Source organism: Pseudoalteromonas sp. L23 (assembly GCF_021728455.1).
Lineage (GTDB): Bacteria > Pseudomonadota > Gammaproteobacteria > Enterobacterales > Alteromonadaceae > Pseudoalteromonas.
Map to the genome: position 1 here is coordinate 57,672 of NZ_JAKKCW010000007.1, position 115,343 is coordinate 173,014.

General features: G+C 44.3%; 89 protein-coding genes and 1 tRNA gene (1 of these 90 only partly in view). 38 read left to right on the top strand and 52 right to left on the bottom strand.

Annotated elements, in window-relative coordinates; translation table 11 throughout:
• Positions 1–24, bottom strand: the start of a protein-coding gene (locus tag L3V43_RS13015; RefSeq protein ID WP_010376516.1) for a hypothetical protein. It extends 186 nt beyond the left edge of the window; the window shows 24 of its 210 coding nt (coding positions 1–24); it begins with the start codon at positions 22–24; its stop codon lies beyond the left edge, outside the window.
• A 403-nt stretch (positions 25–427) separates the two neighbouring features.
• Between L3V43_RS13015 and L3V43_RS13020 the strand changes: the two genes are divergently transcribed.
• Positions 428–901, top strand: coding sequence for a Dps family protein (locus L3V43_RS13020; RefSeq protein ID WP_010376518.1), 474 nt, complete (start codon positions 428–430; stop codon positions 899–901).
• A 252-nt stretch (positions 902–1,153) separates the two neighbouring features.
• Here the strand turns inward: L3V43_RS13020 and L3V43_RS13025 are convergent, their stop codons facing one another.
• The 11 genes from L3V43_RS13025 to L3V43_RS13075 all read right to left on the bottom strand — a co-directional run bounded on the left by L3V43_RS13025 (position 1,154) and on the right by L3V43_RS13075 (position 17,195).
• On the bottom strand, positions 1,154–3,211 hold the full coding sequence (locus L3V43_RS13025; RefSeq protein WP_237116747.1) for a S9 family peptidase: 2,058 nt from the start codon (positions 3,209–3,211) through the stop codon (positions 1,154–1,156).
• A 60-nt stretch (positions 3,212–3,271) separates the two neighbouring features.
• On the bottom strand, positions 3,272–3,793 hold the full coding sequence (locus L3V43_RS13030) for a hypothetical protein (RefSeq protein ID WP_102057748.1): 522 nt from the start codon (positions 3,791–3,793) through the stop codon (positions 3,272–3,274).
• Positions 3,794–3,854: 61 nt separating this feature from the next.
• Positions 3,855–4,373: a hypothetical protein gene (locus L3V43_RS13035; protein ID WP_237116746.1), complete on the bottom strand. Its 519-nt coding sequence runs from the start codon at positions 4,371–4,373 to the stop codon at positions 3,855–3,857.
• Between the two features lie 102 nt (positions 4,374–4,475).
• Positions 4,476–5,354 (bottom strand): hypothetical protein, encoded by an 879-nt coding sequence (locus tag L3V43_RS13040; protein WP_102057749.1) that lies wholly within the window; start codon positions 5,352–5,354, stop codon positions 4,476–4,478.
• Between the two features lie 54 nt (positions 5,355–5,408).
• Complete coding sequence (locus tag L3V43_RS13045; protein ID WP_102057750.1) at positions 5,409–5,717, bottom strand: hypothetical protein; 309 nt, start codon at positions 5,715–5,717, stop codon at positions 5,409–5,411.
• Between the two features lie 170 nt (positions 5,718–5,887).
• Positions 5,888–9,040 (bottom strand): efflux RND transporter permease subunit, encoded by a 3,153-nt coding sequence (locus L3V43_RS13050; RefSeq protein WP_237116745.1) that lies wholly within the window; start codon positions 9,038–9,040, stop codon positions 5,888–5,890.
• A 15-nt stretch (positions 9,041–9,055) separates the two neighbouring features.
• Positions 9,056–10,222 (bottom strand): efflux RND transporter periplasmic adaptor subunit, encoded by a 1,167-nt coding sequence (locus L3V43_RS13055; protein ID WP_010606916.1) that lies wholly within the window; start codon positions 10,220–10,222, stop codon positions 9,056–9,058.
• Positions 10,223–10,465: 243 nt separating this feature from the next.
• Complete coding sequence (locus tag L3V43_RS13060) at positions 10,466–12,841, bottom strand: ABC transporter permease (protein ID WP_237116744.1); 2,376 nt, start codon at positions 12,839–12,841, stop codon at positions 10,466–10,468.
• A gap of 2 nt (positions 12,842–12,843) precedes the next feature.
• A complete protein-coding gene (locus L3V43_RS13065; protein ID WP_237116743.1) occupies positions 12,844–15,228 on the bottom strand; it encodes an ABC transporter permease in 2,385 nt (794 codons plus the stop codon).
• Positions 15,229–15,238: 10 nt separating this feature from the next.
• Positions 15,239–15,943, bottom strand: coding sequence for an ABC transporter ATP-binding protein (locus L3V43_RS13070; RefSeq protein WP_102057755.1), 705 nt, complete (start codon positions 15,941–15,943; stop codon positions 15,239–15,241).
• Between the two features lie 10 nt (positions 15,944–15,953).
• Positions 15,954–17,195 carry an HlyD family efflux transporter periplasmic adaptor subunit gene (locus L3V43_RS13075; RefSeq protein ID WP_237116742.1) on the bottom strand — a complete coding sequence of 414 codons (1,242 nt, stop codon included), beginning with the start codon at positions 17,193–17,195 and terminating at the stop codon, positions 15,954–15,956.
• Between the two features lie 263 nt (positions 17,196–17,458).
• Between L3V43_RS13075 and L3V43_RS13080 the strand changes: the two genes are divergently transcribed.
• A complete protein-coding gene (locus L3V43_RS13080) occupies positions 17,459–19,963 on the top strand; it encodes a zinc-dependent metalloprotease (protein WP_237116741.1) in 2,505 nt (834 codons plus the stop codon).
• Positions 19,964–20,051: 88 nt separating this feature from the next.
• Here the strand turns inward: L3V43_RS13080 and L3V43_RS13085 are convergent, their stop codons facing one another.
• Positions 20,052–20,666, bottom strand: coding sequence for a PQ-loop repeat-containing protein (locus L3V43_RS13085; RefSeq protein WP_237116740.1), 615 nt, complete (start codon positions 20,664–20,666; stop codon positions 20,052–20,054).
• Between the two features lie 463 nt (positions 20,667–21,129).
• Here L3V43_RS13085 and L3V43_RS13090 point away from each other — a divergent pair, with 463 nt between their 5' ends.
• Positions 21,130–22,932, top strand: coding sequence for a PKD domain-containing protein (locus tag L3V43_RS13090; RefSeq protein WP_237116739.1), 1,803 nt, complete (start codon positions 21,130–21,132; stop codon positions 22,930–22,932).
• Between the two features lie 78 nt (positions 22,933–23,010).
• Here L3V43_RS13090 and L3V43_RS13095 read toward each other — a convergent pair whose 3' ends face one another.
• The 6 genes from L3V43_RS13095 to L3V43_RS13120 form a co-directional block, all read right to left on the bottom strand.
• The gene (locus L3V43_RS13095; protein ID WP_237116738.1) at positions 23,011–25,824 is read right to left on the bottom strand and encodes a hypothetical protein; all 2,814 of its coding nucleotides are present in this window, start codon (positions 25,822–25,824) and stop codon (positions 23,011–23,013) included.
• A 152-nt stretch (positions 25,825–25,976) separates the two neighbouring features.
• The gene (locus L3V43_RS13100; RefSeq protein WP_010606925.1) at positions 25,977–26,213 is read right to left on the bottom strand and encodes a hypothetical protein; all 237 of its coding nucleotides are present in this window, start codon (positions 26,211–26,213) and stop codon (positions 25,977–25,979) included.
• 58 nt (positions 26,214–26,271) lie between these two features.
• Positions 26,272–27,543, bottom strand: a complete 1,272-nt coding sequence (locus L3V43_RS13105) for an ATP-binding protein (RefSeq protein ID WP_237116737.1) — start codon at positions 27,541–27,543, stop codon at positions 26,272–26,274.
• Positions 27,521–28,870, bottom strand: a complete 1,350-nt coding sequence (locus tag L3V43_RS13110; protein ID WP_010606927.1) for a sigma-54 dependent transcriptional regulator — start codon at positions 28,868–28,870, stop codon at positions 27,521–27,523. The genes L3V43_RS13105 and L3V43_RS13110 overlap by 23 nt, the downstream gene beginning before the upstream one ends.
• A gap of 61 nt (positions 28,871–28,931) precedes the next feature.
• Positions 28,932–29,783: a D-hexose-6-phosphate mutarotase gene (locus tag L3V43_RS13115; RefSeq protein ID WP_010606928.1), complete on the bottom strand. Its 852-nt coding sequence runs from the start codon at positions 29,781–29,783 to the stop codon at positions 28,932–28,934.
• A gap of 161 nt (positions 29,784–29,944) precedes the next feature.
• The gene (locus L3V43_RS13120; RefSeq protein ID WP_174170207.1) at positions 29,945–31,903 is read right to left on the bottom strand and encodes a methyl-accepting chemotaxis protein; all 1,959 of its coding nucleotides are present in this window, start codon (positions 31,901–31,903) and stop codon (positions 29,945–29,947) included.
• Positions 31,904–32,170: 267 nt separating this feature from the next.
• On the opposite strand from L3V43_RS13120, the gene L3V43_RS13125 reads away from it, so the two are divergent.
• Positions 32,171–33,466 carry a porin gene (locus tag L3V43_RS13125; protein ID WP_102057764.1) on the top strand — a complete coding sequence of 432 codons (1,296 nt, stop codon included), beginning with the start codon at positions 32,171–32,173 and terminating at the stop codon, positions 33,464–33,466.
• Between the two features lie 101 nt (positions 33,467–33,567).
• On the opposite strand, the gene asnB is transcribed toward L3V43_RS13125, so the two are convergent.
• The 5 genes from asnB to L3V43_RS13150 all read right to left on the bottom strand — a co-directional run bounded on the left by asnB (position 33,568) and on the right by L3V43_RS13150 (position 40,012).
• Positions 33,568–35,583 (bottom strand): asparagine synthase (glutamine-hydrolyzing), encoded by a 2,016-nt coding sequence (gene asnB / locus L3V43_RS13130; RefSeq protein ID WP_237116736.1) that lies wholly within the window; start codon positions 35,581–35,583, stop codon positions 33,568–33,570.
• A 9-nt stretch (positions 35,584–35,592) separates the two neighbouring features.
• Positions 35,593–36,663 carry an aspartate carbamoyltransferase gene (locus tag L3V43_RS13135; RefSeq protein ID WP_010606932.1) on the bottom strand — a complete coding sequence of 357 codons (1,071 nt, stop codon included), beginning with the start codon at positions 36,661–36,663 and terminating at the stop codon, positions 35,593–35,595.
• Positions 36,664–36,772: 109 nt separating this feature from the next.
• Positions 36,773–38,194: a sodium:solute symporter family protein gene (locus L3V43_RS13140; protein ID WP_237116735.1), complete on the bottom strand. Its 1,422-nt coding sequence runs from the start codon at positions 38,192–38,194 to the stop codon at positions 36,773–36,775.
• Entirely contained in the window at positions 38,191–38,622 is a 432-nt protein-coding gene (locus L3V43_RS13145; RefSeq protein WP_174170203.1) for a hypothetical protein, read from the bottom strand. Before L3V43_RS13145 ends, L3V43_RS13140 begins: the two co-directional genes overlap by 4 nt.
• Before the next feature lie 142 nt (positions 38,623–38,764).
• Positions 38,765–40,012 (bottom strand): Zn-dependent hydrolase, encoded by a 1,248-nt coding sequence (locus L3V43_RS13150; RefSeq protein ID WP_235368335.1) that lies wholly within the window; start codon positions 40,010–40,012, stop codon positions 38,765–38,767.
• Between the two features lie 233 nt (positions 40,013–40,245).
• Between L3V43_RS13150 and L3V43_RS13155 the strand changes: the two genes are divergently transcribed.
• The 9 genes from L3V43_RS13155 (at position 40,246) to L3V43_RS13195 (ending at position 50,370) form a co-directional block, all read left to right on the top strand.
• Positions 40,246–40,644, top strand: coding sequence for a YbaN family protein (locus L3V43_RS13155; protein ID WP_010606936.1), 399 nt, complete (start codon positions 40,246–40,248; stop codon positions 40,642–40,644).
• A gap of 123 nt (positions 40,645–40,767) precedes the next feature.
• Entirely contained in the window at positions 40,768–42,564 is a 1,797-nt protein-coding gene (locus L3V43_RS13160) for a S8 family serine peptidase (protein ID WP_237116734.1), read from the top strand.
• An 11-nt stretch (positions 42,565–42,575) separates the two neighbouring features.
• Positions 42,576–42,998, top strand: a complete 423-nt coding sequence (locus tag L3V43_RS13165; protein ID WP_010606938.1) for a hypothetical protein — start codon at positions 42,576–42,578, stop codon at positions 42,996–42,998.
• Positions 42,999–43,451: 453 nt separating this feature from the next.
• Positions 43,452–44,888, top strand: coding sequence for a lipopolysaccharide biosynthesis protein (locus L3V43_RS13170; protein ID WP_010606939.1), 1,437 nt, complete (start codon positions 43,452–43,454; stop codon positions 44,886–44,888).
• 13 nt (positions 44,889–44,901) lie between these two features.
• Entirely contained in the window at positions 44,902–45,969 is a 1,068-nt protein-coding gene (locus L3V43_RS13175; protein ID WP_237116733.1) for a polysaccharide pyruvyl transferase family protein, read from the top strand.
• Positions 45,962–47,017 (top strand): glycosyltransferase family 4 protein, encoded by a 1,056-nt coding sequence (locus L3V43_RS23820; protein ID WP_235368333.1) that lies wholly within the window; start codon positions 45,962–45,964, stop codon positions 47,015–47,017. The genes L3V43_RS13175 and L3V43_RS23820 overlap by 8 nt, the downstream gene beginning before the upstream one ends.
• On the top strand, positions 47,018–48,130 hold the full coding sequence (locus tag L3V43_RS13185; RefSeq protein ID WP_237116732.1) for a glycosyltransferase: 1,113 nt from the start codon (positions 47,018–47,020) through the stop codon (positions 48,128–48,130).
• Positions 48,131–48,187: 57 nt separating this feature from the next.
• Complete coding sequence (locus tag L3V43_RS13190; RefSeq protein WP_235368331.1) at positions 48,188–49,354, top strand: nucleotide sugar dehydrogenase; 1,167 nt, start codon at positions 48,188–48,190, stop codon at positions 49,352–49,354.
• Positions 49,355–49,365: 11 nt separating this feature from the next.
• Positions 49,366–50,370 carry an NAD-dependent epimerase gene (locus tag L3V43_RS13195; RefSeq protein WP_102057772.1) on the top strand — a complete coding sequence of 335 codons (1,005 nt, stop codon included), beginning with the start codon at positions 49,366–49,368 and terminating at the stop codon, positions 50,368–50,370.
• 181 nt (positions 50,371–50,551) lie between these two features.
• Here L3V43_RS13195 and L3V43_RS13200 read toward each other — a convergent pair whose 3' ends face one another.
• From L3V43_RS13200 to L3V43_RS13215, 4 genes are all read right to left on the bottom strand, one after another.
• Positions 50,552–51,091: a carboxymuconolactone decarboxylase family protein gene (locus L3V43_RS13200; RefSeq protein ID WP_102057773.1), complete on the bottom strand. Its 540-nt coding sequence runs from the start codon at positions 51,089–51,091 to the stop codon at positions 50,552–50,554.
• Between the two features lie 452 nt (positions 51,092–51,543).
• Positions 51,544–52,419 (bottom strand): retropepsin-like aspartic protease, encoded by an 876-nt coding sequence (locus tag L3V43_RS13205; RefSeq protein ID WP_237116731.1) that lies wholly within the window; start codon positions 52,417–52,419, stop codon positions 51,544–51,546.
• 66 nt (positions 52,420–52,485) lie between these two features.
• A complete protein-coding gene (locus L3V43_RS13210; RefSeq protein ID WP_237116730.1) occupies positions 52,486–53,865 on the bottom strand; it encodes a HAMP domain-containing sensor histidine kinase in 1,380 nt (459 codons plus the stop codon).
• Complete coding sequence (locus L3V43_RS13215) at positions 53,862–54,557, bottom strand: response regulator transcription factor (protein ID WP_102057776.1); 696 nt, start codon at positions 54,555–54,557, stop codon at positions 53,862–53,864. Before L3V43_RS13215 ends, L3V43_RS13210 begins: the two co-directional genes overlap by 4 nt.
• A 532-nt stretch (positions 54,558–55,089) precedes the next feature.
• Between L3V43_RS13215 and L3V43_RS13220 the strand changes: the two genes are divergently transcribed.
• The gene (locus L3V43_RS13220) at positions 55,090–55,734 is read left to right on the top strand and encodes an NUDIX domain-containing protein (protein WP_235368326.1); all 645 of its coding nucleotides are present in this window, start codon (positions 55,090–55,092) and stop codon (positions 55,732–55,734) included.
• Between the two features lie 21 nt (positions 55,735–55,755).
• On the opposite strand, the gene L3V43_RS13225 is transcribed toward L3V43_RS13220, so the two are convergent.
• Positions 55,756–56,613 carry a LysR family transcriptional regulator gene (locus L3V43_RS13225; protein ID WP_237116729.1) on the bottom strand — a complete coding sequence of 286 codons (858 nt, stop codon included), beginning with the start codon at positions 56,611–56,613 and terminating at the stop codon, positions 55,756–55,758.
• A gap of 89 nt (positions 56,614–56,702) precedes the next feature.
• Between L3V43_RS13225 and L3V43_RS13230 the strand changes: the two genes are divergently transcribed.
• Together L3V43_RS13230 and L3V43_RS13235 are read left to right on the top strand one after the other, a co-directional pair.
• Positions 56,703–56,933 carry a DUF2798 domain-containing protein gene (locus tag L3V43_RS13230; RefSeq protein ID WP_010606951.1) on the top strand — a complete coding sequence of 77 codons (231 nt, stop codon included), beginning with the start codon at positions 56,703–56,705 and terminating at the stop codon, positions 56,931–56,933.
• Positions 56,914–57,213, top strand: a complete 300-nt coding sequence (locus L3V43_RS13235; RefSeq protein WP_010606952.1) for an antibiotic biosynthesis monooxygenase — start codon at positions 56,914–56,916, stop codon at positions 57,211–57,213. Before L3V43_RS13230 ends, L3V43_RS13235 begins: the two co-directional genes overlap by 20 nt.
• A 57-nt stretch (positions 57,214–57,270) precedes the next feature.
• On the opposite strand, the gene rtcR is transcribed toward L3V43_RS13235, so the two are convergent.
• Entirely contained in the window at positions 57,271–58,866 is a 1,596-nt protein-coding gene (gene rtcR, locus L3V43_RS13240) for an RNA repair transcriptional activator RtcR (protein ID WP_237116728.1), read from the bottom strand.
• 256 nt (positions 58,867–59,122) lie between these two features.
• Here rtcR and L3V43_RS13245 point away from each other — a divergent pair.
• The 5 genes from L3V43_RS13245 to L3V43_RS13265 all read left to right on the top strand — a co-directional run bounded on the left by L3V43_RS13245 (position 59,123) and on the right by L3V43_RS13265 (position 63,708).
• A tRNA-Arg gene (locus L3V43_RS13245) sits at positions 59,123–59,193 on the top strand.
• A gap of 242 nt (positions 59,194–59,435) precedes the next feature.
• Entirely contained in the window at positions 59,436–60,590 is a 1,155-nt protein-coding gene (locus L3V43_RS13250; protein WP_237116727.1) for a slipin family protein, read from the top strand.
• A gap of 38 nt (positions 60,591–60,628) precedes the next feature.
• Positions 60,629–61,855 carry an RtcB family protein gene (locus L3V43_RS13255; RefSeq protein ID WP_099643092.1) on the top strand — a complete coding sequence of 409 codons (1,227 nt, stop codon included), beginning with the start codon at positions 60,629–60,631 and terminating at the stop codon, positions 61,853–61,855.
• A gap of 9 nt (positions 61,856–61,864) precedes the next feature.
• Positions 61,865–62,902 (top strand): RNA 3'-terminal phosphate cyclase, encoded by a 1,038-nt coding sequence (rtcA, locus tag L3V43_RS13260; RefSeq protein ID WP_237116726.1) that lies wholly within the window; start codon positions 61,865–61,867, stop codon positions 62,900–62,902.
• Positions 62,902–63,708, top strand: coding sequence for a nucleotidyltransferase domain-containing protein (locus tag L3V43_RS13265; RefSeq protein WP_237116725.1), 807 nt, complete (start codon positions 62,902–62,904; stop codon positions 63,706–63,708). The genes rtcA and L3V43_RS13265 overlap by 1 nt, the downstream gene beginning before the upstream one ends.
• A 160-nt stretch (positions 63,709–63,868) precedes the next feature.
• Here L3V43_RS13265 and L3V43_RS13270 read toward each other — a convergent pair whose 3' ends face one another.
• The 3 genes from L3V43_RS13270 to L3V43_RS13280 are packed head-to-tail and all read right to left on the bottom strand — an operon-like array spanning position 63,869 to position 66,001.
• Positions 63,869–64,198 (bottom strand): phosphotyrosine protein phosphatase, encoded by a 330-nt coding sequence (locus tag L3V43_RS13270; RefSeq protein WP_237116724.1) that lies wholly within the window; start codon positions 64,196–64,198, stop codon positions 63,869–63,871.
• Entirely contained in the window at positions 64,188–64,832 is a 645-nt protein-coding gene (gene prfH / locus L3V43_RS13275; protein WP_237116723.1) for a peptide chain release factor H, read from the bottom strand. The genes L3V43_RS13270 and prfH overlap by 11 nt, the downstream gene beginning before the upstream one ends.
• Positions 64,829–66,001 carry an RNA ligase RtcB family protein gene (locus tag L3V43_RS13280; RefSeq protein ID WP_237116722.1) on the bottom strand — a complete coding sequence of 391 codons (1,173 nt, stop codon included), beginning with the start codon at positions 65,999–66,001 and terminating at the stop codon, positions 64,829–64,831. The genes prfH and L3V43_RS13280 overlap by 4 nt, the downstream gene beginning before the upstream one ends.
• A gap of 410 nt (positions 66,002–66,411) precedes the next feature.
• On the opposite strand from L3V43_RS13280, the gene L3V43_RS13285 reads away from it, so the two are divergent.
• Positions 66,412–67,302 (top strand): hypothetical protein, encoded by an 891-nt coding sequence (locus tag L3V43_RS13285; protein ID WP_237116721.1) that lies wholly within the window; start codon positions 66,412–66,414, stop codon positions 67,300–67,302.
• A 71-nt stretch (positions 67,303–67,373) separates the two neighbouring features.
• Here L3V43_RS13285 and L3V43_RS13290 read toward each other — a convergent pair whose 3' ends face one another.
• The 4 genes from L3V43_RS13290 to L3V43_RS13305 all read right to left on the bottom strand — a co-directional run bounded on the left by L3V43_RS13290 (position 67,374) and on the right by L3V43_RS13305 (position 72,407).
• Complete coding sequence (locus L3V43_RS13290; protein WP_138580860.1) at positions 67,374–67,760, bottom strand: hypothetical protein; 387 nt, start codon at positions 67,758–67,760, stop codon at positions 67,374–67,376.
• Between the two features lie 687 nt (positions 67,761–68,447).
• Positions 68,448–69,347 carry a hypothetical protein gene (locus L3V43_RS13295; protein WP_237116720.1) on the bottom strand — a complete coding sequence of 300 codons (900 nt, stop codon included), beginning with the start codon at positions 69,345–69,347 and terminating at the stop codon, positions 68,448–68,450.
• A 446-nt stretch (positions 69,348–69,793) separates the two neighbouring features.
• The gene (gene glmS / locus L3V43_RS13300) at positions 69,794–71,614 is read right to left on the bottom strand and encodes a glutamine--fructose-6-phosphate transaminase (isomerizing) (protein WP_102057780.1); all 1,821 of its coding nucleotides are present in this window, start codon (positions 71,612–71,614) and stop codon (positions 69,794–69,796) included.
• A 10-nt stretch (positions 71,615–71,624) separates the two neighbouring features.
• On the bottom strand, positions 71,625–72,407 hold the full coding sequence (locus L3V43_RS13305; RefSeq protein ID WP_237116719.1) for a DeoR family transcriptional regulator: 783 nt from the start codon (positions 72,405–72,407) through the stop codon (positions 71,625–71,627).
• A 149-nt stretch (positions 72,408–72,556) separates the two neighbouring features.
• Between L3V43_RS13305 and L3V43_RS13310 the strand changes: the two genes are divergently transcribed.
• Positions 72,557–74,458: a PKD domain-containing protein gene (locus L3V43_RS13310; RefSeq protein ID WP_237116718.1), complete on the top strand. Its 1,902-nt coding sequence runs from the start codon at positions 72,557–72,559 to the stop codon at positions 74,456–74,458.
• Positions 74,459–74,522: 64 nt separating this feature from the next.
• Here the strand turns inward: L3V43_RS13310 and L3V43_RS13315 are convergent, their stop codons facing one another.
• Positions 74,523–74,843 carry a DUF6482 family protein gene (locus L3V43_RS13315; protein ID WP_010606962.1) on the bottom strand — a complete coding sequence of 107 codons (321 nt, stop codon included), beginning with the start codon at positions 74,841–74,843 and terminating at the stop codon, positions 74,523–74,525.
• Positions 74,844–75,226: 383 nt separating this feature from the next.
• Here L3V43_RS13315 and L3V43_RS13320 point away from each other — a divergent pair, with 383 nt between their 5' ends.
• Entirely contained in the window at positions 75,227–75,406 is a 180-nt protein-coding gene (locus L3V43_RS13320; protein ID WP_237116717.1) for a transposase, read from the top strand.
• A gap of 53 nt (positions 75,407–75,459) precedes the next feature.
• Here L3V43_RS13320 and L3V43_RS13325 read toward each other — a convergent pair whose 3' ends face one another.
• The 6 genes from L3V43_RS13325 to L3V43_RS13350 all read right to left on the bottom strand — a co-directional run bounded on the left by L3V43_RS13325 (position 75,460) and on the right by L3V43_RS13350 (position 83,629).
• Entirely contained in the window at positions 75,460–76,584 is a 1,125-nt protein-coding gene (locus L3V43_RS13325; protein WP_237116716.1) for a glycosyltransferase, read from the bottom strand.
• Positions 76,581–77,609 carry a glycosyltransferase family 9 protein gene (locus L3V43_RS13330; RefSeq protein ID WP_237116715.1) on the bottom strand — a complete coding sequence of 343 codons (1,029 nt, stop codon included), beginning with the start codon at positions 77,607–77,609 and terminating at the stop codon, positions 76,581–76,583. Before L3V43_RS13330 ends, L3V43_RS13325 begins: the two co-directional genes overlap by 4 nt.
• Positions 77,610–77,611: 2 nt before the next feature.
• Complete coding sequence (locus L3V43_RS13335) at positions 77,612–78,958, bottom strand: 3-deoxy-D-manno-octulosonic acid transferase (RefSeq protein WP_237116714.1); 1,347 nt, start codon at positions 78,956–78,958, stop codon at positions 77,612–77,614.
• 300 nt (positions 78,959–79,258) lie between these two features.
• Complete coding sequence (locus L3V43_RS13340; protein ID WP_237116713.1) at positions 79,259–81,655, bottom strand: ABC transporter permease; 2,397 nt, start codon at positions 81,653–81,655, stop codon at positions 79,259–79,261.
• Between the two features lie 2 nt (positions 81,656–81,657).
• On the bottom strand, positions 81,658–82,365 hold the full coding sequence (locus L3V43_RS13345) for an ABC transporter ATP-binding protein (protein WP_102057788.1): 708 nt from the start codon (positions 82,363–82,365) through the stop codon (positions 81,658–81,660).
• A 10-nt stretch (positions 82,366–82,375) separates the two neighbouring features.
• Positions 82,376–83,629: an efflux RND transporter periplasmic adaptor subunit gene (locus tag L3V43_RS13350; RefSeq protein WP_237116712.1), complete on the bottom strand. Its 1,254-nt coding sequence runs from the start codon at positions 83,627–83,629 to the stop codon at positions 82,376–82,378.
• A gap of 249 nt (positions 83,630–83,878) precedes the next feature.
• On the opposite strand from L3V43_RS13350, the gene L3V43_RS13355 reads away from it, so the two are divergent.
• Positions 83,879–85,291 (top strand): sigma-54 dependent transcriptional regulator, encoded by a 1,413-nt coding sequence (locus tag L3V43_RS13355; RefSeq protein ID WP_237116711.1) that lies wholly within the window; start codon positions 83,879–83,881, stop codon positions 85,289–85,291.
• Positions 85,292–85,302: 11 nt separating this feature from the next.
• Complete coding sequence (locus L3V43_RS13360; RefSeq protein ID WP_237116710.1) at positions 85,303–86,628, top strand: ATP-binding protein; 1,326 nt, start codon at positions 85,303–85,305, stop codon at positions 86,626–86,628.
• Between the two features lie 173 nt (positions 86,629–86,801).
• Here L3V43_RS13360 and L3V43_RS13365 read toward each other — a convergent pair whose 3' ends face one another.
• Both L3V43_RS13365 and L3V43_RS13370 read right to left on the bottom strand, forming a co-directional pair.
• Positions 86,802–90,227 carry a GMC oxidoreductase gene (locus tag L3V43_RS13365; RefSeq protein WP_237116709.1) on the bottom strand — a complete coding sequence of 1,142 codons (3,426 nt, stop codon included), beginning with the start codon at positions 90,225–90,227 and terminating at the stop codon, positions 86,802–86,804.
• 137 nt (positions 90,228–90,364) lie between these two features.
• On the bottom strand, positions 90,365–91,567 hold the full coding sequence (locus L3V43_RS13370) for an acyltransferase (RefSeq protein WP_237116708.1): 1,203 nt from the start codon (positions 91,565–91,567) through the stop codon (positions 90,365–90,367).
• Between the two features lie 167 nt (positions 91,568–91,734).
• Between L3V43_RS13370 and L3V43_RS13375 the strand changes: the two genes are divergently transcribed.
• From L3V43_RS13375 to L3V43_RS13395, 5 genes are all read left to right on the top strand, one after another.
• Positions 91,735–92,598, top strand: coding sequence for a LytTR family DNA-binding domain-containing protein (locus L3V43_RS13375; RefSeq protein WP_235368532.1), 864 nt, complete (start codon positions 91,735–91,737; stop codon positions 92,596–92,598).
• Between the two features lie 230 nt (positions 92,599–92,828).
• Positions 92,829–94,115 carry a LysM peptidoglycan-binding domain-containing protein gene (locus L3V43_RS13380; protein WP_237116707.1) on the top strand — a complete coding sequence of 429 codons (1,287 nt, stop codon included), beginning with the start codon at positions 92,829–92,831 and terminating at the stop codon, positions 94,113–94,115.
• 23 nt (positions 94,116–94,138) lie between these two features.
• A complete protein-coding gene (locus L3V43_RS13385; RefSeq protein ID WP_237116706.1) occupies positions 94,139–94,885 on the top strand; it encodes a hypothetical protein in 747 nt (248 codons plus the stop codon).
• A gap of 38 nt (positions 94,886–94,923) precedes the next feature.
• Positions 94,924–95,505 carry a hypothetical protein gene (locus L3V43_RS13390; protein WP_237123932.1) on the top strand — a complete coding sequence of 194 codons (582 nt, stop codon included), beginning with the start codon at positions 94,924–94,926 and terminating at the stop codon, positions 95,503–95,505.
• Positions 95,506–95,929: 424 nt separating this feature from the next.
• Positions 95,930–96,217: a hypothetical protein gene (locus L3V43_RS13395; protein ID WP_174170167.1), complete on the top strand. Its 288-nt coding sequence runs from the start codon at positions 95,930–95,932 to the stop codon at positions 96,215–96,217.
• A 235-nt stretch (positions 96,218–96,452) separates the two neighbouring features.
• Here the strand turns inward: L3V43_RS13395 and thpR are convergent, their stop codons facing one another.
• The 3 genes from thpR to L3V43_RS13410 form a co-directional block, all read right to left on the bottom strand.
• Complete coding sequence (gene thpR / locus L3V43_RS13400) at positions 96,453–96,971, bottom strand: RNA 2',3'-cyclic phosphodiesterase (RefSeq protein WP_237116704.1); 519 nt, start codon at positions 96,969–96,971, stop codon at positions 96,453–96,455.
• A 20-nt stretch (positions 96,972–96,991) separates the two neighbouring features.
• Complete coding sequence (locus L3V43_RS13405) at positions 96,992–97,714, bottom strand: helix-turn-helix domain-containing protein (RefSeq protein ID WP_237116703.1); 723 nt, start codon at positions 97,712–97,714, stop codon at positions 96,992–96,994.
• 171 nt (positions 97,715–97,885) lie between these two features.
• The gene (locus L3V43_RS13410; protein WP_010606984.1) at positions 97,886–98,752 is read right to left on the bottom strand and encodes an AraC family transcriptional regulator; all 867 of its coding nucleotides are present in this window, start codon (positions 98,750–98,752) and stop codon (positions 97,886–97,888) included.
• A 284-nt stretch (positions 98,753–99,036) separates the two neighbouring features.
• On the opposite strand from L3V43_RS13410, the gene L3V43_RS13415 reads away from it, so the two are divergent.
• The 6 genes from L3V43_RS13415 (at position 99,037) to L3V43_RS13440 (ending at position 108,411) form a co-directional block, all read left to right on the top strand.
• Positions 99,037–101,691: a TonB-dependent receptor gene (locus L3V43_RS13415; protein WP_237116702.1), complete on the top strand. Its 2,655-nt coding sequence runs from the start codon at positions 99,037–99,039 to the stop codon at positions 101,689–101,691.
• Positions 101,692–101,731: 40 nt separating this feature from the next.
• Positions 101,732–103,219, top strand: coding sequence for a tryptophan halogenase family protein (locus L3V43_RS13420; RefSeq protein ID WP_237116701.1), 1,488 nt, complete (start codon positions 101,732–101,734; stop codon positions 103,217–103,219).
• Between the two features lie 106 nt (positions 103,220–103,325).
• A complete protein-coding gene (locus L3V43_RS13425) occupies positions 103,326–104,591 on the top strand; it encodes an MFS transporter (RefSeq protein ID WP_237116700.1) in 1,266 nt (421 codons plus the stop codon).
• 6 nt (positions 104,592–104,597) lie between these two features.
• A complete protein-coding gene (locus L3V43_RS13430) occupies positions 104,598–105,473 on the top strand; it encodes an ROK family protein (protein ID WP_237116699.1) in 876 nt (291 codons plus the stop codon).
• A complete protein-coding gene (locus L3V43_RS13435; protein WP_237116698.1) occupies positions 105,463–108,009 on the top strand; it encodes a family 20 glycosylhydrolase in 2,547 nt (848 codons plus the stop codon). The genes L3V43_RS13430 and L3V43_RS13435 overlap by 11 nt, the downstream gene beginning before the upstream one ends.
• Positions 108,010–108,237: 228 nt before the next feature.
• Positions 108,238–108,411: a hypothetical protein gene (locus tag L3V43_RS13440; protein WP_017218574.1), complete on the top strand. Its 174-nt coding sequence runs from the start codon at positions 108,238–108,240 to the stop codon at positions 108,409–108,411.
• Between the two features lie 49 nt (positions 108,412–108,460).
• Here the strand turns inward: L3V43_RS13440 and L3V43_RS13445 are convergent, their stop codons facing one another.
• Entirely contained in the window at positions 108,461–108,979 is a 519-nt protein-coding gene (locus tag L3V43_RS13445; protein ID WP_102057803.1) for a hypothetical protein, read from the bottom strand.
• A gap of 236 nt (positions 108,980–109,215) precedes the next feature.
• Here L3V43_RS13445 and L3V43_RS13450 point away from each other — a divergent pair, with 236 nt between their 5' ends.
• Positions 109,216–110,781 carry an NAD(P)-binding domain-containing protein gene (locus tag L3V43_RS13450; RefSeq protein ID WP_102057804.1) on the top strand — a complete coding sequence of 522 codons (1,566 nt, stop codon included), beginning with the start codon at positions 109,216–109,218 and terminating at the stop codon, positions 110,779–110,781.
• Between the two features lie 45 nt (positions 110,782–110,826).
• Here the strand turns inward: L3V43_RS13450 and L3V43_RS13455 are convergent, their stop codons facing one another.
• Together L3V43_RS13455 and L3V43_RS13460 are read right to left on the bottom strand one after the other, a co-directional pair.
• Positions 110,827–113,955, bottom strand: coding sequence for a lantibiotic dehydratase (locus tag L3V43_RS13455; protein ID WP_237116697.1), 3,129 nt, complete (start codon positions 113,953–113,955; stop codon positions 110,827–110,829).
• A 9-nt stretch (positions 113,956–113,964) separates the two neighbouring features.
• Complete coding sequence (locus tag L3V43_RS13460) at positions 113,965–115,170, bottom strand: lanthionine synthetase C family protein (protein WP_237116696.1); 1,206 nt, start codon at positions 115,168–115,170, stop codon at positions 113,965–113,967.
• Positions 115,171–115,343 lie beyond the last annotated feature (173 nt).

Consider the following 115,343-nt stretch of genomic DNA (forward strand, 5'->3'; position numbering starts at 1 on the left):
TTCTGATTTTGTTTTGCCTTTCATACTCATTTCCTCCAGTAGTAGACACCGCGTTTTTTGTGTCTTGATGAAATGATTATGCGCTTATGATGCGGTGATATTTTGACCTAAATCAAGTTTAAAACCGCCAAAAGACGAACGAGATTAAACGCTTGTCTTAGATCAAAAACTACGCGCTCTGGTTATATTTTGGGAAAAGTTGGCAAGCTTTATTCCCAACGAGTACTCATGTCACCTTGTTATTGTTGAGCGCTTTTTAGGGTTTCATCTTGTTTTTTAATGCACTCATCCCAACGTCATATTGTATTAATATTTAATATGTTTTTATTTTATTAATTGATTTTTCCGATTAAACACTTTGATTTTAATCATTGGGCAATCACCTAAGGTTGCGCCATACTGACTGTGAATCAACAAGGAGCATCGCATGACAAACATTAATTCTATCGGTTTAGACAAAGCAAAGAGCCAAGCGCTAGTAACGTCACTTAATACGCTACTAAGCAGCTACCAAATTCAATATATGAATGCCCGTGGTTTTCACTGGAACATCAAAGGTCGTGAGTTTTTTGAACTACACCTAAAATTTGAAGAAATTTATACGCTATTACTTGAGAAAGTCGATGAAATCGCAGAGCGTATTTTGACAATTGAAGGCAACCCATTGCATGCGTTTTCTGATTATTTGGAAACCAGCAAAATTCAAGAAGCAAAAGGGATCAGCAATGGTACGCAAGCACTAGAAACCCTGCTTGATGGCTACACAACGCTTATTTCTATGCAGCGTGAGATTCTAGCGCAGGCGGGCGAAGCCGAAGATGAAGGGACAGCTGCGCTAATGAGCGACTATATCAAAGAGCAAGAGAAGCTGGTGTGGATGCTTAAAGCATATTTAAACTAAGATTAAGGCTAGGGTGTACAAGTCGAGCTAAAAGCTACGACCTACAAGCGAGCCAGCTCCTACCTTGATTCTCCTCTGGTAGGAGCGAGTTCACCTCGCGATCTTTTATCTCGCTGTTGTCGAGTTAGAGCTAGGGTGTACAAGTCGAGCTAAAGCTACGACTTACAAGCAGAGCCAGCTCCTACCTAGGTATTCCTCTGGTAGGAGCGAGTTTACCTCGCGATCTTTTATCTCGCTGTTGTCGAGTTAGAGCTACGACCTACCATTCAATAAGCTGATAAAGAATGCCATTTCTAGTGCTCTTTCATGTAAGCTTTTAAATCGGCCTGAGGCACCACCGTGACCTGCTTCCAAGTCGGTTTTAAAGATCAGCACGTTATCATCCGTTTTATATTCTCTAAGCTTAGCAACCCACTTCATTGGCTCCCAATACTGCACTTGCGAGTCGTGCAGACCTGTGGTGACTAGAATATTTGGATAGGCTTTGGCTTCAATATTGTCATACGGCGAATACGCTAAAATATTCTGGTAGTCCGCTTCATTATTCGGATTACCCCATTCATCATACTCATTGGTTGTCAATGGGATTGACTCATCCAACATGGTAGTTAACACATCCAAGAAAGGCACATGGCAGCCTAACCCTAAATACAGCTCTGGAGCTTGGTTTGCAATTGCACCCATTAACAGGCCGCCTGCACTCCCGCCTGATGCAAACACTTTGTCTTTATGGCCGTAGCCCTGCTCAACCAAGGCCTTGGTAACATCAATAAAGTCGTTAAAGGTATTTTGCTTATGCGCTTTTTTGCCTTGCTCATACCATTCACGACCAAGCATCTCAGAACCTCGAATATGCGCAATCGCGTATACAAACCCTCTATCTAACAGGCTTAGAATTTGACTAGAGAAGTTAGGGTCGATAGTAATACCATAAGAACCATAGCCATACTGCAATAGTGGATTGCTACCGTCTTGATTAAACTTATCTTTTCGATACACCAAAGATACAGGGACTTTAACGCCATCTCTTACGGTTATATGCAAACGTTCAGAGTGATAATATTCAGGTTTAAAATCACCTAACACTTGCTGTTGCTTTTTCAGCGTCTTCTTACCAGTGGTTAAATCACAATCGTACACTGAGCTGGGAGTTGTCATACTCGAGTAGTGGATACGAATATTACTTGAACTTGGCTCAGGGTTATTTCCTACCGTAGCAAAATAACAAGCATCATCAAATCCAAGGTGATAGCTCTGCCCTTGATAATCATGGACAACAAAACGGATCTGCCCTTGTTCACGCTCAGTCAGCACAAAGTGACTATGGAACAGCTCCAAGCCTTCTAATAGTACATGGTCGCGATGGGCAACCAACTCTTCCCATTGCTCGACATTACCAACGGTTGCCCCTGTTGCACGCATTAAACGGAAGTTTTTAGCGTTCTTATTACTAAGGATGTAAAAGAACTCTCCCATTTTTTCAAGACCATATTCATGGCCAATTTCTCTTGGAATAAGAGTGCTAAACTCACCGCAAGGATCGTTTGCATCCAGTATTAACTGATCGCTCGTTTCCGTCGCTGCGAGATAGATATAAATAGCGCTTTCGTCACGACTTTTACCCAATCCCATATAAAATTGGCGATCTTGCTCTTCAAACACCAAAATATCATCACTTTGTGGCGTTCCCAACACATGGCGATACACTTGGAAGCCGAGCAACGTTTGCTCGTCTTTTTTGACATAAAATACAGTTTTATTGTCGTTCGCCCAAATTACCTGACCTTCCGTGTTATACAGCACATCTTGCAGTAAGGTATTGGTGTTTAAATCAAGAAACTTGATGGTGTAAATTCGACGCCCGTCGGTATCTTCACTATAGGCAAGCAGTTGCTCATCTGGGCTTACAGTAATATCACCGATGTCATAAAACTCGTTGCCAGCGGCTAACTGATTAATGTCTAAAAGAAGTTTTTTATCCGACAAATCTTCTTGTGATGCGCGATAATATCTAGCATATTCCTCATCACCACTCACTTCACTCACATACCAATAGTTGCCATCTTTTGCGGGCACTGAGCTATCGTCTTTTACGATACGACCTTTCATTTCTTCAAACAGCTGGGTTTGCAGCGCTTGGTGAGGCGCCATTTGCGCTTCACAGTAATCATTCTCTGCTTTGAGGTGTGCCAACACATCAGCATTTTTACGCTCGTCATCACGCATCCAGTAGTAGTTGTCGATACGTTCATGATTATGGTGCAGCAAGGATTTCGGCTGCTTTTTGGCTAGCGGTTTAGTTTTTTCCATCACCAAGTTGTCATCCTAAATTCGTTATTTTTCGCCAGTGTATCACAGCAAATTTAGGAATTAACAACCATCTAAAAAGCTTTCTGGTGTTTCCTCTACAGCAACACCCTGAGACTTTGCAACCTGCCACAATTGCTCTCCTTGTGATTTAGGCACAAGCCAATTACAGGCAAAACTCGAATATAGATAAACTTCTTCATCTTCTACAGAAAGTAGCTCAACCCCAAATTGATCCTGCTTATTTGGATGGCGATAAACACAAAGCTTATTGTTGCTCGTCATTCTATACACTTTCGGCAGTGGTGAGCGCCAGTTATAAATGTGAATTTCACGATTCTCAAAGTTGAGGATTAATGTGTGTTCCAGATTAATGATTGCATAAACAATGACACCTGCAGTGAGCAATAGCATCACTATTATTGCTGGTCTTGCCAAACTAGCATCCACAGTCAATGAATTGCCAGAAACGACATCCTCAACCGTTATCGCATAATAAGTACCCAATGCAAAAAATATAGTGCATGCCAAAATTCGCAAAGGTAGAAGTCTAAAGCTTTTTTTTAATGTAACGCACTGAATCATACTATCCTTTATTTTCTAATCACTGATAATCAACTCTATTGGGATAGCGCATATTAAGACGTTAAATTAGCAACCAGAATGGCTTAGGTGCAGGCTCAACCGCCCTCTTTTTTTCTTTTGCCATTTGCCAAAACAACGCAGCTTCAGCGTCACTGGCTTTCCACTCACACGCACAGCTTAATTTTGGTTCTGTGTCGTTTGGGCAATCATACAACTCCAAACCAAATTGATTTTTATGTCTAGGATGACGATAAATCGCTAACACACAGGCTGGTTTTAGCAAAATAGTTTGCACACGGCTGGAAAATTTTGGATAAAAATAAATGCGCCCTTGCTCTAAGTCAATTTCTAGTTTGCGAGGTGCCTTTAAGATATCGTACACAATAAAACAAAGCGCAATGCCAATCAAAAAAAGAGTAACATCTCCTTTAAAACGAACACTAGCGGTTGATGAACCATCTGGATGAAACCCTTCTATCGTAAGTGCGTAATATGCCATCACAGCGAAGAAAGAGGTGACAATACCGACTCGCAGCGGCAGCAAGACGGAGCGTTTTGTAAACGTAATTTTTGTCTGCATAGGATAAACCTCAGAAAATTTATTACTTAACAAATGATAAGAAATATTATCAGCTCACAATACTTACTTTTAGTAAGTATTGTGAGCGAACAGATCTACTAACTACTCATGCTTAAAACCAATACGTATCACTGAAATAGCATATTCAGTCCCCTCAACATCCATGCGTCCTTGCTGATTTCTATTCCCTGCACTCATTTCATCAAGGTAAATCGTTAAAGACTTGTCTGCTGCTGCAATGACTTCACCAACATCAATCACCCCGTTGTGATTAGCATCTTGCCAAACCTTAAGGTAATGATAATTATTATCAAGTTTGTCGAGTATTGCATCTTGGTTTGAATCTAATAGAGAAATAGTGTCTTGAGTCTCTGTAAATGGCCTGAATAATATCTCACTTGCACTATCTAACTGATTGTTTTGATTTGCATCAACGATCAATAATGCATCAGCACTTCCCACTGTAATGGAGTTGGTGTTTGGATTAAGTGACCACTCTACTCCATCCTGTGCCAGATCAAGTACTATAAAATGCCCTGACGCAGCTAAAGTATCTAGGCTTCTATAGCCTCGGCAAGGTGGCTCATCAGGTCTATGTACTACACTCATCATGCTACAAACTATATCTGTAACGGTTTCTGGGCCTTCGTAATGTTGAGGAGGGTTGCTCCAATTGTTTGGAATATTGAGTTCTTGTTGCAGAAGATTATCCATATGCTCTTCAAAAGCAGCTCCCACATGGTAACTACCTATGATCTCAGCAATCCTTATAGCAAACTTTTTTGAGTGCGAAGCTCTTTTTACTAAAATTGCGGCTTTTCCAATAGATGTTCCAGCCGCCGCTCCGACAACAAGTGTTAGTGCTTCAGATATAGCCTCGCCATTTTCCCCCTTTATAGCATGAGCAATGCCTTGTAAGCCTTGCCCACCTGCTGCAATTAATAAGTTAATTGCATCAATCTTCTTTTCTATTTTTCTCACCAGGATACTATTTTTACGAGCTCTTGCCCTTAGCTCTTCTAACGCATTAAGCAGCTACTTTGCAGCGACTGTTAAGTCTACCGCAGCTTCATCAAGTTCTGACTCTGTTTTTGATGCATCGCTCGACTCACCGCCGCTAGCTGCTACTCCCATTCCACCAGAAACCCCACCTGATGTGCCACCCCAGCCCCCCGAGAAACATCGTGCCTGCCTCATACTACGTACATTAATTACGCATTCTCTCTCGTGCTTCCAGCCATTAACTTCAATACGTTCAACGTCATCACTTGCTTGTACTTTAGCTGATGCACTGATGACCCCCAGAGCAAATGTAATAGCGCCTGAAATAAGTGATACTTTCAAAACAACCCCTCAATTAAACAATTTTTTGCAATTATATTAAAATTACCCAAAACAGGTATAGCAAGAAATTATTAATTTCCCTTTTTCGGAAACGGATTAGGTTTTTAATACACAAAAAAGGCCGAGCATCACTGCGCGGCCTTTATATTATTGAGTGTAAACGAGAGTTTCTAAGCTTCTGCTTTCTCTAGTTGGTTATCGCCAGATTTAGGCTTGCGTCTGATCTTCGCTTTTAAGCGTGAACCCGCACCCTGCATATCCGTTAAGATGATGTATAGGGCCGGCACTAACACCAGCGTGATAAGCGTTGCGAATAGCACTGCAAACCCAAGTGATACCGCCATCGGAATAACAAATCTTGCTTGTAGACTCGTTTCAAAGATGATTGGCATTACACCAGCAAACGTCGTGATTGAGGTTAGCGTGATTGCCCTAAAGCGTGCACACCCCGCTTCAATAACCGCCTCTTTAAGCTTAACGCCCTCAGCACGTGCTTGGTTGATATAGTCCGTCATTACCAAGGAGTCGTTGATCACAACCCCTGCAGCGGCTACTAGTCCAAACATAGACATAGTACTCATATCTAAGCCAAACACTAAGTGACCCCATAGCGCGCCCACTAAGCTAAACGGAATTACCGACATCACGATAAGCGGTTGTGCGTAACTCTTCAGCGGTACAGCCAATAGGATATAAACCATCAACATACCAGCGGCAAAGAATAAGATCTGCTCACTGGTTTGCGCTTGACGCTCTTCCACACTACCACCTAGCTTAGTTTTGACGCCTGGGAACTGTTTTAGTAGCTCTGGTAAGATATTTTCTTCGATATTCTTAACCACGGCATCTGGCTCAATCAGCTCTTCATCGATGCTACCGTATACATATACCGTTCTAAAGCCATCTTCACGACGAATATAATTGATACCCGGCTTCTCGGTAAACTCTACGACATCGCCTAGCATCACTTCTTTACCTTTTGGCGTTGTGATGATAGTACGCTTAAGTGAAGCCAAAGCTTTACGATCTAGTTCAGGATAACGCACCATCACTTTGATTTCTTCGCCATCACGAATAACACGCTGTGCTTCGCCACCGTAGAAACTATTGCCAACCTGAATCGCAACATCAGCAAGTTGCAAGCCAAGCTCATAAGCCACTGGCTTAAGCGCGATCTGCATTTCTTTACTCGCAGGGTCAATACTTGAGCTGATATCAAATAGTCCAGGTTGCTGCTGCAACATTGAAATAAGCTGCCTACCCGCCGCGTTGAGGGTCTCGATGTCAGAACCTAGCAAGCGATAGCCAAATTCGCCCTCACCACCACTTTGATCGCCAACACTGTCATACACGATGATTGATTTCACTGCGGTGATCTCTGGCATTGCCTCGCGCCAACGACGTGCAAGTTCAAAAGCCGTAAATGGTCTTAGCTCTTCGTCAACTAACGTCGATAACACTGAGCCCTTAGCGCGGCTTTGGTTCCAAGAATATACATCCTTAACCATACCTTGACCGAACTCTTGGGCAATCTCTTTATCGACATTACGCACCATTAACTCAATAGACTGCATTGCCGCAATGGTTTGCTCGTCCGAGACATTGTCGTTCATGGTAATTTCGATCTTTGGATAATCCTCTGGCACTTTCGGGAATGGAATAAAGCGCACTAAATTCGAAGTCACTAAGCTAAAGCTAAATACCAGCATCGCCACAAAAGTTAATAATACGGTCCAGCGCCAGTCAACACAGCGCTGAATAAAGCGTCTGTATGGTCCGTTTACAAATGCGAAGAACTTCTTGTTAAATGCAGCACGACGACTGTTTGGACGTAGTGGTTTAATCTTAGTGTGAGCAATGTGCGCTGGCAAAATCCATTTGGATTCAATCAAGCTGAACACCAAGCACAGAATAATAACGCCCGAGATTGACTTAAAGAATGCACTTTCAGGACCAGATGAGAACAACATAGGTGCAAACACAGCAATAGTTGTCAATACACCGAAGGTTGCTGGCGTTGCAACACGCTTAGCACCAATCACCACATTCTTAACGCTGTGACCTTTGCGTTCAATTTCGGAGTAGGCGGACTCCCCTATGACGATGGCGTCATCCACCACGATCCCAAGTACCATGATAAAGGCGAACAGCGATACAATATTAATACTGATCCCAAGTGCTGGCATAAATAGGAACGCACCGAGGAAGCACACCGGCAAGCCAATCATTACCCAGAGCGCTAATTTGAAGCGTAGGAAAATAGTCAGCATGATTGCGACGAGTAACGCACCCTGTAACATATTGCTCTTCATCATCTCGAGTCGAGCGTTCAGGTAGTACGTCATATCAACGATTGGTTCTAATCTTAAGCCTGCGGGTAACTTAGCATTTTTCTCTTCGATATATTTATGTACCGCTTTCGCGATTGGGATCATATTTTGGTCTTTGGTCGCTTTAACCGACAGGAATACCGCATTTTCACCATTCAAATGGAAGTAATATTCACCTTCAGTCAGGCCATCTTTAATTTCTGCGATATCTTGAAGATAAATTTTGGCGCCGTTATCACCGACCTTAACAGGTATGTTTCTAAACTCATTACCGCGGTACATTTGGTTTTCAACACGCACTGCAATGATGCCTGATTCAGTTCTGATTTGACCAGCTGAAATGTTGGTTGAATAACGTCTAATTGCGCTACTTACATCACTGATGGTTAGGTTATAACGGCGCAGAGCATCTGGATCAACTTCAATACCAATCTCATAGTTTGGGGTTGAACGGTCAACCAATGAAATCGTTGGAATTTCGAGTAATTCATCTTCGATCTCTTTGGCGATTGGCTTGAGTGCATTCAACGGTAGATTACCAGCCAGTGCGACGTTCACCACGTCTTGACGAAATTCTATAAGCTGAACCTGCACGGGCTCCATGGATGCTGGGAAGGTCGCGATACTATTCACACGCGAGCGAATTTTATCTTCTACTTCCGTTAAGTCTTCATCTTTATAGATTTCAAGTTGCGCACTACCGCTGCCTCTAGCGGCACGGTAAACCCCTTTTTTGATTTCTGTAACGTCTTTTAATGCTTCTTCAATTTTGATCAAAATCCCCTCTTCAATTTCTTGAGGAGACGCGCCAGGATACACAGCTGACACCGTCACATAATTGATTTCAAAGTTTGGAAACATTTGTCTTTGGATAGTCATATAACTGATAAAACCCATTATCAGTATGAAGACCATCAACAAGTTCGCCGCTACCGTATTATTCGCAAAATAAGCGATAATACCGCGCTGCGATGTTTTTTCTATATCACTCATGGTCGCTCCTTGCTGTTACAGCTTTTCCGGCTGACTACTAGGCTTTGATGAGGAGTCCGTGCCAGCAACTTTAACTTCCATGCCTTTTTGTGGATATTCAGGTGGTGTCATGACCACTTTATCGCGACTTGTGATGCCATCGCCGATTAAGAAGAACTCACCCTCTTCGCGGATAACTTGCACTTTTCGTGGCTCAAGCTGGTTATCTTGATTAAGTAACCAAACCGACTGATTATTCACGATATCTTGTGGTAGACGATAGATTTGTTTTAACGTTTTACCCGCAAAGCTAACTTGTACATACGTGCCATATTTTATCGCTGGCTGGCGCGTTGTGAGACCATACGGGTCATTGATACGTACCACCAGGTTGTTCATACGCGTTTGTTGGTCAACAGTACCTAAATCTCTATCAATCTCAGCTTCACGAGTGAAGGCATTCACACCACGCTGATAAACCGTAGCGGCAAGCCCTGACACTCGCTCAGGTAAAAACACAGAATCAAAACCCGCGATAGGAATAATCACTTCCGCCGTTTCGATGTTATTGACAGTACCAACTGAACTCCCCATAGAAACGAACTGGCCAAGACCAACGTCTTTTTTCACCACTAGTGCGTTATAAGGCGCGATAACTTCGCAGTTTTCTAGGTCTCGCTTTGCACGCTGCAGTGCAGCTTTTGCCGATTTTACTGAGGCTTTGGCACTCATGACCTGCGGTTTACGTAAAAATAGGTCGGTATGCTTTTTATTTGGAAATCTTCTTGCTTCATCAGCAGCTACATCAGCTTGTGCTTGCTCTTCGATAAGCTGCGCCTGAGCTCTGGCAAGTTCTGCTTCTGCTTGTAGTAACGCGGCTTCGTAGTTATCTTGCTCAATACGCAGTAACACTTCGCCTTTTTGTACCACACCGCCTTCAACAAAGTTAGGGTGCCAGTATTCAACTTCGCCCGATACTTGAATAGAAAGTTGTGTACTTTCTAGCGGTTTTACTTCGCCATAGCTTTGGATCACAACTTGGTGATCTTGCGCAGCGAGAGTTTCAACTTCAACAACAGGACGAGAATCGACTTCTTGCTTCTCAGGTTCACTCTTAGCAACGGCATTGACGAACATAAATCCGACAACACCCACTATAAGCACGGTAAAGGGTAGAATCCATTTTAAAGTTTTAGCTTGCATGACAGTACCTATTGATAATTTCCTGACCGTATAGTACCAAGTTTAGCGCGTTCTCGGATGTGACATTTGTAAGAATCTGTTACACCTTTAGAACAACTTTTTATAACTATCGAAAAACAGCAAAAATTATAAAGTTATTTCAAACAATCAAGTACCAAAGCCATTGATTTAAAAAGGCCTTTTCAAGTGCGATTTTTGTGATTTATATAACAGTTTTTTCGGCTTTTTGTCACATTTTTCACCCTAGATCTGCTTAGTGACATGATGAAGCTCAAGCACTAGAACTATACTGCCTACCAATACGATAGCGAACAACAGATAGATCCCAAGCAGTGGACTCAAAATACCAAACGTACTCGCCACGACTAAAGACAAGAAAACTGCAATAACAACTGCGACTAACACGAGAGAAGCCCGACTCCAACACTGCTCAATAAGAACATCACGTACCTTAGCACCGACTAAACGCTTGATATAGAAGACTGGCGTACTCAATATGGCGAGGTAGCCGAGCAAACCATACATACCTGCCACTACCTGTATTAACATCATCAGTGCGATCACCAGCCCAGCTAAAAAGCTCAGCATGGCTGTTTTATTGAGTTGCTGCATCCGCGATTTGATATCGACGAGCTTTAAAATAGATTGGCTTGGGTTTTGTTGTTTGTACAAGGCGGTAACCGTATGCAAGTCTAATTTCTCTCCTGCTTTGGCTCGCACCAGAATATTTCCACTAATAAAATTAAAAGGTAGATAAGCTAAGGCTTGTGCTTGAGACGTATGGCTAAAGGTATTTTCGACAATACCCACAAGGGTAACGGGGCGCTGATTTCTGTCGTAGATGGTCATGCCGATATCTGCTGCTGTTACGCCAAGGCGCTGTGCTAAAAGCTGATTGAGCACCACTTTTTTCCCTGAACTATTGATAGCTAGGTCATCCTCAGAGAATCCGCCACCAGCAATAAACCTTAGGCCTGAGGTGATAAAGTAATTTGGCCCGCTGAGCTGTAAATAAGCGACGACTGAGTCGCTGCCATCATCAACTAAGCTTAGCGGCTCCAGAAATACAAACTCGTGGGGTAATACGCCAGCCAGAGCAGCACTCTCGACGCTTGGGTGCTGTCTAAGCGCCGACAAGTTTATCATAGCTTGATTATATCTTGCTTGAATAGCATCTGAGCTGCGATCGTAGTTACTTTGCTGTAACTCAACAAAATAAAGATTATTTGAGTTAAAACCACTTGAGGTATTCAACTGCCCGCCAAAATAGCTCAATAGCCAAAATGCAAAACTCATTGTGACTATGCCCACACCGATTTGCAATCCGAGTAAGGCTTGACTCATTGACTTAGGCAATTGTTTGACCTGCCCCTTCCCTGAGCCACTTAGTTGACTACGAATATCCTTAAATGACACCTGAGACATTGCCAGTTTTACAAACACCAGTGCACAGAGTTGAGCAAAAGCACCTACCAATAAAAAGCTCCACCAAGGTAGTTTGAGCCAAACTGCATGGGCTAGGGTCTCCTTCGACCAAAACTGCATTAGCCAAACGCCAGCATTCGCTATCCCTATAGCAAGCAATGACGCAAACAAAAAAATCAAGGCAATATAACGCCACTGTTCGAGTTGTAGATTGCCGCGCTTAGCACCGAGTACAATCGCCAGTGCCAGCTGGTTTTGTTTGGCTTTAAAGTCTAGCAAGTAGAGCGAAAATGCATTCACTAAGGTGATGACAAGCAGCCCAACGCCTGCAAATGCTAACCATTGCGTCGTTGTTCTTAGCTGCCCTTTTAATTTATCAGCAAGTGGTGACAACGAAAATCTGAGCGTCGCACGACCAGATATCCCTTGTTCTAATTGAGCTTGCTCAAATGCAGTTTGAAACTGCGCCTGCAAAAGCGTTAATTGCAGCTGCGCATTTTCTTGTTTTATGCGACCCACAAGAAATAAGTCGCTTCTTACCGCCAAGTGGTCCATACCCGTAATACGGTCACCCATCATAAGTGTGAATGGCAAAAATACCTCACTCATCCGGTTAGATTGATATAACTGCGGTTCGGACTCATCGCACGCGGCCACTCCCACCACGATATAACGACGGTCATCAAGTTGAATGCTCTGTTCTATAATATTTTCATCAGGAAAATATTGCTGTACAAAGCACTCTGTCACAACGACTTCGTTAGGTGCTGTACCAAGCTCATTACTTTGGGAAAGCCACCTCCCTTCTTTTAAAGCAATATTAAAGAGCGAAAAAAAATCATCACTGACGTAAGTTGTCTCAATCCTTGGCTCAACCACTGAACCACGTAATAAGCTGTGGCTATACAATACTGCGGAGGCTTTATCAAACAATTGCTTATCTTGAGCAAGCTGCCACGCAACAGGCGTAGAGATAGCATTTTCCATGATCGTCTTGTCATGTTCATCTAACATATTCCCTTGCAGCCAAACGAGTTTATCGCTTTGCGGATAAGGTAGCGACTGATAAGCTTGCCATGATAAGCCAATACTCATCATCATAGCGGCGAAAGCGCCGCTCAATAACACGACTAACATCAGACTTAGCCTAAGCCTATCCCTCAATCGCCTCAATAGCTTACGCCATAATGTCATGCTTATCCCTTCACTAATTCAGATGGGTTGATTAATGAATTGAGTGGCCTGCGCAGTAGTTGTTGTAGTGAAAAGTACAAACACGAGCTCGACACTAACACTATCCCCACAGCCGCAATCGAAAACTCTGCCACATTAAATGTTTGCTGAAAGTATGGCGACAATAATAAACACCCGGTCAGGGAAATCATTAACGCAATACCTATGTGCTTAAAGTGGGTGATAAGATCCTCTTGAGTTAGATCGCTATGCTTAGCACCCAGCACCATTTTCGTACCGTAATAAGAAGCTTTAAGTGATTGGCTATAACGAAAGACACCAAACAGGCCAATAATCACGAGCAGCAACGCCAACGCGAAGATAAACAGTGCTCCATAGGTAACCAAGGTATCAGTCAACAGGTATTGCTCACGCTGCGCAGTAAGTGATTTAAAACTAAAGATTTTCAATGCTGGATGAACTTGCATCAGCAGCGCTGCAAAATGGGATTTAGTGACAGGCTGCTGAGTCTTAATTAACACCGTATTACTTCCTTGTACTGCTCGATACACATGGGGCAGTACGGGTTCGCCAGGCACGGCTAAATCAGCAACGACACCAATAATTTCAAACGCCGCATCTTCGTCTGTAATGTTAAAACTCAAGCGCTTGCCTAGCGCCTTTTCCTCTCCACCTAGTTGCTCTGCAAAGGTTTTATTGATAATTAACTGCTGCTCACCGCGGCGCACCGCTTCACTATCGAAAAACTGACCTTGTAGTAACGGCAAAGAAAAAAACTCAAGATAACCACTATCCACAACTCGGCCAACCGGATGCACGCGTTCGAGCGTCTCGACTTCTTGCAATGACCAAGTGCCAACGCCTTGTCCGATCGGTGAACGGCTTCGACTCACCGCGATTACTTCTGCGGTATTCGCAAGGACTTCACTGGCTTGACGCATTACCTCTGTGTATTCATCTCTTGGCATAGTATCAGGGGCATAAAACGTCACTTCGTATTTATTCTTGAGATCTACCGCATAAGCATTTTTGAGATGAGATAAGGCAGCAACGCCGACATTGAAGCAGAAGAAGAGCAAGATAATAGAAATACTTAACTGACTCACCGCCATGAACCGTTGCACTCGCGCACTCACAACAACGGCATTCCCCTTACCGCTTTGTTTTAGCATGTGCGTTAAGTGACGAAAGCGTATTGCAGACATTCCTGCGAACAACAATAACCAGCTCGTCAATAAAGCGACCAATCCCAGTGCAAGTATACTTTGCCAGGTTAACGCTATCAGCTGTGCTTGCGGCAACAGCCCCACTAGTTCTTTTTGTAGCCACTGGCAGATAACATAAGACGCTCCAATTGCAACCACGAGTGATACTAAGCAAAGTGCTAGCAGCGGTAACCACTGCATCAGCGCAATATCTCTTATTTTTGCTCCCACCACCGCTTGAATTGCCAGCGTGCGCTGGATCTGACTGAGTCTTGCAAGGTATAAGTTACTGATATTTAATAGCGCGATACCAAGTAAACCAAGCGATACCACAAACATTCCAAATAACAATAAGGGAGACTTACCGAGCATAATTGATTTCAACGACACCGCGCGAATGCCAATATACCACTTCGCAAAATACTCACTGTCGCTCACTTTGCTGCGCCAAAGTGTGTTCATTTCGTTCGATAGCAAGAGGCTGACTTGTTCATGCTCCACCCCTGTAGCCAGCTTACCCACCATCAAGTTAAGCGCATATCGGTTCCACCAGTAAGGTTTAGCTTCCTCTGAAGTTAGGTTGTATTGCCAAGGTAGCCATACCGCAGTGTTGTGTGTCAGCTTTTTTAAGTTAGGTTCATAAAACTGCTCTGCAGCAACTCCGACAATCGTAAACTCTCGCCCATCCAGTCGCAGCGTTTTATTTAAAATATCAGGATCACCATTGAAGTGACTTTGCCAAGCTTGAAAGCTCAACACTGCGACAGGGCTGCTCTCATCTACAGGTTCAGTAATAACCCGCCCCATCACAAGCGGCATATCAAAAATACTAAACCACTGTGGCGAGACATAAGCTGATTCAACTTGTGGCGCATCGGCATCCGAAGTAAGCAATTGCTCAGCATAATGCACCATCGCCAGCTGCTCCATTGCGGCAGGTTTATGCTCGTATAAATGCATCAATGATGGGTAATTAAAGGCTTCGCTGCTCTCGTTACCATTTTCATCAAACATCGGGTATTCAAGCTTCACAATACGTTCTGAATCTGGATATGTTAAAGGTGAAAAATACAGGCTATGTAACATCCCCATTGCGACCAGCATCACAACGAATACACAGCTCAGCGTAGTCACCACACTAACATGATAAATATTTGCACGGCCTAAGTTGAACACTTGCATGGTGCCCTCTCTATGCTCGTTGACTAACAGGTTGAGCAGAAGCGACGGTGCCTAACAGCTCACCATCGAACAATTTCACCTGCCTTGGAGCCATATCGGCATAACGTGGATCGTGCGTCACCATACAAACTGTGGTGCCTTGCTGATGCAATTCAGCGATTAATTGCATCACCTGATCGCCACTTTTCGAATCTAAGTTACCCGTCGGTTCGTCCACCAGTAGAATGCTTGGTTCGGTCACCAAAGCACGAGCAATCGCGACACGCTGCTGCTGCCCGCCTGATAACTGATTTGGCTTATGTTGAACGCGATGCGACAGCCCAACCTTTTGTAAACAAGACTCGACTCGGAGCTTTACTTCAGCCTTACTCAACTTCTCAGGACGATACTTTAGGGGTAAAGCGACGTTATCGAATACCGAAATTTCATCAATGAGATTAAAAGCCTGAAAGACAAACCCAATATGCTCATTGCGAAGCTCAGCGGCCTGATCAAGCGTCAGGGTTGTCACATCATGAGCACCAATCGTATAGCTACCACTTGTTGCTTGGTCAATTAAACCGATGATGGATAGCAAAGTAGATTTACCGCATCCTGATGGGCCAGAGATCGAAATAAAATCGCCTTGTGCTATTTCCAGTGAAATATTTCTCAGTGCATGTGTTTGTAGTTCTTCGGTTTCGAACACTTTATTGATATTTTTAAGCACTATCATTTTGATATTCCTACTTTAATAAGATTGTCTCATCTAGACTGGCAAGATAGGCTAGATCAGAAATGATTAATCGTTTCCCGGCTTCAACGCCAGAATCTATAACAATATATTTCCCCGTTGAAGCACCAAAGGTGATTTCTAGCGGCTTTGCGGTGTCATCACTAGTCAGTGCAAATAAGGTCTGCGTTTGATTGTCTTTGGCATTGGCAGGGCGCTGAACATAGGTGGCATTGGCAAGATGCTTAATGGCGATGCTGGCAGAGATACTCAGCTGCGCTCGCGCCTGCTTCGGTAAGGTATTTGGTAAACTCACCTCTACTTCCACGCTATTGTTTGTCACCACGGGGTCAACTCGGAGCACTTTGCCTTTTACTTTGTTGGCCTGCATGTTCACCATCACGTCTTGCCCAGTTTCAACCCAGCGCACTTGGGATTGTGGCACAGACAATACCGCCATCAACGACTGGTTAGAGCTAATCAATGCTAATTCGTCACCAACATTGACTCGTTGCCCAAGTGCCAGAGGCATGCGCTCAATGATCCCTGAAGTGCTGGCTTTAATCTCCAGTTGTTGTTGTTTTTCTAGTAAGTTATTGAGTTCTTGTTCACGAATATTGATTTCCTCGTTAGCAAGAATAAGCGCCGAGCCATGTAGTGCTTGCAACTGTTTAGCTTGCTGTTCTAGCATGCTAATTTCATGCTGCAAGGTACTCAAACTGGTTTCAGTTTGGGCAAAGTTCAGCGCGGAAATAATGCCTTGTAGTGCAAGGTTTTGCTCCGCGCGGTGGCGCAATACTAAGGTTTTAAGCGCGCCTTGTTTTTGCATCAGCTGTGTTTGTTCGTTTAACAGCTCCCTTTGTTGAGTGAGTAGCAGCTGTTCTTTTATTGTCCGCGACTGGCGCAGAGCTTGTTTGGCTTGTTGAACCTGTAACGCCAGATCTGGGCTCACAAGCTCGGCGATCGCTTCACCTTTGTGCACAATTGCGCCCGCTTTATGGTGGATAGTTTTAACGATAGCCGAACTTTGCGCGTTTAATAAAAACTGCTCAGCACTACGTAACTCCCCAAAGCTATCTACTGATAAAGTAAGCGGACCTTGTTTCACTTCCGCCACCAGTATCTCTGCGCGTATCACACTAGAATGAGACGCCCATTGTTGCCACAGTAAATAAACAATTATCACCACCATTAAACAGACAGCAACGATGTAATGTTTGGTTTTTCTTGGCTTTGCCGGTTTGACTAGATCCATTTCCCCTCCTCACTGACTGTCGACTGATAGCGAGAACCATGCCAAATAAAAATAAATAACCATTTCAATAAATTAACTTAATTCCAGATATCAAAACCGGCTGATATTTCGAAATCGAACACAGCTTTTCGGAATTGGAAAGAGATCTTAACTTTGTTTGCCAATATGTCATTTATCTTTTGTTACATTCATTTTACCTTGAGTTTCTGACAGGCTCTGATGTTTTGGGTACACTCAGATTTTTACAATTTCGAGTCAACATTATGAAGAAAACGGCATTAAGCATTGCCCTTGCGCTCACCTTCGCAAGCGCCCCAAGCTTTGCAAAAAAAGACAAAAAAGAAGAAGAAAAAACAATCGCTTCACTAGTCGAAAATAAAACCAGTATTGATGGCCTGTTTCCGCTTTATCAGGATAAAGAAAGCGGAGAATATCTAATGCAACTCAATGAGATGCAACTTGATACTCCGTTCTTATACTTCGCGCATACTGTTGATGGCGTTACCGATGTCGGCCATTTTCGAGGTAACTACCGAGAAACGAAACTGATTGAGTTTAGAAAACACTTTAACCGCATTGATATTATCAGCAAAACACCGCGTTTTATCTTTGATGAAAACTCAGCTATTGCGAACGCGAGCGATGCCAACATCAGTGAAGCCGTACTCGCCAGTATCGAAATTGAAAAAGCTGAAGACGGTAAAATTTTATTCAAAGCAAATAAGCTATTTTTAAGTGAGTCACTGCATAAAGTATCTCCTTGGAAACGTGCAGATGACAAGAACGCAAGCAAGCGCTTTGCCCTTGGCAAATTAGACGACAAGAAATCTCGAATCGTTAAGCACCGTCCATATAGCAACAACTTAGATATCGTTGTTGATTATGTCTTTAGTAACCCAAACCCAAAAGTTGCAGGTTCAAATGCAGTGACAGACTCACGTTTTGTCTCGCTAAAAGTACAACATAGTTTTGTCGCACTGCCAGACAATGACTACCAACCTCGCTACGATGATGCACGTATCGGTTACTTCACCAATCAGTTTGACGTGCAAACTTCACCAGATTGGGCGCCGTATAAAGACGTTATTAAGCGTTGGAACTTAGTGAAGAAAGATCCAAGCGCGGCGCTTTCTGAACCTGTTGAACCTATCGTGTGGTGGATTGAAAACACCACACCAGTCGAATGGCGTGACACGGTTCGTGATGGTGTACTAGGATGGAATAGTGCGTTTGAGAAAATCGGCTTTAAGAATGCCATTGTTGTAAAAGTACAACCTGACGATGCCACTTGGGATGCGGGTGATATCAACTACAATGTACTGCGCTGGACTTCTTCACCTCGCCCACCGTTTGGCGGCTATGGTCCAGCAACTGCCAACCCGCTTACTGGCCAAATTCTTGGTTCCGACATCATGCTAGAGTATGTATTTATGCGTAACCGCTGGATGTATGACTCACTCTACTCACAAGGTCAAATGAGCCATGGTGCAGAGGCATCAAGCGATACACTACACTGTTCGCTTGGACATGAAATGCAAGGTCAATTGATGACGGCAAGCCTTGCAACAGGTGCTGACATCGAACGCAAAGAAATGCTACGACAGGGCTTAGTACAGTTGGTTCTTCATGAAGTAGGACACACCTTAGGCCTAAACCACAACATGAAGTCTTCTATTTTGTGGGGTCCTAAAGAAGTACACGACAAGTCAAAAACACAAGGTATCGTAACCGGCTCTGTGATGGACTACGCGCCAGCTAACATTGCCCCTCTAGGCGTTGACCAAGGTGATATCTTCCAAACCAAACCAGGTCCGTATGATGATTGGGCGATAGAATTTGGTTACAGCACAGCACTTAACGATGACACCCAAGAGCAACAGCGCCTTGAAAAGATCTTATCTCGTTCTGGCGAACATGGCTTAGCTTTTGGCAACGATGCCGACGATATGCGTGCGCCGGGGCGTCATATTGATCCTCGCGTGATGATTGGCGACTTATCATCCGATCCGGTGACATACGGGGTTGACCGCATGACTCTGGTCAACCATTTATTCACCGAACTAAAAGACAAAGCGCGTGTTGAAGGTCAGTCTAACCAACAGTTATTAACCTCTGCGAATATGCTGTTTGGTCAATACCGTGCTCAAGCAACTGTGATTTCACGCCAAATTGGCGGTGTATACGTTGAGCGCAGCGTAGTAGGCACAGAAGGTGAAACAAAACCATTTACACCAGTACCACTTGCGCGCCAAAAAGCGGCTATGACCGCGCTTAAGGAAATGGTTTTCGCACCGACCGTGCTTGAAAATATGCAGCCTCTTTACAACTACATGCAAGCGCAGCGCCGTGGCTTTAACCATTATGGTAAGAACGAAGATCCTAAAGTCCATAAGATGGTACTTGGCATGCAAAAGTCGGTACTAGACCAAGTACTACACGCGAATGTATTACAACGTATCAGCGACTCTACGTACTATGGTAACGAATACAGCCTAAACGAGGTGATGAACGACCTGACTGCCGCTATTTTCGTTGCTGATAAGAATGCAACTACCTTAAGCCAGAACCTACAAATTGAGTACGTTTCTCGCTTAATTAATGTTGCAGGATTGAGCAAAGCGAGCAAATACGACAATTTGGCAAAAGCCGCTGCACTATTCCAACTGCAGAGTATTTTGGATAAGAGCACAGCTTGGGGTGCCGATCAGGCAACTAAGGCACATAAAGCGTATATTGATCGTATGATCACAAAAGCGTTAGAAGCGTAACTCGAAAATTTTTGTATTACGCGAGTGAAATGAGCGAAAACGTTAAGGGCTAGCAATTTGCTAGCCCTTGTTTTGTCTGTTTATATCACTAAGCTAAAGCGGGTTTAGAGCGATAGTACTGAATACAGCCTAATTGTGCGGCATTAGTCAGTAAAATCATCACAAACATCAACACGTGAGCGACACTCACATGACCTAAGCTCAGTTCAGCAGCCAAGCCAATTCCTCCGGCTAAAAACTGCAGTGAGAAATACCTAGCGCTTAAGTTAGAGACATCACCGCTTTTAATTGTTTTATAGGTCTGCGGCATAACTCGAATTGAACTCATCACTAGCCCTAAGTAAGTTAACGCATTTAGCAACGCAGCAGCTTCAATGTTCTTTGCCAATAAAAGCCCAAATGGCAACGTCGACAAAGCAAGCAAGAGTGCTAATTGATTACACTGTTTCGAGCTTGCGTTGTAGCGAATAAAATAATATAAAATAAGTGCACTTAAAGAACCTGTAACAACAAAAGGCAGCACCATAAAAAAACGTTCAAAGAAAACGTTGTAGGCAATAAAGTAAGAGCTTTGTGCAACACCAAAACTCATCATTAACAGTGAGACACCTGATACACTGCGATTTTTACGGATCTTCCTAATCAAAGGAACAAAGCTTAAAACCAAAACGAAAGAAGAAACGATCGGTAAATATTCGCTCAATGCCAACTCCAAATGTCTAAATTGTTGCTAAGTTAAAGTGCTGTAAAACCCTTAAAAACACTTTGTAAAATTATGATTTTTAAGGTTTTTATTTTTGAAGGCGCGCATTTTAAGAACTAAACATAAAAATACAACATAACCTATAGAATCTATTTCCCACCCCTTGGCAAGGCTCAAATACAACCGTATAAAAATAAGTACACTTTAGAAGGCTTAGAAGTGCGGCGGCATGAAAACATCTAACTATCAGCCGGCATGGAATTAATAAAGTAAAACTTATGTTAAAATAATATATATAAAACTTTACAAAACGAATTATTGTTTCTATTTTGGTGTGTGGATGTTCAAAAAACATACCACCAACTGGTCGTGCTCTACAGTGCACCCAAGGCTTGGTTCGGTATTGAACGACGCCCAACTTTTTATCTCAAGTTGGATAACCACACACTCAAAAGGAATAACAATGAAACGACACATTCTTGTCACAGCATTAGGTTTAGCATCAGGTATCGCGATGGCACAAGCGCCACTAACGGAAGCTCAGATGATGGAATATACCAGCAAAGCTAGCAAAGCAATGATTGGTAAAAAGTACGATCTAAACCTTCCACTTATTACTCAAAACAGTGCTACAAGCACTTCAACGTCTACACAAACTATTGTGCAAACAGTTTCACACCCAGATGCAAGCTACATCAAACTACACTTTAAAAACCTCACCCTTGCAAACGGCGGTAAACTCGTTGTTCGCTCGGAGGATAGTGGCGAGCGCTATGAATACACCCAAGCAAACCTCCGCGCAGCAACGGTTGATCCAAGCCTCGGCGATGACGGCGTTAAACAGTTTTCTGCTATGTCAGTCTCTGCTGATAAAGTCATCATTGAATATACTCCAGGCCAAGGTAATGCAGGCAAAACACCCGAAGTCGATTTTTACTATCATGGTACTGAAGGGCAAGCAACTGTTGAGGGCTTGACCGATGTGACGCCCATGTCAACTTGTGGCGCAATGGAACGCAAAGACGTGCAGTGCTGGGCGCAATCGCACCCGGTGGAATTCGAGCGCTCGCGTCCAGTCGCCAGACTGCTCATGAACGGCAGTGGTTTATGTACGGGTTGGCGTGTTGGTGCAGATAACCGTATGTTTACCAATAATCACTGTGTGGGATCAGCATCAGAGCTGGCGAATACTGAGGTATGGTTTAACTATCAAAGTACGAGCTGTAACGGCAGCCAGCGCGAAACTGTGGTTAAGGTCACAGGTAAAGACTTCCTTAAAACAGATTACACACTAGATTATACGCTGTTTACCATCAATGATTTCGCTAAGGCCCAGCCGTTTGGTTATTTTGGCTTAGACGTGCGTAATCCATCGCAAGGCGAGCGTATTTACATTCCTCAACATGGTTCAGGTAATCCTAAAGAGCTGTCGATTGAGTCTGATCAAGACACCAATGGACTGTGCTCTGTTAACCAAGCAACGGCGAATGGTCGAGGTACCGGTACAGATATAGGCTATTACTGCGACACTATTGGCGGCTCGTCAGGTTCGCCTGTACTTGCAGCCTCAACCAATAATGTTGTTGCGCTACACCACTTAGGTGGCTGTACCAATAAAGGCGCTAAAATCAGCTTAATTTGGCCTCAGGTTTCTAGTCACTTTGGTGGCCAAATTCCTGTTGGCGATAACGGCACTACCGATCCATTGCCCGTTGCATTATTTACTTACAGCTGTAATGACCTAAGCTGCAGCTTCGATGGTTCAGGCTCTAGTTCACCAAATGGTTCTATTACACAGCACAGCTGGCAGTTTGGTGATGGCGCATCCGCTTCAGGCGCGCAAACGTCATATAGCTTCACAAACTCTGGCAGCTATACCGTAGAACTCACCGTGACAGATAGTAATGGTGACACTGCGTCAACAACACAACAAGTCACCGTGACGCTGCCAGGTGAAGAGCAAAAGCTTATCAAGGGAGTAGCCAAAACAGGGCTTGCTGGTGCTAGCGGCAGTGAAACCTTCTTCTATTACGATGCCCCTACAGGCACGAATACAGTGACATTCAATACAAGTGGTGGCACTGGTGATGCTGATATGTACGTACTTAAAGGTGCAGAACCAACAACCAGCAATTGGACTTGTCGCCCTTACCGTTATGGTAACAGCGAATCTTGTACCCTAAATGAAGGTGCAGGTCGTTATTGGGTGATGATCCGCGGGTATAATGCTTACTCCGGCTTGCAGATTATAGCGAACCATAATTAATCTCAGCACTTTATAACACATCAAACAATGTGCGGGGCTAGCCTCGCACATTGTTTGATAGCAGTCCGCAACGATTACCTACAACTCATACCAAACACTAAACCAAACACGGTTTTCATTGGTCATGTTACGCCCCTCTATACGACCAACTCCAGCACTAAACTGTAGATCGGTTAATCCGGCAGGAGCAAAATCAGCGGCCTTATCTAATATCACTCGAGACAAAGGTAAGCGCATCTTAATACCGTAATTTTGCCCAATCACTTCTCCATCTAACTGATGCTGCTTATAAAATAACTTAGGTTTGCCCTGCTGCCATGAAGTTGCAAATTCATAGCCTAAATAGCGGCTTCCCGTTGCAAATAGATGCGGCAACATAGGTTCGCTGACAGCGTGTAAACTGTTACTAATACTAGTACTGGTAAGCGCTCCACCGCCCACAGATAGAGGCAATTCGCTGCTATAGCGGCTATCGACCGATGCATAGAATGGAATTTGCCATGCTTTAGCAAACAAGCTCAGCTGATAATCAAAACCATCTAATTCACCTAGCCACTGAGCTGCAGAGACTTGCAGTGCTACACCATGCTGCTGCGTATCCCACATTGCACGACCGTTAAAGCCGTAACGCCCGCCGCTCCATGCTTTTTCACCATGTTGCACACGAATAACGCCCAATTCGGGAGCGAGGAAATTCAATGCTTCACCAAAACGATAGCTAGATGACAAGGCAAATTGCTTAAAGCTGCTTTTATTCTGGATCTTTACTTGTGGCGAGCGAGACTGCTTATCCGCTTCTAGCTCTTGATATCCAGCATCAAACGTCGTTTTCCAGTTTTCATGACGATATTCAAGTTGGGCAAATGCGCCCATCAACGCACCATTATTGATGCTTTTCTCGGCTCCAAGCTGCCAAGCAAGTTGGCGCAGCACATCCTGCCCTTTTAATGCCACGCCCAAACTATCAAAAGAGGCGCTATTTAATGCGCCTGATAAGGCGACAGAATAAGACTGTTCGAACACAGAATAATCAGAACTGGGCAGCGCGGTTTGATCTATCTTAGCCGCAGGTAATTGATGGTGATGCAGCTCTTTTTGTTCCGCCTCATTCACTTGCTCCAACACGCTTACGGTGCGCCAAGCCGGAGACACTATTTTGTTAACCTTGACCCCCTCAGGGGTCGCATAGCTCACCAGTAACTGCTGTGAATGGGTAATAATTTGCTCAAGCGGTTTAGCACTCACAGGTAAGGTTTCAAGTATTTTACTCGCCACATCATAACGCATCACCGCTAAGTGGCCTGCGACTCCGGAAATAAAGTACAACTTGTCATCATCATGAGACCAAGTTAACCCCGAGAGGTATTGATGTGACTTGGGTAAGTAGACGATTTCGGTTGTATCGTGGCTAAGATCTTTAACAACAAGTTGCCAGCGTTTGTTAGGAGTAACATGCACATAGGCTAATGTCGTCTTTTTATTAGAGAGCACAGGAAAGTCATGGACATCCCCAAGCTTGCTTGTGGTGATTGGCGTTTGCTTGCCTGAGTCCAGCTCTATGGTCACCAGCTGTGAGTAACCTAAACGGGACACCTCCGCAATAACGGTATTGGCATCAACAATACTAAAGCGACGAATACCCGCGCCTTCGGTCAGTTGCTTTGGCTTTCCAGTACCAACTTTCCAGACAAACAAATCATTGATAAAGGTATTGTCTGTAGCCGGCGTTTTTGCAACGAAGTAAATATGGCTGTCATTCAGCCATTGGGGGTAATAGATACCAGCAAAATTGTGAGCATCAAGCTGCGCAAGCCGCTTTTTTGGAAAGACTTCAGGTGCGATATCCACAATATCTTTAGGATCGGCATTTAGTATTGCTTCATTGCGCTTATTAAATTGCTCAATGGCTTCTACATTTTCTTTGTTTTCGTAGATATTGAGTGTGACTTGGCGTTTACGATTTTGCTCTACCACCAAAAACTGACTGCCATCTGGAGAGAATGCAATATCTCGAGCAGCATATGAGAACCGCTGCCAAAGCTCACTCTGTGTCGGAACCAAGGCCAGCTCCTGCTGCATGGCCTGATAGCTATATTCAACAATAAAGCGACGATATAACTGGCTTGCTGGCGCTCCAAAAGCACCACTAAATGCGGTTTCAAAACTGCGAGATTCCACCGCCTGCACTCTTGTCCACACTGCATCTAACGTCTGTGCGCCATAATTATCCTCAAGCCATGCTAGAAAACGTACGCCTACTAAGTATGCCATGGAATTGGAAAGGTAAGACTTGTCGCCATTATCTAAAGCGCTATAGGTCGGTAATGCACCTTGCTGCGCGTAATAACGCACAATGCTCTCACTGTAGTTGTCGTATAAACGTCCTCGTCCCGTTAATCTAGACTCCAGCAAGGTAGCATAGCCTTCGCTGACCCAGCGCGGTAATACCGCATCGAGCAAGTCAGTAATATCGTGCCAATCTCTGAGATGTTGTCGCCATTGATTACGGCTAGGCTGTGATAGATGAACGAGATGAATATATTCGTGCAAAATGAGCAACTGCTGCCAACTGGTGTTATTTGCGATGACGGAATCAGCTTGAGGCGGCGTCGCTTGCAGTGCCATCATTGGTTTATCTGTGCTGGGTAATGCAAAGCCATTGGCCGCATTTTCTGGATCGTAAATAATCACATCAGCACGTTCACTCAAGGCTCTACCTTGTTGTGCCAGCACTTTATCTCGCACCACCTCCAGCTCATTTGCTGCAGAATACGCCCATTGCTGAAGCGCCTGAGGATAATGCACATTAAAGTTTTCGGTTTTGATGGTTTGCCACTTAGCCTGTAAACCAAAGCTAGTTAAAGCAACAAAAATTATCAGTAGCGCTCGCATTACCTTTCCTAAATAAATCCGGTGGCGCTAGCTTAACAAGAGATGTAAAGAAAAAGTGTGCTTTTTAGTAACAATTTCTTGCGCACGCTACGCCTTAAAACGCCTATTTCGGGGCAAGCAAGATCTGAGTTGCTCTAAATGCGCGTAATTTTTCAGTGATTTTGTGGCTGTGCAAGGGTGATAAACAAGCTAAGTACCGCAAGAGACACTGCAAACACAAAAAATACCACGGTTGAACTCAACCCCGCCTGCCATTTTGCCGCGGCGATTAAACCCGCGCTCAATAACACCGCCAACTTTGCCTTGGTATGTGCATGTGGTTTGAATGATTTGGAGTAGCTATACGCCATAAAGATAAAGCCGCAGGCCAACAGATAAGTGACTAACATGGTAGCTCCTTGCCAAGGTTTTGAAGGAACTTTAATTATATGCTAATGATAATTATTATCAACAAGGCAAAGTGATTTTTATTAATCCTCCTGAGTCTGTGTTGTGACAACTCAGTTGTCCATCGTGTAACTCTACAATGGTGCGGCTAAAGGTTAAACCTATTCCCTGCCCACCTTCTTTGGTGGAATAGAAAGGAGTAAGCATGTTATCTAGGTTGGCAAAGCCCGGGCCATTGTCTTGCACATCAATCACCGCTTGTTGCTGCTGATAATAAGCATGTAGCGTCAACTTGGCACTTTCACCACTGGCCTCAATGGCATTTTTAACTAAGTTAATCAGCACTTGCTCAATTAAGGCTTTATCGAGATTGAGCGTATTCACAGTGCAATTTACTTGGATGTCGGTATCCTCAAATAACGCAGCAACAGAAGACAGTAACAGCATGATAGAGACTGACTCCCGATCTAGCCTTGGGGTTTGCGTAACTTTGGCGTATTGGCTCACAAATTGTTGTAAATGCTGGCAACGCTGACCTATTACACTTAGCGCATGCTGCTCTTTTTCGTCCTTTGCTCTTGCTAATAAGGTTTGCGCTAGGGAGCTGACGGGCGTCAAACTGTTGTGGATCTCATGACTTATTACTCGGATTAAGTGTTGCCAAGCAGCCAGCTCCTTTTTACGTAATGCCTTAGTAATATCGAGTGCGACAAGTAAAGAAAACTGCTTACCCTCTTGAAAGAATTCACTACTTTGTAGTTGCCACCGAGATTGCTGCGCTGTATCTGCAAAATGCCAGTGATTATCTTGTTGCACCAGCCCAAACTGAGCCGCGCTTATTCCCTTACACTCTAACCAAGGGCGATGATAAAGCGACTCAAATGCACAATTGGCATAGGCAAGTTTGAGTTTTTCGTCAAACATCATAATAGGCGTATTAAGGCTGTCTATTAGCTGATAAATGATAAACTGCTGACTATGATAGCGGCGCTTTTGACTGTGTAGCTGTGCACTTAAGGCCAGTAAGCGCTGTTCAAATTCGGCTACCACGCCCGCTGTATAATGTGGCTTAATAGTTTGCGTAAAATCACTTTGTGCAATCGCTTCCAGCTGCCAATTAGCACGCATGGCAATGCGTTTAAGGTGAGACAGCAGTATTTTTTGTAACCCGCCCAACAGCCCCAACACACTCACCGATACGGCAGCTACCCACGTTATCTCTAGCTGTAATTGCAGAAGCAGCAAAGTCAGTAAAACCGTACAGCTAATGGTTAACAGCGTACAGTAGGCCCCAAGCCGCCACTCAGCGCTAGCCAGATGTTTTAAGGCCATATTTTTCCAAACGCCGATAAAGAGAAGAAGCCGTGAGTCCAAGTATTTTAGCGGCTTCTGCGACATTGCCTTGAGCGCGTTGCATCGCTTGCTCCACCATTTCTTGCTCCACTTGTTGCAAAGTCTTGCTTGGCATATCACTGATCACTTTAGGTGCGGCGGTAAAGCGTAGTTGGCAATCACTGAGCTCAATCTGCAAGCCTTCCGCCATTAACACGGCACGCTCCATGACGTGACTTAACTCACGCACATTGCCGGGCCAATTGTGTTCAATCAACACAGCTTTAACCGCAGGGCTAAGTTCACGAATTGGCTCACCATACTGCGCACAGAATTTAGCGACAAAATACTCAGCCAACGGCACGATATCGCCAAACCGCTCGGCGAGCCTCGGCACTTCAATCACAATTGTATTGATGCGATATAACAAGTCTTCTCGGAACTCACCGGCTTTCACTAAGTCGTCAAGATTGGTGTTGGTTGCGCAAATAAGTCGACAATCCGCTTGTTGCGTCTGACTGCTACCCACAACTTCATAACTGCCATTTTCCAGCACCCGCAGTAATTTTGCTTGTAAAGGAAGTGGAATAGTCGCAACTTCATCCAAAAATAATGTGCCCTGCTTTGCCATTGCAAAACGACCAACACGATGCTGCTTTGCATCTGTAAACGCCCCTTTGCTATGACCAAACATCTCACTTTCGAATAATGATTCTGGCACCGCGCCCATATTCACCTCAACCCAAGGTCCTGCTGAACGATTAGATTGTTGGTGTAACCACTGAGCTAAATGACTTTTCCCCGCGCCACTTGGGCCGGTAAGTAGCACCCTAGCGTCGGTTTTTGCTACTTTAGCAAGCTGCTTATATAAAGATTGCATCGCCTGAGAGCGCCATTGAAACGCGCCGCGCTCGCTGTGTTTTGCTACGATATTCGCTTGCTTTAATGATATTTTGAGTTGTTGCTGCACGGCTTGCAGCAGCTGCTGATTGTCCCATGGCTTTTCGATGAAGTCGCTCGCACCAAGCTGCATTGCAGACACCGCTAACGCGACATTTCCCCAACCGGTAATACAGATCACAGGCACATTAAGATTGGAGTCACGTAGCCAGCGCAAAAAGTCCAGCCCTTCATTGCCTGAGGTGGTATCTCGGGAGAAGTTCATATCGAGCAAGGCTAATGACACTTGCTTAGCGGTGAGCAGTGGCTTGGCAAGTTCAAGGGTTGCCGCCTCAATTACATTGAAACCTTGATCTTCTAAAAAGAATACGGCGCTGAGGCGTACTTCGGCGTTATCGTCGATAACCAGTATTGTGGGCTTTTCCATAGGGGGAATTTTTATTGTTATAGGGTTTCAGCGGAGCATAGTGTGCTCCGCGAATATAAAATTATAACCAACGGATGATTGTACTTAAGGTATGGCTTTCACCTGGTGCAAGTTGCACGGCATCGTCCATTACGTTACAAGCTTCTAAGCACAACATCTTGTGGTATTCATCATCATTAAAGTTGCTTAAACGCTGTGACTTTTCAATCCATGGGTTCCAAAGCACACAAGAAGTTGAGTTTTCACGTTTTACTTCAATAATGCCCGCAGGCGTGTTGATGGTTTGCACTGGGCTTGCTTGGGTGTACACCATATCGGTTTCGCGGGCAAAGCTAACCACTTCGGTTTGCTCAAATGGACCTTCACCAAATTCGATATATTTCGCGCCTTGTAACCCGTCTACCGTGGTATTACTGACTTCTGGCGTTGGGAAATACGTATGTAAGGCTTGCGTTAACGTAAATGGCGCATCACCAGTATTGATATTGGTCAGTCGCACTTCAAGCTTGTCTGATAACACAAACTCGACCTCTAATTGTGACGTGTGTGGCCAGTATTGCGCTTCAACTAAGGTCATCGGTAGTGTGAGTTTAACGGTAATTTCATCGCTTTTTTCTTCAACGCTGTGCGCACGCCAAAGTAGCTTGCGAGCAACCCCATGAATTGGCCAATCCGCTTTGCTATGTACGCCAAACCAAGGCCAACAGATTGGAATACCACCGCGTACTGGTTTACCTTCAAGGTAATCTTCCGCCTCAGAAACCCAAATTAAATTGCCTTTTCCTGCTGGTGTAAACTCGGTTAGTTGCGCACCCTGTAAAAAGATCTTCGCTTGGCAAAATGCACTGTCGACCCAAATATACTCAAGTCCGGACTCGGTGCGCTCGATTGAAACTGAAGGTGATAATTCCATGGTGATTCCTACGTCAACTCAATGATATGCCTACCTTACCACTTAAATACTACGAGTAAACTGTTATCCATCCAATTTGAAAGTTATTCAATTATACCAATGCGGTTGCACCGCGAGAGTATTACTCTCACGGTTTATGGAACTTGAGGATTGGGCTAAAGCTATACTTTAAATTTGCCCACCAGCTCTGTGAGCGTGCTCGACAATGAATGTAATCTCACGCCATTTTGATTGGTATTCACAGCGATATCACTCACGCTATCCGCAGCATTTTTAATTTCCACCACGTTGCGATTAATGTCTTCAGCAACATGTTGCTGCTCTTCAGCTGCGGTGGCGATTTGCGTGTTAAGGTCGCTAATATTGACAATCGCTTGGGTAATTTCACTAAATTGTTGTTGCGCTGAGTTTGTCAGTTCAACCGTTTGCTCCGTACGCGTTAGGCTGCGCTTCATTTCTCCCGACACCATTTCCGTCATTTTTCTAAGCTTATCAAGCTGAGAGGCAATTTCTTCCGTCGATTCAGAGGTACGCTGTGACAACGCGCGTACTTCATCAGCCACAACGGCAAAGCCACGGCCATGTTCACCTGCCCGTGCCGCCTCAATTGCCGCATTTAATGCCAAAAGATTAGTTTGCTCCGCTATGCCTCGGATCACGCTGAGTATCGACATAATATTTTCGCTTTCGGTGTCGAGCTGCATGATATCTGCGGTTGCCTTATTGATCACTTCAGATAACGTTGTGACGCTCTCGACAGACTCTGTGATCACCCTTTGGCCCAGCTCAGATGCTTGCTGAGTTTGTCCGGCAAGCTCAGCTGCATTGGCGCAGCTTGCCGCCACTTCGTTTGCGGTTGCCGCCATCTCATTAATTGCGGTGGCAGCCATTTCAAGCGCTTGCTGTTGTTGACTGGTAGCGCCCGTGAGCTGATCAGATTGTGAAGCGGTTTGTCGTGAGGTTTCATTAACTTGCTGTGCACACTCATTGATTTGCGTCACCAACTCAGCAATGAGATTTAAAAACAAATTAAAGCTCGTCGCCAGTTTGCCTGTTTCATCCTGAGCTTTAATGTCTAAACGCTGCGTTAAATCACCACCGCCTTGCGAAATTTCAGTTAAACCGTCACTCACTTCTACAATGGGCGCTGAAATCAACTTAGAAATATAACTTGCTAGCAACAAAAATACGGTGATCAGGACAGCACTTAGAATCAATATCGTCAGCGTCATCGCATTGGCTGCAGCCATTACCTCACTTTTTTCAACTAAACCAATAAACTTCCAGCCTAATTTGGGTGCTGTATAGATGTTGGCAAAGTAGTCTTGCCCGTTAATTTCGAGCTCAAATAGCCCATCTTTATTTTGAGCCAATTCACGATAGCGGCCGTTCGCAATGTCTGCCAACTTTTTAAATCTATGTTCGGAGAACTTGGCATCGACCAGCACATTTCCAGTGTCTTCCACTAGCATTAAATAGCCGGTCTCGCCCAATTTGATATTGCGGATGATTTTGGTCAGCCCTTGCAGTGACACATCCATACCTTGGACACCCACGGTTTGACCATTGGCAGTAACCGCTTTTACCGTCGACACAATCACCATATCATCCGGCGCCCAATAATAGGCGCTAGTGCGGATCGTCTCACCATTTCCCGATTGCCCTGTTTGATACCAAGGACGCTGTCTAGGATCGTAGTTTGCATTCACTTCACCTAGAGGCCATTGAATATAACCACCTTGCTGATTCCCCATGTAGATATAGGCAATGCCGGGGTGCGTGTTACCAAAGTGCTCAAATAACGAATATGCTGCTTGCTCTGTTTTACTTCCTACTTTGGAATTAAGTCGAGTGGTGCTGGTTGAATCCATATAAGTTTTCACGTCTTGCTGCGCGCTCAAGACTTGTGCATGGGTTGCCAAATAGTCTACGTTTTTTGCAATTTCATCAAAAAACATCTGTATGCCATTCTCAACCTGTAGCGCCTCTCGATCACTGAGCTCCGAGAAGGTCTCTATTCCCTGCTGCCTAGTTTGACTGATAATAAGCCCCGCGATGATTAACAAAGGAAGCGCGATTGCCGTTGCGAAAGACAGCTTTAATTTTTGCGATATATTCATGAATAAACACCATTTCACAGATAGTAAAAATATAGTGAGGGATAGGCTATTGGGCAAGAATTACATACAAATGTGATCACTTGTTCGTCTTACATTCATCTTAGGTATGGTTAAATGCTGGGTAACTTTGAGGTCAGATAGGCCGCAGTGTTACTATGGATAATTCAATCAAAGACCATAAATTTATTTGCTTTCTGCAAGGATAGCTTTGGTGGTCTACAATTTGTAAGAGGTTTTTGCGCTCAACCATTTAACAACGGGACAACTATGTTAAAACTTTCAACCATCTCACTCGGATTAGGTCTAGCACTTTGCTCTAATTCAGTGCTTGCCGAAAACTCAGAAATTGACGCGCTAAAGCGCCAATTGGCTGAACTTCAGAAGAAACTCACGCAGCTAGAACAAAAAGAGCAGGCGCGAGCACAACAGGAAAAAGTCGCTAAGGCTGAAAAAGCCGAAGCAAAAGCTGAAACTAAAACTCAAGTTGCAGCAGCTGAAACAAAACCGACCATCAAAGTCGGCGGCGCGATCAGAACAAACTACAGCCATACGTCTTATGACGATGACAACAAGAACCGTGGTGGCGATTTTGACTTCGATATTTTCAGATTGAACTTCTCTGGCAATGTCGGAGGCTTTGGCTTAAATGCTGAAATCCGCTTTTTCGACTATATGACAGCGGTAAAATACGCTTATCTCGACTATGACTTTGCCGACCATTGGCAAGCTCAGGTTGGTATGACGAAAGTACCTTTTGGTAACTCACCTTACAATTCGCACAACTGGTTCTTTAACACCACCTATTATATTGGTCTTGAAGACGACCACGACATGGGGGTGGTATTTAAACGTAAAGTGGCGGACAACTGGCAGCTTGATCTTGGCTTTTTCAAAAATGATGAGCTAGGTGGTGTCGATGGTTACGTGGATGACCGCAGCGATCGCTACTCTTATGACGTGGTAGGTTTCCGTAAAGCGGGCGATGGCGTTTATGACGACCCAACGCAACCAATCGGCGAATATAACACCTTTGTTGGTCGTTACGCGTACCATATTGAACACAACGGTGGCACAACTGAAATCGGCGTCTCTGGCCTTGCCGGTGGCCTTCACGATGGTAATGACCGAGCAGGTGATTACAACGCGTGGGCACTACATTTAAATAGCAACATAGGCCCTTGGAACTTACAGTTACAACACGGTGAATACCATTACGATATTGATGATGTAAACCGTATGGCAGTAGGTGCTTATGCATTTTATGATTCCATCGCAGCAGAAGCCACCATGTCGAACTTTAATGTAGCGTACAACCTGCCAGTTGAGTTCGGTCCAATTACCGATCTGCAATTTTATAACGACTTCGGTATTATTTACGACAAATCCGATAACACTGAAGACACTTGGATGAATGTCACAGGTGTGTCACTCGCTGCGGGTGCATTCTTCACCTATGTTGATTTAGTTCACGCGAAAAACCAGCCGTTTATTGGTGGTTCAATCGCAGGCGATAGTGACGAAAGCGAGCGTCGCTTCAACATTAACTTCGGTTATTACTTTTAATCTTTGGGATTAATTTTAGATATTAAATGAAAAAGGCGATGCACTAGTTGGCGCATCGCCTTTTTATTTCCTTGTTTTCTGTCATACCAATAAGACCAACGTTAGTTTGTGGCTGCCCTCCAACCAAGGCGTTCCGCTTCAGCGGCGGCAAATTGAGGTAAGTCTGTGGCGATAAATTGTTTGTGGAGTATTTGCACACCAAGCAAGTGATTGATCACGGCATCTAGTTGCACTTTGAGTGAATCATCTGCGTCTGGCGATTCATGTAACTCAAATAGCGCATTTACCGCTTCAAAGTCTAATAAGCCAGCGGCTTCTACAGCTTGTCTAGATAAGTATTTATCGGCCAGCACGCGCATTGCCGCCCATTTTTTCTCATCCGAGTGCGCCGGTGGTGCCATAAAAGCAAACTTTTCTCGTTCATACAGTACTTCTGGCAGCAGCCCTTTCATCGCTTCACGTAACACATACTTTTCTTTACGATCTTTAATGCGATATTGCGGGGGAATGGTAAAGGCAAACTCAGCGAGGTGATGATCCAAAAAGGCAGGCCTTGCCTCCATCGAATTGGCCATATCGACCCTATCTCCACCCCAAGTTAATATTTGCCCCTCAAGCATGGTTTTAATCCACACATACTGGGCTTTGTCGAGTGGATGGCGGGACTCTAACATGGTATCATCTAAAGTCTCAGCGATTGCTTTGCCTGCGTCATAACCCGTGAGTATTTCTCTGTGTTCGGCGGCAACGAGTTGATGGGCAAAGTGACTGCATGACAGCCAAGGCTGCAAACAACTTGGTGTGAAACCAACCACCTCATCTAATGCTGCACTATCGTATTGCTCACGGGAAAGCATAGCCCCCTTAAACAACTTATTGCTGTCTTCCAGCATGGTTTGCCACTGGGCTTTTTCGGTGTCATCAAGTTCATCTAAGCCATATAAAAACAGGTCTTTTCTAAATGCTGGATAACCCGCAAAAAGCTCATCGGAGCCTTCTCCGGTCATCACAACTTTATAATTAGACTCGTTAACTTGCTGGCTCATCAAATACTTAGCAACACCAAGCGTGTTATAAATAGTTCGTTCGGTATGCCATAAGGTTCGCTCGAAATGGCCATATAGCTCGTCACCGCTTAACGACATAATATGATGATCGGCCTTGGTGGCTTGCGCCATTTGCTTTGCAATCGGCGTTTCGTCGTACTCAGCACTATCAAAGCCTATGGTAAAGGCCTTAATTGGTGCTTGTGCCGCAGCTGAAGACAAACCCAAAATAGCGCACGAGTCTATGCCACCACTTAAGTAACAACCTACCGGAACGTCCGCCGTGAGTCTCAACTGCACCGCCTCTAGCAGCTGTTTGCGCACGCCATCAATGTAATATTCTTCATCTTTGCTGTTCAAATACGATTGCGCCGTTGGAAAGTTAACATCCCAATAAGGTCTATCTTCAATGCTAAAACCTTGTTCGCTTCTGGTGATGCTAACAACATGTCCAGGTTTGATTTGATGTACATTCGCAAATGCCGTGCTGCCAGGCACCATGACTTGGATCAGTTGATGAAATAGACCTTCACTTGAGAATCGACGCTTAACTTTAGGATTGGCAAACAGCACTTTCAGTTCTGAGCCAAACACAATTTCGTCGTCTGCTTGAGTGTAGTACAAAGGTTTAATACCAAAGCGGTCTCTCACCAAGTGCAACGTATCGGTTTGCTGGTCATACAACGCAAACGCGAACTCACCGCGCAGATGCGTCAGCATCTCATCGAGACCAAGCTGCTGATATAAGTGCATAGCAATTTCTGAGTCGCTTTTACTTTGGAACCTTGCCCCTTTTGCTACCAGCTCAGCTCGGATCCGCGCGTAATCGTAAAACTCACCGTTGTGAGCCAACATTAGACGCTTGTCAGAACTAATAAAGGGCTGCCGCCCTCGCTGCTCGTCGAGGTCGATTATCGACAGTCTGGCGTGACTAAATCCCACGCCAGCCATTTGTTTATAGCCAAAACCGTCGGGGCCACGATGATGTTGAATGGCTGCCATGTTTACTAATAATTGATTATCTACTTGTGTTTGCGCTTGCGTTGAAAAAATACCAGCAATTCCGCACATAATATCTCCCTAAATCACATCCATCACAGTACTGGCGCGCTGCACCATACAGGTCAATAAGGCTTGGCGTAAAAAGACGGCACCACGTGCCTGACTAAAATACCAATTGTGTGGCGTGGCATCTAAACTGGTGCACAGCTCTTCACCTCGAGCCAGAGGGTGAAGCACTATCGCATCGGGCTTAAAGGGGGAATCTGCGCTCAATTTAAACGACTTTCCATAGGTTTCGAAGCTTTCACCAACCCATGCAATGGAATTGATATACACCACATCAAGCTCAGGTAAAACGGCGTTCAAGTCATGGCCGATAGACACTTTGACCCCCGCTTCCTCTAACTGGGCTAATTGGTCGCTCGACACCGCTTCCTCGACACTCTCGTCGTAGAGCAGGAATATTTCGTCCACAATGCGCGGAAAATGTGTAAACATTTTCAGCAGGCTACGCACCGTACGCATTTGACTCGGCACGCCAATCACACCAATTTTTATAGGACTAAAGGCTTCGCTGTCAGGGAGTAATAACGACGGCCGCCATTTGAAGATAGTGTATAGATCAGACATCGCTTGTGTTGGGTGCTCATCAATGCCATTACCTGCGTTGATAATTGGGATCCGTAGGCTGTGGATCATCTCTTCAATAGACTCCACAGAAGTGTCACGTAAAACGACACAATCGCCATAATTATTGAACATCTCGGCGACATCTTGCAGCGACTCCCCTTTCGCAATGCCCGTTGAGGAGCGATCGGTGATCGACATAATATCGCCCCCCAAGCGGTGCCATGCACTTTCAAACGACAGACGGGTGCGAGTGCTGGGTTCATAAAACGCACTGATCAAAATTTTGCCACTAAGCGGCGAGCTGAACCTTGCAGGGTTACTTTCATATTTCGCGGCGAGGCGGAATAGCTGGATCAGCACGTCTCGGTCAAGGTGGTCGACACTGATAATGTGCTTATTCTCCAAACAATGCAGCCTGTCCCCGTCTTCTTGTATCGCTCTGAGTAATGCTTTGGGATGTGCATCCCCGTAAACATCCGGCTGCGCTCGATTAAACTCTACTTGCTGCGCACTTACCATAACTGCCTCTTTTTAAAATCAATAAGGAACATAACGACAAGGACAACAGGACATAAACAACTGAGCACTATGGCCAGCCAAATTAAACTAGAAAATGCGCCCAATGAGATCATACATCCTCCACTTTGCTTTGTGTGCCCAACGCTTGCCAATGGAATGATTGCTGACTAAAACGCCAAGCAATCACACAAACTAATAACGACACCGCACAAGAAACTAATGCAGCGACATAAAAGCCAATATAAAAATACCCAATCAAACCAGATAGCGTGCCAAGCAACATAGCCCAGCCAGCGCTATTTCCCGTCATTCGCGCAAAGTACAAACCAAATACGATAGGCCAAATGGTGCTGGCGACGAAGGCACCAGCGAAGTTCAACAAGGCACCCAGCGTGGCGATTTTTGGTAAACACAAAAGCCAAGTTACTACACCTAAGATGACAATAATCCACTTAGCACTTTTTAAGCGTTCGCTATCGCTCGCCTTTGGTTTGATGTATTGCAGGTAAATATCTTGATTGATGAGATCTGACGTTGCGGCGAGCAGAGAGTCCAAACTCGATGCTAGCGCTGAGAACACCACAATGAACAGAATGATCGAACCGGTATAGCCGAGCACTTGGCTTGCAACCAAGGGTCCCACCATATCGGCGCTAGCGGGATACAAACCTAAACTCGGCGCTGCCAGCGCAATAAACCCAGTTACGATGGGGATCGGTAGCCACAGCAGACCTGCGATAAAATACGCCTTTTTGCCCACCCCACCTTTAAATGCAAACGCCCTTGACCACCATACGTTGCTGTGAAAAATTTCTCCTAAACCAAAAAAGATATTGTTGAATAAAAACATCACAGCGGCAGGAAAAAGCAGGTCGAGTAGCTTGGGGTGGTCGCTACTGAGTTTTTGGTGAATTGGTTCAAGCCCAACATTCATCGCCACGACAATGGCAATTCCGACGACACCTGCCAAAATAATAATGGCCTGTAGAAAGTCCGTGGCGATCACCGCTTTTAGACCGCCAAAGAGCGTGTAGACCACACACATCAGCAGAATAATCGACATACCAAGGTGATAATCTAAGCCACTTAGGGTGTGTAGCAAAATGCCACCGGCCATGCCTAGACTAACGAGCCAGCTCATGGCATACACGAAAGAGATCAGCAAAAAGACCCACCAAGAGAAACGCCCAAACCGCAACCGCATGAAGTCGCCACTGGTGTAGCCGTGGGGTAGTAAAGTTTTGATGCGTTGGCTTAGCGGCGCAAATAGCAACAATCCGAATGCGGCACAGGCGTAGCCTATCATGCCCCAAATACCAAACTGATAAGTGAGCTGTGGCGCAACTAAAGTGGTATTACTGGTGACCCAAGTTGCCATCGCAGTGGCACAAGCAAAGGCCAACCCAACATTTCTACCGGCCAGCGCAAATTCATTATGTGACTGCACGCGCCTGCCAATCCACCAGCCAAAAAATACCCATAGCAAAGCAAACGCTAGGGCAAGACCGAGCGCCAATGAAGCATTTATCATACGCTTTCCTTATCGTGCGTTTGCTTATTACCCACCATAATCATCCCTACAAGTAGCACAAATAAGCACAAGCCCAGTACAAACAGCGCAAGCGCCAGCGTTAACTGATGATGTTTGACTGAAAATGAGACCGACGTTTGTGCCGAGTTAGCAGAGGGACTACCTAAGGTTGCGAGATAATCACCATCAGCCAAGCCACTAATGGTTACCGCTTGTTGAGTCGGCTGAAGCGAAAGGGAGAGGGAGTAAGGTTCCGAAAGATGTTGAATGGATAGCTGTGTTGGTTGTTGTAGAGGGGGACCTGTACGCTCAATGTGTAGCGTAATAAACCCAGCAGTCACGACCTCATCGCTCACCCTCAGCGAGGCGGCAAGCCCATTAAAGCTCGCAGCAAGTAAGACCAAGGTTACTACTCGGGCGATCCACATCCTCATAATCCCTAACTGCGGTTATCCAAGTCCGAATTCGCCGCAAGTTTTGCTATCCACATTATTCTAGTAGTAACAAAGACTAGCCCAAGGATCAAATTTGTCTAGTAAAGCCTCACCCAATTTCACCCCAGCCTTACATTTATTCTTTTGTTTTTATTGCTCTTTTTTGAACACATTGCAGCAGTAAATTACTCCCAGCTTCAACATCATGCCAATGACTCCATTCGTCTGGCGCATGGCTAACGCCGTTGAGTGATGGAATAAATATCAGCCCCGTGGGACACACTTCTGAAAAAAACTGGCTATCGTGACCAGCACCACTTGGCATGATTTGATAATTCAGCGACAAGGTCTCTGCCTGTTGACTAATAAATTCCACCATCTCAGGTGTACACTTCATTGGAGACAACCAACTCACCTGCTCGTATTCAAACATTAAATGGTGTTTTCGAGCGATGGCTGAAAGCGCTTTACGACAGGCAATTTCAAGGTTCTCCATCACCGTTTCGTCCATATCACGCGCGACGATGGTGAAATCCACCTCTCCAGCAATCGTATGTGCAAAACCCGGCTTTAATTCTGCCTTACCGACGGTGATCCTCGTGGTATCTGTGCCGTCCTCTGCAATAATACGGTCTAACTGGTAGGCAAAGTCAGCCAACCCCATAAAGGCGTCGCTGCGCATCTCCATGGGGGCTGTGCCTGCGTGGTCGGCCTTTCCAATTAATTTCACCATCCATTTAAATACCCCCGAAATCCCTTCCACCACACCAATTTGAATGCCTTTTTGATCAAGCACGGGCCCTTGCTCTATATGTAATTCAAAAAAACTATTTATTTGCTCAGGTTCTAGCCTCGCATTCAGTGCATCCATAGGGTCTAACCCTTGCGCGCGCATGGCATCACTAAGCATACAGCCATCCGCATCATGACTTGTGAGTAATTGGTGAGGCGTTAACTTCCCGGTGAGCGCTTGTGCCCCGATCATGCCGCCAAAGCGCCCTTCTTCTTCACTGGTACCGATGACCCAAATCGGCCTATCCAATTGCACATTGTGCTCTTTTAAAATACGAATACACTCAAACCCCGCAATGACGCCCAAAGTACCATCAAACATGCCACCTGCTGGTACACTGTCGAGATGGGAGCCGATGATCACTGCGGGTTTCGCTGCGATATCCGGACAGGTCATTTCAATAATCACATTGCCAGCGCCATCCATACGACTCACAAATCCTTCGCTTTGTGCGCATTCCATCAGCCATTTACGCGCTGCAAAATCCTCATTGCTAAAACCTTGGCGATAAATTCCCTTATCTTCATGGTTATAGCCGAACTCCGCGAGCGCAAATAAGGTAGACTTTAGACGTTCTAAATTTACTTGCATACTTTGCTCCTCAACGTTTCAGTCGCACCACTTCCCTGTACTTAACCTGAGATCAGATTCGCTATTTCAAACACTGACGTCCGACTGATAATCTCTTTGCTTTAGCTTAGTTGAAAATTCGCGAATTTCAGCCGCTGTGATATGCTTTTAATAATTGGCTTCTGGTTAACAATGTTGGCTCAGGTCACCATGATGCGCTGCCAGTTCAGCACTCCCGAAATATGAGGATGCCTATGCGTAAAAAAATCCCCTTATTCAATCGTTGTTTTTGGCTGCATGTTGCTGGCATCGTCTTTGTTGGTCTCGGCTTTATCGGCATGGCACTGCCTGTTATGCCTACCACCATCTTTTTTATTCTTGCCCTTGCTTGCTTTACCCGCTCTTCTCCTAAGTTAGAAAACTGGCTGCTTACCCACCCCAAATTTGGCCCGAGTCTGCTTGCATGGCGACAACATCAGGTGATCCCCATAAAAGGCAAGATTGGCGCGGCGGTTGGCATGAGTGTTGGCTTACTGGCACTGAGCTTTAGTGGCGCACCTGTTTGGGTGGTGTGGTCTGTCGCTATAACCGAAGCCGGAGTGCTCAGCTATATTCTAACGCGTCCGTCCATAATTCCTGTAAGCACAAAGTAGCCCCACTTATAACAAACAAAATAAAAACAACAAAAATACATATATAACCCACTATTTACATTAAGTCCCTTTTTAGGGTATATAGTTTGTTCTTGTAAAAGAAACAATAAAAACTGAGATACCATGAAAATAAAAATAACTTATCTAGCTACTTTGCTAGGCATACTTCATGGCACTGTTAGTGCCCAACAAGAATACCCATTATTTCCAGGTGATCCCCTTGTCAACCAACAATGGCATTTGAAAAATACAGGGCAAAATGCTTTTTCTGAGCGAGGTGGTGTTGCAGGAGAAGATCTAAACCTTAGCCTTACTCATGCGCTTGGTATTATGGGAACAGGCGTAACCACCGCAGTCATCGACGGTGGTGTTGAGCTTACTCACCCTGATCTTATAAACAATGTAAAACCAGGCTCATGGGATTTCCTTACGAATTCTGCTGATTTAAAACCAGCCAACAGCGGCGATGGTCACGGTACAGGTGTCGCAGGTATCATTGCTGCCAGTGCATTTAATGGCATTGGCGGTCGTGGTGTCGCACCTAGAGCCGGGCTCGTTGGCTTTAACTATCTTAAAAACGGAAGTATGGAAAATTGGTTACAGTCTCACGGCATGTATTCTGATGGTTTCAACAAAGCTTCTTTTGATTTTCCTAGAGTATTTAACCAAAGCTATGGCCGAACCCTTTCATCACCGCAAACATTTAACTACGACTTCTCTCCATGGCTACAGACCTATGAAGATGCTCAAGAAGAGATCACGACTACAAGTCACAGCGGCCGCGGTGCAATTTTCGTAAAATCTGCAGGTAATGGTTACCAAGCTCAAAGCTTTAATGCCAGTGGTTTAGGGCCTGGGTATCTATGGTTTGCAAATCGTAACCATGGCTTACCAATGCAAGATGTTAACTTAGAGCGTATTGATACCAGCTATTGGAATTTGGTTGTGTCTGCTTATAATGCTGACGGTAAACGCTCGTCATACTCTACGGTTGGTTCAAGCGTCTTTGTCAGTGCGCCTGGCGGTGAGTACGGCTCAACCACTCCCGCTATAATCTCTACGGACATCAGTGGCTGTGACTGGGGAAGCAACCCGACCAATCTGCGTAACACCTTACATGGAAGCCATCCACTGGATCCTAATTGTGATTATAATGCAACGATGAACGGCACTTCTTCCGCTGCACCAAACACAACAGGGGCAATTGCACTTATCATGTCAGCAAACCCGGCATTAACTTGGCGCGATGTGAGACATATCTTAGCCTCTACAGCGCGTAAAATTGATGCGGACAATCCTGGCGTTACATTGACCTTTAATAATGCGGCTGGAGAAGCACAACAATATGATGCGATCCCCGCATGGCAGCGCAATGCTGCAGGTTATAACTACCATGGCTTCTACGGCTTTGGTGCAATTGATGTTGATGCTGCAGTAAATATGGCTCGTTTCTATAATGAAGATAGAGGTAATTTCACTGTCACCCCTTGGCAGCAAGTTAATGCTAATGTCACCATTCCTGACGGTAGCCTTGCTGGCGCAGAAAGTTCGGTACAAATTGACAACGATGTCACCGTAGAAGCCGTACAGATCCGTGTAACCGGTGAGCATACCAGTACCCGTGACGTTGCAATTGAGCTTATTTCTCCATCAGGTACTCGCAGCGTATTAATGACGCCAAGAACAGGAACTATTTCTGGACGCAACGGCTTTAATGATATGCAAATGCTATCGCATCACTTCTATGGCGAACCTGCGCAAGGCCAATGGACCATTCGGTTAATTGATACACAAAGTGAGGACGAAGCCTTTATCTTTGATCCAGTAAGTGGCGCACCGGACATTCGTGCTGTACACAGAAATAATGCGCAAGATGGCCAGCTTACCTCTTGGCAAATTCGTTTTATTGGTCATAACTAAGGAGAACCATTATGAAAGCACTCTTTTTATCAGTCATACTACTTAGTGGCCAAGCTCTTGCGACCGACAATGTGTTGATAGAATTAACTGAGGCGCCACACGGTGCTGAAATAAGTATTAATAACCACGCTTTTGTTTCTCTTGAGGGAGATAACACCACGCTCGTTAAGGGATTGAAACTACAATCCCCTTCTACAGGAGAAATCTACACAGTAACGGGTGAAATCATTGTTGAACACTTGCCTCTCGTCAATGCACATTCTTTTGCTCGCGATAATAGCCTAGTTCTCAGCTATGTTCGTGGTAGTCGTGCTATCTACAGACACACAGACGCACAAACAGATCTCACAACCTTGAATGCACAATTGCGTACACAAGCGGGGGTTTTAAGCACTCAGATAGGCTTACAGCTTGAAGGATTAGAAAGCGAGTGATATTAACGAATGAGAGGCCTACCTCTCATTCTCCTCTAGACATATAATGCGATTCAAGTTGGTTTTGTTACGCCTACGCCAAACCCACTTTCGTTCTGCCTGCCCCAAACTAGCGCCATTTCTTTTATGATTTTATGTTTCTGATAAAGCAGTGGCAAAAAGGGATATTTAAAGCTTTCTACAGATACACACTTATACACTTTATGAATTCCTCCTATTTAAGGAACATATTACACTTAGATCCCGTGATTCGATAACGCGCGACGTCAACATGTTGCAGCTGGAGTAATGAGGCTGAATACTATAAAATATTGGGTTTCGAATATTTACTTTATAGTCTTAATAAGAAACCTTCTTCATATGAACTGTTAAGTAGCTCAACTTTACTCACTTGGAATACCGCATACATCTGAAAGACTCATGTATGTTTCGAACTATTGGTAAACGAACTAGATGTTAGAGAAAAAGACGCTTTTTAGCGTGATTTATAGTTTTATTGAGCAACTTGCAAGACGAGGGATCACGGTATTAGTCACCTTAGTGTTGGCTTACTTCCTAACACCTGATGAATATGGCTTGGTTGCCATGATGGCATTGTTTTTAACTTTGGGTCAAACATTGATGGAATCGGGCTTTCGCTCTGCATTGATCCGAAAAGAAAATCTCTCTCAGGTAGATACCAATACTGCATTTTTTGCCAACATTGCCATCGCTGTTTTAGCCGTCGCTATACTATTTTTCAGTGCTCCTTTTGTCGCCGACTTTTACCAGCGCGCGGAACTCACACTGATGATTAGAGTGAGCGCTCTGTCTTTGATTTTTAACTCTCTACATGTCGTTCAAATGGCAATGCTATCACGTGAAATGCAGTTTAATCGGATTTTACGAGCGAACTTTCCAGCAGTTTTTATATCTGGTATCAGCGCGGTTTTTCTCGCCTATCTAGGATTTGGTGTATGGGCGTTAATTATCCAGATCCAGATTACAGCAATCCTAATTGCAGCATTTCTTTGGTGGCAAAGTGATTGGCGACCTACCCTCAGCGTTTCGATGGAATCTTTAAAAGAAATCTATAATTATGGCTATAAAATCCTACTTTCGAGTTTCCTAGATACCTTTTATAAAAACTTTACAGTTATGGTAGTCGCAAAAGTCTTAAGCGCGTCGGTTGCTGGGTTGTATTTTTTTGCGGATCGGATCCGCGAGTTATTGGTTTCACAACTCATAACTTCAATTCAAACGGTTACGTTCCCTGCACTTTCTTCTATTCAAAGTGATAGTGCGCGGCTTAAAAATGGCTACCAACGTGTGATGTCTATCATGACTTTTTTAGTCTTTCCTGTTCTGATTACACTTTGCGCGTTATCTAACCTTATTTTTCAAGCATTACTCCCTGAGAAATGGTTACCAGCGGTACCCTATTTGCAGATTATGTGTCTAACTAGCATGGCTATGCCTTTAGCTTCGATCAATATAAATATTATGAAAGTAAAAGGTCGTAGCGATTGGTTTTTGTATTTAGAGCTGTGCAAAGCAGCCTTGGGTCTAATCGCATTATTTTTTACCTATGAGCACGGCGTAACCGCAATCCTATTCGGGCAATTAGCCAGCCAATATTTAGTTTACTTTCCGAGTGTTATCTTTGCTAATCGACTCGTGGATTATCCACTTAAAGAACAACTTTCAGACTTCATACCGAGTCTACTTATCGCGGCATTCACTGGAATATCAGTGTGGTTGGCGCAACAATACTTAGCTTTAAATGTTTGGGTCGAGCTAATTTTACTCGGCAGTGTAGCTGTCGCCATGTACCTAGCTCTCGCTTTACTTCTAAAGCTAGAAGCAGGAAAACACACTCTTCAAATGCTCAAGAAAGCAAAAAAGAATTAATAGGGGTTATAGATTGAAAACGTTTCTGCTCGTTAATGAGAATGGCTCAGACAATATTGGCGATCATGCTATCAATGAAGGCTTAAAAGCACTATTGAGTGAGGCGGGTTGCAACTATGTCAGTGAACCCTACTCTACCACGCATACTGCCCCCGAAGGTAGTAATGCTGATGAAAGCGTGTCTCCAACATTAAGCCAAAAGTTGCGTAAAACTCTATTTAAATTCAAACCATTTTATCTGCTGATGTGGTTGCTAAAACATAAAGGCAGAATAAAACAAAGCTGCAGCGGTAATTACGATGGCATAATTATTGGTGGTGGACAGCTCATTTTATCTGGCGCTGCATTTCCGCCAGCGTTGTATGCCTGGGCACGTTATGCGAAAAAAAATAAAATCCCACTATATTTATTGGGTGTAGGATGCGGCGAGCATTTTCATCGCAGTGAAACTTGGCTGATCAGCAAAGCCTTAACAACAACCACCCGAATTTGTGTGAGAGAGCATGAGTCTGTCATTAAGTTAGATAATTACTTTACCGCTAACGCTGAGTTTTGTCCTGATTTAGCATTTGGCTTACAGCCGATTGTAGGTCAAGAAACCCGCAAGGGACTCATGGTTGGAATGACAGATTACGCAGTATTTAAACGTTATCGTCATGAAGTGTCAGCGCCAAAGGTAGAAAGCTACCAAGAATATCTCACGGTCTGGTACGACAAAGTATTAGCAATGCACACGCCTGGTACTCCTATTGTGCTTGCCTCCACAACGCATACTGATGCGCAGTGTAACCGTGACTTATATCAGCGATTAAGTGCTAGTGCAGTGAGCGCTGACGTAAGGTTGATTGATGGCGTGTTACCACTAGAAGCGTACCGCCGCGAGTTATCGGTTATTGATACCGTTTTTTCGGGTCGAATGCACTCCCTCATACTTGGCAAAATAGAAGGCGCGGCCATACAACCATGGGTTATCTCTAAAAAGATTGAAAACTTTTTAGGATTATACGCCGATCAGGACATTATAGAGCTCAAAACGCAGCTACAAGGTATTGTACGCGAGATTGGAGCACATGGTGAGTAAACCTAAAACGGTGTATTTACTCAGCCACGAACAGCCACCAATGCTTGGTGGCGCAGGCGTCGTTGCGCAAACGATATTTACGGGGTTGCGCGCATTGGGGTTGAACATCACCAAAAGCGTTGCCGCGACACACTTTGCATCCCCTTTTGCTCGCGTTGCTGGCTTCTTTTTTGCTTTTCGCGCTTTGCTATCAGATGTAATCATTATAAATGACCTGTATTACAAGAAGCTGTGGTTAACGCTTTTTCGCGGCTATTGTTGTAGCCGCTGCATCATCTATTTACATGGTTCAGAACCTGAATTTCTTATTCAGGATGCACGCTACCGAGATACCTTTCTAAATATGTGTATCAAGGCACAAAAAGTTATTGCTGTGTCTGATTACATGAAGCAAAAATTATTAGACAGCATAGCTGATGAGAAAATAAAGACACTTGTTGCGCAGAATACTGTCGTAATACGCAATGGCATCGACACCGAGTGTTTTCAATTGCAGCCGGAAGTTGAGGTAGTCCGTCCTTTAACGCTCGTTACAGCTAGCCGCATTGTAAAAGAAAAAGGGTACATAGAGGTCGCTCAACAAATAGTGAAAATACGTGAGATATTGGATATACCTATTCGTTGGAATATCGTTGGTGATGGCCCATTTAGGGCTGAACTTGAGAGTTACATCAAAACGCTTGGGCTATCTGAGCAGGTTCACTTTCTCGGTCGCTTAAATCATCGCCAATTGGCCACAACATATAATCAAGCCGATATCTTTGTCTTACTCTCAAACTTGCAAGAGTCTCTTGGCTTAGTGTTTATGGAAGCAAGTAGTTGTGGTTGTTGGTCCATTGGCTACAACCGATTCGGTGCCAAAGAAGCCATTATTGCAGGGCAAACAGGCAATTTCATTGATTCGCCAGAAGCACTACCAAACGCTATCGCGAACTACTATCATGATTCGACTGTCACTAGGACACAAATCAGTGTTTGCGCACGTAGTCACTTTTCTGCTGTTCATGCCACTACGCAACTTAAGAACACCATTTTAGGAATAGAATAAATGAACGTAGTTTTTTACCTTGATGATTTATTTGGTGGTGGCGTGCAAAGGCGTACTATGCGCTTATTGCAAGGCATCAAAGATAACGATACAGAAAACGCGCTTAATGTTCACCTCATTGTCAATCAACCTGGAGGTGAAAATAAAGCCATGGTGCCAAAGCAAGTCACTTATCATACTTTGGGTGGCGTGTCAGGCAAACAACTTAAGAGCGAGTTAGGTGCACAGCTGATATCTTTAAATCCAGATATTGTCGTATGTTGTATGGGTCAGCAGTTTATTCAAGCACTAAAACACAGAGCACGTTTACCTAAAGATTGCAGATGGTATGTTATTCAAGCAGTGCCAGTAAAGCTTATTGCCTATAGCTGGCTCAAGAACAAGATAAGAACACTGGCTATCAAACTATTCTACCCACAAGCAGATAAAGTTCTTTGTGTGTCAGATGACGTACGTATCACCGTTGCAAATCTAAGCTCCGCGCTGCAAAAAAAGGCTCATACCATATATAATCCAGTGGTCTCAGAGAACCTCTTAACTCTTGCACAAGAGCATGTAGAACACCCATTCTTTGATTCCAATAACATTGTGTTAGTAGCAGCAGGTCGCCTAAATGTGCAAAAAGACTACGGTACGATGTTGCAAGCATTCGCTTTACTAATACAACAGCATCCCGATAAGCCTTTTAAACTGCTTATTTTAGGAAATGGTGAACTTGAAGAACAATTAAAGACCCATATTGATGCACTAGGGATCGCAGATAAAGTAGACTTGTATGGCTTTACTGACAACCCATATAAATTTATTCGTAAAGCAGATCTGTTTGTAATGTCATCTTTGTGGGAAGGACTACCAAATGCAATGGTAGAGTCGCTAGCCATAGGTAAACCTGTCGTTTCCTGTGACTGTGTTGCAGGTCCTCGGGAAATTCTAAAAGATGGTCAATTGGGTACACTTGTACCTATGCAAAACCCACAAGCATTTGCTGACGGGATCATAGCTGAACTACAACAAAACCGAGACACTCAAGCGTTGCAAGCTCGAGGTTGGGAATTCAGCGTAAATAATGCGGCGAAAAAGTATATTGCACTCTTTAAAAATGCTGAGTTATAAATTTTTGAGGCAATCAAAGTCACAACCGTCTCATATCAAAAGGTAGAGATATAGATTATGAAAATAACAGTAGTAGGGGCAGGATACGTAGGTATCTCAAATGCTGTGTTACTCGCTCAACACAATGATGTTATCGCTTTTGATGTGGATGAGCACAAAGTATCAATGCTTAACCAGCGCCAGTCACCAATTGAAGATGATTGCGTAACTCAGTTTCTACAAGAGAGGGAGCTGAGTCTAATCGCGACATCAGATAAGCAAATAGCTTATGAACATGCAGACTACGTAATTATCGCCACTCCCACGGATTACGATCCTCAAACTAACTACTTTAATACTCAGACGGTAGAAAGCGTGATTCGCGAGGTTAAAGCCATTAACCCTACAGCAGTCATGGTGATAAAATCAACTGTCCCTGTGGGTTATACAACTCGGGTTTCAGAGCAGCTAGATACTAGTAATCTTATATTTTCACCAGAGTTTTTAAGAGAGGGTAAAGCGCTTTATGACAACCTTCACCCCTCTCGCATTATTGTTGGTGAGCGCAGTGAACGAGCTGAAAAGTTTGCCCAACTATTAGCAAACGGTGCCGAAAAGCGCGATATTGCAGTACTTTTCACCGATGCAACCGAAGCCGAAGCTATCAAGCTATTTTCTAACACCTATTTAGCAATGCGTGTTGCCTATTTCAATGAGCTCGATTCTTATGCTGAAATCCATGGCCTAAACACCAGACAAATCATTGAAGGCGTGGGGCTAGATCCTCGTATCGGCGCGCATTACAATAATCCATCCTTTGGTTACGGTGGCTACTGTTTACCGAAAGACACTAAGCAGCTATTAGCCAACTACAAAGATGTACCAAACAACCTTATCCGAGCCATTGTTGATGCAAATACCACAAGAAAAGACTTTATTTCTGATGCGATCTTAAGTCGAAATCCTAAAACAGTGGGGATCTATCGTTTAATCATGAAATCAGGATCTGATAACTTTCGAGCATCCTCTATTCAGGGCATCATGAAACGCCTCAAAGCGAAAGGCATCACAGTGATAGTTTACGAACCGGTGCTAGAGGAAGCTGAGTTTTTTGGTTCAACGGTTTACCGTGATTTAGGTGAATTCAAAGCACATAGTGATGTTGTTGTTGCCAACCGAGTTGTTGATGAGATCAGGGACGTCGCTGAAAAAATTTACACTCGGGATCTATTCGGTTCTGATTGAGGAGAACAACAATGAACTATTTAGTAACTGGTGCGGCTGGTTTTATCGGTAGTGCAGTGGTGAAAAAGCTAACAAACCAAGGGCACCGAGTTGTTGGCATTGATAACCTCAATGACTATTACGAAGTTAGTCTTAAAGAAGCGCGTCTTGCACGTATAGAACACCCATTATTTCAGTTTATCAAACTCGATATTAGTGATCGTGAGCAAACATTAGCGCTCTTTGAAAGCCACCAGTTTCACCGCGTTATTCATCTAGCTGCTCAAGCCGGTGTACGCTATTCGATTGAAAATCCTCATGCTTACGCCGACTCAAACTTGGTGGGCCACTTAAACATTTTAGAAGGATGCAGAGCAACTAATGTAGGCCATCTTATCTATGCATCTTCAAGCTCTGTTTATGGTCTCAACCAGAAAGTGCCTTTTTCGACCTCAGACTCAGTAGATCATCCCATATCGCTTTACGCAGCAACTAAGAAATCTAACGAGTTAATGGCGCATAGTTACTCTCATCTGTATCAAATTCCCACCACCGGTTTACGCTTTTTTACTGTTTATGGCTCCTGGGGTCGACCGGATATGGCACCGCATATATTCACCAAGAAGATTCTCTCAGGTGAGACTATCGACATTAACAATCATGGTGATATGTGGCGAGACTTTACCCATGTTGATGATATAGTCGAAGGGGTCGTTAGGATTGCCGATGTTTTGCCATCTGCGAATAGCGAATGGACTGTAGAGCAAGGCTCACCAGCTTCCAGCTCAGCGCCTTACGCTGTTTATAACATTGGTCACGGACACCCAATTAACTTGATGGAATTTGTACAAGCCATTGAATCTGAATTAGGTATCGAAGCGAAAAAGAATTTCCGTGGCATGCAACCTGGAGATGTCTATCGTACATATGCAGACACTGCTGATTTATTTGAAGCCACAGGCTATAAACCGAAAGTATCGGTGGCTGAAGGTGTAAGCGAGCTTGTGAGTTGGTTCAAGGAATACTACAAGAGGTAACAACCCACTAGTACCGAGAATTGCTTAAGTCATTAGACCAGTTCTTTGTAAAATGCGCCTGACGTTTTTATCTGCTATGCTAAAGGACGTCTAAAGACACTTTTTTCAGTTTCCAATGCCCGATAACCATTATCGGGCATTTCGTATCAATAACTTATATTCGCGTGATAACTTATCTGGATCATTTAAACGCTTTAAAAGCATCATCCAGTGGAGTATGTGCGATATGATTCACGTAGTTACTCATCACTTTTTGACTTAGTGCTAAGATGATTTCCAGCAAATTTTGTTTAGTATAACCTGCTGCAAAAAACGCTTTCGTTTGTGCATCACTCAGTTTGCCACGCTCACGCAGCATTTCAAGTGTAGTGGCACGCAGCACTTCTAGTTTCTCATCGCCCAGCGGTGCTTGCTCACGCAGTGCTTTGACCAATTCATCACTTACTTTCATTGATTTTGCGATAGCAGAATGAGCCGGTACACAGTAGTGACATTCATGTTCTACATTAATCGCTTGCCACACCACAGTTTTTTCATCGTTATTGAACGAGCTATTTAAAAAAGCCTCATGTAACACTTGATAACCATGCAGATGCTCTGGTGATTCCGCCATTACACCATGAAGGTTCGGAATACGTCCAAATGCTTGCTGGGACTTCTCAAGTAATGGTTTACCTTTTTGCGGTGCAGATTCTACGGTATGGATTGTAAAGTCAGTCATCAGTTGCTCCTCTTGGTGCATTTTGTATTGGTATAACCTGAGATCTAACTAACCTCAGGTTAACTAACCTGAGCTGCGGATAATTAATGCCTTTCTAGCAGCCAGTTTTAGCGCTAACTGCGTTGAATTCACTTCCAATAGCCAGCTATTGGGGCGTAAATTCGCCTTGCCTACAGGATGTAGGTACCTTAGCGAGAGCAGGACGCGGAAGCGGTGTTATCCCCAAAAACTTTCTGGCTAGATAAGGAAAAAATTTAATGTGAGCTTAAGAATAAAGAGTTAGCTCATTCCTTATCCAAACCTCAGGTTAACTACTCATTGGGTGCTAGACTAACCTTATTTGAATGATCATTCAAATAACTATTCGCTATAGTAAACACCATAACTGTCTAAATTAATATGAAATTTAATTAGCTACTGACTGGTCGAGCGTCAAGCCAGCAGCGTTGGGATCAAAAGTAAATTTTGTTCTCAGCGTAGTCGATAACTAGCTTATCGTCGTTGAAATTACTTAAACCCAGCAGGATAAACGGCTCATCTTTATATCCAAGCACCTCAAACACAGGCATATCCGATAAGTGACTTTCGGTATTGATGATTTCCTTGTCACCTAAGCTAAAACGCAGTGATTCTATGGCCACCTTTTTGGTCGCTTGGTCGTTTAACCCTCGGCTGATGTCTTCTTCGCCCAGCGTTAATGTTAGTTTATTGGCCAGGTGTGAGTTGATGTAGTTGGTTGGAGCGCCGGTATCAAGCACGGCGTCCACCTCTTCGCCATTAAAACTTGCAGTTAGCTTGATGAAATTGTTATCTATTTTAAAACTTTCACTCTCCAAGCCCTGTGTCACGCTACTTGGGCAAGCCCCTTGATACAAACTCAGTTCATTATTTTTAAAATCAAACACATTACAATATTGCGACATGTATCCATGTCCCAAAATTCCAGGCAAGATGCCTTCCACATCTAAGCGGGTCATATCTTTAAATACATAAGGAAGCGAGTCTGCAGCTAAGTGACCGACGCTGGTGTGGTCTATCGTTGCCAATACTAGCTCTGAGCTGCCACTTGCGCCTTGCACGTCCATTTTGCTTAGCTTATCTTCTGGCAAGGCAAGTGCTGCTTTCAGATTAACCGGTAAAATACCAACATTCGCAGCACTATCTAAAATCATAGGATGTATAACCGTATGGTTAAGCGTTGCCATCACATAAGCATGACCTTTCTCGGTGTACTTCATCGGTAAAGTGAGCGATTGTGGTGCGGTAGACGCGGTGATCCCACAGCCAACGGTGGTACATGCTAATGCTGATAAAATAATTGCTCTCATAATCTTGCTCTCAAACTGTTGATGTCGTTGTTGAGCTAACTATGCCGAGCAATTGTCAAGCAATTATCAAGTTAGTCGAGAAAACCTCAGCGAAAAGCTTGCGCCTTGATTTTCAGTACTGGTCGCGGTCAATGTCGCGCCCATTAACTCGGCAAGTTGACGGCAAATTGGTAAACCGAGCCCCAAACTGGATGTATCGTGGCGCGACCCCTGCGCACGATAAAAGCGCTCAAACACCTGTTCGAGTTGATTAGGCGACATACCTTGGCCGCAGTCAGCAACCGTAATCACCAGTTCATTATCTTGATAACTGAGCTTTAACGTCACAACGCCACCATCAGCGCCATATTTAAAGGCATTATCTAATAAGTTCACCACTATCTGTCTGACTCTTCCGGCATCAAGCGTCACGGTCACATCTTCTAGAATATCTGCGTTCAATTTCACGCCTCGCGCTTCGGCCTGTGCTTGGTAACGCACTAAGGTCGATGTTAACAGCTCAGAGAGATTTACTCGTGTTGATGACAAGGTCAGCTGCTTTGACTCGGTTAATGACAACAAACACAGGTCGTCGATAATACGGTTAACGTTGTGAAGGTCTTGGGTTATCACCGCTAACTGAGCCTTATCCATTGGCACTATACCGTCTTCCATCGCCTCCAAGCGCGAACGAATGCCGTTAAGTGGTGTTCTAAGTTCATGAGATAAGTCGGAATTCATTTGTTTATATTGCTGATGCAAACCTTGTAGCCAAGCCGCAAGATTATTAAAACTATTGATGATTTCACCTACTTCATCATGGCGTTTTAGCGCTAAGCGGGTGTCTAACTCGCCCGACTCTATCGCCTTGAAGCTACGTTTGAGCTGTTTAAGTGGCGACAAAAAGTACCACGACCCCAACCAAGCAAGTAATGCAGCAATAATCGATAAGATGACCAAAGTAAGCATAAAATCATCCAGCATAGCTTGCTGCAGCGCTTCCTTTTCAAACGACCTATCTAGCAATACCTCAGGTAACCAAAACAACTCACCCTGTGGTGATAACACATATTGCGCCTCATTAAATTGCACCACAAACGCCGCGACACCGGGGTGATGGATAGAAAATTGATGACCGGATTTGACCTGCTCATAGTCTATGCTGAGATCGGGGTTGAGGATCTTTACATCCGCTGTTGAGTTAGCATCTCGCCAAATAAATAGCTGCTCAGGAAAGGTTGATGCTAAAAACGTTAACGTCGCTTCTGGGCTCGCAAAGGTTTTACCAGTCAATGCTTCTTCCACTAAGTCATCATCAAGCAATGAATGACCAAACGTTACCGCACTTTGCTTATTAAATGCTAAAAAAGTGCGCTCGGCTGAGTTTTTAGATAGTTGATAAAAGCTCCCGAGTAGCGCAAAGGTACAAAGCGCCACAAGTAAGGTAAACTTGGTTTTTAGCTTCATGAAGACACCTTACGCGCGATAAATTGATAGCCTTGCCCGTAACGAGTGGCGATAAACTTGGGCTCAGCCTTACTGTCACCTAGTTTTTTACGCAAGTTAGCCAAATGAGTATCGACTGCCCGATCCGTAATAGGCGCATCACTTCCCCATACTTGTTCAATTAATTGCGCGCGGCTAAATACTTGTTGCGGCTGCTTGGCCATGGTCAGTAATAACTCGAACTCCACGGCCGTTAACGCTGGTGTTTGCTGTGTTACCGTCACCGATTTGCTCTCAAGGTTGATACTTAAGCCATCAAACAACAAAGCGGCACTCTGCTGACCGCGATAGCTACGTTTACATAGTGCCTTTGCTCGAGAGATCACTTCTCGTGGGCTATAAGGCTTACATACATAATCGTCCGCACCAAGCTCAAACCCCTCAAGACGATCAGTTTCAGATACTTTGGCGGTCACCATAATGGTAGGAATGTTGCGCGCAACGGCTTCTTTTAGTAGCTCACGGCCATCACCGCCGGGTAGCATGACATCTAAAATAGCGAGTTGAAATGTTAGATTTTGCAGTGCCCTATGGGCATCTGGGGCGTTATCGAAATGGACAACCTGCATATCCGCTTGTGCCAGATATAAATTTAATATCTCAGCACTACTTGGGTCATCTTCTACATATAAAACAGTATATTGGTCAGACATTGTTGAGATTAATTTAACGAGTTAATGCTGAGATTCTTAAAGCCGCTTTATAACCACAGCACCTCCGCATGACGAGGGATATTTGTAGCCACGTTGCAGGGTGATCTTTCAGCTAATAATTTAAGTGACTTTACTATGCCACAGCCTTACTCGTTAAGGAACGTCATACTTACCTCTACTGATACCGCTTTTAACTATCGCATAATAAAACAACATCCGCTTCCATCCCTTCCAGCTACTATAACCATTTAAAATAAAAGGACTTTTACATTACTTACAAGCTCAAAATAGCAACCTTTGCAACTCAAAATTAATAGTGTCATAAAGACACAAATTCACAACAACACAAATTTTGATCAAACGCCAAGATAGAGTCACAGGGACAATATACTCCGCTTATTAACATTGAAACCTTTGTTTTGCTTTAACCTAAACAATCGTTTATTGTGTCCAAAAGACATTAACTAAAAAATCAATGAGCTCAGAACACAATTTATCCCAGTTTCACCCGCCTCTTTTTTCAGTAGACAGTGTGTTATTTACAATTTGGCAAGGTAGCTTAAAAGTCCTCCTCACCAAACGCCCCCATGCGCCGTTCAAAGGCCGCTGGGGATTACCTGGAGGGTTTGTTGATGTTGAGCTGGATGACAACACGGATATGAGCGCGCTGCGTAAGATCAAAGAGAAAACCAGTGTTGCCCCACAATACCTTGAACAACTTCAGGCGTTTTCTGGGATCAACCGTGATCCGCGAGGCTTTAGTGTCACCTTGGTTTATTACGCCTTGATTTCACCTCAGCAAGTGGCAACCCAAATTGACTCGGTAGATGATGTGAGATGGGTGGATCTTAGCGAGATCCCAGATCTTGCTGTGGCTTTTGATCATAAGCATATTATTGAAAAGGCCAAGGCAAGGCTGCAGCAAAAGGCGTTATATTCCATGATCCCGGTTTATTGTTTGCCAGATCAATTTACCATTGGACAACTCAAAACCGCCATCGAAGCCATTATCGCCAAACCCATTCAGCGCAAGAGCTTGGTAAGACGAATTGAAGCCTCAAACATGTTTGAAGCACTGGATGAAAAGGTCAAGTCAGGCGGACGTTTAGCACAGCTCTATAAACTAAAGCCTGATGTCGATATCGTGCATTTTGAGCGCAATCTGAGCTTAGGATAAAATGCGATTGTGCAGTGTTTATTACAGAGCTATCACTGCCCCTTGCAGATAATCAAGCTCCTGACACCGCATTTGCAGTAACTCAATAAAATTTCTGGTGTAAGTCGGTGGAGTTCGTTGATTTGGCCAAAGTGCGTAGATGCTGCGAATAAATTGGTAGTCACCGATATAGCTAAATGCGGTTTGAGATTGCGCTGCCAACGCTGCAATTTCTGTCATCGGCAATACGCCAGCACCGTTAGCCGAGCCTACTAATTTACGCACTAAGGTAATATCACCCACATAAGAGACGTGACTAAACTGCGCCAGCAGTGCTCGCCATGCATCGGTTGCGGGCAGTTGCGATGCTTTAAAGGGCAAAAACAGGGTTTGTGTAGTCGCAATTTCCTTGGCGACCACCACCCTTACCGCGATTTGCCCCAGCCGTTTTTGATAGACGCTTGAATCATCCAGCTCCCCGACTCGCACGGTTAAATCAAACCGCTTTTGGCTGAGTAAGGCCACACTATTGGCAGGCTCCACATGCAATTGGATCTCTGGATACTGGGCCTGAAACGATTGCAGCGCATTATACAAAGGACCAATCATTAGGTTTTGCGGGCATAACAGGTGGAAAGTGGACGCTTCTAGTGTTGATAGCGCCTCACTTTGCGCTTGCAAGGCGAGCAAAGACTCCGCCATTTTATCCACCACCGCCTGACCATGATTCGTTAATGTAAGTCCTCTGGCGCTGCGCAGTAAGAGCGGATAACCAAGTTTGTCTTCCAGCGCTAACATCCGCTTAGATAAGGTCGGCGCGCCTATGCCAAGGTCTTCTGCCGCCTTGGCAAAACTTCCTCGGCGGCTTACCTCAACAAAGAGTCGTAAGTCATCTAGCATGGTTATCTCCGCAATCTTAGCTTTCCATTTTTGCCATTCTGATCGGCTGGCAACTCCCTACAATCATACCAACAGCCAGAGGAGGAAACATGCAAAAACTCATTTTTACATTACTGCTGTCATTGTGTCTGTCGTTTATGGTGTCTGGATGGGTTACATACATCAATTTGGGATTAGTGGCAGACTTTACCACGCGATGGGCGCATGCCTTTGCTAATGCTTGGCCGGCCTCGTTCATCGCCGCCTATGTTTTATCAGCCCCAGTTACCGCCGTTACTAAACGCATTATGGAGAAATACCATGGCCAACAGCCACAATAACGTCAACTTTATCGCCCATATCACACCTAAAACCGAGCACTATCAAAATTGTATTAACGCAATCCAAGAGATCTTGCCAGCCACTCGAGCAGAAGTCGGATGTTTACGCTTTGAACTTTATGAAAGTGAAGACCGCACCCAGCTTACCTTAGTCGAACGCTTTGTCGACCATGCCGCGTTTGATTTTCATCACCAGCAAGCCTACACCAAACAGGTATTTACACTGTATCAAGGATGGCTGGCAAAAGCGGTTGATATTATTGCCATCAAACCGCTTTAATTTGCACTTTTAACAAGTTAAGCGCTTCTTCACAAGCAATGATAGAAGCGCTCAGCGTTAACTATGTATTTGACGCCAACTTAAACCAAATTTAGCGAGATATTTTTGCAGTCTTGTGGAGTCATTCACCTGTGACTTCTTGGTGCGGCTCACGTTAAACAACTCTCTGCCCGCAGCCGCCATACTTGAGTGGCGAACACAGATAGTAAGTACATAATTTAACTGGTTTATATCAAACGTATCCAAATCGGCAAGTTGTGCTTTGGATAAATACCTATCTAGATTTTTATCTCCCGAAACTTGCTCTCCTGCATACCAATTTTGCTCAAGTCGTTGAATTTCTTCCTGTACGTCGCTAACCGCTATCCGAGAGGAATCCGCCAAAGTGCATAAACGCGTGATAGCTGAACTTAAATCACGAAAGTTTCCCGACCACAAGGCTCGCTCCGACAAGGCAAAACGTTCAAATAACGTTTTTGCTTCTTTATTAAAGCGCACCCTTTCACCCATTTTTTGCGCGTACAAATCTATCTCGTAATCTATATTAGCCGGAATATCTTCCTTACGGTCTTTTAGCGCTGGTAATCGATACGTCCATAGATTGATCCGTGCAAGCAGGTCTTCTCGAAATCGGCCTTTGCTGACCTCTTTAAACAAGTCGCGATTGGTTCCTGCGATTAACTGAAAGTCACTGGTTACGGGTTGATCGCTACCGACTGGGTGAAACGACTTATTTTCTATTGCATGCAATAGCATGGCCTGCTCTTCAAGACCTAACTCACCGATTTCATCTAAAAACAACACGCCTTGGTTAGCTGTGCGTAAATACCCGTCTCGCGCTTGTTGTGCCCCTGTGAACGCACCTTTGGTATGACCAAACAATGCTGCCATGGCATTTTCGCCCTTGAGCGTAGCGCAATTTACCGAAACAAGTCCTCCGGCCAGCATCGCCCGCTTTTTCTTTAATTGAAAAATACGTGTTGCCAACTGGCTTTTCCCTGCACCAGTCGGTCCTGTTAGCAACATGGGATCTTTAGCGCGTATCGCCACCTTTTCAACTTGCGTGATCAGCTGGTTAAATGCCTCATTTTTAGTTTGGATCCCACCTTTTAAAAATGCTTTACCCTCTAGGTGCTCACTGTCGAATCGAGTAGCTAGCTGGTCGTATTTGGATAGGTCTAAATCGATTATTTGAACTTGCCCAACCGATTTGTTTTTATTGCTGTTGTCAGGAGAGGTTTGCACCAAGCGGCCAGGAAAATGACGGCTCTCAGTCAATAAAAAGCTGCAGATCTGTACCACATGAGTACCTGTGGTGATATGAAACAGGTACTCACAGTTGTCGGTATCGAATGCTTGAGCTTGGCACCAATCAAAAAGTTTGGCATACACCTCCTCAAAGTCCCATGGGTTACTGAAGTTGAGGTTGTGCAATGTGACTGTCGACTCTGGCGACACACTTTCAATATCAACGGCCACATTGTTGGCCAGCCGTGTACTGTGATTGTCGTGTAATAAATGCAATTCATCAATGACCAGATCAGGTTGGCTACATAGGCTTACATTGGGCCGCCAACGCGCCCACCTATCCACTCGCTTACCAACAAAATCGAGCTGAGTACCAATCAAACTTACTGCTACTGTCTTTTTCAAAATTATATCCATATAGATATATTATATATCCTAATGATTATATTTAGATACTTTTAAAATCTCCACCATTTTCATAAGCCATCACCTAAAATAGAAAATAAACCAATAAATTCAAAATTTTATGAATTTATTTTTAATTAATCCTCGTTATTGGCACATAGCTTGATATCTATAGGCTGTCTGGTTATGTGGAAGTGATTCAATCCTCACTCCGGTGCGCTGAACACTGTGACTGCGTATGCCTAACCACACAATAATTTAAGTAGCTCAGTCTGGTAGAGCAACGAAACACGATTTCGTCGGTCATGGGTTCAAATCCCATCTTAAACCTTGGTAGCTCAATGGTAGAGCCGTGAACATTACTTCGCTCGTTGTGGGTTCGAATCCCACCCAAAAACTCATAAATATACGTAAATACATATTGTTAGTAAGCCGTCATGGCCGCTGACTGGTAACCGCAACATGTCGCCGGATTGGCATAGGCAGGACGCCACTTCCAATCACTAAACATGGCGCCGTTACCACTCAAGCCAGCGACCCTTACTAACACAACATAAAGGAAAACTAATATGTTAAGAAAAACAATTACGGTCAAAGAGAACGAAAGAGCTTTTGTATTCAAAGAGCAGCAACTAACACAGGTGTTAATACCAGGCAAACATGCTTTTTGGGATGTGCAAAATACTCTTTCGTTTCGCACTTTTGATATTAACGGCTTGTATTTTTCTGAGCCAAATGCGGAACGTTTATACCGTAATAACCCAATACTTCAGGAACACATAAGCCACTGGAAATTAAATAGTAATGAAGTCGGCCTGTTATACATTGATGATTTGCTACGCGGCATTGTGGCACCAAGTGAGCACCTGTATTTGTGGCAAGATGCTGGTGAAATACGGCTTGAACGGATCGCCATTGATAACCACATAGAGCTTGATGAACGCACGCTATTTTTAATCAACCGAGCGGGTGCAAACGCGGCTTCAAGATTAATAAGAAGCGATCGTACCGTTGCGATGAAGCCCATCGCCGACCTGAGCGTGGCCGCAGAGCATGTGGGATTACTCTATATTGATGGTCGCTTTGTTAGACGCTTAGCGCCTGGACAACACGCATTTTGGCAATTTAACCACAGCATCACGTTAAAATCGTTTGATACCCGAGCACAACTACTGGAAATATCTGGCCAAGAAATTTTGAGCAAAGACCGCGTGAGTTTGCGAATAAATTTAACGGCAGGGATCAAAATTGAAGATGCCGAATTGCTCGCACGAAGCGTGGAGAAAGTCGACGAATACATATATAAAACGCTGCAATTGGCCTTGCGTGAAGCGGTAGGAACCAAATCATTGGATGATATCTTATTGGATAAGTTATATATCAATGAAACCGTGAGAGAACTTGTGACTGCGTCACTGGCAGGCATTGGCGTATCTTTACAAAGCGTTGGCGTGAAAGACATTATTCTGCCTGGAGAAATTAAAGCCATTTTAAATCAAGTGGTTGAAGCGCAGAAGGCAGCTGAAGCCAAGGTAATTAAAAGGCGCGAAGAAACCGCAGCGACACGGAGCCTGCATAACACCGCAAAAGTGATGGAAAACAACCCAACATTACTGCGCTTGAAGGAGCTTGAGGCATTAGAAAAGGTCGCAGACAAAATTGAAAACCTGACTGTTTACGGCGGCTTAGAAGGCCTGATGAATAACACAGTCAAAATTGTCTAACGATAAAAAGAAAAATAACGACAGCATAAGGAACAAATATGTGTAGTAACTACAACACCATCAATAATGACGGAAACGTGCCCATAAAGGCATGGACGCAAGGCGTACCTTTTGAAATAGAGGCGCAGCAACAGCTTAATAATATTGCCAGCTTGCCGTTGATCCATTCGCATATTGCGGTGATGCCCGATGTGCATATGGGCAAAGGCGCAACGATTGGTAGCGTGATCCCCTCGGTAGATGCAGTGATCCCCGCAGCGGTAGGGGTAGATATTGGCTGCGGCATGGTTGCCACCAAAACGTCACTCACAGCCAACCAGCTACCAGATAATTTGGCTAGTATTCGCCATGCATTTGAAGCGGCTGTGCCACATGGTCGTACCGGAGGAAAACGTGGAAAGCGTGACCGAGGAGCTTGGCATAACATCCCCGATATTGTTGCCTCTGAATGGCAAAAGCTAGTATTAAGATTTGAGAAAATTTGCGCCAAGCATCCCGCTATCAAAAAAAGTAATCATGTGAACCACCTTGGTACAATGGGAACAGGCAACCACTTTTTAGAGCTTTGTTTGGATGAGAATAACGCAGTGTGGATTATGCTGCACTCAGGCAGCCGAGGCGTTGGTAATCGAATTGGCACCTACTTTATAGAGCTGGCTAAGCAGGAAATGCAACGTCATCAAATTCACCTTCCAGATATGGACTTAGCCTATCTAAAAGAAGGAAGTGACTACTTTGATGATTACGTTGAAGCGGTTGAATGGGCGCAGGATTTTGCCGCTAAAAATCGTGAAATCATGATGTTTAACGCGATAAAAGCTTTAAGGTCGCAGATCTCAACGCCATTTACAACCGCAGAAATGGCCGTGAACTGCCACCATAATTATATTTCTCGCGAGCACCATTTTGGTAAAGACTGCTACGTCACGCGCAAAGGTGCAGTACGTGCACAGAAAGGCGAAATGGGGATTATTCCAGGCAGCATGGGCGCACGTTCATTTATTGTAAGAGGACTTGGCAATCCCGATAGCTTTAATAGTTGTAGCCATGGCGCAGGGCGCATCATGTCGCGCACTAAAGCCAAAAAAGTATTTAACGTGAAAGATCAAATCGCTGCAACTGAAGGGGTAGAATGCCGCAAAGATGAAGCCGTTATTGACGAAATCCCTCATGCGTATAAAGACATTGAAAAGGTCATGGCGGCACAACAAGATTTAGTAGAAGTCGTACACACGCTGAAACAGATTGTGTGCGTAAAAGGATAAGTATAGAACATGTCATATTTAGTTATAGATGGCGCACAAGGAGAAGGAGGCGGACAAGTATTACGCACCTCCTTAACCCTATCGATTTTAACCGGTCAGCCAATAGAGCTGATCAACATTAGAGCCAACCGTAATAAGCCCGGCTTACTACGCCAACACCTTACTTGTGTACTGGCCGCACAACAGATCTGTGATGCAAAAATAGATGGGGCAGCGCTTGGCTCTGCGCGCATTCGCTTCACCCCTGGTAAAATAAAAGCAGGGAACTATCGCTTTGCCATAGGTACGGCTGGTAGCACCGTATTGGTTTGCCAGACCATTTTACCCGTATTGGCAATGGCTTCTGAGCAGTCTCATGTCATCTTTGAAGGTGGGACGCACAACAGCATGTCTCCTTCTTTATGCTTTTTAACGCGCTCTTATTTACCAATCTTAAAAAAGATGGGTATTGATTGCCAAATTGAGACTGAAAAGCTTGGATTTTATCCAGCCGGTGGAGGAAAATGGACATTGACGATACACCCAACCAAGGCACTCAACGCGCTTCCAGAGCTCTCGGCGAGTAACAGCCAGATTACCGCTGAACAATGTGCAATCACCGCTTTAGTCAGTAAGTTACCGGAACATATTGGCGAGCGAGAAGTGACTAAAGCAAAAAAGGAGCTCGATTGGTTTGGCGCAAAAACCACCGTCGCAAGCGCAGTCACACCGGGACCGGGCAACTCGCTACAGCTGATGATCGACCACGGCTCGCACACCAGTTTGTTTGAGCAGCAAGGCGAATATGGTGTGTCAGCCGAACGCGTTGCAAAACGTTGCGCAGCCGAAGTGAAGCAATTTTTAAAGTCAGAAGCCGCGGTGGAAGAACACTTAGCAGATCAGTTATTGCTACCTATGGCTATAGCGCACAGCGGCCAGTTCACCACCACTAAACCAAGCTTGCACACGCTAACCAATATTGATGTAATTCAGTTATTTATGGACGTTAAATTTGCAGTAACTCAGCGCACAGAAACACAATGGGATATTCGCGTGGTAGGAAATTAATGATGACAAATAACAGTGAGCTAGAACCAATAGCAGCCGATATCACAGCAGAAATACTTAAACGGATCCGTGCCGCAGAACAAGAGCATGGTGTAAAGGTATTGTATGCCGTTGAATCAGGCAGCCGCGCCTGGGGTTTTGCCAGCCCAAATAGTGATTACGACGTGCGGTTTATTTATGCGCATCCAAAAGAGTGGTATCTCACCCTTGATGTCGAAGAAAAACGTGATGTCATTGAATACCCTATTGTTGATGAGATTGATATTAATGGCTGGGATGTAAGAAAGGCATTAAAGCTTTTTAGAAAGTCAAACCCTGCTTTTATTGAGTGGTTACAATCACCTATCGTTTATGTTGATGATGGCGTATTCTCGGCAAAAGCAAAACAGTTAATGCCTCAAATTATGTCTCCAAATAGCGGTATTTATCACTATTTACATATGGCGCAAGGTAACTATCGCGAATACTTAAAGAGAGAAACCGTACCGCTAAAAAAGTACTTTTATGTTCTTAGGCCTTTGTTAGCCATTATGTGGCTAGAAAAATATGCCACACCAGCACCTATAGAATTTGAGACATTACGCCAACTAATTGCAGATAATACGGCGCTAAACGATGCAATTGCAGACCTACTTGAACAGAAAAAAGTAAGCTTAGAGAAACAAATCATTCCAACTGTACCTGTAATAAACCAATTTATCGAGTCTGAACTCAGCCGCCTTGCGAGTTACCGAGCCAAAGAAAAACAGATGAAAGCCAATTACCACGAGCTTAATGCACTATTTAAAAGCACCATTAGCTCATAGCTGCTCAGGCTGTCAGGCATGGGGTTCAAGCTTTACCCACGCTGCCAGCCTTTTAATCGCGACAACACGACTTATTGTGTTCTCAATTGCTTGTTCCCGATGGAATTACATTGCTCTATCCTCTTCCTTACAATCTTATTAACACCCGAAATGGGCAGAGCTAAATCACTAAGATACTCGCGACGCTGTCATGTAGTAGCGTCACTAGCTCGTCATCCATAAATTGATATTCGTCAGGAATATCCAACACTTGAACATTTTTATAGCGCAATAAATTGGCGTATTGCGCGCGCAGCCGCGATTTATGCTTTTCTTCCATGACTAAAATAGTATCGGCCCACTCAATATCACTCGCATTTACGCTGCGACGTGCTCTTGGGCTAGTGCCTGCCGATCTCACGCTAATACCTGGATCGTTTTTCCAGATACGCTCAGCGGTTGGACTGCGCCATTGGTTGCGACTACAGATGAATAACACATTAGTTGTCACGCGGAGTGCCTTTATTAAATGGCATCGTTGGGCTGAACTGGTTTCCTTTAAAAGTATTTTTAGGATTACCGCGTTGTAGCGCCTGATGCTGCTGCCACCTTGCTTTATCACGAGCCATTTCCTCAGCATCTGCCTGCGCGGCCAATTTCTGTAGCAATAACGCCTTTGCAACGCGCTTATTGGCGTGCTGACTACGTTCACTCTCCACTCGCACACTCAATCCTGATGCAATATGCGTCGCTCGTACCGCTGAGTCTGTGGTATTAACATGCTGCCCACCAGCTCCTGACGCGCGACAAGCTTGATAGCGAATATCGGATGCCATTGCGACTTCATCTATCTCGGCCATGCTGCCGCTAAAGAACCAATTTTTCCGTTTATGTTTGGCACGAAATGGGCTCTGGCACACCCACAACTGCGGGCCATGCCAATACTCGGCAAGCGCTTTTGCGTCACTTGAAAGCTGTAGCAATACGGATTTCATGCAGCCTTTGTGTTCATGCATTTCTTGCGCTAACACAGTACATTCTGCGCCTATTGCTTTAGCTTGTTGATCGACTAAGTTGAGCGCCAATGCAACGGCTTTCCCGCACTCTGCGGGGCCTTGACCGGCTGAAAGTTGCAACAAGATCATGACGAACAGCTCCCGTTGGTTTTAAATGTCAGTACCGGACGCAATATGGCAATCACTTCTATCAATCCAGCGTCAACCAAATCACTGACAATGGTTTCACACTTTTTATAGGCCTGCGGCGCTTCATCGTACAGCAACTCCTTATTGCCACAGATCACACGACTCCCCAATGCTGTGCGATAAAGATCTTCACGTTTATATTTGTGACTCAAGCGGCTTTGACAGTCACCTCGCTTCCACTTTCGACCAGCACCATGAGCCAAAGAATATAAACTGGCCGTTAACGCAGGCGCATTGTTTATAGGCTGAACCAAATAGCTATAGTCACCTCGTGAGCCGGGGATCACGACAGCACCTTTGTCACTTGGGGTCGCACCTTTACGGTGCAGCCAACCAGCGCGGCCATCTATAACTTTTGGACACACAAGATTGTGATTAACATCTAGGGTACATTCGCCATCGCTACGAATGGCTGAGAGAAATCTTTTTGCAATCAAAAAGCGGTTTAACTCAGCCCAGCGCACCGCTTCATCATGACGTGCCAAATAGCGTGAACTTTCACTCTCTTGAGCCGCTTCAGCCAGCAAGCCATCATGATTAAAATGCGCAATATGGTCGACTAAAATGGCTTGCCCAAGCCCACGCGAGCCAGAATGTACCAGCAGCTGTAAATACTTTTTATCAAGGCCAAGCGCAGTAAACGCGGTTTCATTATAAACACGTTCCACCGCTTGAAACTCGGCGAAATGATTACCGCCGCCAACCGTACCCAGTGCACTTTCAAATAATCCAGCTGAAATATCCCGGTGTGTCATTTCAGCTTGAATCGTCTCTTGCCAACTGGCATCGAGCGGTTGCTCGATATCTTCTAGCCGTTTAGCAAACTTATCGACATTAACTTTGGCAACCTTTGTAGTGGTCTGCCACAGCGCCATGCCACAGCCAATATCGTTTCCGACTAACGCGGGATACAGCCGGTCTAGGCTAAAAAATGCCGCGCCGATTGGATAACCACGCACTGGGTGCAAGTCAGGCATACCAGCAACGCGATGCATACTGGCTAGTTCAGCGGTTTTTGTAAGTTGTTGGATCGCAGCGCCTTCAATCCAAGTGTCTTGAGATGCAAATAGACACACGCGATCAGAAATTTGTTGGACGGATCTGTCCATAGTTACCAATACCTTTCAATGAGGTTTAAAAATAATTGTGTATTGGCAGGTCTAGAATGGCTTAGTTATAGCAATCAAATGTTAGGTTACATAGGCAACATAGAATCGCTAAATACAGCTTTCGCAAGCTAGGAAATATTTATTCGCGCTCGCGAATTACAGAGAAAGACCTGCAAAGGATAAAGTTGTTTGTGTCATGTTTTTTCTCCTCTACAGTGAATGAATGGTTAGAATCGCGGCAAGTGTAAACAGTTTGGGAACACAATGCAACCTTGGATTGTCTGTGCGCTGAATGATAGAATTGCAACTTGTGATATTAACCTAAACAAGGCAAGGATAGCAGCTAGATATTCAGCAACAAGCGTTTAATCACTCACTCCTGCGACTATTATCGATTAAGGAAAACAAATATGACGCAATTCTATTTTGGAGGTTGGTATAACGAGGTCACTCCAACTCACCTCGATGCCTTAAAACAAGCTTTATCTCAACAAGATAAGGCAAAGGTAGAAACCTTATCGGAAGCCCTGTTTGAAAGTTATTTGGATGTCACCGCAGCACTCACGAAAGCACAAGTGATTCAGTATGCCGACTTGATGGGTGATGAGTTGAGTGCGATAGAGCTCGATATTTGTATGGGAGAATTAGTTGATCATCACCACCCAAACGATATCGAAACGGCCTGTCGTCATTGCCTCGAACTTGGTATTGGTTTTCCATTCGCCGACTACTTTTTGATGGAAATGACGGCGAATCGCTCAGAGTTCGATATTGAGTTTTTTGAGCGCACCGTAGCCCCTTCTTTTGTGGAGCTGCGCAAAGCAGGCAAAATGTCTGTCACAGACTACTTTGCACTGATGTGCGAAATTATTTGTCGCCTTGATAAGTGTGAATATGGCGCGAATTGTTTAGAAAAGTTACTTAAAGACCCAGAACTCGATTTAAGTCAGCTAACCGAAAACGACTATACTGCGTGTTTAGATACCTGCCACTACGGCTACTTTCTCAAACCTGAACTGTTTCGCTTATTTGTGAAGAAAGCGAATGGTCGTCAAGTAACTGAATCCACAACAGAATGGCAAGAATCGGGGGAGTATTTTCTTATCACCTATCAATTTAAGTCCATTTTCGGTGAAGCCAATGCATATTGTGGCGGTTGGGAAGAATATAAAGACAGTTTTACCGATGCCTTTATCGAACTAAAGCGCAGTAACTTAGTTACTCAAGTAGAACAACAAGTTATCGATTGCTTAGAAAGAGATGGTCACCATGATCTTGCCCAAGCTTTTATCACTGCGTAGTCAAGCTAGCTAAATAGAAGTACTTAAAGCAATGGAAGGTGCGCACACTTTCCATTGCGAAATAGCAAAGCTTAGAAGCTTAGCATTTTTTTAACATGACAAACTTGAGGTAATACATTTTTTTGCACCTCAAATTGTACTCTGTCGCCTTCAGAGATTGTCGCTGCGATGTTCGTTACTCTTTCAAGAATAGTAGGATCGCTGTAGCTTACAGTGCCATTCATTACGCAGCGGAACTTACGTCCATTAGAGTCTTGAGCATTTACAGTTAAATGGTTTTCGCTCACATTCATAGAGAAAGTGCCTGCTTGGCTGTGGTTTAACACAACATCAGCAGTTTGAATGATCACACTACCATAATCTACTTCTGTGATTTTTACCTCAGCAGCAGAAGCCGACCCAGCAGATACACCTAGCGCTAAAACGGTTGCACCCAAAACTTTGTTCAATACTTTCATTGTATATTATTCCTTTATACATTTATTAAGTTCATTTATTAGAAAAGCCCTTGAAATTTAAGGCATTGCAAACCTAACACATAACAAATTTAAATAAAACAAAACAAGTTTAAATATTTTTTAACACGCCACGTAGTTAGTTTAAGATTCAATTTGAACAAGCACATGCAGACACCATTACCGCATTAATAGCCTAGGGCGCAGTATTCCCCGTTGCCGTGCGCGATACACTAGTTTTAGTGTCGAGAAATACGTAAACACCAACAGCTACTTTATTTTAGAAGCGCTTTTTATACGAATAATGAACAATTTTGTGCAATGCTAAGTCGAAACTGTCATAACCATCGTGAGTAAATAATCGTGGGTGTCAGTGCTGCTGTGCGTTGTAACTCAATTCTGGACAGAAATCATTTTCGTTTTTCGATTAAGCCAATGCAAATCGTATTAGGTTGTGTATGGATAGTGCAGCTTTGATGACAAATAATTACGGGTGTCTTTATTACAATTTATTGATTGACGAAAACCGTCTACGAGTTCAGTTGTACGCACCTGCAGCTTACCTTTGTTCAACATTGAATTGACATTGGCTATAACCCTAAAGAATTATTATACACAAATAAAGAATTAATATTCTTTATTTGTGCACTTAAGATTTTTACAGCTTATGCTGTTTCGTTGAGGGTAATATTAAAGTGGAAACTCACTTTTTCGTTTTAAGTTTTTGATCAGTTGAATATCAACCCAATGCTGTTTTCCTTCATAAATACGTTTGCCGCTTCCATTCACACGCCAATCACCCCGATTAAAAAAGAAGTATTTTCCATCCGGCGATAATTGAGGAGAGCTTTCTTGTTTTTCTGTATTAATCGTTACTCCCATGTTTATAACCTTCGACCAAGTGCCATCTTGCTTTTTAAAACTAATGTAGAGATCAGATTGGCCAAAACCCTCAGCTCGTTGCACACTCCAAATCAAGTAAGATTCGTCAGGCGCTATCATAGAACCTGCTATGTACTCTCCTTGATTCATATCGTCTCTTAGTTTTATAGGCTCTTCATACTGCCCGTTAATAAGACGCGAATAATACAAAGCGCCGACAACACCCCGCTCTTTGTATCCGGTAAAGTAATAAGTGCCGCTCGCAGACACCGACCTGCCATGCGCCATATGTTTTATGAACGCACCTGGGCTTTTAGGCTCTGACCAACCATCACCTTGGCGCTCTCGATACATTTTGCCGATGAACATTTTGCTGCCATCGTAAGAAAACTGCGGCCAACGTAGATCTGTTTCTGACGCCTTTCCCCACTGATTATTTTCTTTATGGATGACAAAAAAGCCTCGCTTTTTGTCTTCGCCTATCGCTTTTGTGAAGTAAAAAGACTGCATATCTGGCGTGAATGTACCGCTTTCAAATTCTCCATTTGGTGAAACAATCTTGGGCTCAAAGATCTTAGGCACTAAACCCGGAGGCTGCTCTCCAAAATACGCACTTCTTTTTACATTCAGTTTGTCTTCAGTATGACTCATAGAGCAACCACTGAGGCTAAAAAATAATAGGGTAAGTAAAGTTAAATTCGGCTTCATGATTTGTCCTTAATGGTGATTTAAGAACCACTGACATTAACAGTTCAAACACAAAAAACCTGATGTCTTGATGAATTGTGCCTGATTGTTGTTAATGAAGCCTTTGTAAGTGCACAGCACCATAAGTTTACAACTCAAGAAAATAGAAAAATAACCGGTAAAAATTTGTATTTATTGAATAAGTTTTTACTTTTGGTTTTAAGAATGCAAACTTCAGAGTCCATGAGCTGAAGTAGGTTATAAGCTGTTTTAAAAGAAATTATTTTGGAATAGTCATAAAAAAGGCGCTGAATGCGCCTTTAGTGTCTTGATTTTTGAGGGGACGAGTTGTGGCCCCGCACTTTATAAGTACATATTCCTAAGTAACAAAAATGTGGGACAGTACTTTAATACTTGGGATGAAACTATATTCCTAAGTCACAAAAAGGGCGCTTGCGCGCCTTTTCTTATTCCACAGTAACCGATTTTGCCAGATTTCTCGGTTGGTCAACATCGGTGCCTTTGATCACGGCTACATAGTATGAAAGTAGCTGTAGTGGGATTGTATAGACAACTGGGGCGATGATGTTTTCTACGTGGTTGACGTTCATTACTCGCATGGTGTCGTCTGAGGCAAAGTTTGAGTCTTTGTCCGCGAATACATAGATGATACCGCCGCGTGCACGCACTTCTTCAACGTTTGATTTGAGCTTTTCAAGCAGCTCGTTGTTTGGTGCAACGACGATGATAGGCATGTCTGCGTCGATAAGCGCTAGCGGGCCGTGTTTTAGCTCGCCTGCCGCATAAGCTTCGGCGTGGATGTAGGAGATTTCTTTAAGCTTAAGTGCACCTTCCATTGCGATTGGGTATTGTGAACCACGACCTAAGAACAATGAGTGATGTTTGTCGGCAAATTCTTCTGCAAGAAGCTCGATGCCATCGGCCATCGTTAGCGTTTCTTCAAGCTTGGTTGGCAGAGTTTTAATGGCGTTGACGATTGCACTTTGGTCACGGCCTTTTTCCTGCGCGATCGATGCCGTTAGCATCAATAAGCCAACTAATTGGGTCGTAAAGGCTTTTGTTGATGCCACACCGATTTCTGCGCCAGCTTTGGTCATAAAGGCAAGATCTGACTCACGTACAAGTGATGAGCCAGGTACGTTACAGATGGTCATCGACGCCATATAGCCTTGCTCTTTGGCCAAGCGAAGTGCTGCGAGAGTGTCTGCGGTTTCGCCCGATTGTGAAATGGTTACCAGTAGGCTGTTTTCGTGAACGAATGAGTCGCGGTAGCGAAACTCTGAGGCGATTTCAACGTTACAGCTTACGCCTGCAAATTGCTCCAGCCAGTAGCGTGCCACCATGCCTGAGTGGTAAGACGTACCACATGCGATGATCTGTACGTGTTTTACATCTTTAAAGATTTCATTGGCTTTGTCGCCAAATGCGTCGATACTGACGCGATCGTTGTCTAAACGGCCTTCAAGTGTGTTACGTACGGCCATTGGCTGCTCGTAGATTTCTTTTAGCATGTAGTGGCGGTATTCGCCTTTGCCAGACGCATCTTGCGTGATGTTAGACTCAACCACTTCGCGCTCTACAGGATTGCCGTTTATGTCGAAGATTTCTACCGTTTCGCGAGTAATGCGTGCTACATCGCCTTCTTCTAGGAAGATAAAGCTGCGGGTTACAGGTAATAGCGCGAGTTGATCAGAGGCAATAAAGTTTTCACCAAGACCAAGACCGATAACCAATGGGCTGCCTGAGCGTGCCACAATGATTTCATCTTGATTGGCTTTATCAAATAATACCGTACCGTATGCACCTTCGAGCTGTTTTACCGCTGCTTGCACGGCCGCGAGTAATGTAGTGTGTTGCTGTCTGAGTTGATGGATCAGGTGCACCATCACTTCGGTGTCGGTGTCAGATAAAAACTCGTAGCCGTCTTCTTTTAATGCCGCGCGCAAGCCTTCGTGGTTTTCAATAATACCGTTGTGTACCAGCGCAATTTCGCTGTTAGAAATATGCGGGTGCGCGTTAGCTTCTGTTACGCCGCCGTGTGTTGCCCAGCGCGTGTGCGCGATACCGGTAGTACCTTTTACTTCGGCATTTTCAAGCGCAGATTCTAGGTTTACCACTTTACCCACGGCTTTCACGCTGTTGAGTGCACCGCCTTCGCAAAGTGCGACACCCGCAGAGTCATAACCACGGTATTCAAGGCGTTTTAGGCCTTCGATAAGAATTTTGTTTACTGGACGCTCAGCAACAGCGCCTACGATTCCACACATAATCTCTCCATTATTTGCACGTTGTGTGTAGTTCAGCACAGATAAGTTGTATACCACGCGCTTCGATCGCTTGGCGGAGGTCATCGGCCAAGTTGTTGTCGGTGATCAAAGTGGTGATCTGTGCCCAAGGTATTTCTAAATTTGGAATTTTACGGCCAATCTTGTCGGATTCGACCATCACAATCACTTCACGGGCTGACTTTGCCATCACACGGCTCAGCCCAATTAATTCGTTGAATGTGGTTGTGCCGCGCTCTACATCAATGCCATCGGCACCAATAAAAAGCTGATCAAAGTCATAGGATTGCAGTACTTGCTCTGCTACTTGCCCTTGAAAGGATTCTGAGTGCGGATCCCATGTCCCGCCGGTCATCAATAAGGTTGGCTCATTCTCCAGTGATAACAATCGATTAGCGATATTCATCGCATTGGTCATCACGACTAAGCCGCGCTTTTGTGCAAGCTCCGGAATTAGGGTTTCAGTGGTTCTGCCGCTATCGATAATGATGCGATTGTGATCTTTAATCAGCTCGGCGGCCGCTTTGGCAATGGCCGTTTTACGTACCGAGTCTTGCTCGTTTTTACCTGATGCGGTGATCTCTTTAGGAAGGGCTATCGCACCGCCATAGCGGCGTAGTAACAGGCCGCTTTTTTCTAGTGCCGTTAAATCCTTACGAATCGTAACTTCTGACGTTTCAAACTCAGCGGCGAGTGATTCTACGCTTACTTCACCGTATTCATTCACCCATGAAAGAATGGTATGTCTGCGCTGTTGAGTGTTTCGTTTAGTCATCAAATAAGTTTCGTTTCGAAATTTAAGGCGATTATAGTCGAAACTTCAAAACCTAAACAAGTTAAATTTTGCACTGAACAAATTTTAACTGGAAATATTATGAACATCAGGATACATTTCCCAGTTGAGGTACTTAAAAGGATAATTAAATGAACAAAAATTTAATAACATCAATACTTTGTTGTTCACTATTACTAGCAGGATGCGGCGGTTCAGGTGGTGACACTACACCTGTCAATCAGGATAGCGGCAAAAATGGAAATAATGGCAACACGGATTCAAATAACGATAATACAGATTCAAATAACGATAATACAGATTCTGGAACGGATACCACGACTAAGCCAGTCGCTAAAATTCAGGCAAGTGCCTTTGGGGAGACTGGCAACGTCATTCAGCTTAGCACTACGGGAAGTACGATCCCTGAAAATGCCGAAATAACATGGCAGTGGCAAGCCAAACCCCAAGGCAGTAACGCTCAGTTTTCTAACCCCAACGCTAAGCAAACGCACTTTACCGCTGACGTTGCAGGTATTTACATTCTAGGGCTAACAATCAAGTCAGGTAGTAACGAATCGACAACACAGTTTGAGATCCGTATAAAAGAAAAAACTACACCAAGTGTGAACACACCTCCTGTCGCCGACTTCACACTCACCAAACAGGCAATTGCCATCAACGAGCATCTACAGTTAGATGCGAGCAACAGCTCAGACTCAGACGGCGATAATCTCAGTTATAAATGGCAAGTTACTGCACCTGCTAATGTTGATGAATACACATTGGTAAGCCCTAACAATAACGTTGCCTCTTTCGCCTCTAAATTTGCGGGTGAATACACCATTACTTTAACCGTTTATGATGGTAAATCGTCACATAGCAAATCAGAAAAAGTCATCGTTATAGATAACCAGCCAGCTCTTAAAGCGGTTATTTCAGCGCCTTCAGAGGTTACATTAAGCTCAATGACTTTTGTTGAGCTGAAAAGCGATGGTAGTCAGTATCAAGGCGCTGTAACACCGCTTTGGAGTTTTGACAGCAAACCGAGCGGCAGCCAAGCCGCAATGGCAACACCAAATGGATTTCTCACCTCGCTTCAATTAGATAAGGCAGGGCAATATAAAATCCGCTTTAGCCTTAAAGACAGACAAGGTCGTTTAAGTGAGGCAACCCATACCTTAACGGCCAAATTAGGCGAAGCAAACAAACCGCTTGTATTCGTCGACGCGCCAGAGTCAACCAAAATCAATGAAGCCATCGAGCTTAGTGCCAAGCGAAGTAGAGATACAAGCGGCAGAACACTCTCCTTTAGTTGGAGGTTTGAGCCATTTGAAGCCGGTTTGACCTATTCCGTTACGAATGAAGATACTAATACGGTGATTTTTACGCCTCACGGAGAGGGAAGTTACCGTTATTTTGTGGAGGTAAGTAACGGTGAGCTAAGCCAAACCGCCAGTGGCATGATAAAGGTTCACCCTGAAAACTATGGGCCCACAGCGTCTATGAGTCCACAAATGTCTACAGCTACGGAAGGGGAAACCAAAGCCTTTGTGGTATCCGCAGAAGATAAAGACGGCGATCCGCTCACTTATCGCTGGTCACTTGAAACGAAGCCTGAGAATAGCACTGCAGTGGTCGACAATGCTGATAATCGCGCGTCTATTACCTTCGATGAAGCTGGTAACTATGTGCTGAAATGCATCGTGTCTGATGGCAAGGTTGAACTAGTAGTCGCAGCATTCATCACAGTAAATGCAGTTCAAAATAGCGCTCCAGTAATTACGGCGCTGGACTATCAAGGAGTACTGAAAACAGATGCAGCGCTTTGGATAACTCCAACGGTTATGGATAGCGACAGCAATGCAGGCAATTTGACCTATTTTTGGAAGGTGGTTGCTCCATCAGGCGAAGTGATTGACAGTACCACAGCTCATGACTCGAACCTACAATTCACTCCTATAGCATCAGGCGACTATCAGGTAAGTTTAAGTGTTGTAGATGAAAAGTCCGCTTCCGTTGCAACTAAAACGATAACACTTTCAGTAGAATAAGAGATCTCTACTCGTTGACTTTTAAGGCTTAAGCGCTCACTTGTGGGCGCTTAAGCCTTTTTGTTTAAACGGTTATGTCGGATGGAGCTAAGTGACGGATCTCCATATTGCTGATATGTGTTCCCGAAGAGTCCTCTGGACCAATTTCATCATAGGCGGACTCAACTCTGAGGTAGGCTTGAGTTGCGCCGAGTTCCGCCAGCTTTGTCTCGGCCTCTCGCAGCGAGTTAAACGGCGTTAGTTTACCTTCGGCATGCATTAAGATATGCAAGTTCCCATCACTATCTTGACCACCCGCAAGATAGTGATTTGAATCCGCGTAGCTAAGCACGATGGCATGGAGTTCTTTATTAGCGATTTTTTCTTTGAGTGTGGCAGCAAGCATAATGCTCTCCTCGTTTAACCGATTAATAATTAAACGGCACATGTGCGTGTTTGGTTCACCTTGATAGTCATGAATGTTTTGTCGCAAACCTGTTGTCGTGATAAATCACGACCTACCATCCACCACGTAGGTCGAGGTGTACCTCGATAGATTTAATCGAAGGACTTATCTTTAAAACTTATCTCTCAATTGCAAGGCATGCACATGAGCTGGAATAACCTGAGAAAAGGCAGGATATCAATCCCGTACGCAGAATACTTCATTACGTTTAACTGCCATAAACGCACACTCTATTTTACGGATTATCGGCTGGCACGATTGTTTTGCCAATCTATCTCACATAATGAAAAAAGTTTGAGTGCCGCTGGCAAACATGGGTGTTAATGCCTGATCACTTTCATGGCTTACTGACGCTTGGCAATACACAACTTGGTAAGATTGTTGGAGAATTAAAAGGCGGAACAGCTTATCTGCTAAACACAGAATTTGGCAAAGCGCGTATTACTATCATCAGCTCAGATCCACAGAAGATAGGCATACCATTGCCCAGCATATTGCTGTAAACCCACTAAGAACCAAGCTAGTAAGCCGCATTGGTGATTACCTTTATTGGAACTCACACTTTCTGTGATTGGCTAGTTAAAGGGTCTCTTCCCAACTCAGTTAACACGCTTAGATACACCGACAAGTTACCTTCCGCCATCACCTCAATGGCAAATTCACTGCACATTTTAGCGCGACCTTTACGGCCCATTTGCTCTCGTAAAATCGGGTCCTGCAATAAGCGATTAAGATCTTGAGTAAACTGAGCTTGATTACCAATCGGAGCAAGTAGTCCGGTTTCATTGTGCGCAACCGCTTCGGGAATGCCACCGGCAGCAAAGCCCACGACAGGCACGCCAGATGCACTACTTTGTAATAACGCTACGCCTAGCCCTTCCATCGATGCTGGATGTGCAACAATATCAACCGCCGGTAAAATACGCGCTACGTCTTGTCGAAATCCCACCAGCTGGACAATTTTTTGCAGCCCCAGCTCATCTATACGCGCTTGATACTGTTGCAGCTTTGGCCCTCGGCCAAACAGTAATACACGTAAATTAGGATGCTCAGCAATGAGTTGTTTGGCTGCACGCATGATCACATCCTGCCCTTTGCGCTCTATCAGTTGCGCAAAATTAGCCACAACCAAGGCATTTTGTGGCAGCTCAAACTCATCAAGCAACCATTGCCGCTCCGCGCTACTTGGTGCAAAGCGCTGGGTATCGACTGCACTGTGGACTAACTTTACTTGCTCAGAGGCAACACCTTGTGAGAGTAATACTTGGCGGATCCCCCCTGAGATAGCGATAACTTTATCGTAGGCTGGGTATTTTAATTTTGACCACCAGCGTGGCTCGGTGTTGTCGACTCGTCTCGATAAAATAACAGGAACATTAAGCGACTTAGCGGCAAGTAATCCCCAAGTATCAACCCCTCGGCGGCTGTGAATATGAACACAATCAGGCCGATGATGGGCAATAGCCTTTCGTAAACGCAAACATTGCATGACATCGAGATCGCCTGTCATTTTCACAGGATCCACAACAACTTGCTTATCAACGGCTGCTATCATTTCACTATTAGGCGGGCAAACCAGTACGTTCTCAATGCCCTTTTGCTGTAACGCTTGGGTTAAATACACCACTTGCTGTGCGCCGCCATATAAGTGACGACCCGCTTCAATATGCAGAACTTTCATAGCACTTCTCCTAGTGCGCTCGACACTCTTTGTGGCGTGAGCCCCACCATACAATCAAAACGAGCCTCACAGGTTGGCCGGCGTTTGCATGGTGAGCAAGCAAGTTTATCGCTCAACACGCGACCATTTGGATTAAAGGTGTTTTCATACGGTAAGGTTGAACCAAACAATGCAATAACCGGGGTATGATGCGCCATCGCCATGTGAGTTAGCCCTGTATCAACGCCAATCACACCTTTTGCCCCCCGAATGATCTCGCTGCACTCAAGTAATGTCGTTTTCCCAGTTAGATTAATGATCCCCGGCATCTGTTTTTCTAAGCGCTCGCTATGAGCGATATCACTTGGTCCACCCAATATAATAATATGCGCACAAATAGACTGATTTACTTGTTTATACAACTCACGCCAATGCCCATCTACCCAGTGTTTCTGTGCTCTCGTTGTAAACGGGCAAAACACCACATAAGGTTGGCCTTGAGTATGCTCCAATAGCAGTGCCTCTGTATGTTGTTGTGTCTCATTCGAGGCAATGAGCGAGTATTGAAACGCCGCTTCTGGCGTACCAAAAAATTTCGCTGCAGCTCTGTATTCCGAGCTGATATCAGCAGACCAAGGCGAGGTCACTACCTTATTCATAAGCCACTGACTGCCCTCGCGACTATTGATCCCAACCTTATATTGAGCGCCACTTAGCCAAGCTAGCACGCCACTTTTAAGGAGTCCTTGAGCGTCGAGCACTAAGTCAAATTGTCGACTAGCCAACTGCTTTTTAAAGCTATTAACTTGCTTCAGTAGCGCGATGATCCCTTTTGCTTTTCGCACTTTTTGCCATTCATTACGAGGCCACAAGATCACCTCATCTAGCAATGGATTTTGTTGTAGCAAGGTCGCGCCAGCAGGCTCTGCTAACCAGCTCAGTTTTGCTTCTGGGTAACGTGCCTTTAGTGCAGAAATAAGACCTGACGCCATCACAATGTCACCAATGGCACTGAGCCGGACAATAAGGATATTGTTGTATTGCATTGTTATCTGATCACCATTGGATGTAATCGGGTACTATGGACTGGCCGTTGCGCTTGTTTTAACTGATATAAAACTTGCAATGTGGTTGTGTGTAGTGCGCCATTATGCTTTGCGATTGCAGCTTGCCCAGCCTGTATTTGTTGTGTTGTTGCAGCACTATTTTGCCAAAAGCCGATGACTTCTCTGGCTATTTGCTGTGGCTCGTTACCCTCAACAAGTGCACTAGCTTGACTCAGCGGCGCACATATATCTTCACAATTTCGTCGACTACTTCCCATTACGACGGCAGCCCCTTGGACAATGGCTTCGGCAGGGTTGTGACCACCGAGCTTAACTAACGAGCCACCGATAAAGGCAACATGGGCATCACGATAAAACGCAAATAGTTTGCCCATCGTATCGAGCAGATACACTTGCGTATTTGCCGTTAGTGTTGGCGCGTGCGAGTAACGCTGACAGCTCAGCCCGCTTGCTTGCAGCAGCTGCCATACCTCATCAAATCTTTCAGGATGACGCGGTGCGATAATTAGCTGAGCTGCTGGATTTTGCTGTAACAACTGTTTGTGCGCTGCGACCACCGCTATTTCTTCAGTGTCATGCGTGCTCCCCGCAATCCATGTCAACTGAGAGGGTTTTTGCGTTGGGTCGGCATGTTTAAGCTCTGGCCAATCGTACTTGATATTACCGCACATCATCAGTTTTTCTGGTGGTACACCCAACTCGCGAAAAGCTTGATAACTTAGCTCACTTTGCGGCAGAATTTTATGCACCTTGGACACCATAAAGGTAAAAAGACCTAACATGTTGGCATAACGATTTTTTGATCTGTCGGTCATGCGAGCATTTACCAGCATCACTCGACTGCCTTGGTTGCGCGACTGGCGAATAAGGTTCGGCCACCACTCCATCTCAACCGACATGGTCAATACCGGATTAAAATGCGTCAAGAACGCACCAACCGTCAATTGAAAGTCCAGTGGCAAATAAGTATGAATGACTTGCTCCCCCCAGTTGCGCTCAATATAGTTGGAACCCGCAACCGTGGTACAAGTAAAAACAATGGGTAAATGAGGATGCTGTTTACGCAGCTCAGGAATAAGTTTAGCAATGGCGGCGCATTCGCCAACGGAGACGCCATGTAAATGAATACAAGCGGGTAAACGTTTACAATCGTAGACACCTAAGCGCTGTAAAAAGTGCCTTTTATAACCCGGTTTACGTAGCCATTTTTTTAATAAGATCAGCGCAATCAAAGGTAAACACAACAACAGGATACTGTTATAAACACCAATCCAAAGTGAATTAGCTGATCTTCTACGAAGACGAGAGGTTGTCTTAACCTTAGCCATAGCTACACCTTGTTATTCAAGCCTGAATTAACCCCAGTGTAACTATGGTTTTTGACACTAAATTGACAGTGGTAAGCCAAGTAAAGATTCTGACAGAAATTGTGTGACAAGTTGAGACTTACTAGCACCTAGCGCTTACGAATGCCGACTTCTTAGCACGCTTTGCTGCCCGCGGCGACATATTCACACCACTCAAAACCAGAAATGGTCGTGCCGGCATTAGCGATTAACACATTGAGAAACAAATGATAAAAGCGGCCTAAATTAGGCCGCAATTTCTTGAGTGATTACCAATTTAATTTACTCATATCGCAAGATCAGCGACAGACGCGTACTCGCGGCTTTAAAGGCAAGGGTCGCCACAGTCAACCAAGTGATACCGGCAACCACCAAAGCTGCTGCGCCATAAACCCACATTGCTTGCTCAATGCGGTCATTAAAGTTTGCAAGCCAATCACCAACGAGCCAATAAGTTACCGGATAAGCAATGGCGATACTGACTCCCACCAAAATCAGGAACTCTTTTGCTAAGATATTCACAATGCTTAGCCGTGATGCCCCCAAGACTTTGCGTACAGCTACTTCTTTTTGACGGCGAACCGTTGCAAAGGATGCCAATCCAAAAGTGCCTAAACAGGTTAAGAATACAGCTAGCGCGGTGAAGATAAGTACTACCTTAGAGATACGCTCATCACCACTAAGTACCGCCCTATAACTGTCTGAAAGTAGATTTATCTCTGGTTCATACACGTTTGCGGTTTTTGCCAACACACTAATCAAGTCTTGTCGAATCTGTGCTAAATACTGCGGGTTAATCGTTAAGATCACTTCAGATGTTGGATTAAAATAAGTAAACCCTAATAAAAACATAATATTAGAACTTGCTTCTTGTGCATTCCCCACTTTGACGTCAGCGACGACGCCAACCACTCGCATCTCTACGTTGCGGCCAGTATCTTTGATAGTTTTGCCAATAATATCTGCAACATTACTGTAGCCAGCTTGCTTAGCGACCGACTCGGTAATAATGGTGCCTATTGTGGTTACGCCGTTAACTCGATTTGACCAATCACCGGCAAACTCTCGGCTAAAGTCTCGACCTGCAAGTAGCGTTAACCCCAACCCTTTGACTACCTCGTAGCTTGTGCCAATAACTGGCGTTAAGGATTGCGACTGTTCACCATTTGGCCACGTTGGTACTAGGGTGTTATTAATCGAGCGAGTCAGCTGCGTATCTATCACACTGATATGTTCAACGCCCTCAATAGCCGCGAACTGTTTAACTAATGACGTTGGCGCTTTTGTAAAAGCCGCTTTAACGGGCACTTCTGAGACCACCAAACGCTGTGTGGTTTCGTAACCAAGCGGTAAATTTTGCAAATGTGCCAACTGGTACTGTAGCGTTATCGAAGCAATAATTAACCCAACCGCAAGTGCTGCTTGTACAGTTAAAAGACTTTTGCGCACCCAAATCGCGGTACTCCCACGCTGTAAATCTCCGCTTAGTACGCGTTTAGCACTAAAAGATGAGATAAAAAATGCAGGATAGAGACCCGCCAACAAACCCACGATGACGGCAACCGCGACTACTACGACACTAAACATAGATGCATAATCAATACTTAATTCACGGCCAACTAGATTGTTGAAACTTGGCAATAGTAGCTCGACCAAAACACAGGCTATTGTCATTGCAAGCAATGACACGAGTACAGACTCAGATAAAAACTGTGCAACTAATTGCGACTTGCTGGCACCAAGTGCCTTGCGTACACCCACTTCTTTTGCACGTTTGGTCGACTGTGCAACCGTCATATTAATAAAGTTAAAGCCAGCGATAAGGATCAGCAGCACGCTTAAACCAACACAGATCATCACCACTTGTTTCGCACCACCCACTTTCATTTCAAACGGCGACTTTGCAGTAAAGTGAAGCTCCGTTAAGGGGTGTAATTGCAGCGATAAGCGACCCTTAAAATCACCGAAATAATATTTCTCAGTCAGTATGCTTTCCAAAGCAATAACATCTGTTTGCGGCGCCAATCTTAAATAAACATAGCTAGAAGTTATATCCGTATTGACTGGATCATGCTCTACAGACACTAAGTTTTTAAAGCCAAAATGCGTGTTTTCGGGTAAATCTGTAAATACTGCACCTACCGTATATTGGCCGTTTTTATGCTGTAGAGTCTCGCCAACCACGTTTGTGCGACCAAAAATACGCTGAGCTTCTGAACTACTCAATGCAATGCTATTCGGTACACTCATGGCGCGACTTAGACTACCTGCCACCGTTTCCATATCGATAAAATTCTCGATATTCGCAGTTGCGCCATAAAGGTCATTCAGTTTAAAACCTTGATTTTTTACTGTCACATCTACTTCAGCTTCGCGAGTAAACTCCACCATCGTCAGCGCAAAAACCTCTTCAACTTGGCTATATTCAAGTGCTCGAGTGCCATTGATGTAATTAAAAATAGGAACGACCCCAAGCCCTAATTGCGAATAGTCTTGTGCAATTCGATACACACGCTCAGCATGAGGTTGCTGGCTATCGTAAGATAGTTCATTTTTTGCAAACAGTGCGACCAAAATTGCCGCAGCTAAGCCCACACTAAGCCCAAGTACATTTAAAATAAAATGCTGTTTTTGCTGCTTAAAAGCACGCAATGCTGTTATTAGATAATTCACTATCATCGTTATGCCACCTCTGATTTTTGTGGTTGCACCACCGTGTTGGCTTTGTCTAACATCACTTGGCCATCGAGAAGGCGTACAAGTCTATCCGCGTATGACCCCTCTTTTTCTGAGTGCGTTACCATGATCACGGTTGTGCCTTCGCGGTTTAGCTCGCGTAACATCGCCATGACTTCTTCGCCGTTTTTGGAGTCCAAGTTACCCGTTGGCTCATCCGCTAAGATAAGTTTAGGGTTAATAACCAGCGCTCTTGCAACCGCCACACGCTGCTGCTGACCACCAGAAAGTTGCTGTGGTAGGTGATCAGCGCGGTGGTCGATGGCAACGCGTTTTAAAATCTGCTCTACACGCTGCTTACGTTCACTTTTTGAGATATTTTGGTATTGCAGCGGTAGCTCGACATTTTCAAACACAGTCAGCTCATCAATCAGGTTAAAGCTTTGAAATACAAAACCAATAGACGCTTTACGTAGCTGTGAGAGCTGCTTTTCGCTATAGCCCGCAATGTCCGTGCCCGCAAACTCAAACTGCCCAGATGACGGTGAATCCAACATCCCTAGGATGGACAATAAAGTAGACTTACCACACCCAGACGGGCCCATGATGGCGACAAACTCACCTTCATTAACAGTTAGGTTAATATCGTTTAGCGCAGTCGTTTCAACGTCTTGAGTACAAAATACACGGTTTAGGTTAGTTAGTTTTATCATTGTTATATCCTTAGAAATTGAGTTGTTGCGCTTTGTCGAAGTTGCTATAGCTTGAGGTGATCACTTGCTCACCTTGTGATAAACCATCTAACACTTCGTAATAATCTTGATTCTTTTTACCTAAGCGAATGTCACGACGCTCGGCGGTTTTGCCATCACTTGCCAACACGTATACCCAATTACCGCCAGAGCTTGTAAAAAAGGCACCGCGTTTTAGCAATAAGGCATTTTCTTTGTTGCCGCCAAGCATCAGTTCGACATCTATGCTTTGGCCGCGTTTAATGTCGCTTTGGCCGCTTGGTAACGCCACTTCTACCTGAAATTGTGATTGCGTTACACGGCTATCAATTTTGCTCACCTTGGCACTGACTAAGCCACTGTCTAACATCACATTCACTGCCATATCCGGTTGTACTTGATTTAAATAAAACTCATCAAGGCGGACAACCAACTTGTATTCATTCGGAATGTCAATTTGGCCTAACCGTGCCCCTTTACTCTTTGACTCACCTATTTCAACATCCAGCTCACTCAAGTAACCCGATACCGGCGCTTTGATCAGTAGGTTTTCGAGATTTTGACGGGCAAATTGCAAGTTCTTCTGTAACATCTCAGCACTGTCTTCTAGCTGTTCTACTTGCACTTTACGAATTGAATTTTCCTGCGCTTGGCGCTCTAACGTCAGCTCCTTTCGGGCCTTGTAATACTGTAAATCGTCCTCAATTTCAGACAATCTGTCGGTTGCCAGCACGCCTTTTTCAACGAGTGGCTTGGATTGCTTATAACGGCGTTCTAAATGGCTAATTTGTAAGTCAATTTCCAGCAAGTCACGGCGTAAATTAAGGCGACTGGTTTCCATGGTCATTTGGGTGTTTCTTAGGAAGTTAAGCTGCTCTGTTACTTGTGCTTCGCGACTCATCACGTCTAGCTGTAAACTGGTATTGCTCAATCTCACTAATGGCTGACCCGCCTCAACAAACTCACCCTGCTCCACCAAACGCTCTTCTACTTGACCACCCGCGATGGTATCTAAGTAAATCGTGGTTTTTGGTACGACTTGACCACGTAAGCTTAGCGCGTCCACAAACGCCCCTTTGCTTACGGTACTCACCGTAAGGCTACTCAGTGCGAGATTTTGACTACGACCTGAAGAGGCTGTGTTATTGAATGCCAGTGCCGCTGCTGCAATGCTCAGTAGTACACCACCTGCCACCGCTTTCTTAAGATGTTTTTGCAATCCTGAACGCTCTATTTTCTTATCCATAATCACGCCTCTTGTTGTTAGTCGGTTAAATCGTTTTATCGAATATGTATGACTAATATCAAACACCATGCCAAGCTTAATTTTATTAGTAATTACAAAACCTTAAGTATCTACCATTATATTCTAAGAATAATAAGTGTCCGGAAATAGAACACATCAAAAATCACAAAGTGTCCATAAATGAACACTTTTCGTAGACGAGATCTAAACGATTGCGGTACGCTAAAAGAAAAATAAAGCGATCAGGATATGAAGCAGGAAGGCACCATATTAATTGTCGACGACAACAGCGATATATTAATTGCAGCAAAGCTTTTGCTAAAAAAGCATTACCAAACCATCATCACCACAGATAACCCCTTTGATATAGAAGCGCAGATTGCATCGCAGCAAATAGATGTGATCTTGCTTGATATGAACTTTAGCCAAGATGCCATTAGTGGCAAAGAGGGCTTCTATTGGTTAAAGAAAATTGTCGAGCAAGACCCAAGCATCGTGGTGTTGTTAATGACCGCCTATGGTGACATTCAACTTGCCGTCGATGCGATAAAAGCAGGCGCCGCCGATTTTATCGCTAAGCCTTGGCAAAACGACCAACTATTGGGTGCGGTTGCCGCCGCATTTGCGCATGCCAAAGACAAACAGCAGGTTGGTAAGCTCACTCGTCAGACGCAAGGGTTAAATCAGGCACTCAATCAATCCAGTGGTAGCCATCAATTTGCTTTTTTAGGCCAAAGCTCGGCCATGCAAAAGGTATTTAGTACCATCGAACGCGCGGCACTCACCGATGCCAACATTTTGATCACCGGCGAAAGTGGCACGGGCAAAGAGCTTGCCGCCCACGCCATTCATCAGGCGAGTATGCGTCGCGACAATACCTTTATCAGCCTAGACATGGGTGCTATCTCCGAAAATTTGTTTGAAAGCGAATTGTTTGGTCATAAAAAAGGGGCGTTTACCGATGCGAAAAGCGATAAGGTCGGTCGCTTTGAACTCGCACACGAGGGGAGCTTGTTTTTGGACGAATTGGGCAACCTGCCGATGGGCCAACAAACAACGCTACTTGCAGCGCTACAAAATCGACAAGTCACTCCTGTAGGCGGCAATAAGCCTATTTCAGTGGACATACGGCTTATCTGTGCCACCAACGATAATCTGCAACAAGCGGTTGATGAAGGTCGTTTTAGGCAAGATTTATTATATCGGATCAATACCATAGAGATCCGTCTGCCACCGCTTCGCGAGCGTGTCGATGATATTCCACTGCTCGTAAACTACTACCTTGAACACTTTTGCCACAAGTATAAAAGGCAGCTTGAGGTAAATAGCAGCGACATGCAATGTCTACAAACCTACCCGTGGCCCGGTAATGTCAGAGAGCTCGCACATGCTATCGAACGTGCGGTGATCTTAAGTGAAACCGAGTTTTTGGATATCAGTACCGTAATTGGCACTAATCCCACGGCGGCACAAGCAAGTATGGAAGATACCTCGGACACCAATACACTCACTTTTGAAGGCACTTTCAACCTTGAAGAAATTGAACAACGTACGGTGCGTGCAGCGCTCAAGCATTATCAAGGCAATGTCTCAAACGCAGCCAAAGCGCTCGGGTTAACCCGAGGGGCAATGTATCGTCGCTTAGAAAAGTACGATTTGTAGGAAGAAAAGAAATGACACGCGTTGCTCACCATCCCATCCTTGTTTTTTTCTTTACTATCATTGGTCTAGTAATTTCCAGTGGGCTCTCGCTATATTTGTATATACAAGGTGGCTTTTCGGCAACTTGGCTGTTGATCACCCTTATTACCATCACGTTTATTTCAACCTTATACTTTCAATTTAACAAGCAAAACAAGCACATGGGTTTTGTACTTAAGTCTTTAGCCAATGGCGATAGCTCCTTGGGACTAAGCCAACATCACCCAATGCGGCAACACTTAGAAGAGATCAAAACGCGGATCCAAAGCGCGCGGTTGAGCGCCGAGCAGCAGGCTCACTTTTTACAAACCTTGCTAGTGCATATCGACTTAGCGGTTTTGGTGTTCGACAGCGAAGGGAAGGTTATTGAATCAAACCCAGCGGTAACCCGCCTACTCGGTAAACCCATTAATCACAGCAAAGATTTAGAAGATATCGCACCACTGGTTAATGAATGCGATAAGAGCTTGAAAACGATAGCAAATTGGCAATATGGCGAGCAACAAGATAACTTGTCTATACAAATAACATCAGCGCAGATCCAAGGGCAAATTCGTAAAATTGTCACCTTACAATCCATTCGTGATGCATTACAAAACAAAGAGCAGCAAGCCTATAAACGCCTCACCAAAGTGCTTACGCACGAGGTAGCTAACTCTATTACACCTCTGGCATCCATTGCACAAACCTGTGGGGGACTCTTGCCCGACACATTGAGTTTTGACGATGAAGAAGATAAACAAGACCTCGCCTTAGCGTTGCAAACACTGGCAAAACGCACTGAGTATCTGGGCGCTTTTATCGCCCGTTTTAGAACGGTGAGTAATTTACCCAGCCCAGCGCTGCAACCTGCCCAGCTAGCGCCGCTGGTAGAGGGCATCTATCAGTTACATCAACAAAGCTGTCATCAAGCGAACATAGACTTACAGCTTGATGTTAGCCACTCCCAACTGGTGATGTTAGACACGGCTCAAATTGAGCAAGTACTTATTAACTTAACCAAAAACGCCATTGAAGCGGTGCAGCAGCGCAATGCCGAAGACCTGCGAAACACCCGCCAAGTGGTGTTAAAGACCGGAGCAAATAACGTAGGCCAGCACTATATAGAAATAAGCGATAATGGGCCCGGCATCGCAGAACATGTCATCGACATGATTTTCGTGCCGTTTTTTACCACTAAACAACAAGGCTCGGGGATCGGCTTAAGCCTCTCAAGACAAATTATGATTAATCATGGCGGCGACTTAATTTATCTTAGGCGCGAACAAGGCGCATGCTTCAGATGCGTATTTGGTTAGTAATCAACGCAATCTAGGTGAAGCAAAACATATTCGTTTGGTAATATGGGAGCCCTTGTTATTTGAGATCCTTCGTTGTCATTTAGTGCTACATTAAAGCTAAGGTAAAACTATCCAAAAGTGTGTAGTACTTAAATTGGCAGTCATAGTTAGCCGCAATCGTAAAACCACGGCTAATATCGCTCTAAATGATTGAGAATATGAGGAAAAACATCTACATCAGCCTGACGCCCAAAGATACAATCTATATGCGCGTAATTGGGGATCACTTTACGCGTAAACTTAGCCTCACCAAAGGCAAGACAAAGACGTTCATAGGTTTTTTTCGTGCTCTCGGGTAAATAACATTCGTTATCTGCCCCGCTAATAAATAGCGTCGGTACGTTTAACCGGTTGATGTGTGGCATGTAAACGTCCTTGCCATCTGCATCGACCAGTTTTCCTGCGCGACAAATTGCAGCAAGGTGCTCAAGGGTTTGAATATTGGCTTCGGCAAATAGTTCATCAATATGCTCATGCAGCAAATCGGTTAACTGGTCATGACGGTATAAGGAGGCGTACATAAAAGTCACGCGATGGCAGCTGTCATTGTTGCATCGCCCCTGTGCTTCAGCGAGCGCGTACAAGCCTAACGCCTTATCATACAAAGAGGCAAGCCCATTGCTCTGCTGTGGTACTCGCGCCGTTAGCGAGTCTACGCCCAGCCTTTCTAAAAATGAGGGGAGATGTAAACCTGTCTTCATTTTCGTTGCCATCGGCACCACCACGTCCGCCGCAATTTGTGATGCAACAACACTTCGAACACCTGAAAGGCCGCTAAGCATAGACATAAAGAAGGTCGTAGCACCATAACAATGCACCACCGCCTGGATACTATCTGCTCCCGTGATGGTTCGGATCTTGTTCACTGCAGCAGGGTAATCGTATTTCGCTACCTGATCGCCATTTGATTGCTTTGCGGCAGCAGGCAACAAAATACTGACTCGATAATCCAATAGCCACACGTCATATTGGTTAGCGACTAGGTACTCGACTAAGTTGGTATCTATCATATCGGTGGAAAAGATACTCGAAGCAACTCCCAGCCCATGCACTAATATAACCGGGCCCTTGTCACCGCCACGATAACGAGTCAGCGATAGCTGCACATGATCAGCTGTATCAAACAAGTATACTTCAGGTGTTGGAGCCCTTAGCGGCCGCTTTTTGCGCACCAATTCACCACTGTGCGTTTTTTCTTGGTAAAAAATACTGCCGTAACTTTGATATAGAGTGCCCGCAAAAAATTGCCCAAAGCGTGCGATGGCTTTTAAGCGAGCCGCTTTACTCTCGGCATGACTTACACGAATAGTGGCAAGCTGCGTCACAAAATCAATCGGCGCTATCTTCATAATACCGTGACCACATACGGCCCCTTGAGTATCTTCTCCTTCATGAATATCAACAAATAAGGTTGTAGTATCATCCCAAAGATCGAGAGAGTGAGGGTCGTCTTTGATTAACTTAAAGGCATTAAAGAAGTACTGCTTGCCATCCTCCGCCATTAAATTCATTTTATAGATCATCTTCCGAGTATTTGGAGGAAAGGCCTGACGCTCAAACAAACGAAACTCACCATTGCGAACGATCAGTGGTTTATCAGAAAGCACATTACACTCAACGCGACCCGAAATATGCGCTTTATGTTGTGGGTCGGTCAACATCACCTCTAGATCCATCGAGGTGACCGTCAATACAAAAGACAGCGTTTGGTTTGTTTCTTGGCCCAGCTGATAGGCAGCCAAGTAGGTTTGTAAAGAGGTAGTGCTTGGCTCTACCACGCGGCTAAAATAGCCCTGCATTCGCTCTGTAAACGCCAACCCTGTTGTAGTCGGCTCAGCGGTACGGGAGCGGCTTGACGGCAATTGATAGTCAATTTGCCAATCACGGTCCTTGGCGATAAGCGCACAGCAGCGCTCTGTCAATGCACTTATCGTAAGCAGCGGATTGACCGCAAGCGACGTTGGAATGATGGCACCATCTGACACATAGAGCGAGTCGTAACAGGCATCACTCTCTCCCGTAAACACTTGCCCTTTATGATTCACCACCCCTTCGGAACCCGTCTCAGCAAGCCGACAGCCACCTAAAGGATGAACTGTAACCAAGCGATTATTCAACCACGGTGACCAAATTGGGTTTTTAACATAGGTGCCACCGAGCGCTGCTGTCGCTTGAAGCAGCTTTTCACTCGCATGATGAAAATTAGGCTGAGCTCCTAACTCAGGCCAACGGATGTTCAACTTGTCTTGCTCTAAAGTTATGACACCTTGGCTATCGTCATGGCTCATTACTAAGTAGGTCTGAGTATGTTTTACCGCACCATGATAAGCGCCTCGCCATTGGCTTTGCCATACTCTCGCTTGCTCCTCCAAAGCGTCATAAAAACCATGATCCGTGTCGAGTCCAACTACACCCGCTGCACTTGCAAGCGCAGTTGGTAACACTCCTGCCATGGCGCCAGGTAAACTACCCTCTTCAATAATCATTTGTTGCGCGCGTTCGCTCGCTTCACGGAGATCGATTGCACTGGTGATACAAGGTCCTGTAGGCGCTTTGCCTTCTGGTTCTAGATTGCCAACCCCAACACCACCGATTTCGCTGTCGCAGTTATAGCCAAAACCCAACATATCGCCATTACCGGTAAAATGCTGACCAAGTTGCGAAGAGATAGCCAAACCGCGACTTTGGCTACGCAATAAAATTTCATTACTACCCAGCGTGCCAGCGGCCAAGAGCACAATATCCGCCTCAACAAATAACGGGGCTGCAGAAAAGCATTCTGCGCCGGTTCCCATGTCTTGGTAAAACACCCGCCAACCAGAGTCGATTTTCTCAAGGTAGCGCACACGGGCCTGACAATAAATTTCTGCGCCATGATTCCAAGCATCCGGTAAGTAATTCATTCGGGTGGTATTTTTGGCATTGAAATTACAACCAGACACACAGTCTCCGCAGTTATTACATGCTTGCTGCTCAACACCCACATGGTTGATGCCACCTTCTGGGGTCGCAAAACATACATTGATTGGTACTTTATTAAAGGGGGCTTCTAATGCATTTGCCGACTGCTGGTGAGCCTTAAGTTTATTCAAAGTTGGGTAATGTTCAGGGTATAAGGCAGGCTTCAGCATCTCTCGAGCCCGCGAGAATCCCTCTTCCAACAAACCATCCTCATCATCTCTAATCGCGTGTGGCCATACTGGATCTCTCAGTACTGCATCTACTGGGGACAAAGCAACATTGGCATTGATAAGAGAGGTACCACCTAAGCCACAACCGACGACGACATTCTGTTCACGGTGCATATGAATATCAAATAATCCCAAATGAGAGCCCTTGTGCCCTGTTTGGCTATTAAACTGCAACTCACCAGCGGCCTCCAACTCGGTATCCGGAAATTCTCCCGTTAAAAACTCGCGCCCTCGCTCAAGTAGGCAGACTGATTTTCCGGCTCTCGCCATGCGTGACGCAGCGATAGAGCCACCATAACCACTACCAATAACAAGTACATCGTAATGCGGCTGAATTGCCGCCAGAGGTGAAGAAATTGGTTTCATTTGCTTGATTCCCTCTTCTTATTTTCGCTCACCACCTTGACCGTGGCGATGCTATCCGTGAAGTATCCTCCATCGGAGGCATACTGACCCTAGCAATAAGAGTAGAGCATTTATTGCACAATGGTGCAGTACACTGGTTAAATAATCCGGAGGATCAGCGGCAACAATAACAAACACCCCACCCCCCAAAGAATTTTATTGTTTGTCAGCAAGGCTGCGCGATACCCCACCATCAACCCAAGGGAGCCCAGCTTTGGCACCAGCCAAAACAACAATCCAGAAAATAGCAGTGTTCCTGTGATCACCAACAGGCTCTCAGGCACACCACCGAGTTGATAACGGCTCAGCCAGAGCGCCAAGGCGATAATCACGCTTTGATGCCAGAGATAAATGGGAAACACCGCTTTATTGAGCCCCGTAAGCAGTGGATGAGGACGGTTAAGATAACGCGCCGCTAATGCTAATATCAACAACACTGCGCACACACGCTGTAACACCAACACAAAACTCCCACCCCAAGTAATGAAGGTAGTGCGCGTGTCTTGCTGCAACCAGTAAAAATGATATAAAAGCAAAATAATCATGGCGTTGACTGCACAAACCCACAGCAGCACTTTACCTTGTCGAGCAAGCCAAGCCCAAAACCGATTATGCTTAGCAAGCAGATAACCTGCGAGCAGAAAAACAAACCCCTGAAATTCTCTTTTGCTATCACCTTCCAATGCTAACTGAGCCCAGAGTAAGCTTGCAAAAACCAGCACGCTTAGTAGATAAGTTGACCAGCGCAAAGTGATAAAATGCCGGAGCATTACTTGAAGCTTAGAATTAAAGACGATATGCAGTACAGCAAGGAGCAAAGTAAAACGCCATAATTCTCGCAAGTACCACAAGTGATTGACATCGACATGGGGCCAAATACCGCTTTGATATTGACTAAATAAAGGGCTGTTAAAATCAATAAACTGTTTGTAAAAATCAACATACCCGAGCGTTAATCCAGCATTTTGCTGCATTTCTGCGTACAGTTGCACTGGCACAACAACCCATATGCCAAATAATAGTGGGAGCAATAACAAAGGAGTACGAAAGAGCATGGCTGTGCATGCTCCTTGTTTATCAAAAATATATCTAAGCGCAACTCCCGAGATAAACCAGATAAGCAACATGCGCCATGGTGAGATCACTAACATCAGATATTCTAGCCAAACCGAAGTATAAGCACTTTTGTAGTGAAAACCCCAGTTAGGTACATATAACATAGCGGTGTGATAAAAAATGAGTATTGTAAATGCAATAACACGCAGCCAGTCTAGCTCTACTCGCCGATTTAAATGATCCATGTTATTTTCTTTTTGAAAGTAAACTTACCCCTACAGTGCGCCAATACAGCGTACAAACAAACGAAATTTGCTTAAATAACAATAACTAGGGATAAATCGTGGAATAGAGGGATAAAATAAGTGACCGCTTTGCGTCCAGTTGCTAGAGTAAAAGAAAAACTCAAACCATGATGTTTTCACGTACCTTTATTCAGCAATACCACCCTTTGATGGCAATGGCATTACTCGCCCTCTTTCTGGCGATTAATAACACCTTAAATGCCATTACTCTGATCATGGATGCCAACCGAGATGCGCAGCTCGATTTTGCGCTGTGGGAACCTTTCGTGTGGGAATATACCAGTGCAGCTGCCAGCTTGGCCTTAATTCCCGTCATATCTTGGTATTTAAACGCATTTCCTTGGCAGTGGCATAAACCTGTTAACGTCGCTTTTAGCTTTTTTATGGCCTCACTGTTATTTTGTTTTGGCCATGTTGGCATCATGGTGTTATTACGTGAAACGATTTATTTTAGTTTGCAACTAGATTACAACTTTCACCTTTCTTGGTTTGAACTTATCTATGAATATCAAAAAGATGCATGGAGTTTGGTGTTCTTTATTGCACTCATAAAAGGTTATCAATTTAGTGTCTCCCATATGCTTGGTGAAGCATCTCCGATAAAACAAGAAAGCGATGAAGGTGAAACACTCCACAAACCTATTCATCACTTATTGGTACGTAAGCTTGGTAAAGAATTTATCGTTAAAGTTGAAGAGGTTGAGTGGTTACAGTCGTCTGGAAATTACGTCAATCTACACGTAAATGGCCGCATTTATCCGCTACGCTCAACGCTTGCTACTTTATGTCAGCGCTTAGACCCCGTTGGCTTCGTGCGTATTCATCGCTCTTTTGCTATTAATGTGTCTAAAGTGGTGAGTATTACGCCGCTCGCCAGCGGTGACAGTGAAATCGCATTGCAAAGTGGGAAAGTATTAACGCTCTCGCGAACCTATAAAACACAATTTAAGCACCAACTACGCCTTGAATAAATGGGCAATACACGATCAGTGAGTAATCGCGTGTTATTGCGTTAATCCCATTAATCAATGATAAATGCTGTAACGCTAAAGTTCATTTTGTATCCATTTCATCGCTCTACACTACACAGCCGCAACAGGTAAGGTGCCTATTTTTGCATTTGCACCGAATTTATATACAATCTTATGCGGTTCAGATGCCTCATTGGACTGCATAATAAAAGGATAATAAAAAAGGCTCTATGAAAAACCTCATCACTCCATTACTCGCAGCAATCCTGCTCCTAAATGGCTGTAGCCAAATACAGCAACCTCAACAGGATGAACCAACGCCAGATAACTCCGTGCAAACTGGTGTAAATAAGCCAAGAGAGACAGTTAAAAACGAAGCTAAAACGGTGGTTAAAACACCATATGATCCGCTCGCAACTGATGATTTATGGCTCCGCATTAAAGATCAGCTCAGCTTTGCCGATTCCGACGATAAGCGTGTAAAACAACGGATTGATTGGTATCTCAGGCATCCAAACTATATGGATACCATCAGTGAACGTGCAGCGCCGCTACTTTATTACTTAGTAGAAGAAGTCGAAAAGCGCGATATGCCAATAGAGCTTGCATTGATGCCGCTAATTGAAAGCGACTTTAATACCCAAGCCTACTCTCACAAGCATGCTTCGGGTTTGTGGCAACTCACACCGCTGATTGCAAAACATTATGATGCCAAGATCAACGCTTGGTATGACGGTCGCCAAGATATCGTAGACTCGACCCGTGTCGCATTGGACTTTTTGCAATACCTCCACAAACGTTTTGATGGTGATTGGTATCATGCCATTGCCGCCTATAACACAGGTGAAGGTAGAGTGCTTGCAGCCATTGAACGAAATAAAAAAGCAGGTAAACCAACTGACTTTTTCCATTTGAAGCTACCGCGCCAAACAAGTCACTACGTACCAAAGCTACTTGCGGCATCACAACTGCTAAAGCATGACTTAATGAAGTTTCCTAAGATCCCTAATCGTTCGTTAATCAGCGTTATAAAACTCGAACAACAAGCTATTTTATCTGATCTTAAAGGTTGGAAAGAAGTCGAGGTATTAAATCCAGGCTATGCACGTTTTCCTGCATTACTCGGCGGCCCTGAGCATATTGTAGTCCCCACAGCGCGCGTATCAGAGTGGCAAACCATGCTCACACACTTACCAAAAATGCCCGCGAATACATGGCAACATTATACTATCCGACGTGGAGACTCTCTTAGCACCATTGCAAAGCGCTACTCGCTAACTGTCGCCGAATTAAAAGCCTTTAATCAATTAAAGAGTGACCGTATTCGTGCAGGAAAAAAGCTAATTTTGCCCATTTTGGCAGACAAACAACTGGACTATCAGATCAAACACGGCGATAGTTTATGGCGCATTGCGAAACAATTTAATGTCAGTGTCGCTAAGCTAAAGCAATGGAATCAGCTTTCGACAGATAGACTGAAAATTGGCGATACGTTACTCGTATTTCTGTCGCCCTAGGGCGTAATATCAGTTGGATAAATATGTCAGAACATAATAATAACTCACACTCTGAAGATTTGACCGAAGAGAAACGCACTGAGCGCCTAAACCCATCTCCACATAATTCAAGACAAGCGAGAGGGACATTTAAACTCTCTCGCTCTAAAATGAACACCATTTTAGCCCTGTGTGCGATGTTTATTTCCGCAGCGTCGTTTTACGCCACCTACCTGCAAGCAAAGGCTGCTCAGGAGCAGGTTTCCGCAGCCGAAAAGCAGCTAAAAACTGAAACCTGGCCATGGCTACAATTCAGCTATAGCAACTTTGATTTAGACTCCACTCAAGCAACGATTAGAGTCGATATTCGCAATTCAGGAACCGGACCTGCCATAATCCACTACATTAAGTACGAGTTTGATGGCGAAAATTACTTTGATGTTACCGAACTGATGGACGCTTGTTGCAACCTTAACGCCTATCAAGCAGCGCTTAGTGATGCTCAAAATGAAGAATCGAATATCAATTATCTAAAAAAGTTTGGCTGGTATGTTTCCAGTGCGCCACAAAAGATTTTGCTGGCAGATGGCGACACTTTCAACATTTTTACCATGCCAAAAAGCAATTTTAATCGTGGATTATGGGACAAAATTGATGCCCATAAGTCGGTTTTTAAGGCAGAGGCCTGCTACTGTTCTATACTAAAACAGTGCTATACCACGAATGAAAAAGCTGTGATCACTGAGGTACCTAGTTGTTCAACGACACCGATAAATTCTACCAAAGAGTAATACAGCACTTATTGCAATTTGAGGGTGAGGTACTGCACTTGTACTTAGATGTGAATGCCAATCCGACGATTGGTGTTGGTTTTCATATGCAAAGTGTTGAACAATTTTGCCAATTACCGATGCGAGATAGGCGCTCCAAACGCTCTGCCACCCTACAACAAAAGCGCGATGAATACCGTAATATTAAGGGCAAACCCAGCGGCTACAAGGCTTCTTGGTATGCGCAATATACCGAGCTTACCTTGCCACCAAAAGCGTCTAAAAAATGTCTTTTAGAGCAAATCAAAGAATTTGAACAGTACCTCATTCATTTTCTTGCCAAGCAAGAAACTGGCAGCATTCCTTATCAGCTATTACCGACGCCCGCTAAGATTGCGCTATTGGATATGGCTTACAACCTTGGTACCAGTAAGTTATTTTTGGCCTTTCCTAATTTAATTAAAGCCGTCAGCGCACAAGATTGGCACAACGCAAGTAAAGAGTGTAGCCGTCTACATATTAGCCCAGCACGAAACGAAGCCACCAAAAAGCTATTCCTCAAGTGCGAGAAATACAAACGCTATCAACTGACTTGGTTCGAAACTTTGGTTAAAAAGCTAAAGCGTTGGCTACATAGCTAACAAACAATTATAACGATTGGCAAACTGAGTTGTTATCCCTCTATAACATATAAACATAATGCACTAATATTATTGAATAAATTTTATTTTCTTGGTTTTTGAACTTGTGAGTTTTTATGCTAACTTGACCAAGTCGCATCTAGGATATGTTGGTTTATTGAGTGAGTCTCTGGCGAATACGGATGGCAGTCATAACTACACCTCTTGTATTTCCAGCAAGACCTCTCTGTCATGACGCTCTAGTCGCTACAGATACAGTTATAGTCTTCTGGTAACAGACCAAGTTAATGGCGCTGGATTTGTTGCTGCCTTTCTAGTTGGCGCAGCTTTGGGTGAATTAGCGAAGAAGCTTTACAATAAATACGCTTCACCTATCGGTCAGCTCCGTGTTCTGGATCTGACCTACTTAGTAGGACACGAAATCATGTTTGAGTTTATTGAGTCTCTGTTACCTGTGTTTTTCGTTTTTATTTACGTAGTACTGCAAGAGAGATGGAAGGAAAAGTGCGACTTACCTTTGAAGCAGCATATTTTAATTGTGCTCGCAAAGATAACAATATGCCTAGTTTCTGTTGTGTCATTGGTGTTTATTTTTGGCAGTTGGCTTGGTGCTAGTGAAATACAAATGCTACCAATTGTTGCTATCGGATTCGGCTGCGCCTATGGATTAGCCTGTTATCTACTCGAACCCTTTTACTCTAAGAAAAGCTAAGGCCTGCTACAAACGGGCATAACAGGGGATGTATCAAACATTAGTTCTCAATAAAGCTTTGAAGAATATAGGAACTAAACTGAATGAAGTACATTGCATTATTACTATTATTAGCAACTAACCTCTCGTTATATCTTTATAACGGCGTGCCAAATTATATCTTTGTCTTGCTATTTAGCTGTTTACTTAGCAGTACACTCTATTCTATTTGGAAAAAGCATTCAAAATAGACATTTCAGCTCAAGAAGAAAGACGCTATTGGCTCATAAATCAAGCCATTTTCATTGCGGTGAGAGTGGTATAAGTAGAACTTCTTTACCGTGAGTGAGAAAGGCGCAATTGGCTTATCGATAGTCGGTTCTGGCTTACAATTTCGAAATAGCGTGATATGTGGTGAGAATGGATGCGGGTTGTGATAGAGGTCGCATTTTTCTCCAAAAGCACGCAATGGATTGGCTAAATCAAGCAAAGCGTGTGGTTTTTGTTCGGGCTTTAAGTAAAAAATGCCATTGTGCTGCCAGTAGCCATAGTCACCAAAGGTGAGTGTAAATTTAGGCACCGATAAACTACTAGCAAAATCACAAAGCTCAGCTACTTGTGACTCCTCCACCATAGCAAGAAACGCCAGTGTAAGATGCCAATTATTCGGCTGAGTATTGGCTTTACTCGCGCTCACACTATCCACCAGCCATTGGCCAATATGCGCTCGAGTGTCGTCATCCATGCCAATACCAAAAAATAATCGTTTTTGCATCTTACACCTATATTGATAATCTAAGGTTTAACTAACCGCTTACCTACTAAAGTTAGCATAACCCCAGCAGAGAAGCATAATAAGCCAACAAATTGCAGCCAGGCGTTTTCTACACGCTCACTAAATTTAGGGCCTTGAAAACGATAATGCCTTCTACCATCGGTTACCGATTCGGTATAAGCGCTCCCTTTATAGTCTGAAAAAAATACCGTTTTTTTGTCTAAACGTTTCGCCATGGCAAGCTTAACTTGCTCCACAAATCCAATATCGCTATTCCTACTATGAGGGACAAGGAGAAAGCGCCACTTTCTATATAACTCAACGGGCTCACCGGCTTGCAATACCCCCTGAGATTCATATTCAAACAGTTTTTCACTAAAAAATATCTGTTTGTAGCCACTCCAAAATAACCCGACACCGAGAGATACTAGCAAAATAGCTAATATCGCAAGTTGCTTATATTGCTTTTGTTTTGATTGTTGATGTTGCTTATACCAATATTCGATGTCCGGTATTTGGCTTAGTTCTTCACGCTTTCCTTGTGTTGAAAGGGTTTGCATACACTCATCTAAGGATAAATTCAGCGCCGTCAGTAACTTTCTAAATACCTCGTTAGAAGGCACGGATTTGTCGTTTTCTAGTTTAGATAAATAGCTTTGCTCAACACACATTTGCTCAGCTAGCTGGGGTTGGCTTAAGCCTTTTTGTGTGCGGATCTGTTTAATAAAGTGTCCTAGTGTCATCACCGTCATCCTCGTTTATTGTTGTTGCGACCCGGCACATTCTTGGCAATTCTTTGATAAATACCAAGTTGAATATTTAGGAATAAGCATGAATATCATAGCATTACGAAATATTCACTGTTTGAATTGAAGTTTTGATTAAAAAGCACAATAAACAGGCTCACGTCCAGATCAATACAATGCCTTTTGGTGCAGCCGTGCACGAAACTCACTGGGCGTACACGCCTTCAATGCTTGAAAACGACGATTAAAATTAGAAATATTATTAAAACCACATTGATCCGATATCACACTAATGGGAGAGGCAGAGCTAATTAATAGTTTACAGGCCTTGGCAATACGCAGCTGATTGATAAATTCCGTCACAGTTCGCTCCGTGCGCTTTTTAAAGAAACGGTGAAAGTGATTGGTGCTCATGTGCACTTGCTGTGCAAGCTCATCGGCGCTTAATTTGTCGGTGTAATTATCATAGATATAGGCAATAACCCGGTCGAACTTGTCTTTCGCGGGGTCATGGCGGGCGTCAAAGCGAAAGCCGTTACTGGCTAAATGTTGATAGTTCGATGTCGTCATCCGCGTTAACATTTCAAGCAAAAGCACAAAGCGCATTAACGGCTCGGCATCCGCGATTTGCTCAAACCACTTTTTCGCTTGCCGTGCGACTTCCACAGGAAATTTGACGCCTCGGCGCGCTGCATTTAACAATTCAGATAAGCCGTGTAATTCAGGATGCTGAGCCACTAAAGATTCCAACCAGTGCGCAGGTATTTGTGCAACATGGACAACGTGAGCGGAGTGATCCGGATTCGGTTTTGACTGCCAAGTATGTGGTAAGTCAGGGCCTAGGATAACCAAATCTAAGTCTTCGTAAGGGGCGATATGATCACCCACGTGACATACACCGACACTGTTGAGCGTCAAACAGATCTCATATTCCGGATGATAGTGCCAATTAAAGGGAATTTCGGGCAATTGATACAGGCAATAACGCCATGAACATCCAGGAGATGGTAGTACTTTCTCGTACATCGCGCGCATAGCAATTTCCTTTTACATTAATAAACTTATTTAAAATCGGCATGTTATAAACTTTAAAACAACTACTCGTTACACCTAGTTGCATATCATGCAAATTCAATCACCAACCAATATTAATCTATCGAAATATAGCGACAGCCTGAAGTGCAGTGAAGTATTTTTGTCAAATTACTCTCATTTAAGCGTGAAAAGTATCATTAGTAGATAGAAATATACCGCTTAAAAAACACCCAAGGCGATACCCTAGCTTCTGCCAACAACAAATAGGAACAATGGGCAGAACAATGAAAACAACTAAGTTGAAGCAATTTAAATTGAATAAACTTGCCGCCATCGTGACAGCAAGTACCTTATCACCCCTTTTACTCACCGCTGCACCATCAGCATTAGCCGAAGAACAAAGCGCAAAAGAAAATGTCGAAGTAATTGAAGTAAGAGGCATTCGCCGCTCGCTTGAAGCTTCAATGAACACCAAGCGCTTTGCAGATGGTATTGTTGATGCTATCACCTCGGAAGATATTGGTAAGTTTCCCGACAAAAACATTGGTGATGCGCTACAGCGTATTTCTGGGGTTACAGTCGACCGTAAATATGGTGAAGTAAGTGGTGTTACAATCCGTGGTACCGCGCCCGAGCAATCGCGCATCTTATTGAATGGCCAATCGGTCGCCAGTACCGATTGGTATGATTTGGGTCCATCGACGCGTACTTTTAACATGGAGCTGTTATCAGCAGAGCAAGTTTCGGCAGTTAACGTCTACAAAACGCCTGAAGCAAACCTTGAAGAAGGTGCGCTGGGTGGTACAGTGAATCTTGTCACGCGTAAACCACTGGACTTAGATGCACACACTTACATGGTGTCGGCAGAAATGGGCCGCTCTACCTTGTATGATGAAAACGACTTAAGCGGATCGTTTTTAGGTAGTTGGAAGAGTGACGATGAAAAATTTGGTGTGCTCGCAGCATATTCTGTTGAGAACCTGACTTCAGGCCGTCACGTTATTGAGTCCATTGGTGGCTACTATGAATATTTTGCGGCGGATCAAGACACGGGACAAGCATCTACAGTGGGCGCTTGGGCTATCGGCTCGCAAGCATTCAGAGCTGAGCGCGAGCGCACCAGCGCGCAACTTACCGCGCAATTTGCACCAAGCGATAACACCGAGTTTACAGTAGACTACTTTCGCTTTGAGTTTGACAATCCACATGTAAACCATAACTTTCTTACCGTAAGTGCCCGTGGTGCAGGTGCTGTTGATGTACAAAACAACGCAGCGGGCGGTACACAGCGTGCGCGTATTTTGCCAGCTTACGCGAACATTATATACAACCCCACTGTTCGTAACGCCGTAAACATGAAAGTCGATGCCTTAAACTTCAGTGGTAAATACGTCGGTGATACTTTCGAGATTAGCGGTGTTATTGGTCGCTCAACATCTGATGGTGGTACACAGTTTGGTTCCTCAAGTTGGTGGATCCCGGCAACGGATGAGGGTGGAAAAATTGGAGATCCTGCCTTCCCTAATGGTCAAAATAGTACTGATGGTGGCTTTACTTACGATGCCACAGGTCCTTATCAAATTTGGTTTGACTCGCTAGACCCAACCGATGCCTCACAGCTCAAATTTGCTCAGGAATCAAACTTCCAAACTACGGTTCAAGAGCATGAAGTGAGTTATGCGCAAGCCGATATCAAGTGGATGCTAGAGCATGATTACTTCAAGAGCATCAAAGCGGGTGTGAAAATCAATAAAAACGAATTTGCACGTATCGCAATACAAAGAAATCCAGCGGATGTTGTTGGTTTTGTCCCTGATGGTAATAGTTTAGCTAACTGGAGTGATGGTATTTTTACCAATCTACATTCGCAAACGGGCGGACATATTCTTAATTCATACGCCAAGCTCGATGAAGATAAGTGGTGGGATTTTATCACTGGCAAATATGAGGCGGGTGAACTAATTGAGCAGCAAGACCTAGGTAAAACCTACAATGTCGAAGAAGATATGCTCGCTATCTATGTGCAAAGTGAATTCAGCGGTGAAAACTTCCGCGGTAATATCGGCTTACGCTATGTGGATACAGAACAACAGTCCAGCGGCTATGTTGATAACACGGCCTTCGATGAAACGGTTGACTACGACAACTGGCTACCGAGCATCAACTTCGCTTATGACTACAGCGACGATATTATCATCCGTGCGGCCGCATCTAGCGTTATGTCTCGAGTTAATTATAACGACTTAAAACCAGGTCTAGCGATTGATGCCAACTTTGGTTCTGCCACCGGTGGTAACCCGAATCTTAAACCATATGAAGCTGACCAAGCAGATATTGGTGTCGAATATTACTTTACCGAAGCTTCCTTGTTCTCAGCAGCCGTTTTTGTGAAGAAAATTGACAACGTTGTCTTTTCTACCGAAGCGATTGAATATGTAGACGGATGCGGTACCGACCCTTCTAAGTATGATCAATGCCGAGTCACACGCCCACGTAGTAACGGAGACGGTGACGTAACAGGGATAGAACTGCAGCTTCAACATAGCTTTGATAATGGCTTTGGCTTTATTACTAACTACACCTACGTGGATAGTGAAACCACCACACCAGATAATGCAAAAGAAATGGTGCCGGGAGTATCTGAAAACTCATTTAACGGCTCGCTATTTTTCGAAAACGAGCAGTTCAGTGCACGTATCGCTTATAACTGGCGTAGTGAATGGATTGGCGTCGGTGCAGCACAAGCGGTGCGCAACGATAGCTACCAACAATGGGATGCATCTTTGGTGTGGCATGCAATGGAAAATCTGGATGTCAGCTTAGAGGGTGTAAACCTGACCAATGAGGTTATTCAATCTTATGACACCAACTACAACTTAACGCAGAACACCATTGAATTTGGTACGCGTTATTACCTTGGCGTCAGCTATAAGTTCTAACCTCGGAGCCCCAGTCGCTTGCGGCTGGGGTCATTTGCCTATGAAAACAATACAGTCACTCACCATCCTTGGTGGCGGTACCGCCGGTTGGATGTGCGCAGCCTACCTTGCTAAGCATCAACCCAATTTATCGGTCACGGTGATTGAGTCATCGAGTATTGGCAGAATTGGCGTTGGCGAAGGCTCAACGCCACATTTGCAGCTTTTTATGCAAAGCCTTGGTGTGAAAGAGCGCGATTGGATGCCCGCGTGCCAAGCAAGCTATAAAACCGGGATCTATTTTGATAACTGGAATGGCGACAATGGCAGCTATTTCCATCCCTTCTTCTCTGAAATGGATGCAAAAACAGCGGAAGTTTACTTTGTCAACGCCAACGCCAGACGTCGTGGTAGCGAATATATAGATAAGCCCGAACATTACTTCTTAGCCGCAGTGCTGGCCGACAAGCAACAAGCACCTCTGCCACAGTGTCCATTACCAAGGGCGCTTGAGTACGGCTATCACTTTGATGCGCAAAAACTTGCGGATTGGTTAAGGGCATTTAGCCTAGCGCGAGGCGTAAAGCATATTCAAAGTACGGTGAGTAGCGTACAGCATCATGCCAAAGAAATTATTGCACTGACACTTGAGTCAGGTGAGCAGGTGAAAAGCGATTTTTACGTCGATGCCTCAGGGTTTAACGCCCTACTGATAGAGAAAACGCTCGAAGTGCCCTTTATTTCCTTTGCAGATCAGTTACTCAATGATTCAGCTGTCGCGATTGCCGGCGCTAAAATCAACCCGCTACCTTCAAGTACTTCTGCTATCGCGATGCCGTGCGGCTGGCGCTGGCAGATCCCGCTACAAGGCAGAACCGGACATGGTTACGTGTACAGCAGCGCACATACCACTCCCGAAGAGGCTGAGGCTCAACTGCGCCAAGCCGCGCAACTCGATAAAGGACAAGCCAAACATCTCACCATGAAAGTGGGCATGATGGCGCGCAGTATTGAAGGCAATGTGTTTGCTATTGGCCTCGCACAGAGCTTTATTGAACCACTCGAAGCCACTGCGCTGATGGTCACAGGTTATAGCATTGAGTTATTAAATAGGCTGCTTTCGCAACAGCTCGAGGCACAAACCATCAATCAACAACTGTCAGAGCTGGTGCTCGGTATTAAAGAGTATGTACTGGCACATTACGCCACCAGCAAGCGCGCAGATTCACCGTATTGGCAAGATGCGAAAATCGCAGCACTGAGCTTAAACGAGCTCGATGAGCTGCTCACACACTGGCGTAGCGGTGGTGATTTTGACGCTTGGCTCAACCAACACAGGATGCACTCACCCTATATTCGTCCCAGTTGGTATTGCTTACTTGGCGGCATGGATCATCGCGATAGCACCTGCCAAATGCCCTTTGATCAAGCACCACAGCATATCGAACAAGCGGCCAAGGCCTATCTAACGAAGCTTAGTGATGAGCATTTTACTGCCCATACAACAGCACTGGAACAATTACAGCGAGCACAAGCGTTTCGTGCATAACCCAATTGCGGGTGGTGGTGAGATTCCCCTTGATCTTTTTGTTTGTCTGCCCACAAGCGAGATCGCCACGCCATCACCCGCTCTCTAATGAAGGTGGAAATACAACATGAAAAAAAGCTACCTAGTGATTGCCTTAGTATTGGCAACCTTTTTTACGGTGTCCTTTATCACCAATATTTTAGGCGCGATTTTTCCAGCATTAATAGAAAGTTACAGCATAGGTCTAACGCTTGCGGGGTTTTTCCCGTTCGCCTTTTTTATCGCTTACGGTGTGATGTCTATTCCAGCGGGACTGCTAGTTCAGCGTTTTGGAGAAAAAACCGTTATGCAGCTCGCATTTACCCTTGCTGCAATTGGTGCAACGACCTTTGTGCTAATGCCAACGTTTGCCATTGCCATGGTTGCGTTGTTTATGCTCGGCTGTGCCATGGCATTACTGCAAGTGGCTATCAATCCACTATTACGCGCTAGCGGTGGTTCAGAACACTTTGCCGTGCTTTCGGTGTTTGCGCAGTTGATGTTTGGTGCTGCCGCAACACTCGCGCCTTTGGTGTATAGCAAACTACAGTCTCAAGTCACCACCGCAGAGGGATTTGGCGGAGCGCTGTCTGGTGTTATCCCAGCAGATAAAACCTGGTTAAGTATCTATGCGATATTCGCTATCCTAAGCGTCGTGATGCTATTACTCTCGCAATTTACGCCATTTAGCGCGGTACCCGAGCAGAAAAAGCAGCAGTTAAGCTGGTCACAAAGTATCGGCTTTTTTAAAGATAAAACCGTACTGAAATTTTTTGCCGCCATCGCCGCTTATGTCGCGCTAGAACAAGGTGTAGCTAACCTGATTTCCGTCTTTTTGCAGCAGTATCATGGCCTAGATCCAACCATCGAAGGCGCAAAAGTGGTGAGCGAATTCTGGTTATGCCTAACCTTAGGTTGTTTACTTGGACTGGCACTACTTAAACTCATTGATGCACAAAAGCTTTTGATTTTATTCAGCTCTGGCGCCGCTATCGCACTGTTAAGTGCGTTATTCGGTAACACTACCGTGGCGCTTATTGCTTTTCCAGTTGTGGGATTCTTTCTCTCCATTATGTGGTCGGTCATCTTTGCTCTGGCATTAAATTCATTCAAAACCGGCCATGGCGCAATCACGGGGATTTTATGTACCGGGATCATTGGCGGTGCATTTATGTCTCCCATCATAGGTTTTGCGGCTGAATTGAGTAACAACTTACAGCTTGCTGCCCTGCTACTCCTACTGCCACTTAGCTATATTCTGAGTGTTGGTGTATGGGCTAATCCTTTGATTAAAAATAAGACTTTTGGCAATAGCCGAAAGACGCTGTCTCAACCTCTAAATGAAAATAGTTAAATTACGATGAATCACTCTTTGTTATGTATTGACTTCGGTGGCACCAAAGCGCTTGTGGCTTCGGTTGCACACACTCAGATCGAGCAGGTACGCCAATATGCGGTGCCTAGTCAGGCCAACTTGAACCAAGTTAATGCCTTTGTTATTCGTTTAATCGAAGAAAACCTAACGGCCGAAACAACCGGTATTGCGATTGGCGTACCAAGCACACTGGATGTGTGCAGCGGCACCGTGCTGACAACACAAAATATTCCTCATTGGCAAAATGTGCCTCTGAAACGGTTGTTAGAACAGCACTTTTCATTGCCCGTTGTTGTCCATAATGACGCAAACTGCTTTGCATTTGGTGAATACTTATATGGTGGCTACCATGCCAACAACCTAATTGGCGTATGCCTTGGCACAGGTATTGGTGCCGGTTTTGTGTTTAACGGTAATTTATATACGGGTAACCATAGTGCTGCAGGAGAGCTAGGCAACTTAAGCTATCTTGATGGAATTATTGAAGATTATGCTTCAGGACAGTTCTTTGGGCGACAAGGAATTGAAGGGAGATGGTTGGCCGAACAAGCACTCAGTGGCGACCCATTTGCACTACAACAATTTGAGATTTTTGGCAGTCACGTTGGTCATGCACTCGCGCAAGTAGTCATGGTGCTGAATCCAGATGTCATTGTACTTGGCGGCTCCGTGACGCATTCATATGACTATTTTAACGCTGCACTTGAAGCCAAGATGCAGCAATTGCTTGGCAATGCTTTATATCAATCCGTTCGTGTCATTCCAAGCACCTTAAATCACGCGCCACTTTTAGGGGCATACGGATTGTTTCAACACAATAAAATTAACCATGATAACAAGGAACTAGCCAATGAAGTTTAATCGGCTTATGGCCCTACTTTTTGGGGTGTCGTCACCCCTTTATGCACTCGACCAAACCGCTGTAAACTGGTTAGGCCAAAATCTTGATGTAAAGTACACCTTGCTTGATAGCAAGCCGATCACCTGCCCCAAGGCACAGCAAAAGTGTTATTACTCAGAGCTGAGTTTTAGCGTAGCTAAAGAAAATACCAAGGCAAATAATGACTTTGCTATCTTTTTTAGCCAACTGATGCCGATTTACCATGTTGAGGGCGATAACTTTGCCATCACCCATATCAATGGTGATATTCACAAAATCACGCCTGCAGCAGGGTTTAGTGGGTTTTCAAGTGCTCCCACTACCGTGCGCTTTTATACCAAGGACTCTCAGGTTACGCGCTCGGAGTTTATGCCAAATTATGTTGTAACGGACGCGCAGCTTAAGCTCACCCCACAAGTGATCAAAAGCACGCAAACCCAGCGCGATAACGATACAGGACTTGAGCTACAACCTTATCTGACGCCATTTGATACGCTCAACCAGCTGCAAACCAGCAGTAAAGATGACACGCCGTGGATGGGCAGTGAATACTTATATCAACATCAAGTGCAGCCAACACTTGATGTTGCAATTGGGCTGATACCAAAACCTAAACAACTGACTGTACTGTCCGATAAACGACTCAATCTAGCAGCCGGTATTAATCTGCAACTTTCAGGTATTTCAGCTGATGCTATCGCCATGGCACAACAGCGACTCAATACCCTTGGGGTAAAAAGCACCAAGGACGGGCTTGTAGTTAATGTCGCTGTAAAGCCAAATAAGCAATCAAGTCCACATTATCAACTGACAGTCGCCGAAAATAATATCTCAATCCAAGCCAATAACAGCGCCGCTGCATTTTATGCGCTACAAAGCCTTGCAGGACTGTTGGATATTAATGATTTGAGTATTCCCATGGTGGATATTATTGATACACCAAGGTATGACTTTCGTGGTTTACACGTCGATGTTGCCCGCAACTTCCGCTCCAAAACCTTTATTTTACAAACCATTGAACAGATGGCGGCGTATAAGCTAAATAAACTGCACCTTCATTTAGCGGATGATGAAGGCTGGCGCTTAGCCATCGACGGTCTTGACGAACTCACCTCTGTCGGCGCTTATCGCTGCTTTGATTTGACCGAAACTCGCTGCCTATTGCCGCAATTAGGCGCTGGGAATGATAAAAACGCGCAAGTGAATGGCTTTTACTCTGCAGAGGATTATATTGAGATCCTGCGCTATGCCAAGGCGCATCATATCGAGGTGTTACCCTCATTAGATATGCCTGGTCACTCACGCGCTGCAATCATCGCCATGGAGGCGCGATATAAAAAGCTGATGGCACAAGGCAAACCAGAGGATGCGCAGCAATATCGATTAGTAGAAGCTGCTGACAAGACGCGTTACAGCTCCATTCAGCATTACAACGACAACACGCTAAATGTCTGTATTGCAAACACTTATACCTTTATCGACAAAGTATTAAGCGAAGTAAAAGTACTTCATGACCGTGCAGGTGTACCACTCAACACTTACCATATAGGTGCAGATGAAACCGCAGGTGCTTGGCTAGAGTCGCCGGCTTGTGAAAAATTGCAGGCAAGCGTGAAAGATTTTACCAACTTTAACGGTTACTTCATTGAACGGATCGCAAAGCTGCTAGATAAGAAAGGAATACAGGTTGCAGGGTGGAGCGACGGTTTAGGTGATGTACGTGCTGCGAATATGCCAGCAAACGTACAGAGCAATGCTTGGGCGACATTAAGCGAAAACGGGCACGCGGTCGCGCATCGCTTCGCCAATCAGGGCTGGCAGGTGGTCTTGTCTAGCCCTGATGTAACCTACTTTGACTTTCCATATCAATCTCACCCAGAAGAGCGTGGTAATCACTGGGCAAGCCGTGCTATCGAAAGCAAGAAGATGTTTGAATTTATGCCAGACAACCTTCCTGCACATGCAGAGATCTGGAAAAATACCAATAACCACTCCTACATAGCCAACGACAGCGACTCATCACTAAACAAAGGGGTTAAGTTTGCCGGGCTACAAGGGCACTTATGGAGTGAAATGCTGCGCAGTGATGCACAAGCCGAATACATGCTTTATCCAAGGCTATTGGCCCTTGCAGAGCGTGCATGGCACCATGCCGAGTGGGAATTACCCTACCAAGCCGGTCGTATATACAGCCAGTCTAGCGGATATTTTACGGCTAAGTTACAAGCGCAACGTGAAGCTGATTGGCAACGATTCGTGGCTATTTTGGGCAATCAAGAGCTACCTAAATTAGCACAAGCCGGAATTGAATTTCGCATTCCCGTCGTCGCCGCAAAACAGCTATCTGGAGCAAAGCTCGACGCTTTTACCGCCATTCCGGGTTTTGTTATCGAAGCACAGCTTGAAAACGGCAATTGGGTGACCTTCAATACTTCACTAAGCAACGTACTTGCACTTAGGGCAGCTCGGTTAGGCTCCGAGCGCAAGGGAAGATCGCTAAGTTTAGACAAAAAGTAGGCCTAACTGGTTTTTAACGCTGAGTGCTTTATTAGGTACTTGGCGTTTTCATTGTTGCCAAATATCCCATCACATAATCATTCGAAAGCAAAATGTTGAAAAAGTAAGCAATATGTTTTAGCTTGGCAATTGTGTTTCTTTTTTGTTCGAAAAAATCGAAACAAATTAGTTCGCGTTAATCCACTTTTGTAGCTCAATCTGAGCATCTAGTTTAGAAGGAATACTGAAATGAAATTATCGTTAAACAAAAAGAAAATCAAAGCCCTATCTGCTGACAAACAAACAGTACCTGCAGTAATGACTCCACAAGTTGCAGGCGGCGCGCTTCGCTTCAGCCAAGACAGGCTAACGCATTGTGTTGCCAATACGTGTGGTCGCCACACTTGCCCTGATATTTACTAATCAAGAGTAAATATCACAGTTCAGTGCCTCATTGGAGGCACTTTAAGGCTTACTTAAATTTAACCTCTTTCTCACTTTTCGTGTAAACACGCGACTCAGGTTGAGTCCACTCGCCGTTTTTCAAATATTGTGTCGACACCGTAAATTGACCACTCTCAAATTTACTGGTTGATTTCACCTTTGTAATGCCATCTTTGTTATTGATGACATCTTCGTATGCCACAAACTCGGTCTGGCTCAGGACTTCCATCGTTCCTTGGGTGTAAAACCCTGCCGTCGTAAAATAGTAAAACACTAGACTGTTTTTACTTTTATCCCAGAAAATTAATGACTCTCCGCCGTACATGCCATCGTTGATTGAATGTAAGGTACGAACAGCCGTGCCATTTAAAGCCCGCTCCCAGTGACTCACATCCTGCATCTTTGGTTTACCTGTAGCTACATCAAAGTCCGATTGCCAAGTACCGAGATAAGGTGTAAACACCGAGAGTTCTTCATTTAATTTTTCATTAGCCCAAGATAGCGTGCTGAATACCGCCAATATGGCGAGCCCGAATTTTTTCATCATTTTTATTTCCGTTGATTGTGTCTCAGTCAGTATAAATCTTCATGCACAGGTTGCGTACTTAAGGTGAACCAGTCATCCCACCATTGGTAAAAAAACATTGCAAATACACAATTAATACACATTTTAAAACAACAATTACACAACAAATTAATATCATAACTGCAATAGGGAAAGCGGGGAACCTTACCCTGTCAGAGTAGTTGTTGCAGCACCAACACCAACAAGGAACAACGAACATGCTTGATTATCTTATTATTGGCGCAGGCCCTGCGGGGGTCCAAACTGCTTATCATCTAAAACAAAATGACTTGTCCTACCTTATGTTGGAGTCAGGCCAGCGCGCAGGATGTTTTTTCGAAACATTCCCAATTCACCGAAAACTGATTTCAATTAATAAAGTATATACTGGTTCGACAAACCCTGAGTTCAACTTACGACACGACTGGAACTCAATTTTAACTGATGACTACAGCCTAAACTTTTCAAGCTTTGACCAAAACTTTTTCCCAAGTGCAGATAATTTAGTCAAATATCTCAATCATTATGTCGACCAAAATCAGCTAAATGTTGCTTATAACCAACATGTTAAGTCCATCGAAAAAATTGCTGGGCACTTTGTAGTAACTACAACAAGTAATGATCAATATGAAGCGTCTCGCGTTATCGTTAGTACAGGCGTCCCTAAACCTTATATTCCAAAGATCGAGGGAATTGAGTTAGTGACGCAATACTCTGACTTAAATATTGATTTGGCCCCGTTTGCAAACAAGCGCGTACTTATTCTCGGTAAAGGAAACTCCGCTTTCGAAACGGCTGATCACCTTATTCCTGCTACAAGTCTAATCCATGTTTGTAGTCCAAATCCTTTAGATATGGCATGGAAGACGCACTATGTTGGCGACCTACGTGCCGTAAACAATAATATTTTAGATACTTATCAGCTTAAATCTCAAAATGCTATCTTAGACGCCGACATTAAGTTAATTGAGAAACGAGACGACCGCTTTATCGTGCACTTTAGTTATGCCCACGCAAATGGAGAGCAAGAAACCATAGAGTATGACGAGATCATTTGTTGTACAGGGTTTGCCATGGATAGCAGCGTTTTTGCCGATAGCGCAAAACCCGATTTAATGATTGAGGGCCGCTTCCCGTCTCTAGATTGCAGTTTTGAATCCATTAATGTGAAAGGTCTTTACTTTGCAGGCACGCTCACTCAATCCACCAAATATCGTAAGTCAACTTCAGGCTTTATTCATGGTTTTAGATACAATAGCCGCGCTTTAGTCGAGATGTTAAAGCAAAAACATCACGATACCGCGCTTGCATGCGATCAACACCTTGGCACACCAGAAGCAATTAGCAGCGCAATCCTCAGCCGTATCAATGAGACTAGCGCGCTATGGCAGCAACATGGCTTTATGGTGGATGCCGTCACAGTATCTGAGACCGGTATGGCCCAGTATTACAAGCACCTACCAAGTCCATACCTCCATGCTCACCTAGGTGATCACTATCATTTGCAGATAGCATTAGACTTTGGTGCGCCAATTGAAGGTGACCCGTTCAACCAGGTTCGGGTGCATAAAGACAACGCGACTGACGCGGAATTAAGTAAATTCTTACACCCCATCATTGAACTTTGCTATCAAGGTGAGGTGATAGAAACTCATCATATTATTGAGGACTTAGAAGCGGATTGGACTGACATAGAAGCGCACGTTAAACCACTTCAACAATTCATTGAGCGAGTACTGCCACAGCTTGCTGGTGAAAAAATGCAAAATAAAGCATCAGCATAGCTCATAAATGAAAAAGGTTGGCAATCAAGCCAACCTTTTCATACTCTACAAGGCTTTAGATTCAGAAAAGTATTTTCGTCTCAACATATCATGAATAACAAATTCTTGCTCTCGACCATAGGCTTTAAACATACGGTTGTTATGCATGTGTAAAAGAGAGCCCAGCAATGATTGTGTACTCAGGTTAAGCGAACCTGACTTTTCTAACGTCAGAATTTCCTTCACCACTGGCTCAGCCTGCATTTGCCAACCTTCTAACAGTGCAAGTATAGCTTGCTGAGCCTCATCACATTGCGCTAGGTTCGAAATATTAAGCTTCGCAAAGTCATCATCGAGCTGTGTTTGATGGTCGCGATAACGATTGCCGAGCTGCTTTCTCAGCGCACTACTCTCATTAAATTCTTTACCAAACCCTGCGCGCAATGAAGAGATTAGCGATAGCTTTTGTTCAGCATCATAGCTAAATAACGTTAGCAATCGATTAGTAAAAGCTAACGCGACGCGCCAACGGACATCTTCACCAAACTCTGCGACAAGCTGGCAACTTTTTGCAATAAGCTCACTGTCAAACATAAATAAGCTTTCAATCAAAGCCATAGACTGCGGACCGCCGTAACGCTCAACCTCTCGCTCATAAGTCATTAATTCAACTTTATGTAGCTGAGAGCTCTCTATCATAGGTGACAACAGCTGATTAAGTTTCGGCAATAGCTCTCCACAAAGTACTTCTGGCTTGCCTTGGAAGCGTAAGCGTAGATGCCAGTCAGGATCGCCATAACGAATAAAGAACCACTTATCGAATAATGCGCTATTTTCCTCAATAAGCGGCAATAACTGCTCATAAAGCAGCTGCTCAACAATAGTATTACCTGAATATATTTTTAAGCTAAGCCACTCGGAACCAGCACTAAAACGCCGAGAGATTGGTGTAGCCGTAATATTTTCTAACGGTTTTTCAATGTAGTGCGTGTGAGAAGCTGCACTCTCATTAAGTAAAGGAACAATGATTTCATTAGTATAATGACGACCCTGTGTATCTGTTACTCGTGGTGTAAATTGAGATGCCAACACTTCACTGAGCTCAACCGTATGACGGCCTTTGGTTTCCATCAACAAAACTTCTACCATCGCACTTTGGCTCAAACTCAAAGTTAGCACATTATCACCTGCAGCAAAGCTCACCCAATCGTCTAACAAATACTTATCTTTGAGTTGTTGAAGCTTATTTTCTTCGATGCTCTGATTAACCAGCAACGCCTCAAGCTCTTTGCGCTCAATACGCCATGTTTTCTCATGCAGAATCAGGTTATCTAACATGATACGTGGGACATAGGTTGCGTTTCTTAGGCTCGAGGGCAGTGAAAACTTGGGCGTTTCACTTTCTTGATGTTGCAACATACAAAGGAATTTATAAGCACTCAAGCTTCTGGCAGAGAAGTTATGCGCACTGGATAAGCGAGGAATAATGCGCTTATCTAACCGCTTACTCCAGAGTTTAACCTGCTGGCTTTCGACCCAAACGTATAAATCACTTAGCGGGATCTGGTATTCAGGGTCAAGTGAACTGTCCGCCATGAAGACGATTTCGTATTGTCGTAAATGTGGCCTCGCAATTACGTTACCGGGTCTTCCTTCGGGCATATGTACAATTTCAGCGAAGATAACGTCTTCACTGTGACTAAGTTCTTGCTCTAAATGATGAATAACCGATTCTTTTAATGTTTCATCAAGGTGACAGAAGCGACCCAAAAGATTGGCCGCAGACGGCCCGTAACAACCGTTGAACTTAAATACGGGATTAGACTTTTCGTCCTCAAATAAACTCAACATTACAGCCATTGAACGTGGCAAGTTAAGTTCTACTTTATCCTTAACTCTTTGTTTCAACTCACTACTGGTAAGAGCCACACAGCTTGTACCTAAATTGCTTGGCAATGTAACTGCCTGCTCAATAATGTGATCCAGTTCAGTATATTCAGGGGAACTAGATTGACCGCTATTCGCTCGACCCAACTGCAAACCACCCACAAGAGGGGCATCATAACCAGTTTCTGTTGAGACACTGATACCCGACTCATCATCCAATACCATGTCCAAAGGCACAAATTGTCCTTCAAATCGCGCGTTAAACTTAGAAATAAAATTTTCAAGTGGATTCTGCTTAGTGCTGCGATTCAAACTCGCAATCAATTGCAGCTGCTTGTTCACTCTCGCAACTTCTTGTCGTGACATTTCGCAATGCAAAAACGCGCGATAAGTATCCGATTGAAACAGTTTGTTTTCTTGAACTTTTACTGGTAATTCAGAGAGGTAATTAAAAATGGTTTGATATTCTTCAGGCGTTGCATGTCCCTTTTCATCCATAATAGCAAGGTCATTAACTGCTTGCTCCACCTTAGTATAAATCTCTGCTGGCGCGATGGTTTTCAGTGCTTTAATTAGCGCGATGTCGGGGCTATCACCGGTAAGAGGTAGCGGAATATCAGGAATTAACACCCCTTCGCTAATGAGCTCTTCTAGATAGGCGCTAACTTCATCATATTCAGCTTCGTTATAGCGGTGACAAAATTGCTCAATTAGCTGAGAAAAGCTGAGCTTTTGCTTCGCAAGCTCCAACATAGTGATGAAGTATTCATCACTATCGACTGCACTTAGGCGATATTGCATCGAGTCATCAGAAAGGTAAGTTTCTATATAACGACACTGATCTGCTATGAAGTAATGGGAAGGATTTGGTAAATAGGACAAACTATCCGATTTTGCTTCCGTTTCGGCTAAATGAGAGCGAACAGCTGATAATAGAAACATATCTAAACGAGTTTTGCGGGAATCATGCTCTGCGTTATCACTCACAAGTCGAGTTTCTGAGCCAATTTTACCCGTATGGATCCCCGAAAAAAGACCAAAAGGTGTAGGACGAGATGACATCCGAATTAAATATCTCAGCAGTGCTAAAGCAACTTTTTTACCTTGTTTAGAGTTTGGCTTTTCGCGCCACTGTTCCAAGCGTTCGAGCAACGAAGGACTTGCAACATAAAGGGCTTCCACCACACCAGGTGTGGCGAGCCAGGCACTCAGCATAGCATTAGTATCTTGTTGATTGAACAAGGTTTCAATCGGCAGCTTTGGTGTCCTTAATACAAAAAAGGAATCTGTTGATATTTTAGCTGACATAGTCACTCCTTAACTCATTAGCAAACAATCAACCCAATCTAGGTTGTCATCTAACACGCCAATTAAAGCAAGGCCAATACCAGAATAACCCATTAAAAAGCTATGATCTTCCTGATGTGCCTTTTCCAGACCGTTATATGAATACAGGGCTTCTAGTCCACGTTCTTGGTACTGATTTAAGCCATAATCTAGCCAAGTTAAGGCGGCCTGCTGTAACTTAGGATGAGGCATAACTTGGTTGAGTAGTTGATAAATGGTTACCAACCCAAAAAAACCATGACAAAGTCCAGCATCGTTAATATGGCCTTGTGTTGCATCTCTATCCACGTTAAACAAAGCAATTTCCAATGCCTGCTCAACATACCTTGGCTTATCAAGCGCATGCCCAGCTCTTGCAAGTGTCAACGCAATAGTTAAGTCACCATAGCACCAACCTAACCGAGAATGGTGCTCGTCGCCTGCACATGAGCCAAAGCACGCCTTCTTATCCTCTGCATGACTTTGTTGTTCAAGCAGCCAATCACAACCCGCGATAACTAGCTTCTGCGCGCGCAATTTTACCTTTTGATCCTGAAGCGCGGGAAGAAGTGCGGCAATAATGCCAGGTACGCCATGCGCTAGTCCCAAATTAAACTCATGACTTTCCGTATCTTCTTTATCGAAACGATATACGGATTGTTTTGGCTGAGACCAAGCGATCTGCTGATCACTCAACTCTACAGCAACCGATTCATAACCCGTCACTAACCGATCAAATAATGTGCTTTGTTTAGTTCTCTTTGCGCGACGTGAGATATAGGGTGAATAACCAGCTAGGCCGAGCACCATTTCAATTTCTCCCGTCCAAGGAGTAAAATCAAGTGCCGTTGCAAAGAAGTGATCTATCTCCTCCAGCAGCTCAGGGTCATAATCTTCGTCGTCATACTGGTTAAAATATTCAAGCACCCACGCCTGCCCAGCTAACCCTGAACTCAGTTCCGGGGTTTGTTCCGCCAATTCGTTTTGGAGCTTATCTAGCGCCAGATGAAATTTTTCCTCATCGACCCAAGCATCATTAAAGTTCGCCGCTCGAAATAAAAACAATAAGTGCCCAGCAAGACCACTGAGCAAACCATTACGGTCTAGCATTTCTAGGTCTGACTCTACCTGCTTAGCCAGCTTTTCTACCATAGCCAGGATGAGTTCTTTTTTTTCTATATCTAATGGCATTAGCATACTTATCCTTGTTCAAATTCTGTTTTTAATTTTGTCTTCACTACAGGTAAGTTAACCTTTTGTTCAGTCAAACTCAAACTTTGACACACAAGAAATACAGATAAACACAAAACAAACAAAGAATTGACATTCACCCTAACTAGAACTAGTTTTTTTGTACGCCCTTTGAGTTT

Coding starts and splice junctions, on each gene's coding strand:
- L3V43_RS13020 (WP_010376518.1), top strand. CDS start 428: ATGACAAACATTAATTCTATCGGTTTAGACAAAGCAAAGAGCCAAGCG.
- L3V43_RS13025 (WP_237116747.1), bottom strand. CDS start 3,211: ATGGAAAAAACTAAACCGCTAGCCAAAAAGCAGCCGAAATCCTTGCTG.
- L3V43_RS13030 (WP_102057748.1), bottom strand. CDS start 3,793: ATGATTCAGTGCGTTACATTAAAAAAAAGCTTTAGACTTCTACCTTTG.
- L3V43_RS13035 (WP_237116746.1), bottom strand. CDS start 4,373: ATGCAGACAAAAATTACGTTTACAAAACGCTCCGTCTTGCTGCCGCTG.
- L3V43_RS13050 (WP_237116745.1), bottom strand. CDS start 9,040: ATGAGTGATATAGAAAAAACATCGCAGCGCGGTATTATCGCTTATTTT.
- L3V43_RS13055 (WP_010606916.1), bottom strand. CDS start 10,222: ATGCAAGCTAAAACTTTAAAATGGATTCTACCCTTTACCGTGCTTATA.
- L3V43_RS13060 (WP_237116744.1), bottom strand. CDS start 12,841: ATGACATTATGGCGTAAGCTATTGAGGCGATTGAGGGATAGGCTTAGG.
- L3V43_RS13065 (WP_237116743.1), bottom strand. CDS start 15,228: ATGCAAGTGTTCAACTTAGGCCGTGCAAATATTTATCATGTTAGTGTG.
- L3V43_RS13070 (WP_102057755.1), bottom strand. CDS start 15,943: ATGATAGTGCTTAAAAATATCAATAAAGTGTTCGAAACCGAAGAACTA.
- L3V43_RS13075 (WP_237116742.1), bottom strand. CDS start 17,195: ATGGATCTAGTCAAACCGGCAAAGCCAAGAAAAACCAAACATTACATC.
- L3V43_RS13080 (WP_237116741.1), top strand. CDS start 17,459: ATGAAGAAAACGGCATTAAGCATTGCCCTTGCGCTCACCTTCGCAAGC.
- L3V43_RS13090 (WP_237116739.1), top strand. CDS start 21,130: ATGAAACGACACATTCTTGTCACAGCATTAGGTTTAGCATCAGGTATC.
- L3V43_RS13095 (WP_237116738.1), bottom strand. CDS start 25,824: ATGCGAGCGCTACTGATAATTTTTGTTGCTTTAACTAGCTTTGGTTTA.
- L3V43_RS13100 (WP_010606925.1), bottom strand. CDS start 26,213: ATGTTAGTCACTTATCTGTTGGCCTGCGGCTTTATCTTTATGGCGTAT.
- L3V43_RS13105 (WP_237116737.1), bottom strand. CDS start 27,543: ATGGCCTTAAAACATCTGGCTAGCGCTGAGTGGCGGCTTGGGGCCTAC.
- L3V43_RS13110 (WP_010606927.1), bottom strand. CDS start 28,870: ATGGAAAAGCCCACAATACTGGTTATCGACGATAACGCCGAAGTACGC.
- L3V43_RS13115 (WP_010606928.1), bottom strand. CDS start 29,783: ATGGAATTATCACCTTCAGTTTCAATCGAGCGCACCGAGTCCGGACTT.
- L3V43_RS13120 (WP_174170207.1), bottom strand. CDS start 31,903: ATGAATATATCGCAAAAATTAAAGCTGTCTTTCGCAACGGCAATCGCG.
- L3V43_RS13125 (WP_102057764.1), top strand. CDS start 32,171: ATGTTAAAACTTTCAACCATCTCACTCGGATTAGGTCTAGCACTTTGC.
- asnB (WP_237116736.1), bottom strand. CDS start 35,583: ATGTGCGGAATTGCTGGTATTTTTTCAACGCAAGCGCAAACACAAGTA.
- L3V43_RS13135 (WP_010606932.1), bottom strand. CDS start 36,663: ATGGTAAGTGCGCAGCAAGTAGAGTTTAATCGAGCGCAGCCGGATGTT.
- L3V43_RS13140 (WP_237116735.1), bottom strand. CDS start 38,194: ATGATAAATGCTTCATTGGCGCTCGGTCTTGCCCTAGCGTTTGCTTTG.
- L3V43_RS13145 (WP_174170203.1), bottom strand. CDS start 38,622: ATGTGGATCGCCCGAGTAGTAACCTTGGTCTTACTTGCTGCGAGCTTT.
- L3V43_RS13150 (WP_235368335.1), bottom strand. CDS start 40,012: ATGCAAGTAAATTTAGAACGTCTAAAGTCTACCTTATTTGCGCTCGCG.
- L3V43_RS13155 (WP_010606936.1), top strand. CDS start 40,246: ATGCGTAAAAAAATCCCCTTATTCAATCGTTGTTTTTGGCTGCATGTT.
- L3V43_RS13160 (WP_237116734.1), top strand. CDS start 40,768: ATGAAAATAAAAATAACTTATCTAGCTACTTTGCTAGGCATACTTCAT.
- L3V43_RS13165 (WP_010606938.1), top strand. CDS start 42,576: ATGAAAGCACTCTTTTTATCAGTCATACTACTTAGTGGCCAAGCTCTT.
- L3V43_RS13170 (WP_010606939.1), top strand. CDS start 43,452: ATGTTAGAGAAAAAGACGCTTTTTAGCGTGATTTATAGTTTTATTGAG.
- L3V43_RS13185 (WP_237116732.1), top strand. CDS start 47,018: ATGAACGTAGTTTTTTACCTTGATGATTTATTTGGTGGTGGCGTGCAA.
- L3V43_RS13190 (WP_235368331.1), top strand. CDS start 48,188: ATGAAAATAACAGTAGTAGGGGCAGGATACGTAGGTATCTCAAATGCT.
- L3V43_RS13195 (WP_102057772.1), top strand. CDS start 49,366: ATGAACTATTTAGTAACTGGTGCGGCTGGTTTTATCGGTAGTGCAGTG.
- L3V43_RS13200 (WP_102057773.1), bottom strand. CDS start 51,091: ATGACTGACTTTACAATCCATACCGTAGAATCTGCACCGCAAAAAGGT.
- L3V43_RS13205 (WP_237116731.1), bottom strand. CDS start 52,419: ATGAGAGCAATTATTTTATCAGCATTAGCATGTACCACCGTTGGCTGT.
- L3V43_RS13210 (WP_237116730.1), bottom strand. CDS start 53,865: ATGAAGCTAAAAACCAAGTTTACCTTACTTGTGGCGCTTTGTACCTTT.
- L3V43_RS13215 (WP_102057776.1), bottom strand. CDS start 54,557: ATGTCTGACCAATATACTGTTTTATATGTAGAAGATGACCCAAGTAGT.
- L3V43_RS13225 (WP_237116729.1), bottom strand. CDS start 56,613: ATGCTAGATGACTTACGACTCTTTGTTGAGGTAAGCCGCCGAGGAAGT.
- L3V43_RS13230 (WP_010606951.1), top strand. CDS start 56,703: ATGCAAAAACTCATTTTTACATTACTGCTGTCATTGTGTCTGTCGTTT.
- L3V43_RS13235 (WP_010606952.1), top strand. CDS start 56,914: ATGGCCAACAGCCACAATAACGTCAACTTTATCGCCCATATCACACCT.
- L3V43_RS13250 (WP_237116727.1), top strand. CDS start 59,436: ATGTTAAGAAAAACAATTACGGTCAAAGAGAACGAAAGAGCTTTTGTA.
- L3V43_RS13255 (WP_099643092.1), top strand. CDS start 60,629: ATGTGTAGTAACTACAACACCATCAATAATGACGGAAACGTGCCCATA.
- rtcA (WP_237116726.1), top strand. CDS start 61,865: ATGTCATATTTAGTTATAGATGGCGCACAAGGAGAAGGAGGCGGACAA.
- L3V43_RS13265 (WP_237116725.1), top strand. CDS start 62,902: ATGATGACAAATAACAGTGAGCTAGAACCAATAGCAGCCGATATCACA.
- prfH (WP_237116723.1), bottom strand. CDS start 64,832: ATGATCTTGTTGCAACTTTCAGCCGGTCAAGGCCCCGCAGAGTGCGGG.
- L3V43_RS13280 (WP_237116722.1), bottom strand. CDS start 66,001: ATGGACAGATCCGTCCAACAAATTTCTGATCGCGTGTGTCTATTTGCA.
- L3V43_RS13285 (WP_237116721.1), top strand. CDS start 66,412: ATGACGCAATTCTATTTTGGAGGTTGGTATAACGAGGTCACTCCAACT.
- L3V43_RS13290 (WP_138580860.1), bottom strand. CDS start 67,760: ATGAAAGTATTGAACAAAGTTTTGGGTGCAACCGTTTTAGCGCTAGGT.
- L3V43_RS13295 (WP_237116720.1), bottom strand. CDS start 69,347: ATGAAGCCGAATTTAACTTTACTTACCCTATTATTTTTTAGCCTCAGT.
- glmS (WP_102057780.1), bottom strand. CDS start 71,614: ATGTGTGGAATCGTAGGCGCTGTTGCTGAGCGTCCAGTAAACAAAATT.
- L3V43_RS13305 (WP_237116719.1), bottom strand. CDS start 72,407: ATGACTAAACGAAACACTCAACAGCGCAGACATACCATTCTTTCATGG.
- L3V43_RS13310 (WP_237116718.1), top strand. CDS start 72,557: ATGAACAAAAATTTAATAACATCAATACTTTGTTGTTCACTATTACTA.
- L3V43_RS13315 (WP_010606962.1), bottom strand. CDS start 74,843: ATGCTTGCTGCCACACTCAAAGAAAAAATCGCTAATAAAGAACTCCAT.
- L3V43_RS13320 (WP_237116717.1), top strand. CDS start 75,227: ATGCCTGATCACTTTCATGGCTTACTGACGCTTGGCAATACACAACTT.
- L3V43_RS13325 (WP_237116716.1), bottom strand. CDS start 76,584: ATGAAAGTTCTGCATATTGAAGCGGGTCGTCACTTATATGGCGGCGCA.
- L3V43_RS13330 (WP_237116715.1), bottom strand. CDS start 77,609: ATGCAATACAACAATATCCTTATTGTCCGGCTCAGTGCCATTGGTGAC.
- L3V43_RS13335 (WP_237116714.1), bottom strand. CDS start 78,958: ATGGCTAAGGTTAAGACAACCTCTCGTCTTCGTAGAAGATCAGCTAAT.
- L3V43_RS13340 (WP_237116713.1), bottom strand. CDS start 81,655: ATGATAGTGAATTATCTAATAACAGCATTGCGTGCTTTTAAGCAGCAA.
- L3V43_RS13345 (WP_102057788.1), bottom strand. CDS start 82,365: ATGATAAAACTAACTAACCTAAACCGTGTATTTTGTACTCAAGACGTT.
- L3V43_RS13350 (WP_237116712.1), bottom strand. CDS start 83,629: ATGGATAAGAAAATAGAGCGTTCAGGATTGCAAAAACATCTTAAGAAA.
- L3V43_RS13355 (WP_237116711.1), top strand. CDS start 83,879: ATGAAGCAGGAAGGCACCATATTAATTGTCGACGACAACAGCGATATA.
- L3V43_RS13360 (WP_237116710.1), top strand. CDS start 85,303: ATGACACGCGTTGCTCACCATCCCATCCTTGTTTTTTTCTTTACTATC.
- L3V43_RS13365 (WP_237116709.1), bottom strand. CDS start 90,227: ATGAAACCAATTTCTTCACCTCTGGCGGCAATTCAGCCGCATTACGAT.
- L3V43_RS13370 (WP_237116708.1), bottom strand. CDS start 91,567: ATGGATCATTTAAATCGGCGAGTAGAGCTAGACTGGCTGCGTGTTATT.
- L3V43_RS13375 (WP_235368532.1), top strand. CDS start 91,735: ATGATGTTTTCACGTACCTTTATTCAGCAATACCACCCTTTGATGGCA.
- L3V43_RS13380 (WP_237116707.1), top strand. CDS start 92,829: ATGAAAAACCTCATCACTCCATTACTCGCAGCAATCCTGCTCCTAAAT.
- L3V43_RS13385 (WP_237116706.1), top strand. CDS start 94,139: ATGTCAGAACATAATAATAACTCACACTCTGAAGATTTGACCGAAGAG.
- L3V43_RS13395 (WP_174170167.1), top strand. CDS start 95,930: ATGTTTGAGTTTATTGAGTCTCTGTTACCTGTGTTTTTCGTTTTTATT.
- thpR (WP_237116704.1), bottom strand. CDS start 96,971: ATGCAAAAACGATTATTTTTTGGTATTGGCATGGATGACGACACTCGA.
- L3V43_RS13405 (WP_237116703.1), bottom strand. CDS start 97,714: ATGACACTAGGACACTTTATTAAACAGATCCGCACACAAAAAGGCTTA.
- L3V43_RS13410 (WP_010606984.1), bottom strand. CDS start 98,752: ATGCGCGCGATGTACGAGAAAGTACTACCATCTCCTGGATGTTCATGG.
- L3V43_RS13415 (WP_237116702.1), top strand. CDS start 99,037: ATGAAAACAACTAAGTTGAAGCAATTTAAATTGAATAAACTTGCCGCC.
- L3V43_RS13420 (WP_237116701.1), top strand. CDS start 101,732: ATGAAAACAATACAGTCACTCACCATCCTTGGTGGCGGTACCGCCGGT.
- L3V43_RS13425 (WP_237116700.1), top strand. CDS start 103,326: ATGAAAAAAAGCTACCTAGTGATTGCCTTAGTATTGGCAACCTTTTTT.
- L3V43_RS13430 (WP_237116699.1), top strand. CDS start 104,598: ATGAATCACTCTTTGTTATGTATTGACTTCGGTGGCACCAAAGCGCTT.
- L3V43_RS13435 (WP_237116698.1), top strand. CDS start 105,463: ATGAAGTTTAATCGGCTTATGGCCCTACTTTTTGGGGTGTCGTCACCC.
- L3V43_RS13440 (WP_017218574.1), top strand. CDS start 108,238: ATGAAATTATCGTTAAACAAAAAGAAAATCAAAGCCCTATCTGCTGAC.
- L3V43_RS13445 (WP_102057803.1), bottom strand. CDS start 108,979: ATGATGAAAAAATTCGGGCTCGCCATATTGGCGGTATTCAGCACGCTA.
- L3V43_RS13450 (WP_102057804.1), top strand. CDS start 109,216: ATGCTTGATTATCTTATTATTGGCGCAGGCCCTGCGGGGGTCCAAACT.
- L3V43_RS13455 (WP_237116697.1), bottom strand. CDS start 113,955: ATGTCAGCTAAAATATCAACAGATTCCTTTTTTGTATTAAGGACACCA.
- L3V43_RS13460 (WP_237116696.1), bottom strand. CDS start 115,170: ATGCTAATGCCATTAGATATAGAAAAAAAAGAACTCATCCTGGCTATG.